Source organism: Neobacillus sp. S1227 (genome assembly GCF_055385255.1).
This window is the reverse complement of sequence record NZ_AP038276.1, coordinates 3388699-3504041: the sequence shown is the minus strand read 5'-3', so window position 1 is coordinate 3504041 and position 115343 is coordinate 3388699. Positions and strand designations below refer to the sequence as shown.

The window sequence follows — 115343 nt, the reverse complement described above, 5'->3', positions numbered from 1 at the left end:
AGCCAGGCGGCGAGGCTGGCTCAGGTAATATAATAATCCTTTTTAAAATTTACTCGCCGGATTTGGGTTTTTACTCGCCACCTTGTGAAGTTTACTCGCCTAATTTCAAGATTTACTCGCCAATCCCCATCTCGAGTGATGGAAGTGTCCAAATCAGTGCAGCCTACTCGACATGATCGCAGGTGAAAGTGTCCAAACCGTCTTAAAGTGTTTTTTCAGTGATCTCGAACAATCTACTTGCCTCACCCGTGAATAAGATACACCTATTCTTATCAAGTTAAGAAATAGACAAATTGGAAGAAGGTGTATTATGGCGAAATATCATTATCGGTCATTCACCATCATTTCTTTATGTATGGCCTTATTACTAATGTCATCGTGTAGTCGATCACAAACTAATAGGCACCAGGACAAAATGGATAAACCTAAAACTCCTCGTGAAGTGTTAGGTTTTTACACTGAACAAGAAGGAACGTATCCTGGGTCGCAGCCTACAGTAGACTCACATTACAAAAGTTTAAGCAGCATCGCACCCTTTTGGTATAAGCTTGACGATAAAAGTCCAGGAAGTCTTATAAGTTCCGTTCCAGCAGAACATAAGACAAAGGTAATTCAAAGTGTTCATGAAAAAAACTTAAAGGTATATATGGTTATACATAATCTCTTCTATGAAACCGTGGAAAAGGGCAAAGAAGTTGCAAGTAATGTACTCGATAATGAAAATAACCGCGATCTTTTCATTCAGAACCTGCGCAATGAAGTAAGTCAGTTTAACTATGACGGTATTAATATTGACATGGAAAATTTGAATTTGGCCGACCGGGATTCCTTTAGTCAGATGATCAAAGAATTGTCTGACGCGCTGCATCGTGATGGAAAAATAGTGACGGTTTCGGTCCCGGCAAACACAGGTGATTCCCGTGCTAATCCCTGGTCACCATGGTTTGATTACGGAAAGCTTGGACAATATTCTGATGGATTAATGATTATGACATATGATGAACATAACCCAAGAACAAAACCAGGCTCAACAGCATCAGTCGATTGGACAGAAGCAACCATTCGTTATGCTTTGAAACAGAAAGTACCACCGGCAAAAATTTTACTCGGTATCGCTGGTTATGGATGGGACTGGGATACAACAACAGCAGGCAAAGCCGGGTATAGCTCCTATGAGGAGTTAATGGGTCAGAAAACAAAATATAAAGCTAAAGTTAAATGGGACTCCCGTTCGAAAACTCCTCATTTTAGTTACATCGACGAAGAACAGCATAGCCACCAGGTTTGGTTTGAGAATAGCGATAGTCTGCGGTATAAGCTAGACCTTGTAGAAAAATATAACTTACAGGGAATCGGGATTTGGCGGCTTGGTTTAGAGGATCCAGAGTACTGGAAGACGATACCCGAGAAAATAAAAGTAAAAAAGATCAATGAAGCAAGTTGAAATCAAATTAACTTGATAATATTTAATAATTTTGAAAAAAATAGTCATAGGAAAGGAGGGATTACGAATGTCAGTGAAAAAGCGGATGACTGGATTGGCCGTTTTACTAGCCATTATAGTGGTTCTGACAACTCTAGGCTCATACAGCGCTTATGCCGAAACCGGCGTCCTAACACAGCCTATTCAGTCTGCCAAAGTAATTGAGGTCGAGTTGAACGATGATTACTTTAAGCCGAAAGACATCACTATTCCGAATGGAACTGCCACAACGTTACTATTGAAAAACAAAGGAAAGAAAAAGCACACCTTTACTGTAGAAAAGCTCAAAATTGATGTTGAAATTTTGCCAGGAACAGAAAAATCCATTACTGTGAAACCGATTATGTCTGGTACATATGATTTGATTTGCCGGTACCATTTACAGGAAGGAATGGCTGGGAAAGTAATAGTCAAATAACAAGCAAGGCCAAATCGGGCCTTGCTTTTTTAATAGGTAACTTTCTTTTAACAACCCAATCATTAGCAGAAATCTAATTCTCCACCACCAAACAGATATTTCTCTAAAAGGGGAATTTCATCGAAAATGGCGCAGGTCCGATTGAATAGGAAAAATAGATAAAAGGGGATAATAAAATCATCTGATACGAGAGTGTGAATAAGTTGAAAGCAAGCTATCCTAGTTATAATGAAATACAAAAAGTCGAAAATCAATTAACTGAAATGAAAAATGAATATTGGCTCCATCACGATTTGTTTACATTTCAATGGTGGCTGCTTTTGATTATTTTTATTCTTCCATGGATTATATGGTGGAAATACGTTGAAAAAGAGAGATTAAAGGAAATTTTACTTTTTGGAAGTTTATTAATGCTATTGGTTGGACTGTTGGACGATATAGGTGTTAACGCTAAACTGTGGTCTTACCCCTACAAATTGATACAGTTAATACCAAGATTAGTCTCAATTGATTACGGAATACTTATCGTTGCTCATATGACGGTTTATCAATACTGCAAAACATGGAAATCATTTATCATTGTTAATTTAATTATGGCAACTATTTTTACCTTTATATTTGAACCTTTGTCCGTTTGGCTTAACATTTATAAATTAGAAAACTGGAAATACATCTATTCGCTTCCAATATATGTTGCAAAGGCTGTACTTATAAAATGGTTAGTTCAAGTAATAAATCGAAAATCTAAATCTATGTGATGGGGTGGAATATTCTTGGTAAAACATGTACCCAAAATAACATCTGCTGAAATTTCAATGTTATGGAGTACCTATATTGGCGACACAATGTCCATTTGTATTCTAAAACATTTTTTACAAACTTGCGAAGATCCGGACGTTAAACCTATTATTAAACTTGCCCTAATGTTTTCCCAAGACCATGTGGCACAATTATCGGATTTATTTACAAAAGAAGGTATTCCTCTTCCAAATGGATTTGGAGACCAGGATGTGAACTTGCAAGCAAGGAAGCTTTTTTCGGATATAACGTATTTGCGTTACTTGCATCATATGGGTAGAACGGGATTGAATTCCTATAGTTTGGCTAAGTCAATCTCTGCACGTAAAGATATACGTGACTTATTCAAACTGTTTTACTCTCAGACCGAAATGTTATATGACCATAATGCAGAACTGATGCAGGAAAAAGGGATTTTTATCCGATCTCCTTATATGGCTTATCCTGATAAAGTTGAGTATATAACAGAGAGAAAATTTCTTGGTGGTCTAATCGGTCATCGGCGACCGCTCCTTGGAATAGAAATTGCCCATTTAGGAATTAATATCGAAGTGGCAAATGTGGCGAAAACGATACTTTTAGGATTTAGCCAAGTCGCTCAATCCAAAAAAATTAGTGACTACTTTAAAGATGGGTATGAATTAGGAAAGAAAATGGTGGAAGATTTTATGATAAAACTAAAAGAAGATGATAATTCATATCCCTCTACATGGGATTCAACCATTACCAATAGCACTGACCCGCCATTTTCTGACAAATTAATGTTATTTCATACAAGTGTTCAAAGTGCCATTGGTATTGGAGATTTTGGACTTGCCATTGCTGCATCGTTTCGAAAAGATTTAACGGTCAATTATGAAGGGTACATCCTGAGGGTCGGGACCTATGCCGAGGAAGGTGCAAAACTCTTAATTGAACATGGCTGGTTTGAAAAACCTCCCCAATCGCTTGATAGAGAATCACTTAGAAATCAAAATATAAACAAAAGGTAGAATACATCATTTTTTCAAGTTTCTAAAAAGGAAAGTGAATTATTTCATATAATGTTGATGAACGGGTGAAGGATTGGTGGTCTATTTTTCTTTGAATAGATAGTTTTTATCTTTTATTCAGTTATTCCCACATGCTTTTAGCAGTATTTCTTTTCGAAAAGCAGCAATCTTTAAGAAAATAACCTAAAAATGAGCATAATGTTCAAATTAATGGTACAGTTTAGTAAGTAAATTTTAAAGATGAATAGGAGAACAACATGATTGAGATAAAAAAATCTCCGCTAAGTGATGGAGAATTCGATAGAGGAGTATTTGCTACTTGTGATATCAAAAAAGGGACGCTTTTACACGAAGCACCTGTCATTGCTTATCCAAATGAGGAGCATCAACATATAGAGAAAACCCTGCTTGCTGATTACGCCTTTGAGTATGGGATCAATCATTCTGCTATCCTGCTTGGTTATGGAATGTTGTTTAACCATTCTTATAAACCTAATGCCTTTTACGAGATTAATTTTGACAATCACACCTTTGAATTTTATGCTTACACAGATATAAAAGCAGGAGATGAGATTTTAATTAATTATAATGGCGACGTCGATAACCAGGATAAACTGTGGTTTGATCAGGACTAGTCTTAGACGCTCACATAAGAAAGACATGGCTCAATTCTAAAGAAATGAGCCATGTCTTTTTATTTAAATAAGGAGTACAAAATCGGTGCTAAATTAGATGCAAATCTTACGGTGATTTACAAAACCCGAAACTATACACTTTTTGTATCATCACGTACAGGTGTCTGCAATGGAACGGCAGGTGGTGCCAGAAGAGGAGCTAAGGTCCCTCCGATTGTAGTATAACCGACTGGAGAAACTTTTGGAATCGTTGATGACGAAGCCGTACCAATTTGCAAAATTCCCGCATTGGCGATAATCTCGATTTTCAAAAACCTGATATCAAATGCTTGTTTGAGATAACGATCCATATCCATCACCCGCCATCATTATATGCAAACAATTTATCTTTATGCTGTCTTTTGGTGAATTTTTTTGATCAGAACCAATCCTATTAATTAATAGACTCGTATATAATAATTATTTTTGTAAATGCAATATTAGTAATTATCTGAAAAAGATATATAATGGACAAGTGATGTTACTAAATTGTGTAAAACTCATTGATTTATATAAAAGGAAGGAGAAATGAGATGGGTAAGTTAAATGATCGAGTAGCAATAATTACAGGCGGGGCAGGCGGAATAGGTAAAGAAACTGCCAAACGGTTCTTACAGGAAGGAGCTAAGGTTGTTTTAGTTGATTTATTACTAGAATCGCTTGAGCAAACCAAAGAAGAACTGATTCAATTTGGTGATGTACATATGATCCAAGCAGACGTATCTATAGAAACAGATGTTCAAAACTATGTAGGACAAACGGTTGAACGTTTCGAGAAAATCGATATTTTCTTTAATAATGCAGGAATTGAAGGGAAAGTTCAGTCGATCATGGAAACGTCTTTGGAGGATTTTGAAAAAGTTCAGCGCGTAAACGTGAATGGTGTGTTCTTAGGATTGAAACATGTTCTTGCAGTTATGACCAAACAAGGTTATGGAAGTATCATTAATACGTCGTCTGTTGCTGGGCTGGGAGGCTCTCCAGGGATTGCTCCTTATGTCACAAGCAAGCATGCGGTGGCTGGGTTGACCAAAGTGGCCGCGCTTGAGGCAGCCGGCGCAAATGTTCGAGTGAACTCCATTCATCCTTCGCCAGTTAATACGAGAATGATGCGCTCATTAGAAACTGGAATTAGTCCGGAAAATCCAGAGGGTGCAAAAGCGAAATTTGCCAAAAGCGTTCCGCTTAAACGGTACGGAGAAGTAACTGACATTGCTAATTTAGTATTATTCCTAGCATCTGATGAGAGTGCTTTTATCACAGGTGCCCAATATCGAATTGACGGCGGCATGGGTGCATTTTAATTTAAAAACAAAACCTCAAACTTTAGTTTGAGGTTTGTTTTTAGAAAAAGAGAATTGTCCCCGGAACCGAGGATAGTGGACCGGTTCGGAAGCCAATATATCCAAACAAATGAAGTACAGATTAAGTATCAAACAACGTACCACTTAACGCCTCAATATACCTATCTGCTGACTTCTGAACCGCCAATTTGGCTTCTTTTTTGACTATGCCATGAAAAGCATTATACAATCGGTCAAATTCCATTTCTTTTACGATATTGGCCATCTCACGCACTTTTGGTGCAGGTAGTGGGATCAGATTAGGGTAACTGTACATAAAGCTGACCCAGTTTTTGTCGGCGACAACTTGGATGATATCACCTGAAAGTAGTATTCCATTTTTATTATTTCCATCTTTCCATTCCAAAACTGCCCCGCCTTTAAAATGCCCGCCTAAACGATGGATAAATATCCCTTTATGTAATTGAAGGGATTCACCTGACCAGAAAATGATTTTATCGCTCGTCCGCATGACCCATTTTTTATCATCCTCATGAATATAAATCGGCACATCGAATTGCTCTGCCCATTCAACTTGTGCAGAATAATAATGCGGATGGGATAGTGCAATTCCCTGGAGTCCGCCCAAATCCTTTATCATTTTTACGGTTCTATCGTCAATATATGTAATGCAATCCCATAATAGATTAAAGCCTTCACTTTGGATCAAATAAGCGGTTTGGCCAATTCCGAACCTTGGAATAGTGGTTATGCTGAACAGACCTTCTTCCTCAAAAGTAAACCTGTTTTGATAGCCTTCATTAACCATTTTCTCCAACGTGGTCCACGACTGCCCATTATGATTTACATACTGCCTTTCCTCATTACAAATCGTACATTGTACAGGCTCTTCGATTGAACTTTCATACTGAACACCACAAGTCGCGCAAATATAATTTTTCAGAGCTGTCACACCCTTTCCAATAATAGGATATACGCAAAATTATATTTAGAGGGTTTTTCAAATAGACTTACACGTAAAAATTTTTATAGAAAATTCCAATTGTTACTTTGCTGGACAAAATTATCAATAATTTCATTATGTAAACCGAAATATATGAGATGAAAAAAACTCTGACTAGAATCTGTAACACAATTATAATATGCATGTTCTAATTTTCAGAATATAATGTAACTACAATAGTTGCTAAATGAAGTTGGTGGTTTTTAAGGACAAAATTTTGGAAAGGGGACATGAACTATGGATATTTGCATTTCATGTGGTGAAGAATTATCAGTTATGGAGAGAAATCGTGCGGAATGCTGGGAGTGCAAAGACAAAACATCGGAAGCATATACAGAAATAGAATGACATGGTAATGGATATTTGTGTGATACTCTAAAAAGCCAGTTCACCTTTTATTAAAGGTGCTGGCTTTTACTTTTCACAGCTGTAATAAAGTAACTATTTTGTAATAACAAAAATCGCTATTTTATCCTCTTAAACTCCTTATACATTCATACACATGAGTAAAGGAGGTATTTCCATTGAATCCGCTAAAAATAATCCCGCTAAAATCTATTTATCGTTCTATCCTAATTGTTCTACTAATGTTTTTCACTATTTCATTGGTTGTTGTGTTACAGGTAAATATTACATCCCTTAAAATGAGTAATTCAATCGGAATATTAAATGGAGAAAAACTCTTTGTTCAGTTTTTCAAGGCAGAGAATCATTCTTTTTTTCAAAAAGTGGAAACCCCCGTCTTTACGGTCCCAAAAATAACAGATGTAGCATTTCAAATAGCAACTACCATCAAACCAACAGATATAAGAACATACTTAGGAAATGAAATTCCTGGATTAAGAATGCATGAAACAGAAATCGTCGTAGCAGGTGTGGGGACGAACCTAAGAAACCTTCCAAAAGAATCGTCGCCTCCAAATAAGGCTTTATTAAAGGAGAGACAAGCATCTGAAGAGAAATTAAAAGAAAACCAACGAACCAATGACGGACAAGCTATAAATCCAGACAATAAAACAGTATTTATCTATCAATCCCATAGCTGGGAGTCATTCCTTCCAGTATTAAAAGATGCTGCAACACCTGACGATGCCATAAGCTCCGATGAAAGGGTAAATGTCATTGGGCTGGGAAATCGATTAGCTCAAGATTTAATGAGGAAAGGAATTGGCGTAGAGCAAGACAAAACCAATATGACACAAGAATTGTTGAAAAAGGGATGGGAATCAACAAAAGCATATGTAGAATCCCGAGAGATTGTCGAAGCAGCCGCAGCCAATAACAATCAATTTAAATATTTTATTGACATTCATCGTGATTCACTAGGGAAAGAGACCACTACTAAAACCATTAATGGCAAAAGCTATGCAAGGCTTTATTTTGTAGTAGGAAAAGAAAACAAGAATTATCTCGAAAATCTGGAAGTGGCAAAAGCACTGAATAGTCAGTTAGAACAAAAGTATCCTGGCATCAGCAGAGGAGTATTCTTGAAAACGTATAAGGAAGGGAACGGCGTATATAATCAAGATCTATCCAATAACGCCATGCTGCTGGAAATTGGCGGTGTGGATAATAATTTGAATGAGCTGCATAACACCATCGATGTATTTGCAGATATACTTGCAGACTATTATTGGAAAACAAATGGATCAAAAGAGGTGAATGCAAATGGTTAAGCAGCTTCCATCCTCTATAAAATGGCTCGTTTTTACCTTCTTTAGCAGTTTATTATCTTTCTACTTGACCGGCTTATCTGATATAACCATTAGTTCTTTCATTACAGGGTTTATTTTTTCAGTAGTATATTTATATAGAAATAACTTATAAAAAGTAAACAGATCATCAAATGGATGGTCTGTTTTTTTCTTAGCTTTTTACCTGGGATTGCTCTTTTCGTTCCTGTAAAATGCCTTGGATGATTTCGATATGAACAGATGCCCAGGATTTTTCATGAAAATGCAGAATCACACTTATGGTAAGTATGAATGCGTAGGTCAAAACAAAGTAAACCCAAAGTAAACTTCCTTCTTTGAAGAGAACCTTATGTAATTGCTCTGAAAAAAGAAGCAATAGCCACGGACCCGAAGATACAAGGATAGGAATGATGCCGGAGCCGTTTTTTTCTTTTATCATACTTAAATATATTTTTTTTAATGTGGGGCTATCAATCGGCAGGTAAAAGTTCTGAATTTGTTCTATTTGGTGTATTTCTTTTACTGATTGAAATGATTGTTCATGATTCCATGCCTTTTTTAGTTTTAAGTAAATTTTATGGGCATCGCCGCGAAATGAAAACATAATGAAACCTTTTCCTCCATCTAATATCATACTAGAAGGCTTTGCAAATATGGTTTCGTCTATGCATCCTTGATGGGGAATTTCCCCACTTAAAGGCAAATGAGCAAACTGTGGGTGGATATATGGAGATTACAAGTTTTTCTTTTTTTAAAGAGAGTTAACAATTTAGTTAAGAGTTTATAATTCCAGATAAATCGACATATTTTAATAGCTTACTTGTCTATAATGGCAACAGTCAAGGGGAGCGGAATAGAGATAATTTCTTAAATCGAAAGGAGGAATTAGTGATAGTAGTTTTAATTAGTAAAGTGAAAAAATACTAGGACCAAAGAAAATAATCGCAAGGCTAAAAAACAAATAAATGAGGAAATAATAGGAAGGGTTGAAAAATGATGAAAAACTTTTATCAAAGACAAAAAAGGAAATTTATAAAAAATTGTTTGGCTAATAATCTCACATGGAACATAAAATACCGTGTGTCAAACCTGATTATGATGGCCAGCTTTTTCTATAAATAGAGGTGATAAAAAATGGGAAATTTACTACGCAACGCTGTTCAGTCAAAAAAGAAGCATTTAATTAGCAAGCTTATTAAAAAAGGAATTTATAAAAAAAATAACAAGCATCTTTATGAATTGACATTGAATGAGCTTGAAAGAGAGTATAAATCTTATGAGCAGTAATACCTTTCAAAAAGCAGACCATTTCATTAGGCTGGACGGAGCCAATATAAAAACCATTCCAAGCGAGAACAAAACAATAAATCATTGATATCCTGATAGATAAAGAAATAATCCGCTCCAACAAAGTGATTGGGGCGGATTATTTTTATTTGGATTATGTAATAACATATTATTTGAAGCAAAAATGAAGAATCAACTAATTCTCTGTTTTTTTATGTTAGAAAAAATACTTTTACTAAAAGAGGGAAATCTAACAAAAAGTTCGTGGAGTGAGACGGATGTCGTTTTTTTCAAAATTGAAAGGGATGCAGCAAACTCAAAAGGAAAATAGAAAAGTTTTTTTAGGGGCGGATTTTGATGCGCGAATGGAATGGTTTAAAGAAACATTCCAGCAAAGTATTGACATCACCTTTCACGAATTAACTGCCAATCATACGCGCTGCGGCATTGTGTTTTTGCAGGCTATGGTGGACCAGCAAGTCTTTGATGAGCAAGTGTTAAAATATATTGTTTCACCCCATTTTGCTTCATCACCAAGTGAATTGATTCATAAAATACTGGATTTACAGTCCATTAGTACAATGTGTACCAGCATCCTTTCTGATATCGAGGAAGCAGTAGAAAACATTCTGGATGGAAAAATTATTGTTTTTTTCGAAGGTGACAGTCGGATGATCGCTTTTCCTTTAACAAATTTCGAAAAGCGAACCGGTAGTGAGACCACGAATGAAAATGTCATTAGGGGGCCAAGAGAGGCATTTTTGGAGGATATCCATACGAATGTCACCATGGTTCGGAGAAGAATAAAATCCCCTGCCTTAAAAATGGAACAACTTGTCATTGGAGATTATACAAAAACAAAGGTCATTATTAGCTATATTGAGGGACTTTGCCGTGATGATTTAATAGCAGAAGTGAAACAAAGAATCAACAGGATTAAGATCGATGGCATTTTAGCGAGCAGCTATATTGAGGAGTGTATTGACGATCGGCCATTATCACCGTTTCCGCAATCACAAAAAACAGAACGGCCGGATGTAGCGTCAGCCGCCTTGCTGGAAGGCAGAGTTGTTATATTTGTGGATGGTGACCCCATTCCGCTTATAGCACCTGTGAATTTTTACATGTTTCTTCAAGCTGCTGAAGATTATTATCAACGCTATTTTCTTACAAGTTTTATACGCCAGCTTCGCTATGGCTGGTTAATCGTTTCACTGACCTTTCCATCTTTTTATATAGCCATTACCACCTTTCATCCGGAAATGATTCCTACCAGTTTATTATTAAGTGTTGCGGCATCACGGGAAAATGTTCCGTTTCCAAGCATTGTGGAAGCATTATTGATGGAACTGGCTTTTGAAGGTTTACGGGAAGCGGGGATTCGTACTCCTAAAGCAGTAGGGCAGGCGATTGGGATCCTTGGTGCAATTATCATCGGCCAAGCAGCCGTACAGGCAGGAATTGTTTCTGCCATTATGGTGATCATTGTTTCGATTACCGGGATTGCCTCCTTCGTCATACCTGGTTATGATTTAGGATTTTCCGTCCGGCTGCTTCGCTTTCCACTTATGTTTTTAGCGGGCACATTTGGAATATTCGGCTTAATGATTGGTGTTATTTTAATTTATATTCATGTTGTAAGCTTACGTTCGTTTGGAATGCCCTATCTTTCACCAACAGCACCGCTTAGAACCAGCGATTTAAAGGATATTTTTATCCGTGCCCCATGGTGGAAGATGCAGCGCAGGCCCTCATTTTCCGGGTCATATGATCGTATTCGTTCCAATATCGAGAAATCCATACTCGAGGATGATGAAGATTAATGAAAAAACTAAAATGGTTTATCTTGTTAGGCCCATTTCTATTAACTGGCTGCTGGTCACAATATGAACTTAATGAACGCGCTTTTGTCTCCGGCATCTACGTTGATAAGGCCGCCAATGGCAACATGGAGATAAGTCTATCTTTTACCTTGCCTAATCGCCTTGTGCCGGGTGATCTCGGCGGTGCAGGAACGACTGGAAAACCATATTCGATTCAATCTGCAACTGGAAAAACCTTTACGGAAGCCTATAAGAAAATACAATCCACCCTTCCTAGAAGTATTAGCTGGGGACATACCAGGATGATTATCATCAGCGAAGATATGGCTAGGGACGGTATTAAGGATATATTAGAATTTGTTCTTCGGGAACCAAGTTTGAATATCAATCAATCTTTATTTGTTGCACCGGGTAAAGCAAAAGATATCGAAAAATTGGTTCCGATATTTGAACGATTTCCAAGTGCGATTCCCATTTCATTTGCGCAAAGAAAGGTGACAGTTGATACAACACCTAAAGACTTCCTTGAAACAACTAGCGGGGATATGATTGTCGGCCTATTAACAAAAAAAACGATAAAAATGCATAGTGAGGGCGGAAAGGAGGGGCTTTTTGTCAGTCCCGGCGAGATGGCTTTGTTCCATAATTATCATATGGTCGGGAAATTAGACATTGAGGTGGGCCGAGGGGCGTTCTGGCTTCGCAACCTGATAAAAGGTGCCGAAGTTTCGATCAATGCGCCGGTCGATCAGCATCTAATCAGTTTATTAGTCACGAACGCAAACGCAAAGATTCGCCCTGCTAAAAACGAACCGCTCAATTTTAATGTGAATATAAAAGCGGATGGGAATATTTCTGAATCTCATTCCAATATGAATTTATCTAATGAAAAACAAATAGCTCAAGTTGAGCATACAGCGGAAGAGCAAATCCGAAAAAGAATTAAAACCACTTTGAAGGCTTCCCAAGAGGTTAAAGCAGATGTGTTCCAATTGGGTGAATACTTATCCTGGCATAAACCGAAAATATGGAAAATGGTTAAAAACGAATGGCCTGAATCTTATCAAAAAAAAGTAAAAATTAATGTTCAGGTTGATTTGCATATCAAACGGATGGGCGCTGAAAACAATCCATTTTGGGAAAAGGAAAAAAAATCATGATTTTAATTATCATCGGATTTCTGATTATCTTCTTATACGAATGGACGTATTTAAAAAGTAAAAATCGCAAAAAAAGAACCTATTGGATTGTCTTTTGTGTCATGGGGGGTTCCTTTATGTATTGCATTTCATCAGTATTATTCGAGCAAATGCCCAATCCAAGTGATATAATTCAGTTCCTTTTTAAACCGATTCAACAGAAAATATTAGGTTAGGTGGACTCCTTTGAAAACCGAACAGATTACTCAGAATCAATTAATGCTTTTTTTTATTCTTTATTTTTTCTCTACATTGGTTGGATTTGCTGCCAGTAACCTAATTTACCTATCTCAATACGATTCTGTGCTAGTTATTGGTTCAAGCGGCATAGCAGGAATTATTCTTGCTTATTTTGTCATAAAACTTGCGGTACGAAGACCTAACCAATATTTCGTCAATTATGGTAGTGAGATCCTTCCTAAATGGATTCATATTCCAATCATGGTGGTATTTTTTATTTCCTTCCTGCAAATAAGTGCCATAATTTTAAGAGAATATGAAGATTTCATCGTCCAGACCTATCTCCCAGGAACACCCAATTGGGCGGTCGGCTGCATGTTTGGATTGGTTGTAGCGGTCACAGCCCGATTAGGCTTTGAAAATTTATTCCGGATCGCCCAAGGGCTGTTTTTTCTTGTGATTCTAGGTAATATTGGGAACGCCATTTTAATTGGTAAGGAATTGCGATGGGAACGATGGATTGCTTTTGTTACGAATCATAGCGTTCAAGGAATCTCTTTGGGTATCTTCCAATTTGCTCCATTTTACGGAGAAATAATTATTTTACTTTTTCTATTCCCTTATTTAACGCAAAAGCATAAAACGCTAAAATCCATCATTTGGGCGATATTTTTCTCTTTTCTATTTATATCCCAAAACATTATTTGGCTATTATTACTTTTTGGTCCGAACTTATCCAGTCATCTCACCTATCCGTTTTTAGAGATGATTCGCTATATTCGAATCGCAGATTTCATTCAAAACTTGGATCATTTATTAATCTCGATTTGGGCAACAATGGTTTTTATGAAAGTAACCGTTTTATTTACGATCTCTGTTCAAATTCTTGCCCATCTATTTGGATTAAAAGATCATCGTCCACTGACGTTTTCGTTAGCGGCAGTTATGGTTGCATTATCGATCAACACGGCAAAAGGAATGGCTGAAGTAAATAGCCTTTTCTACCATTATCTGCCTATTTATTTATACTTTTTGGAGTTCATTCCTTTAGTATATTTATTGGTGGACACCATAAAACAATCCATTAAGAAAAACAAAGCAGGAAACAAATTGAAGACGTAAGAGTGGAAGGAATCCGAAACTAATACGGACGGCGGTCAATGGCTTACTTCTTAAAGAACTTTCTAAGGTAAGTTGAAACGTCCTTAAATATGGGTTGATATAGTTTATAGGTTTTAACTGCCTCATCAACGGTTTCCATGAGCAATATTAAATCTACTTGGTTAAGAAGATATTCGATTTGATTGTACTGGTTGTGAACCTGTGGGGGGGTATGGGTACTATTTGCCCCAAACAACCAAGGATCCCTTTGGGGTGCATGGGAAGGTTCGTGGCGGTCTGGGGATTTTTCTGATTGATTCGTATGATCTTCTTCAAGGGCTCTTCGTTTCTTACCGAACATTAGATTTGTAAAGGGGTCGGCATCATCCAGTGGAAGCTTGTGTTCTTTCTCAAACTCCATAGTGGTTTTATCTTCCTTTCATACCGTTTTCATCTACAATAAAATATGATTTGTTGTTAATCGTGGTGTGGACAAATATCTAATCCTTTCGCTTGTGGGTATATACGGGGTGAAAAAGATAACAATTGTTGGAATCTTCAAAGTTATCTATACTAATGAATAGCATTAAATTCAAGGGGGGAGACCAGATTGGCGACAAAAGTAGGAGACATCATTAAGTTTGAACGGACATTCAAACAAGAAGATGTTGAAATGTTTACAAAAGTATCTATGGATGAAGGGAATCATCATATTAATCCAGATGAACAGGGGAGACTGGTTGTTCAAGGCTTGTTAACGGCTACATTACCGACAAAGGTTGGCGGAGATAACAATGTACTCGCTCGTACGATGAATTTTGAGTTTTTAAGACCAGTTTTTACGGGAGATACCATAATATGTGAAGTAACAATCGAGCAGTTCGAAAAGCAAGAGAATAATAGAACTGCCGTTATGGCGTCTTTCTTGTGCACAAATCAGAATGAGAAACTAGTATTGAAAGGAAACTTTGCGGGCGTGATATTATAAATTAAATCTTTTTTCGCCTAAACTCCCTTATATATAAGATTAATCATGCTTTTTAACATACAATATCTAAAATCATTTAGCTAATGGCCGTTGTCAATACAGTTTTTAATATTGGTTGTTTATGAAGTAGCCGAACGTACACTATCTATCATTTTCCAGATTTACATATTAGCCCTGTGACAGCAGGGAAAGTTTAAGATTAATAAGAAAAACAGTTTAATAAAGAAAAACTTCCCCAATCAAAAAAATTTAAAAACAAATTGACAGAAAAGTAAGAATAGGGTTAAAATTATATCAATTAAAGATTGAGAATAATAAATTAGGTGATACTACTTATGTCCATTGATTATACTGATCCTAATATTATGTATTTTGTTGGTAATGGGAGCCCTCCTGAAAATACTTCGGTAAGGCAAACTTTTGGGAATATTGCTATTGGAGTAGTAATAGATATTCGTTCATCGGAAATTTTAGATGCTAATATTACGTTGGTCAGTCCTTTATCAATGGATTTTGTAACAGCACAATTGATTGGTCGTAATTTACTTACAGATATAGAAGTTATCACTAAAAACGTTGAACGCTATCAGGGACCTGCATTAAAATCGATTCTGGTTGCTATAAGGGCAGTACATAACAGATATAAATTGTATATTGAATCTTATAATAAACTATAAATGGAAGATTAATCTAGAAAGTGGTACTTTGTACGGTTAATTTGAATATTTCCTAAAAAGACTTATTCACTCATTAATCGAAAAAAAGAGACCCTATCTTTTAGGTTTTAACAACTAAAAGGGGGGTCTCTTTTGTTTTTTTTCAAAGGCCATGGAACTGAAAACTCCCATATTCCGAGGGTGGCCTATAACCAATGCTCGGTTGATTAAGATTGATTTGTGGAAAGATTGGTTGAAAAAATTATGAGAATCAATTCGAATGGACAAAAAAACTTTGGAGGGATCTAGAAATGAAAACAATTACGGAGCCCAGTCGTGAAACCCCAGTCATAGCTGAAACGGAAGTCCTTGTAGTCGGTGGCGGCTCTGCGGGACTTGCTGCAGCTGTTACAGCCTCGCGATTGGGATGCAATGTTACTCTTATTGAGAAGTATGGGTTTCTCGGTGGAACACTTACCTCAGTGACGTTGGGGAGTTTTTGCGGGATTTTCACTGTAACGGAAGAAAAAGTAAGGCCTGTTGTAAGGGGCTTTCAAGAGGAATTGATTGAACGTTTAAGAATCTATGATGGGGTACTGCCTCCACATAGATGGTTAAATACTGCTTCTGTTTCCTATGATGTTACTTGTTTAAAAAAAGTTGCAGATGAATTAATAACTGAGTCAGGAGTCCGTGTATTCTATCACACACAAGCAGTTTCAGTCGTAAAGGAAGACCAGATGATTACAGGAGTTGTTATCGAAAATAAAGACGGACGATCTGTTATCAATGCCAAGATTGTCATAGATGCTTCGGGTGACGGAGATATTGCAGCAATGGGCGGTGCTCCTTATAAGGTGGGAAGCAATGGCATTACTCAGTCTCCTTCTTCTATGTTCCGAATGGCTAATGTTGAAATAGAGAAAATTGTCCACATAACTAGACAAGAATATCAAAATTATTTTCAGAGAGCAAAGGATGAAGGATATCCATTGCCAAGGGTTTCAAGTGGCATTCACATTACACCCCTTTATGGTGTCGTCCATTTGAATGTCACGAAAATTGCACAGGAGGATGGGTCACCCATAAACCCATTAAGTGCAGAAGAGTTAACATATGCCGAAATAGAAGGAAGAAGGCAAGTGTTCCTCTATGCAGAGGTACTTCGTAAGTATGTACCGGGATTTGAGAAGGCAAAAGTGGTCGATATTGGTTCTCAAATTGGAATTCGGGAAGCAAGGCTTATTCAAGGAGATTATGTTCTCAATCAGGAGGATGTTATATCTTGCCGCAAATTTAATGATGTGATTGCTTGCAGTGCCTGGCCACTCGAGATTCATGGGGAGAAGGATAAAACAAAGTGGGTTTGGATTGAGCCCGGAGAATTTTATACCATCCCCTATCGCTGTTTGATTCCGCATAATATAGACAATGTATTAACTGCTGGGCGAAATATCTCAACTACACATGAGGCTCAGGCATCAACAAGGGTTTCAGCAGTATGTATGGCTGTTGGTCAGGCGGCGGGGGCAGCCGCTTATTTGGCACTTGGCTGTCAAAACAAAGTTCGTAATGTCCCCATACAAGATTTACAAGGACAGCTGCTTAAAGGAAATGCATTTTTAGGGTAGTTTTATAACTCCCTAAAAAGTAATGAAATTTTTTCCAAAAAACAAAAGGGGGGTGAATTCATTTTTATTCATGAGTATGGTCAAGAGAAGTCAGTAAAGACCAAATAATTATATCTTGAGGAGGCTATTACATTGTTAAGAAGTAATTTTAAACCAGGTACAACCAGCTGGGCTGTCAGAAGAACACAATGGAAATTTTTGGGCCTGACTGATGAGGAATTTGAACGTCCGAAGATTGCTGTTGTTAATACATCATCGTCCTTATCAGCATGCTACATTCATTTAGATGATATATCCAAAAAAGTTCAAGATGAAATTAGAAATGCTGGGGGAGTTCCATTTGAGATAAGAACAGCTGCTCCAAGTGATTTTATAACAAATGCGGGGAGGGAAGGAAGATACATCCTGCCCAGCAGAGATTTGATTGTTAATGATATCGAGGTCATGGTTGAAGGGGCTATGTTAGATGGAATGATTTGTTTATCTTCCTGTGACAAAACGGCTCCGGCCCATATGATGGCGGCAGCAAGGATGAATATCCCATCTGTTATTATTCCATGTGGGTACAACCAGGGGGGGATGTGTGGCAGAGCATTAGTTGATATAGATGATGTGTTTGAATCTGTTGGAAAAATATCCACGGGAGAATTGTCATTGAAGGAGCTTACTGACATGACAAACGTGGGGATTACCACACCAGGAGTATGTGCAGGTCTTGGTACTGCCAACACCATGCATATGTTAGCAGAAGCATTAGGTATGACTTTGCCTGGAATTGCTCCAATTGCCGCCAATAGTGAAAAACTCTTTAAGTATTTGAAACGCTCTGCCAAGAGGATTGTTGAGATGGTAAGGGAAGATTTGCGGCCTAGGCAAATTTTAACTGAAGGTGCATTTGAAAATGCTGTCCAAGTGGCGTTAGCGATTGGAGGCTCAGTCAACTCTTTAAGACACTTGTCAGCCATTGCTGCTGAAGCGGAGTTGGACACAGATGTCGTGAGTCTATATGAAAAGGTTGCGAAAGAAGCTGCTCTTTTAGTAAATGTTCGTCCGAACGGCCCGGATCGAATAGAGGAACTTGAGGAAGCAGGAGGAACACTCGGTGTCATGAAGCAGTTGATGGGTAAGATCAATCTCGATTGCCTGACTGTTTCAGGGAAAACAGTGTTGGAAAACTTAAATCAACTTAAAGGTGTAGATGAAAAAATAATTAGAAGTTTTGAGAATCCATTTAGAGAGTCCGCTGGCCTTGTTATTTTAAGGGGAAATCTTGCACCTGATGGGTCCATTTCTAAAGCTTCTTCAGCACCAAAGGATAAACAGGTATTTCAAGGTATAGCAAAGGTATTTAATTCGGGCACAAAAGCTATTGAAGCATTAGAAGCAGGAAACATTCATCCCGGAGATGTGGTTGTGATACGTGGAGCAGGACCAAAAGGCGGACCGGGGACTTTATTAACAGCATCCCATTTTATAGCTTCTTTAACCGGAGCGGGGATGAATGAAGAAGTTGCAGTCATCACGGACGGGCAGAATTCAGGTTTGAATAGGGGAATTTTGGTAAGTCAAATCATGCCTGAAGCAGAAGAAGGAGGTCCACTTGCAGTAGTCCAAAATGGAGATCCGATTCGAATTGATTTAATTGGAAAGAAATTGGATGTTTTGATCGCTGAAGAGGAATTGAGACAAAGATTAATAGAATGGTTACCGGAGGAAAAAGAAATTCCACGAGGATGGTTGAGCATATACAGGAAAGTGGTTCAGTCCGGAAGAAAAGGCTCTATTTTACTCGAATAAGGGGATTGTTGATGATCCCTTGGCTGTAACTTTTTGTTGCAGCTTCTATAAACTTTTATTATGAATACGCTTTCGCTGATTGAGTATCAATTTTGAAGAAAATTGCTTTTATTCTATGTATTTTCATTTTTAAAGGTGTATTAATAATAAAAAATGAGGAGTGGTGTATTAAATGGCATCTAATTCCGAGCCAAACTTAAATATAAACCAACCAGGACAACCAACGTTGATCTTAAACACAGAACAGCAGGGAGCGCCGATTCCAAAAACCTTTTGGGAATATATTAAATCATTTGGACCGGGTATCGTAGTAGTTCTAACATGGCTTGGGGCAGGGGATTTAGTCGATTCCTCCTTGGCTGGGGCACATTACGGTTACGCCTTGATGTGGGGGTTGGCCCTGGCACTTATTATGAGATACGCTCTTGTTAACATTATTGCCAAGTTTCAGCTATTAAATATTCAAGGGTTAAGTATAATGGAAGGATACGGGAAAATTTCTCCGAAGATACCAGTAATTTTAGGCATTGGAGGAGTATTGTTAGGTCATTTTTACGTTGCATTTCTAGCAAAGGGCGCTGGAGAAGCCATTTTTAACCTGACCGGAACTGGCAGTACGCTGCTATGGGCTGTTGTTTGTGTGGTTGCAGGGTTTTTTATTACCGGCAGGTCCGTTTACTCTTATTTAGAATTAGCAGAAAAGATATTACTTGGAATAATGGCTGTAAGTTTAATAGGGGGTGCCATATATTTAGGTCCAAGTTGGGGAGAGATGGCGAAAGGGACTTTTGCATTTGATGTTCCAGAACAGGTTGGATCTTTTAATGCACTTTTGATTGTTGCTTCACTAATTGGAGCTGTTGGCGGTTCATTGGCAAATCTGTTATATCCTACATTTATGCGTGAAAAAGGATATATAAGACCAGAACACCGAAAGGTTCAAAATTACGATTTATTGTTTGGTATAATCGTAATCATTGTTTTGGATTTGGCTGTTTGGGTCATTGGGGCAGAGGTGTTGCACCCTAGGGGGATTGAAATAACTAATTTCAATGAATTGGCATCCAGTTTAGGGGCTGTTTTGGGTCCAATTGGTGAAGTAATTATTTATTTGGGTGTATTCGGTGCTTGCTTCAGTGGTGTAATCGGGTATCCCGCAGGTTTCCCTAAAATGGGAATGGAAGGTATTTATTGTGCTTATCCTGAGAGGCAAAAAAAGTATTCAGATTTTAGGAAAGATCCAATCTACAAGCTTTACTATTTCGTTGTTTTGTTTGCTCCTCTTATTTGGTCTATCCCTGGTATGCCTGGCTTTATTTGGCTAACAGTAGTTGTTAATGCTGCACAGCTAATTCTACTGCCATTAGTATCAATTGGACTATTGTATTTGGTTAATAAAAAAGATCTGATGGGTGTTAATGCCAGAAAACCTTTGGATAATATCTTATTGGTCTTTTTAACGGGGTTAGCTCTTTGGGGAACCTATCAAACAGCAGTCGGTTTATTTTCTTAATATAATATAAGAAATGAATAATGTTATAAATTAAAAGTTTAATTTTTCTTGTAAAATAATAAAAATAACATAATAAGACTGTTACTTTCGATAAAGTACAGTCTTATTTGTTCATTCTTATAAAATGTATTTAAACAAGTGTGGTGAACTTCTTTTGGGTATCTTGTTTGCTGTTTTATGCGCTATTGCTTATTCATCAAATTATATATTGATACAACAAGGGATGAAAGATTCAAAGAAGGATAATGGAGATTTTGTATCGCTCATTTCTTCGGTTGTAACAGTTTTTGTTGTTTTTGTGATAGTAACCATTATTCGTCATTCAGAGAAAATACCCTTTAACGGAAAAGGGATTGTTTTCTATTTGATAGCTGGTTTTTCTACAGCATTCTTAGGGAGAGTTCTTCTATCTGCAGGCATCCGAAGAATTGGTTCATCCCGGGCGTCTGGTATTAAGAACTCTGCACCAGTTTTCACAATTTTAATTGCTGTTACTCTAATGGGTGAGGATATCAGCTTTGGTGCAGGTATGGGAATAAGTATTATTTTCCTAGCTTTGTTCTTACAAGCCAGATATGACTTTAATCATGCAGATGATACTAATCAAAAAGAGAAAAAAACCGGCGTTTTTGTGGCGGTTTGCGCTGCTGTCTGTTTTGGGATTGGGCAAGCTGCGAGAAAGCAAGGAGTTATTAATTACGCAGATCCAATATTAGGCTCTTTAATCGGTTCTATTTTTGCTTTATTTGTTTTTGTATTGATGGAATTATATAAAAAAAGCATTTCGGAAACCCTGATAAGAAATTTTAAATCCATTAACTTCTATTTTGTAGGTGCAGGAATTTCCACAGGTATCGCACAACTAAGTTTCTTCTCTTCACTACTTTATACGCACGTATCATATACAAGTGCAATAGCTGCCGTAGAACCAATCATCACGGTTATTTTAAGCAAAATTTTTCTAAAAAAAGAAGAGAGTATTACCATTGGTTTAGGTATAACAGCCTTTGCTATATTTTTGGGGGCTTTTATTTTGGTGCTAGCAAAATAATTAAGCAAAAATTGAGTATAATCTCTTTGTAATTCCTTGGGGTTGCACTTTCAAAAAGCATGAATGTAGTTCATTATGATAATAATTTTAATACGAACGAGTGGTTTATAGTTATTTTGCTCTTCGTTGGAACCTAGGTGGTGTGATAACAAGTGTAACTTCGGACAAAATAGCCAAAAAAAGAGGGGAAAGTGTCCGAACTAGAGTAACCTTCGGACAAAACCCATCAAGAGAGGAGTTGTAAAACGTCTAAGTTAATCCATTGTTGGACGGGGACGGTTCTGGTGAACCATTTTCACCCTTCAGAACCGCCTGCGGTTTTCTTGGCATTATTTGTTTCTTCCAGAATTTGTTGAATGTAATAGGCAGGAACGGCTGCACCAATGATTTCTTTGGTGTCCATTTCCGGGTTTTGCAATGTCGCAAAGATGACTCCGATGACTTGCCCATCCTGATTAATCACCGGGCGGCCGCTATTTCCCTTATAAATCGGCGCTTCTATCATCATAATCGGAATATCCAATCCGTTAACGAGGACCGGGCTAATGAAGGTTCCTTCATTGGCAATCTGCGTAAAAGCTAACGGATTACCGATAAAAAGTATTTTCTGGCCCGCCCATGTCTCCCAGTCTTTTTTTGCGGCAAACTGCAGAACGGGCAGTTTTTTCGCCTTTTTAATATCAACTATGGCAAGATCCCATTCCGGCCGTTTGGCAATGACTTTGCCTGCAAAAGAATCCCCGTTGCTAAAATGCACATTCACTCGATTCGATTTATCAACAACATGTTCATTTGTTACAATTAACCCATCTTGAGCGATATTAAAACCTGTTCCTTTGATACCATCCCATTCCAGGGTGACGACTGCTTTTTTGTATTCTTTCACTTCCGGTTTCTTCGAAAGCTGATTGGACACCTTAACAAAACGAATGGCCGGCAGATTAAAGACATCAAACCACACCCCTAATCCACTGATTAACATGGCAAAAACAATCAGTGAACTGACTATTTTAGCAGCCATTTTTCTTCGCTTTTTCCGCTTTGCTTTATCCTTTTCCCATTCTTTTGCCTCTTCCTCTGATAAAAAAGCTTCCCAATCAGTCTGTTTACTATGAAAATCCTGATTCTCCTTGTCCATGTGAATCCTCCATAAAAAGGTTCTGTATATTCCTAATTATAGCGGTTTGCTATAGAAAATGGCGTTAAGAATGGTTTCACGATACAATAGATTGGAATGAAAGAACGAGGAGAATGAACATGAATAGGAATGAAATCGAAGACTTAAAAGTAGAATTAAACCGTGTAAGGGAACAAAATCAGGGGCTATTCCAAACCATTGTTGAACCCGGGCTGCATAGCAAGGTTCAGGAATTTTTAGATAGCTTTGAGGATTATTTTCGTGAAAGAGGGTTTGTGATTCGAAAAAAGGACGATAAGGTTAGAGTGTCTTTCGATGATCTTCATCTAAAAGCTTATGCAGACGGTGGCCGGGATATTTTTATCATGAGAGGAAAAGAGCAAATTGCCTCTGTTTCTGTGAAATTTATTGGCGAAGGCAAGCGAGGTATTCAGGGGCAATTGCATGAATCGCCTGTGGAGCTGGAAAAGGAATTGCAAAAAGAAAATTCATTAACCAATGACCTAAAAAGTCCTGTGTTTTATTATACTGGAAGAGAATTCGGCTATAAATACGAAACTCCAATCTCCGTTCTTGATAGCATTTTTGGGATATAATCAGTTGAAATAATGTACTCAGTTTTAGAAAAATGTTCAAAAGGACAACCGTCTTAATCAAACTGTTGTCCTTTCGCCAATTTTCAATTAACAATGGCCGGTTCCTTATTAACGTGATATCGCTTTTTTAAAAAGCACTCTAAATTTCTCTCTATCTTCTGATGTAAATGGTTTTGGTCCCTTTGTTCGTTTTCCGCTTTTTCGAGCCATTGCACTCAAATAACGAGTTTGAAGTAATTGGTCAATGTTTTCATTTGTATAGATATACCCTTTATGGTGAAGTACCGTACATTCTTTTGCTAAAGCTAGCGAAGCAAGACCATAATCCTGCGTAACAATGATATCTCCTTTTTCTGCTAACTTCATAATCCGATAATCTGCAGCATCTGCTCCAGAATCAACATAAATGGTTTCCACTCCTGCTGGTTTTTCCTCATTAGAAAAATGTGAAAAGCTAGTAACAAGAATCACAGGAATATCTGCTTTTGTACCTTCCGAGATAATAATATCTTTTACCGGACATGCATCTGCATCAACATAAATTTTCATCTTATCCTCCTGCGTTTTGTTCCACTTGCATCATTATTTTGGTAACGTAATCTTCCTTATGATTCATTACAACTGTATCATATATATACTCCTCAAAAACATAATCTCCTAGCGCTAAATTTAAACGCTCCATTTCTGAAAAAAGCCGCTTATAGGTTTTATGTATGGTTTTCTCATCCCCAATATGGTACCCAATCAGAAAATCACCTTTCACTGCCTGAAAATAGGGATATCCAACCTTCGGATTTGGCTGCTCAATATATAAAAAGCTATAATTAGAGAATTCTCCCTTCATTACATGCTCCCGTTTTGTTATCCCGCCAATTGGATATCCTGAATCAAGTTGGGATTTGTTTAATTCATTAATAAAATCTGAAATAACCTCTACAAATTCTTCATCAGATATATTTTCAATGTTTCTACTTAGATAAAGTGTTGCTTCTGGTAATTGTGTAAGTGTAATTTCTTGAAAATCTAGGTGCGACGCTTCTTCCATTATTGCTATTTTTGCATCGATCATTTTTTCCTTCATTTCAATCTCTTGCCGCATTTTTACAATCTCTTGTTTTTGTTGATACATTAACGTTAAAAAGCTTTCAGGCGATTTATTATTCATATATTGTTGAATATCATTTAGCGACATACCAAGATCCTTTAATAAATCTATAACAAAGAATAGCTCTATTTGATGGATTGAATAATAACGATAACCTTTTTCATTTTTCCATAGGGGAGACAAAAGTCCGATTTGATCATAATAAAAGAGCGTCTGTTTGTTTATCTTACAAAGCTTCGCAAATTCCCCTGTACTTAAATACTTGCCATTTTTTTTATCCATTTTTTATAGCACCACCCTTGACTATATAGTAACTATATACACTAGGATAAAAATTGTAAACAAATGAAGTGGTTTGCTGTATTAGTTTTGTTAAGGAGAATGTAACATGAAGAATAATAAGGTCACTTTAGGATTATTATTAATGAATTTATTCATAGCCTTTTTGGGTATTGGTCTTGTCATTCCAGTCTTACCTACGTTGATGAATGAATTAGACATTACTGGAACAACAGTTGGTTATTTAACAGCTGCGTTTGCCATTGCTCAATTGATTGTTTCACCATTCGCAGGGAAAGCGGCAGACATTTGGGGCAGGAAAATGATGATTGTTATTGGTTTATTTATTTTCGGCATTTCAGAATTTTTATTTGGGACCGGCAAAGAAATTCAAATGCTAATCTTTTCTCGTCTTTTAGGTGGAATAAGTGCTGCGTTCATTATGCCAGCTGTTACAGCTTTTATTGCTGATATTACAACTTTGGATACTCGTCCGAAGGCATTAGGTTATATGTCTGCTGCCATTAGTACAGGATTTATTATAGGGCCGGGTATTGGCGGATTTTTAGCGGAATTTGGAACACGTATACCATTCTTCTTTGCAGGAGCATTTGGTACAATTGCTGCGATACTTTCTATCATTTTATTATCTGAGCCGAATCGTAAAGATGAAAAAAATAAACAGGTCTCAGAAGGTAAGAATGGCTTCAAACGTATGATTGTCCCAAAATATTTCCATGCGTTTATGTTAATTTTTATTACCTCATTTGGATTAGCGGCTTTTGAATCGTTCTTTAGTCTATTTGTGGACCACAAATTTCAGTTTAAACCATCCGATATCGCAATAGTGATCACGGGTGGTGCTGTCCTTGGTGCAGTGTCACAAGTTATATTATTTGATAGGCTGACACGAATCTGGGGTGAAATTAAACTGATTCAATATAGCCTCATTTTATCGGCCATACTTGTTTTTTTAATGACAGTTGTTCATTCCTATTTCTCTATATTACTTGTTACATTTATTGTGTTTGTAGGGTTCGATTTATTCCGTCCGGCAGTTACTTCATACCTTTCTAATATTGCTGGGAACGAACAAGGTTTTGTTGGCGGAATGAACTCTATGTTTACAAGTTTAGCGAACATAAGTGGACCCATTCTAGGGGGGATCTTATTTGATATAGATATCAACTACCCATACTATTTTGCGGCGATGATCTTATCTTTTGGAATAGTTATTACATTACTTTGGAAGAAGCAAGCCAATAATTCCTCAAAAGAAGTGAAGGCTAAATTAGCTAATTAATCAAATTGAAATAAATTTTATGTGGAAATTATTTTGTTTTAGGATGCGGATATAGAGAAGAGAGTCATTCATCATGAAAGACAAAGTTCAAAAACTTATACATCATGATAAAAATTGTGACTGGGCAGGGCCGAATGATATAATAAAGGTGTACAGTTGCATAGCGGGGTGAGCAGTGGCCGTGAACTTTCTTTTGTGGAAGGTGGTGATATGAACCGTCTTCCTATGAAGGGGGGTGAGGCCGCTGATGGTTACTTTTGTTGAAGCAATGACTTTGATGTTGGGTTTTGGAATGTTTATTCTAACATTCATCTCAGTGTTAATCGCTCTCTTCAAAAAGAAGTAACCTTCCCCCCGCACCTGCCAGTGTAAAAGGGTAATGGTTACTTCTTTGCTCATAATATAGCTTGGCGGTCACTGCACTTCATGCAGTGTGGCTGTATATTAGGGATGCTAGTTGGAGCTAGTATCCCTTTTTTATGCTATGCTGTATATCTTTATTATATGCAATAAATTGGTATTTTACAAATAAAAAAGTATATCTGTGGGGGTTCCGGTTTAGGAAAAGGCAAGGCATCCATTAGGGTAATGGAATGATCCATTACTTTCATCTAAATTTGGTTAAACATTATGGGATTGCAGAAATTCCCCAAGATGTCATAAGCAGGGGCTCTTTGGTTTATAGCCAAAGAGAATCAAATCAATCATTTTTTCGTCATTAAATATAATTGTTACTACGACATGCCCAAATTTAAGATAGACGGGCTCCAAATTCCTCTCTGAGTGTAATATATGGAGTAATGTTATATTAGCTCTCCATACATTCAAAAGGAAGTGAAAAAATGGATAATTCCTTACCAATTGCTAATGCCTTACCTTTCCCTGGCTCAAATGTTCTTCCTCAACCTCCAATGTCATACTCCTATGCAGCACCTGTTTATTCAAGTTGTTACCCTGTACATGGGTGCGGTGATTTTATCCTCATAGTAGTGTTGTTTATTTTATTAATCATTGTGGGTGCAGTTTGTTTTTATGCTTAAAAGATGGGACTGTCACTATGAGATAATCCTCATTTACTTCTGATGAGGATTATTTTTCTTTAAACTTATCCAAGTAAACTAACTAAAAGCGTCAGGTGCTTTTTATAAAGGGAATCAATGGGTATTCGCCGTTTCAACCTCAAAATGTCCACATAATTTATAGTGAATTTATCCAAAAGGAGAGACGCCCAAATGTATCCGTATGGAAATTATTATGTTCCACAAACTCAGTTAGCGTATTATCCATATGTACAGCAGATTCAATATGGACCTGACAGACAACTCTCACAAATAACGCAATTATTTCAACAGCCGCAATGGCAGCGGCTTGAACACAGAGTTAATCTGCTCGAAAGTGAATTTGACCAACTTTACCGCCGTTTACTACGAGTAAATCGAAGGCTTCGTGCAGTGGAAAACAGATTACACATTTCATTTACCCCGTTTGATGGGGAGTTTTAACATTGTTCATAAGAGATTGTGAAGGTTCGCACTTAAACGAACGGGAGCGTTGATCCAAAAAGGATTACCGCTTCTTTTTCATTATAATTTATTGAAGTAACTGGAGTTTTAGTTGAACAATCGGTATTAACATTCGGGACAGTTTGTTGAACCATTTTTAGCCTATGGGCTGTCTGTACTGATCATTGTCGAGCTGGTATTGCTCTTTAACGGCCCTGTCAGCAAAATGAAATAAAATAAGCTCTGTTATTATTCATTGCTGATTTTCGGTTTGGTATGAGAATTCATAGGCGGAGAATTTCCGGCTAATGTATAAAGAGGAAGCTTAAGAAGCAAATATAAACGGAGATATTCCGATTAACTGCTCAAAATAAGACAAAATCCAAAGATTTGGATCATATAAGCGGAAAAACTCCCCTTATTTTTAAAGAAATATCGGTATTTTTCATTTTAAACGGAATTTCTCCGTTTATTTATCAAGCACAGTGAAATCAACATTCAGTTATAACAGAGCCTAATAATAAGATTAAAAAGAGGAGGGAAGTAAGGCCATTCTTTTGTAATATGCAAAAAAGCAACTCTGTTAATAGAGCTGCCAGGCTTAAGGGTACTTATTCAACATATTTTAGGCTATCAACTATTTTTACCGATTCCTGAATGGGACCTTTATAAAAAAAGTGGTACACATATCCATCACCTGTATCCCAAGATATGTTGGTATAAGCATCAAGTCTCGTGCCAATAACGGAAATAGACCCTTTATGGATATCTCTGCTTTTTAGCCAATTGACTTTCTTCATTGCTTCAAACAACGCATCTGCCTGCTGATATGGCTCATCTCCGTTATCGCCATCAAAATAAATTGTCCACGGTCCACGCTTTGCGTAAATGACCGACCTAATCCAAGGCTGTATCCATAATTTAGCATCGTCTTTCTTTTTGTAAAATTCTAAACCACTCAGTCGGTCGCTAGGTATCATAGACCCAACATTTCCAGACAGTTCGCCGATTCGATTTGATTCGGGTGGATGATATATTGCGGGATCATTTGCTCGATAAGGTTTATCCGTGGATACGAAATAAATTGTGTACCCATTTTCATAAGCTGTCACCTTAATAGACGTATACTTTTTTGTGGTTTGCCCCTTCCAATAGGTTGGCAATAAAACAGGGATATTTGTATGTTCTGAGAGTCCGCTTACGACTGGTCGTAAAAATGGTACGATTTTTGGCGGCTTCCCCAATGCGGTAAGAAATATTATACAAATAAGAGATAGAAGCGTAAACTTTTTCAATAAAAACCCTCTTTATACACATTTTTTATTATTCTTCGCATGAAGAAAATGATTTATTTATGGCAATATCTGCAGCATATTTCAATGCCAGTCGTTTACGGAGGTATTTTCTTAATGATTGAGGAGAAGAAATGCGTTTTGAATAAATGGTTAATAATATTTTTCGATTTGACGACTATTAATTTTAGAAGCTTGGATTTGTAAATGATTTGGTTATGAAATCTAATCATCCTGCAGCTTTAATATTAGTGGTCTAGGACGGATCCCAATTATATTTTCGTGAGGGCCTTTATGATCTGAAAAGAGAATGCTATAGTAATACCTATTTACATACCGCAATTGAATAGATACTATTTTAGTAGACAACACGAAAGGCTGAATGAAATGCATGTTACTTTAGACCCATCGGTATTGCTAATTTTGATTGTTTTCGGATTTTTGGCATCGTTTATTGATTCGGTTGTAGGGGGTGGCGGCCTGATCGCATTACCTGCATTATTATTTACTGGGCTGAATCCGGCAGGGGCAGTAGCGACCAATAAACTAGCTTCAACTATAAGTTCTTTAACGAGTACATTTATGTTTTATCGGTCAGGTAAACTTGACATAAAGTCGGTTTATAAATTATTTCCGCTCACTTTTATCGGTTCGATGCTTGGTGCGTGGACTGTTCATTTAATTAACCCTGAAGTGCTCAAGCCATTGATGCTGGTTATGCTTGCTGCTGTTGCTATTTATACTATTTTTAAGAAAGAGTGGGGAAGCGTTTCAACTCCAAAGAAATTGTCCATCCAGCACTTGATTATTTTTTCGATTGCCATTTTTGCAATTGGTTTCTATGATGGATTTCTTGGTCCTGGGACAGGCTCATTTTTAATTTTTTCCTTTTTATTGGTTGGATTTGATTTTTTAAAAGCTGCGGGGAACGCGAAATTTCTAAACTTTGGCAGTAATATTGCCGCATTGTTGATGTTCATGTTTCTAGGACAAGTAAATTACACTTATGGATTAATAATGGGTGCTGCTCAGCTCGCTGGTGCCATTTGCGGCTCAAAATTTGCCATCAAAAAAGGAAGCGGTTATGTTCGTGCGCTGTTTATTGCCGTTACCTGCTTATTGCTTGCGAAAAATATTTATGATTATTTTCATTAAATTCAAAAAAATGGTTATTAAATTAATCACGGAAATTATAGAGTTTTATAGAAATATTTTTAAAAAATCCCATGCGTATAATAATTTACGAGGAGACTGAAGATGGAATTACAGACAGAAAGACTAAAAATTGTTCCTTGCACAGATGAACTATTATCAACAATTTCACCAGAGGATTACAAAATTGGCCCTCATATAAAGCTGTTTTTGGAGAAACTTAAAGAGGATTCTACTCAATTTGGTTGGGGTGTTTGGCTAGTTTTCAATAAAGAAAACAATACGATTATTGGGGATATTGGATTTAAAGGTAAACCTAATTCAGAAAATACGGTTGAAGTAGGCTATGGAATGATCCCTTCAGCACAAAACAAAGGCTATGCAACGGAAGCTGTCAATGAAATTATTAATTGGGCGTTTACAAATGATCATGTAGATAAAGTAGTTGCTGAGTGCCTGCATGATAATATTCCATCCATTAGAGTATTAGAAAAGTTGAAGATGAATAAAATTGGAACAGTGAATGATATGTTAAAATGGGAATTAATAAAGGTGAGATGAAATCATTAAATTGCGCTATAATTTAATTTTAAAGGGGGTGCGTACAGATGGAGAATCACGTTAGATTGTCTGGTACTTCTTCTACTCATGCAAAGCCTATTATTGGAAAGGCGATACTTTGCATGGGGCGAGACAGTTAATTTTATCGCTGATCAAGCTTTTCTAATATTTTGGCTTTGCACCTTATTTTATTCAAATTCAAAATAAGGAGCGAGCAAAATTGAAGTATATGAATGCAAACAAAATTCTGCCGGAAAAGCTAGTTGTGGAAATCCAAAAGTATATTCAAGGGGAAACCCTTTATATTCCTAAACAGAAAACGGAGTATCGGAAATGGGGAACTTCAAGTGGAGGAAGACGGCTGCTTGACCGCCGAAACAGCGCCATTAGAAATTCTTTTATTAGTGGCAGCAGCATCCAGCAACTGGCTGACGATTATTATCTTTCACCTGAAACGATTAAGAAAATTGTTTATTCACATAAAAAGTAGGAGAGCAGCACTGGTGAAAATCCTTCATCAGTGCTGCTTTTATGTAAAGGCTCTTTTCTCAGAGATTGTTGCTTTTTAACTATATTGAAAACACCGAGTGGATTGGAGCGAAAGGCGCTTGACTCCTGCGGGAAATAGAGGAAAGGTCGAGACCCCGCAGACGGAACGTCGAGGAGGCTCGACTTCCTCCCCGCGGAAAGCAAGCGCCTGTAGCGGAAAGGAACGGACAGTGTTATTCCCAAAAACAACAAACTTTACGAAAGGAGCCTATGTAAAAAACATTTCTAAGTCATTTTATCCATTTATGGAGTTTCAAATATTATTTAAAATAAGTGCAATAATACTTCAGCAAAATGAATGGAGATAGAAAAGATGACTGAAAAGTTTATTAAAAATGAACAATTAAATTATATAAAAAAACAGATTGCTATAATTAGGGACAGTACCAAAAAGAACGTACCTCAAAACGTTTTGACTGCTGTGATTGACTTAGCCAATACTAAAATCTCCGATCTATTTCCAAATTCCTCTTTGGAACAACAAGAAATGTTGGATCTTTCGAGACTGAAAACAGATAAAGAGTATGAGCAATATATCCAGCATCTTTCGGACTATTTGCTGCCCTTTCCACAAATCACCGAACAGCATTTGAAAAAAATGTTTCCAAAACATAAAAAATTAAAAATGCCTGATTTAGCAAATATAGACCACAGTCAACTGACCTATTTAAGTTGGAACGATCTAAGGTCCAATAAGAAATTTATCGTATATGAGCTAGAGGGGAAAATGGTCGGCATTGAATGCGAATTTGCACCAACTAGTAAAAAAAATCTTTGTTCCTTCTGCAATTGCTTTGGTGAGGTTGCCTATTTTTCTACTGTAACAAAAGCTAAAAAATCTAAGAACCCAGATTATTACAAGGCCATTGGGAATCTTATTTGTGCCGATAGCAGAGAATGCAATAAAAAAATAACCAATGTTGAATATTTAACAACTTTTCTAAAAGACTCCCAAGGGGTGTGAAACTTCGCAATAAAAGAGAAATTATCATATTTGAACAATGCTTAAAATTAAAATACAAACCATTTTATCCTGTTACTCTCACTTCTAATAATTCCAAAAGAAAATAATTTAGTTTATAATACGGCTATCAAATTTTTTTAGGGGTTATTTATGGGACTTATTTCAGAAAAAGTTATTATTATCTCTCTGTTTTTATTGATCATTACAATGATTGAAACATTAGCTTATTCAACAAGAATTTCAGGGGCTAGAGTAAGATTAATCGCCACTGCTTTATCTTTGTTTAGCACATTGGTAATTGTTTCAAGGTTTTCTACAATGATACAACAACCTCTTACAGCAAAACTTATTGCAGAGGCACCTGATGTAAACAAATTGCACTATATAGAGGAACAATATAGAATCTTAATAGCTGTGACCTCCATAGGGGTTTTGTTGGGGATCCTTTTATTTCCGACGTTTATCAATATCTTTTCAAGAGCCATTGTTCAACTTTCAAATCAACGTGGTTCAATCATTGCGCTGTTTGTTCATCAATTCAATCGAAATGGCATAAGAAAAGTTTTGATGTGTTTAAGGATGCCGAGATTTGCCTATTTGAAGGGAATTACCTTAAAAACCATTCCAAAACGGCTCTTTGTGATTAATGTCATTATTTCAGCTGTTTTTACGATTGGCGTTCTATCTTCCATTTATGCTTCAATGTTAGTTCCTAAAGATTATGCTCAGGCAGCATTGATGTCATCTGGAATTATAAATGGTATCGCAACAATACTTTTGACATTGTTTATTGACCCCAAAGCGTCGGTGTTAGCTGATAGAGTAATGAAAAAGCAAACCGATTACATTTACTTAAAAAGCTATTCTCTGACGATGATAAGCTCTAAATTCTTGGGGACAATTGTTGCTCAACTGCTATTCATCCCTGCAGCATACTATGTAGCTTGGTTTGCTAAGTGGATTTAATAAATTCATAAAATACTGTCATCCTTTAAGGGATACAGTATTTTTATTTTGCCTTCTATATATTGGAATAGGTATTATTTTAATATGATCGTTTAGTGGAGGATTTGAAAAAGAAGGCTATTTGACCAAAAGAGGGTTATTTGAATGGTATTAGAAAATAAATTGACAAAAAAATTATCTAGAAGACTGCTTTTACGAGATTTAATTTTTGGAAGTAAAAGCAGCTTAATTATACTTCTGCTTTATGTGATAGTGTGGAGAGTTTTGTACACCATTACCAAAATAGGACAATTGAAAACGAATATACCGATCTTTTTAGGAATCAGCTTTCTGTTGTTGTTAATGCTTGTCCATATTTTTGTTGTTTATCGTAAGTTAGTGAAAAGAGAGATGAACGAAGTTTCAAAAATTTTTAACCCTGTTCATCCAAACTTTTGGAAATGGACGGTTATTCTCTTTACACTGGTTACGATTGTTGGAGGATATTATGTTGGATCAAATGCTGTTAATTTTAACGGAGCATTAGCCTGGAAAATCCAGGCGTTAAAAACAGACACACGAATAAAGCTAGAGAATAATAATTTTTATGAAACAAAGTTAGATGGAATATTAGATTCTGTAAATGCGATGATGGAACTGGAGCCGTATTTAATGACCAATGATCTAAAAATAGAATCTTCGCAGGATGGGACAATCACAGAAATCTATATGTATCTCTACGATTTTGACCAAAATCAGAAATTACAATCAGGATATTTAATTTATTTTGATAAAAGAAAGGACAAAAAGGTTAAGATCCATAAACAAGAATGGAATGGGGAAGGAACAACAGTTTATGATCCGAACAACGATGTATCGATTGTCATCAATATGCTGAAATGGATACCAATTAAAGAGGAAGTAAAACGTTGGAATGAAGAACATTATGCTATCCTGTATAAAGGAATAAGAAACTGGGGGATTGTTCGGGACGGGATTCACTATTTAGATGAAAAAGGTAATACGATCCCTTCAACAGCCGATTCAGGAAACTCAGGCCCAACGATCTCCTTATACGTCCCAGGCAAGGAGGATTTAATGACTCCACAACGTTATATATATAAACCAAATTTTCATGAAGAGTAAGTTTATATTTTGAATGAGGGATGAAGTTAATTGATAAAAACGAATAGAAGGTTAATTATTTTTAGTTCCATATTAATTGGTATCTTCATTATCTTTCAAATGTTTAATGGGGATCATGAAAATCCTAATATGAAACCAGTCGAAGTGAAAAAGGTAGATATAAACAGTAAACTTCCATACACCCTTCAAGTACAAGAAAGTGATCAAAAACCAGAAATGATTGCTTACCGAATCTGGTTTGATTTCATGAATGATTTAGAGAGCGATGGTGCGATTGCTGGTAAGAGCTTTACTAGATTTACTAAGTTATCAGGGGATGAGAATTTCTTTGTGGCTGCGGTCGTTTTTCAAGTTCAGTTACCAGAGGGAACACAAAAAATCGATTATGGTTGGGGAAAGATGGGGGAGAACCGAGTCGTTCCAAATATCGTCTGGAAACTAAGCATCAAAAAGGAAGAAAATTTAACATACACACTAACCAATATTGAAAAAACAAACGATACGCAAATCGGGCTTCCGCCTGTTGAAACGTTGAAAGAATATCGAAAGAATGCCGGAATTGAAGAGCCATCGAAAAAAATAGGTTATGAGATTAAGGATGATAAACTCAGGGTCACTTATAATAACGGTAAGAAATGGAAAGTAGTTCCTGTTCCGGTGGAATATTTAATAGGCAGTGGATTGGGCGGTACGGAACAACATTTACTGGATGGAAGCTATGTAATTACACCGGAGATAACGGCGTTTGTACTTAACAAAGGATTGACGGTCCTAGTTAGCAGGGATAAAGGAAAATCCTGGGATGAAGTATTGGTATCGGACCAGCTGCCACAATTAAGGCTGCGAATGCTGGGGTTCACATCGGACAAGGATGGTTTTCTCATCGTGACAGGTGATAAAACGATGAGCTGGGAGGCACATTATGTATTTAAAACAAACGATGGCGGACAGTCATGGTACAAGTCTGGATCGGTAAAGGACGTCTATTCCTTAGTGACAGACGGAGGGTTTATGGACGATCAATTAGGGTTTATCTCCTTTGGTGAATTACGATATGAAGCACAACCACCAATTCCAAATTTATATCGGACAATCGATGGCGGGGCAAACTGGGAACGTGTAGAGGTTCCGATACCGGAGGAATATAAGGGCTACTTCACAATAGCAGAGATTCCTGCCTTCCACGGAACGGAAGGAACTTTGCTAGTGAATCAAGGTCCACAAGGTGATTATTTGGGAGGAAAGGTATTGGCAAAGTTTACCTCTCAGGATCAAGGGAAGACATGGTCCTTTGCCGGTTTGGTCGATCCTGATGGGGTACTTCGCGCAAAATAAGTTTTTGAGAGCATTCTTTTGTCTTGAGGAATGCTTTTTTTATCTGAAATTATTACTTATACAATAAAAATATTATAATATTAAATAAAAATTTATTGAAAAACGATAAATGGTATGTTAAATTCGAATTGACAATAAATAAGTGAGGTGCTTTTCATGAAAAGAGGATCGACACTCTTTTTAAAGTTAACTGTTATTCTGATGGGAATCCCAGTTCTCGCTTTATGCATCTTTTTGGTGCCTGAGTTAGGGGATTTTGCAGCCAAACTGCTTCCGCAGTTTTTCTTAATTAAATATCTCGTTGCGATTATTTTTTATGCATCGGCGATACCTTTTTACTTTGCGTTGTTTCAGGCTTTCAAACTACTGCGCTACATCGACAAAAATGAAGCCTTCTCTGAAATTTCTGTATATGCATTAAAGAAAATTAAATACAGTGCCGTTATCATCAGTGCCTTGCATGTGCTGGTCTTGCCGCTCTTTTATCTTTTTGCAGAAAAAGACGACGCTCCTGGTGTCATCATTGTCGGATTAGTCGTACCCTTTGCTTCCATTGTGATTGCCGTCTTTGCTGCTGTTCTCCAAAAGCTTTTAAAAGAGGCGATTGATATAAAATCAGAAAATGATTTAACGGTCTGAGGTGAGAATTATGGCGATTATAATCAATATTGATGTGATGCTGGCTAAAAGGAAAATGAGCGTGACTGAACTTTCGGAGAGGGTTGGAATCACAATGGCGAACCTTTCGATATTGAAAAATGGAAAGGCAAAAGCGATCCGTTTTTCAACCTTAGAGGCAATTTGTAAGTCTTTAGATTGTCAGCCTGGAGATATTTTAGAATACCGAGCTGATGAAGACACACTAGGTTAATATCGTGGGACAATTTAACACTGAAAGGAAAAGAATGATTTCTATGGATCAACTTCATAAAAGGGGCTCTGCTCTTGAATTTAGCCACTCAAACATAAAGGGCCAAATCATGAGAGCAATAAGACAACTTGTTCGTTTTGGCTGGGAGCAGGCCCTATCCTGTTTGTTTCCTGTTGTTATTTTTGCCTCTTTAGCATTTACAAAAATCATGCCGCTTCCCTTCTTGTCACGGTATGACTGGCTGCTTATCATCTGCCTGCTGATGCAGTGGTGGATGGTGCGTTCGGGGCTTGAAACACGGGATGAACTAAAGGTTATCACAGTGTTCCACCTTATCGGGCTGGCTCTGGAACTTTTCAAGGTACATATGGGCTCCTGGTCCTATCCGGAGGAAGGGTATTTTAAGATTTTTGGAGTGCCTTTGTATAGTGGATTCATGTACGCAAGTGTTGCAAGTTACCTGTGCCAGGCGTGGAGAAGGTTGAAGGTTGAACTGGTAAAGTGGCCGCCGTATATCACGGTTGTGCCACTTGCAGCCGCAATTTATTCGAATTTTTTCACTCACCATTATTGGATGGATGTTCGCTGGTGGTTATCTGGACTAGTCATGATCGTCTTTTGGAAATCATGGGTCACATTCGAGGTGGGCAGTACTCGTTATCGTATGCCAATCGCACTTTCTTTTGTGCTCATTGGATTTTTTATCTGGATAGCAGAAAATATCGCAACGTTTTTTGGAGCATGGAATTATCCAAACCAAACCAATGAATGGAGTCTCGTCCATTTAGGTAAAGTGAGCTCATGGGTCTTATTGGTAATTGTCAGCTTCCTTATTGTAGCCACGTTAAAGCAGGTAAAGGGAAAAAATCCACTAAAGCAAGTAAAAAGTAAGAAGTTTAAAGGTGGAGTGATTCAAATTGATAAAAAATATTAGTCTTATAAACGAAAAAATAAAAGATTTTTCATTACAAAAGATAGAGTTTATTGCCGGCTTCGTTTTGAACTATCAAAATAGGTCTTTTACAGACAATTGTTTACTCGACATAGATTTTATTATTAAGGATCATGACAAACAATATATTGCCTGCTTTCGCTTCCACAACCCTAATAGAATCAAATTCGAGAGTGCAGGTGTCTATCATCAAATGTCAATTGAGATTTTTGATATAAGGGATAGGGGCTGGGAGAATAAGAAATTTGAAGTGATCGACTACGAAGAAGATTCCTTGCATTTTTATTGTACAGACATTGAAGTAATTTCTGTAAGGGAAACTCAATATATTATTTCGTTTTCATAGAGTCAATGAAGACCAAAACGGCTCAGGCCGAGGAGGAAAATGGTCTTCATATGGTCAATGAAGACCAAAATGGTTTCGGCCAAGTAGGAAAATGGTCTTCATAAGGTCAATGAAGACCAAAATGGTTTCGGCCAAGTAGGAAAATGGTCTTCATAAGGTCAATGAAGACCAAAATGGTTTCGGCCAAGTAGGAAAATGGTCTTCATAAGGTCAATGAAGACCAAAATGTTTTCGGCCGAGGAGGAAAATGGTCTTCATCTGGCTAATGAAGACCAAAATGGCTCAGGGCAAGGAGGAAAATGGTCTTCATAAGGTCAATGAAGACCAAAATGTTTTCGGCCGAGGAGGAAAATGGTCTTCATCTGGCTAATGAAGACCAAAATGGCTCAGGGCAAGGAGGAAAATGGTTTTCATATGGTCAATGAAGACCAAAACGGCACAGGCCGAGGAGGAAAATGGTCTTCATAAGTGCAATGAAGACCAAAATAGCTCGGACCGAGGAGGAAAATGGTCTTCATAAGTGCAATGAAGCCCAAAACGGCTCAGGGCTAGGAGGAAAATGCTCTTCATAAGTGCAATGAAGACCACAATACGGCTCAGGCCGAGGAGGAAAATGGTCTTCATAAGGTAAATGAAGACCAAAACGGCTCAGGGCGAGGAGGAAAATGGTCTTCATAAGGTCAATGAAGACCAAAACGGCTCAGGGCGAGGAGGAAAATGGTCTTCATAAGTCTAATGAAGACCAAAATCGATCAGGGAGAGGAGGAAAATGGTCTTCATAAGGTCAATGAAGACCAAAACGACTCAGGCTGAGGAGGAAAATGGTCTTCATCTGGCTAATGAAGACCAAAATGGATCAGGGCAAGGAGGAAAATGGTCTTCATAAGTGCAATGAAGACCAAAATGGATCAGGGCAAGGAGGAAAATGGTCTTCATAATTGCAATGAAGACCAAAATAGCTCGGGCCGAGGAGGAAAATGGTCATCATAATTGCAATGAAGCCCAAAACGGCACAGGCCGAGGAGGAAAATGGTCTTCATAAGGCAAATGAAGACCAAACGGCTCGGGGCAAGGTGAATAATAGCCTTCATAAGCTGGATGAAGGCCAAAATGCCCTTCATCGGCATTACTTGTAAGCACTTTTCAGTAGTTACGAACGATTCTTGCTGCTTAATTTCCAAGTATAGTTCACAATAATAATAGAAACGAAAATAAAGTTAAAAAAATACCAAGGTAAAAGGATTTGGACCTGTATATTGCAGAATTCAATCCTTTTTTTACTTTAGTAAATTTTTCCTTGTTTTTAATAAATATGACAAATGAATTTGTCTGTATGGTAAAATATAACTATGTTTCCAAATAGAGGGGGTTGCTATATGAGTGAGATTGTTTGGGGGAGTCCAGCTAGTTTATTTTGTTTAGGCTTTTTCCTTGCGGGACTGGGAGTTTTTATTAAGTTGTCAAGAATGCCGAAAAAATAATAGTAGCATGACAAAGCTATTAGGGACAGAAGTTAAGAGCCAGCAGCCTCCATAATGGGGCTTTTTTTTTTGTAGGGCCAGCTAGTTGTATAATAGCTTAATTTACAATTCCACTGTATTTGGTTGAACGACGGCTTATGCTGTCGTTTTTTTTGTTTGAGGGAAATTATTAGTATGCTAGCTGATACATCTATATAAGAAGATAGGTATGGGCATTAGTTCTCATTAATGAGGAATCAATAAATATTATAATAGATTCGAAGTTAAAATTTCTATATTATGTAAAAATTGTTAATGTCTAGTGTTGTGAAGGTTAAAATTTTCGTTAAACAAATGGAAATACCTAGATGAATAGATATAGGTGTTGGTATGCCCTAGTACTTCCATCCAAGGAAAGGAGGACAAATATTATAGATTTGGAAGTATTTCTTTAATAGAGGGTAACAATAAAACAGAATAGAAGGAGGAACACACTTGAAGAGGCTAAGAAAACAGATATTTGCCGTAACGACAATGTTAGTCATGTTGATTAGCATGGTTCTCCCATTTCGGGCACAAGCGGCTGAACCTATTACGGTTGCAGAGGCAATTGCCAATAATAAGGGGACAGCCACTGTGGCAGGGTATATTGTAGCTTATACAGCGAGTGGAGGTAGTGGAAAAGCTACATATGATTTTGAGGCTCCATTTAAAGATGATACAAACTTTGCCATCGCAGATAGCCCAACGGAAAGGGACGCAACCAAAATACTGCCCGTCCAAATCCCTAGTAGTTACCGCTTAACCTTTGGATTATTAACGAATCCCTCAATTATCGGTAAAAAGGTTTTTGTTATGGGTTCACTTGAAGCTTATTTTTCAGTACCTGGCCTAAAATCTCCAACGGCCATGTCATTTGACGGCACAACGCCACCTCCAGTTGAACCTCCAGCAACGGGCGAAACCGGTATAAAAATTCGTGACATTCAAGGTCAATCTCACACTTCACCTTATAAAGATAAAAATGTGGCAGAAGTACCAGGGATCGTAACCTACGTAGTAGACGGCAGCAATTTCTACATGCAGGATCCAAACCCAGATAACAACTCCAATACATCAGAAGGCGTTCTTGTCTACAAGCCATCTCACGGTGTAACAGTGGGGGATAGCGTAACCGTTTCGGGACTTGTAAAAGAGTGGGTACTAGATGGTTATGCAGAGAAGCTGCAAACCGATTTAGCGATGACTGAAATTAATGCCCAATCGGGAAAGGTTACAAAGGTTTCAAGTGGAAATGAGCTTCCGACTCCAATCGTAATCGGTAAGGATGTGTCACCGCCAACTACTGTCATTGACAACGACCAATTTGGGGCATTTGACCCGGCGGAGGATGGCATTGACTTTTATGAAAGCTTAGAAGGTATGCTTGTTTCAATCGAAAACCCAACTGTAACAGGACCGCAGAAATATGGTGAAGTACCTGTCATTGCGGGCCATGTGGATGGAAAAGCCTATACAAAAGAAGGAACTCCTCTTTTAACAAAAGAAAATCAAAATCCTGAAAAAATGCTTCTTCAGCTTGATGATCGCGAGTTTGTAACGAAAGCGGGGGACACTTTTGATGGAACGGTCACAGGAGTGGTCAGCTATACGTTCAGCAACTTTAAGATTCTCACAAAAGCAGCTGATTTACCTAAGCTAGTCGAACGTCCAAGAACGAATGAAGTAACGACGATTCAAAAAGAAGAGGACAAACTAACCATTGCAGGCTACAACATCGAGAACTTCGTAGCAACAGACACGGCCAAACGTGATAAGCTGGCAAAATCAATGGTCGATAACTTAGGGTCTCCAGATATCATTGGGCTAGTTGAGGTGCTTGACGAAAGCGGGGAAACAAACAATGGTGTTGTCAAAGCGGATGCAAATTATAAGGCATTAAGTGATGCCATCAAGGGCTTTGGCGGACCAGCCTATGCTTGGACAGACATCGCTCCAGTGGACGGGAAAGACGGCGGAGTGCCTGGAGGAAATATTCGTGTCGGTTATCTTTACAATCCTGCTCGTGTAACCCTGAACGACGCACCAAAGGGTAATGCCACAACGGCTGTCGCTTACGAAAATGGTTCTCTTACCTTAAACCCTGGCCGCATTGACCCAACAAATGCTGCATTTAACAGCAGCCGGAAGCCGCTTGCAGCGGAGTTCACTTTCCAAGGTGAAGAAGTCATTGTCATTAACAATCACTTCAACTCAAAAGGAGGGGATGAACCTTTATTTGGAAAAAATCAACCACCGCACCTTGAAAGTGAAGCACAGCGTGTGCAAATCGCCACAATCGTGAATAACTTTGTCTCTGACATAAAAGAAATGAACGAGGACGCAAATGTAGTGGTATTAGGCGACTTAAACGATTTTGAGTTTTCAGTACCACTTGCAGCATTAGAAGGTGATGACTTAACGAACTTAGTTGAAACATTGCCTGCTTCTGAAAGGTACACGTACAACTATCAAGGAAATGCACAAGTATTGGATCATATGTTGGTATCCAATAACTTAGCAAAAAATGCAAAGCTAGATATCGTGAACTTTAACTCTCCGTATATGGAAGAACATGGACGCGCTAGTGATCATGATGCACTTGTTGCTCAGTTAGATTTTCCAGTAGAAAAAGGACCATTCAGCATGTCCCTTCTCCATACCAACGATTCACATGCATATGTAGAGCAATTCCCACGACTGATTACGGCTGTGAACGAAATGCGGTCCCAGAAGGAAAACAGCCTGCTGCTGCATGCAGGGGATGTGTTTTCAGGAACATTGTATTTCAGACAGTATCTTGGCATGGCAGATTTGTATTTTATGAATCAACTAGGCTATGATGCAATGACGCTTGGAAATCACGAGTTTGATAAGGAATCGGCCACTCTTGCAAACTTTATCAAGCAGGCAGAGTTTCCAATTGTGTCCTCCAACATAAACGTGACGAAAGATTCAGAACTAGGGCAACTATTCCATGACTCAATCGGAGGCACGAATGAACAAGGGGAAATCTTCCCAGCCATTATTAAAAAAGTGGATGGAGAAGATGTAGGGATCTTTGGATTAACAACAGAAGATACAACATTCCTAGCGAATCCTAGCGATGACATTGTTTTTGAAAATGCAATAGAAAAAGCCAATGCGACGGTCGAAATGCTTGAAGCACAAGGCGTAAACAAAATTATTGCCTTATCTCACTTAGGCTATCAACCAGATCTGGATTTAGCTGAAAAGGTAGACGGAATTGACGTCATTGTTGGCGGGCACTCCCATACAAAACTAGATGCGCCAGTGGTTGTAGATAAAGCGGAACCGACGCTAATTGTCCAAGCTAATGAGTATTTAAAATACCTTGGTGTTGTGGATGTAACATTTGACGAAAATGGTGTGATTTCTGATTACTCTGGTGAACTAAAGGATTTAAGTAAGTATACAGAGGATGCTGCAGCAAAAGCGAAGGTGGAGGAGTATAAAGCTCCATTAACAGAACTGCAAAAACAAGTGGTAGGAAGTACATCTGTTGCATTAAATGGTGAACGCGATGATGTTCGCAGCAAGGAAACGAACCTAGGAAACCTAATTGCCGACGGAATGGCAGCGAAAGCCAATGAGTTCATCCCAACGTATATCGCCATGCAAAATGGCGGCGGAATCCGTGCCTCCATCGATCAAGGAGATATTACATTAGGAGAAGTGTTAACTGTACTTCCATTCGGCAACAGCCTAGTCACTTTAGACCTAACAGGTAAAGAAATACTTGCTGCCTTAGAGCATAGTGTGAGCGCACCTGGTGCAGGCGGATTCTTGCAGGTCTCAGGTTTAAAATTCAAGTACGATCCAGCGAAACCTGTTGGAGAACGCGTCTGGTATGTGGAGGCTTTAACCTCTGATGGTTATGAAGAACTCCAACCGGATAAAACGTACCGTGTAGCGACGAATGCCTTTACTGCTGACGGCGGCGATGGATACGATATGTTTAAAACAGCGAAGGACGAAGGTCGTATTACAGAGTTATATATTGTAGACTTTGAAGTGTTTACTTCCTATTTAGAAAAGTTCAATCCGGTTGCACCAGCTGTTGACGGCAGAATCGTCCAAGAAGTTGCGGACAGCGCAGCTCCAGAGGCTCCTTCTGTGAACGAAGTGACGGACCAATCGACTAAAGTAACAGGCAAGGCAGAATCAGGTTCAACGGTAGAGGTGTCTGTTGATGGAACCATTATCGGTTCAAGTACGGCTTTAGAGGAAGGAAGCTTTGTCATCGAGATTGCGAAACAAGCAGCTGGTACCAAGTTAGCCATTACGGCAACAGATTCGGCTGGCAATGTAAGTGAAGCGACAGTCGTGACAGTTAAAGATGTAACTGCTCCAGATGCTCCACAGGTTGATCCTGTCATTCATAATGATACGGTTGTGACAGGTACAACAGAAGCCGGTGCAAGTGTTAAGGTAATGATGGGCCAGGTGGAGCTAGGTACAGCTATAGCAGATGCTAACGGTCTGTTTAAGGTATCCCTGCCAAAGCAAAAACACAAGAATATCTTAACGGTGACGGCCACAGATGCTCCTGGTAATGTTAGTATGGAAACGGTTGTTGACGTATTAAAGAAAAACGAGAAGTAAGAGAGAAGGCAGGCTGCTATTTGAGCAGCCTGCCTTTTTTAATAAACATAATATTACAGAAACAGTATATTCAAGTAACGAGAAGGTTAGCTAAAAAAGCACCCATCCGCATATGTCATATATAATTTGAAGATTCAGGGCGAATACCCAGGAATTTATCACCCAAAAGCATATGCTCTAATGAACCACGAAATGAGGAGGATGAAAGTGATTCCGCATAATCATATAAATTATATTGTCCATGTTCCAATTGATGAAAGAATAGGTTTAGGCGGACCAGGATCAGGGGTAGGTTTTTCACCAGGACTTGGTTTAGGTGGACCAGGCTCAGGGTTAGGATTTGGACCGGGACTTGGGTTTGGGGGACCAGGCTTTGGACCTGGTTTTTATCCAGGTATGGGCTTTGGTGGTCCGGGTTCGGGCGTTGGTTTCGCACCAGGACTTGGTTTGGGAGGACCAGGCTCAGGGTTAGGTTATTATCCTGGACTTGGCTTAGGCGGACCAGGCATTGGATATGGCCATCCGCACCCATATCCATATCACCACCATCATTACCCCCACTATTAAAAATTGCTGATATAAAAAATTAAATACAAAATGAAGCTCAATAAACCAGGCGTTTCTACAATAAGTAGAGACACTTGGTTATTATTAATTTAGTTTGATATGGTTAGGACTGTTAAAGAAGTTAAGAAGTAATCAGTATATAAAGTAAATTTTATAAACAGCAGGTCATACTAAAATTAAAAAGGAATCGTGTTATGACCAGAGTAGATATATCCGTAAGCCTACATAGCAATCTAAAAGCTCTTTCAGAACGATTTAATGGTTTATCCAATTTGAAAATTAGAAAATTAAACGTCGGAGATAAAACAAAAAGAGAAGCTGCCATTTTTTATATAGATGGGATCACCAATACCCAAAATATCCAAGAGAATATTTTAACCCCTTTACTGAAAATACCAATGGTGGAAAGTATTGAGTCTGTTATAAAAGATCATCTATCAATCATTGATGTTACGGTTGAGTCTTCAATTGATGATATTGCAACCGCCCTAACAAAAGGAAAATGTTTGGTTTTAATTGATGGGTATAATCAGGGAATTCTGGCAGATGTCGCAAATTGGCAAAAAAGATCCGTATCAGGACCTAATACCCAACAAACGATTAAAGGCAGCATGGTTGGATTTAATGAACAGCTGAAGGTTAATTTAAATCTTTTGCAGAATATGATTCAGACACAGAAACTAAAAATTGAATTGTATCAAATTGGAAATGATTCAAAAACTGATGTGGCCTTACTGTTTATGGAAGGATATGTCGATAAACAGGTACTTGAAAAAGTAAAAAAAATAATGAAAGGAATCGATGTAACGTATTTATTGGAAGCTCGTGTCATTGAGGACGCATTAGAGGAGAAAAAAACGTTATTTCCCTTAGTTTTCACGACCGAGCGGCCTGATGTAACTGTATCGGCATTATTTGAGGGGCGAGTCGTAATTATTATAAATGGCTTACCATATGTATTGATTGCGCCTTGTCTCTTTATCCATTATTTTCAGCAGCCGGATGAATACAATTCAAAAGCTGGCCGTTTTGGCATTCGAATTTTTCGATTGTCAGTTGGGTTTTGGCACTCCTATTACCTGCTTTTTATATAGCTATTACTCGTTTTCATACAAGTTGGTTACCTTCTTCATTTGACAAAAAATTATTATCGGATTCAGACACCATGCTGCCGTTTGTATGGGAAGTGTTATTTATCTTTTTTATTTTCCATTCGCTTCTTGAAGCAACTTTAAGAATTCCCAAAAATACCACCTTGCTTGTTACGTTGATTGGAACAATCACGATCGGAGAGACCGCTGTTTTCGCGAAAGTCATTCACCCTTTAACCATGATAGTGGTCGGTGTAAACTTTTTGACAAGTATGCATATTGCAAGCGGCGGCTTATGGGGTGCTTTAAATTTACTGCGTCTTGTTTTTTTGTTAATTGGAAATTTTTTAGGAGTGACTGGGATACTCATTGGTTTCCTTTTATTAATATTGTACATGGCATCTCTTAGATCTATAGGTGTTCCCTATTTGTCTCCTTTCCTCCCATTTAGCCTTCATGAAATGAAAGACTCCATTTTTAGGGGGGATTTAAGAAGACTGGTTAACAGTAAACATACCTATCCACATAAAAATAAAAATGATAAGTGAACTACTATATTCACCATATATACATAATGATAACAATTGTGGCTGGATGCAATAAATTGATATTTTAAAAATGAAAAAGTGTATATGAGGGGTTCCAAGTATGGGAAAAGACAATACCACATTAATTTTTATATGATTTTTAAGATCAATCCAGTTGAAATATTTTGAACAGAAAAGTTATATCTCATTATCCTTTTGATTAATTAGGATTAAGTTACACCTGAATATGATTTGAATGGAGGAGAATACTAACCAAAACTCGAAAAGGGAGATTTTTCTTAATGGAACCGCTAACGCCAATTAATATTAGTTCAGAAAAAACGGATCTAACTGAAAATCTTACTTCAGCAGAAATGGGCAAACTATGGGCGACCTATATGGGTAACAGCATGTCAGTATGCATTTTACGCTATTACCTTCAACATGTAGAGGACCAAGATATTAAGACATTATTAGAGAACGCATTAAAATTAAGCACGGAATTCATGAAAACAACAGAAGCGATATTTAAGAAGGAAAATTTCCCGACTCCGAAGGGTTTTTCAGTAGAGAATGATTTGAACGTTGGTGCTCCTCGTTTATTTGAAGATGAATACTATGTTCATTATCTTAAATACGCTGCCAAAGCGGGGATGAGCATTTATAGCATTGCCGTCCCTCTTGTTTATAGAAAAGATGTAGAAGAGTTTTTTATTTATTGTATGGATTCCACCATGGCTTTGATGAAACAGATAAAAGAAATATTAATGGGTAAAGGCCTAATAATCAAACCTATTATTCCAGTCCCAGATAAAGTAGAATTTGTTCAAAAAATTTTTTTAAATGGTTTTATGGGAGATGTACGGCCATTACACGCATTAGAAGTTACTCACCTTTACGACAATATTGAAAATAATGTAACAAGTAAAGCACTCATTATGGCTTTTAGCCAAGTGGTAAAATCGGAAAGGATTCGTGAGCTGTTTATTCGAGGGAAGAAAATGACTCATAAACACATTGAAGCCTACAGGGAAAAACTCCATAAAGAGGATTTGCCTGCGCCATCTTATCTTGACCATTTGGTAACTAAATCAACATTTGCGCCATTTTCAGATAAATTAATGCTGTTTCATAAGATGGATATGTTCGCCATGAAAATTAGGGCATTTGGAAATTCTGTGGCGGTAAACGGCAGACATGATATAGGGCTTATGTACTCAAAAACATTAATTAGCCTTGGATCATTTGTTGAAGATGCCGCAGAAATCATGGTGGAGAACGGTTGGATGGAGCAGCCTCCCCTTGCCGTTGAAAGAAATAAGTTAGCAAAAAACGAGTAACCATCCCATATTCCCGAAGCATTATAATATGCTCTCTAAAATTTAAAAGAAAAGAGTGTACCGGATTAGGAACACTTTTTATGACCGCTTTTTAGTATGGACGGGTTTTAATCAGCTACAAAAGGAGTTTCATTCTGATTCACAAATTCGCCATGTCAAAAAAATTTTACTTTCGTCCCTATCCTTTTCTAAATCATTTCTCTAAATAAAGGGTGAAAACCAATGAGACGATGATTGTTTTATGAACGGTTTATCAGGTAGGAGGGGAAGATTAATGAAAAAGAACATTGCCGGAATGGCCCTCATCGCAGGGGGAGCAGCCCTTCTGGCATTGCAGCCGGGATCCCTCAGCGTTCAACAGAATGAGGAAACGACTCCTGTCATTACGCCTGCGTTTTATTCAAAGATGGTGGGTCCGGCGGTTCTAGTAGAAACCATCGATGGAGATACAATCCGTGCAGAAGTAAACGGAAAAGTTGAAGCGGTCCGCTATTTATTGATTGATACCCCAGAATCAAAAAAGCCGGGTATGTGCACCCAGCCCTATGCGAAAGAAGCTTTTTTAAGGAATGACGAATTGGTGAAGTCAGGAATCTTGACTTTGTAATTGGAAGAGGGGAACACAAGAGATGCCTACGGCCGTCTACTTGCCTATGTATATGTCGATGGAAAATCGGTTCAAGAAAGCCTGCTGAAGGAAGGGTTCGCGAGGGTGGCTTACGTAATGAACCCACCCTATAAATATCTAACTTTATTTAAGAGCGATGAACGGCTAGCCATACGGATAACATATGGAGTAGTCCGGGATTTGTAACGAAATGGGGATTTAGTGGGTGTTTAGATGGTTAATCTATTAGTCCTAATTCATAGTATATATTTTTAGAAACTAATACTTTTGATTCAATTTATTTACTTCATTATAAAATTGAATCAAAGGTCTGGAAGTTTAACTAACTGTTTTTAATTGGCTCTTTTCTCAGAGATTGTTGCTTTTAACTATATTGAAATCACCGAGTGGATTGGAGCGAAAGGCGCTTGACTCCTGCGGGAAATAGAGGAAAGGTCGAGACCCCGCAGACGGAATGTCGAGGAGGCTCGACTTCCTCCCCGCGGGTTTGCTGAGCGCCTGTAGCGGAAAGGAACGGACAGTGTTATTCCCAAAAACAACAAACTTTACGAAAAGAGCCTTTTAATTTCACAGTACTCAAATGGCTGCGTTTCATATTGTACTGATTTCCTCTTCTTACATAATAAGTAAATTGGTTGTGAAAAATAGGAAAAAAAGCATGGAGGTCGTTTCTATTGGCTCCAACAAACCCTTTAAGTGCATCAGAAGCGGGGACACTTTGGTTAACTTATCAAGAAAAAACACTGATTCTTAGGATATTAGAATATTTTTTCGAAAAGGCAGATGACCCACGGGCCAAAAATATTACAGGAGGTCTGTGGGAGTCATTGAATTCTTATGTTGTAGAGATGGAAAAGATTTTTCAAGACCATGGAATGACGATACCTGTTGGATTTACAAGAGAAGATGTAAACTTAGAAGCACCAAAGTTGTATGACAATGGATTTGATATTATGTTTGTCCGTATTTTAAAAGAAATTAGCATGGGGATGTACACCATAAATATGAATATGGCTTACGACAACCAAATGATGAAGCTTTATGAGGGTCTTACTTCGACCACTCAAAGAATTTATATGCTAGCCACTCAATATTTGCTGGAAAAAGGCATTCTGACTCTTCCTCCAAAAGCGACCATGCCAAAGTCTACGGAGTTTATTAAAAGGAAAAGTTACATGAGTGGATGGAACCCATTTGATCCTAAGAGGGCTTTGAATGACCTAGAACTGGGTTTTCTTCATCACTCAATCGAGTCAAATAATATTGGATTGCAGCTTATTACAGGATTTGCTCAATGTTCAAAGACCAAAGAGGTTAAAGAATACTTTGTAAAAGGAATAGAACTTTGTAAGAAGCAAATAAAAACATTTCAAGAAATTCTCTTAGATAGCAATGTTCAGTTTTCCGGTACCTCAGGAAGTACGGTAACGACTTCAATAATTCCCCCATTTTCTGAAAAACTCATGATGCATTGTGTCTACCTTCTCAATGGCTTCTGTATGGTAGGGAGTAGTTTTGGGACATTTTTTACTTTAAGAAATGACATATCTTTAAAAACTGCATTAATTGCTAAGGATATATATTTCTACGGCGATGAAGGAATTAAAATTATGATTAAACACGGATGGTATGAGGAACCTCCACAAATGGAGGACCGGGCTCAAATAATTAATGATAATCATTAGGTGTATAGTAATTCATTAATAATGGCCTGTTGTATTAGAAATGAGTAATTCGAAGTATCAAAGATAATTCCAGATTGTTTTAATAAGGCGAGCACGGCTTTGTGTTTGCCTTTTTCATATTGCGGCGGATATTAATTATCGCCTTTACCCCTAACAATGGAGGAACGGTTTGCCAAATTATTTTCTCCTACTCCAAGTACTCCTGTATGACTTCCTGTAAAAAACATAAATTCGAATAATCCCTTTTTCCAAAGGACAGGCACACGCCTTAGGTAAATATCAATGTTAGCAATAAGAAAGCAGTTCAGAACATGTGAGAAATAAATATTTAGTACTTTGTGATTATATCAGAATAACTTTGTAATGAGATTATCATATTGTTGTGATGAGTCTGTTATACCTTTCTAGTATAGTGAAACTATCAAATCACACTAGGAGGAAACAAACATGCTAAAGAAATTCATCGTAGCCTTTACCATCTTAGCTTCTTGTGGTTCTTTGTTCGCCGCCAAGGGTGATAACGTGGAAGCAGCAACATATAATTATCATACAGCAGCGGTTTCGATTGCGAAATCTAATATCGGAGTTCCTTACCGATGGGGCGGAATGTCGCCGAGCGGATTTGACTGTTCAGGTCTTGTGAAGTATTCTTACGGAAAAGCGGGAAGAACACTTAATCGCACTGCAGCCCAAATGTACTATGGAAACGGATATAGACCATCTAATTTGCAAATAGGTGATTTACTATTCTATGGACCATCCAAAGCAAGTGCCCCGACCCATGTTGCTATCTATATTGGATACGGGAAAATGATCATGGCATCCTCATCTAAAGGGGTCATTATCACCTACACAAGCAACCCATATTGGCATGCTCGATATATTGGAGTAAAGCGAGTATAAAGATCATCGATGACGGTGGTCTTTTTTCATTTAATAGTATTTCTTGAAAGCAATTGAATATCTAAACTCTTATTAAACAAATAGGGCGCTAGAGTGAAAAGAGCTACGCATGTGTTATAGATATTTCTTAATTTTGGGTTGCATTTCTATGGGAAAAATGACTTTTATAAAATTCCTGAACCTTCGCAATTGCGCTTATAATTTTGCACCGTTGGATTTAAAGGTAATTAATACATACTATTCGTAATTTATGGGGAAGGTATTTTTTAGTAGAACTTTTTTGGAGGTTGCGTATGGAGGGAAAAGGAAACCAGATTAGGCTAACAGCAGGTGAGATTGCTCAACTTTGGATTCAATACTTAAATGATAGCTCCAGTATATGTGTACTTTCGTTTTTTTTAGAAAAAGCTGAGGATGAAGAAATTAAGCCCCTAATTAAATATGCTATAGAGTTGTCTCAGTCACATATCCAAAAGATTACATCTATTTTAACAGAGGAAAAAAATGTTGTTCCATATGGTTTTAGTATTAATGAGGATGTTGACTTAACTGCTCCTAGGCTTTATTCAGACAGTTTTGTCCTTAATTTTTTGAACCAAATGTCTAAGGTTGGACTTATATCCTATGCTGGGAGTTTGTCGGCATCTATAAGGAGTGACATGAAAGCCTATTACATGGAATGCCTTACGGAAACCATGCAATTATATAAAAAATCAACCGATTTATTATTGTCAAAAGGATTGTTTATCAGATCTCCCAGTATGCCCAATTTAGAGAAGGTTGAATTTGTAAAAAAACAATGGTTTATGTTAGATGTGTTTGGCGAGAAAAGACCATTAACAGCTGCCGAAGTAGACGCCTTATTTGCCAATCTCCAAAGAAACGCTTTGGGAGTTGCGACACTTACTGGATTTAGTCAGGTTGCACAAAATAAAGATGTTAAACAATTCTTTTTAAAAGGATTAGAAATTGGGAATAAACATGTTAAATTATTTAGAAGCAAGTTAGAGGAAAGTAAACTCCCTGCGCCAATGGGATGGGATTCAGAAATAACGAATAGTACAGCGTATACATTTTCTGATAAACTTATGATGTTCTACACATCTGGATTGGTAACTTTGAGCGTCGGGTATTACGGTACAGCAATCAGTCAAAGTCCAAGAGGCGATATTAGTGCAATGTATAACAGGCTATCCTTAGAAGTTCAGTTGTTTGCTGAAGATGGAGCTAATATTATGATAAAAAATGGATGGTTGGAACAGCCTCCAATGGCATCGGATAGAGATGAATTAATAAGGCGAAAGAATCAATAATATCCATATTTAAAGTCCTTCTGTTAATAAGCAAAAGGACTATTTTCATTTCGATTAGAATTTATAGGTCTACGTTCCCGATTTATTTTGATAGGTGCTAGAGGTGAAATAAAGTATAGTAGTATAAAAGAAAATTTTAAAACCCTTCATGGATGGTTAGGACATTTTGGGACACGAGAACCCCTATGTTCCATAATTCATAGTTGACAGGTAGGAATAATATGAATTATAATCCTGTTAATTAGAAATATGGAAATGGTCGTTAAGGAGGGGACTTGGGATGAAAGAACAATATCCTATTTTGGCTGGAGCGGAGTCATTTTTTATGGAAGGGAACGATACGGGCATATTAATTTCCCATGGATTTATGGGCACTCCTCAAAGTGTGCAATACTTGGGAAAAGAATTTTCCAAACTAGGTTATACGGTTTATGCCCCAAGGTTAACAGGTCATGGAACACATTATCGGGACCTAGAGAATACTACGCATCATGACTGGTTTTCAGCTTTGGAAGCAGGTTACAAGCTTTTAAAGGAACGCTGCTCCACGATCTTTGTCATTGGTCAATCGATGGGAGGGGCATTAGCACTCTGGCTGGCAAATAAATATGCAGATATAAAGGGAATCGTTACCATTAACGCTGCTTTAAGTGTACCAGACTATGAATATTTGGTTGGAAAATCAAAGCCAAGGTTTCTTCCTGAAGGTTCGCCGGATATTAGATTAGAAGGTGTTCATGAAATAACCTATAACAAAGTTCCACTTCAGTCTATTCATGAACTCCAAACTTTGATGAAGAAAACGCATGATATCATCCCAACGATCACGCAGCCTATCCTTTGCTTTAAATCGCTTGAAGATCATGTTGTTCCTCACGAATGCACAGATTATATATTCAACCATGTTGGGTCAACTCAAAAAGAAGTGGTGACACTTTATCATTCTTACCATGTGGCATCCATGGATTATGACAAGGATGAAATCATTAAGAATTCACAAAAACATATAGAGAAGATCATTGAAAAAAAAGTTTTAGTTTAGACTAAATGGCCCGTTTGGATGGTTTGAACATTTTGGGACACGAAAACCATCCTCATTTATCAATTTTGTTGTTGACAATGATGGAAAATGCTGATAAATTATAATTCAAAGTTATCCAATCGGAATAATGAAGGTTCGATCAGTCTACTGAAGGCCTTGCAATGTTGAAATCACATGATTAAACATTGCAGGGCCTTTTTGTCTTCAATAACTAAATATAAGGGGTGTTTAAATGGGGAACATTCTAAGGAAAGCGGTGGAACAAAGGCGGCAAAGATTAATAGAAAAATTGATTGCATTTAACGTATATAAGAAAGCTGATAAACATCTTTTTGAATTATCACTAACGGAATTGGAGAATGAATATAGGGAATTCCTACAATCCTGTCACCCACATACGAATCTAAGCTTAATCAAGTGGAATAAGAAATATGACCGATCAGGCACCTGAAGGTCCTTAACTAATTAAGAGTTAGGGGCCTTTTATATATCAATTTTTTCAAAAAAGGAGCAGATATTGATGACAAACATTTTAATTATTTCAGGAAGTCCAACGAGCGTTTCACGTACCGCAGCGATTGCCTCATTTATCGGCGGCATCCTAGCTGAAAAGGGATCGAAGGCGGAACATCTGTCAATAAGGGACCTGCCCGCAGAAGCATTGCTTCACGCACAGTTTAATCATTCAGAAATCAAAAAAGCCCAAAAGCTGGTAGAAGAATCGGATGCATTGATTGTCGTAAGTCCTGTCTATAAAGCAAGTTACCCAGGGATTTTAAAAAGCTTTTTTGATTTAATTCCCGAGAAGGGCTTTGCTGGCAAAACAGTGCTGCCGATTGCCTCAGGGGGTACACTTGCACACCTATTAACACTGGAATATGCATTTAAACCTTTATTTTCGACATTGGGCGCACGGGAAATTCCACAAGGAGTTTATATAGTGGACGCACAGATTAGTTATTCAGGTGATGAAATCAAATTTGTCGATCCACAGCTTGAAGAACGTCTTGCATCAGAAGTACTAGAATTACTAGAGAAGGCAGTGGCCATTAATTAATACAGATTTTTGGATACCAAAAAGGAATTTCTTGGAGGTATACCAATGAAATCACACCTAAATTAATTCATTTTAGTCTTCTTAATCCTTTATTTATTTTTATTAATTGCTTGGACTAAACAACACTCAACAACGAAGACCATCCCTATCAAGGGTGATAACACGACAATAAATAAAAGCTTGGTTTAAGGTGGATATGATTGAAAAGGGGGTATTCAAATGCAAAGAAACACCATAACCGACATCGAATTACCTTCATTAGCCAAGAAAAACAATTTAATAGCAAACTATTATTTAAATCTCCCAGATCTTCTCTTCTTTCAAAAATGCAACCAGCAATACCGTGTTAATCGAGGAATATATAACATGATTGACGATTGGTTTTTCGAGTATGGTATTGTGCAGATTGCACCTAGAAGGATATTTATATTAGCATTTCTGGATTTTGCCTACGAGGAAACAAAAGCAGAATCAACTAAATTTTTAAAATTCGGTCATGGAGGGCTAATGAAAAAACTAAATGACTTCATTAAACATCATGAGAAGGGGGTATTCGGACAAAACTAGTGATAAAAGCTGGGGAAGTGTCCGAACGTTGGGTCGCTTTGGACAAAACTGGTGGAAAAATAGGGGAAGTGTCCGTAAGGAGGGGTTCTACGGACAAAACCGGTGGGAAAATTAGAGGAAGTGTCCGTAAGGAGGGGTTCTACGGACAAAACTGGTGGAAAAAATAGAGGAACTGTCCGTAAGCATAGGTTCTACGGGCAAAACCGATTAAATAATTAGAGAAAATGTCCCTCACGAGGGGTTCCCAAACAGCAAAACCGCCGATCGTACAAACGAAGGCCTGCCTTTTACAAATCCTAAGGCAGGTCTTTTTATATAAAAAACATAAAGGAGACGATTGTAATGAATAATCAAAAGAAACAAATGAATTTAGGAGCATTTTTTATGATTCCAGGCCATCACGTAGCTTCTTGGAGGCATCCTGAAAGTCCGACTGAAGAGATTCTATCCTTTGATTTATATAGGAGACTGGCAGAAACCGCCGAGCGTGGCAAATTTGACATGATCTTTTTTGCAGATGGATATACGGTAAATGACCGAAATGGAGTTGGCATTGAGCAGAGTGTCAACGTAAGACCTGATCCGTTAACACTGCTTCCCGCTTTAGCAGCAGTGACCAAGCATATTGGTTTGGCGGCAACCGCATCGACAACCTACAATGAACCGTTTCATCTCGCACGGAAGTTTGCAACGATTGATCATCTTAGCGGCGGGCGTTCAGCCTGGAATGTGGTGACATCCTCAAGTGAGGAAGAGGCTCTAAATTTTAGTAAGGAACATCATCTGCAGCATGGTTTGAGATACGAACGAGCTGAAGAATTTGTAGAGGTGGTCAAGAAGCTATGGGATAGCTGGGAGGACAATGCCCTGCAAATCAATAAAGAAACAGCGAGATTTGCCGACCCAAATCTTGTGCATCACTTAAACCATAAAGGGAATTGGTTCTCCATAAAAGGACCATTAAATATATCAAGACCTGTCCAGGGCCATCCGGTAATTATTCAAGCGGGTTCTTCGGAAGCTGGGAAGGAACTTGCGGCGAAGACGGCAGAAGTTATTTTTACTGCCTGGCAGACCATTGGTGAAGCACAAGCTTTTTATCAGGATGTTAAAGGCCGGTTAAAGAAATATGGCAGATCGGTAGACTCTTTGAAAATCATGCCAGGTGTGTTTCCGGTGATTGGAAGGACAGAGAAAGAAGCAAACGAAAGGAAACAGCAATTAATTGAATTAATACCGGAAAAAGTAGGAGTTGGGCTGTTATCATCACTTATTAGCTTTGATTTATCGGGTTATCCAGTTGATGAGCCGCTGCCAGAATTGCCGGATATCAACAATATAAACGGAGCAAAAACAAGATTCCAGCTCATCAAGGATTTAGGAGATCGAGAGAATTTAACGATCCGTCAATTATACCAGCGTGTGGCGGGTGCCAGGGGGCATCGAGAGATTAAAGGAACACCTCTACAAATCGCGGACCAGCTGCAGGAATGGTTTGAAAACGGGGCTGCCGACGGATTCAATATTATGCCGCCATACCTGCCGGGCGGATTGGAGGATTTCGTTGATTTGGTCATCCCAGAACTGCAAAACAGGGGACTGTTTAGAGAAGAATATACAGGACAGACGTTACGCGATCACCTTGGCCTCTTAAGACCAGCAAACCATTTTGTAAGGCAGTTTTCGTAGTTGTATTTTTTGGGGATTCTTAGGCATTATTCGTGAATCCAGCTCTTTTGTTTGCGATTTTACGAGTTTATTTGCAAATCCTTAATATCAACAATCTTTTTAAAAAAAGAGCTTTTTGAAAAAATAACTGAAAGGAGTATTCAATGACACTATTAGAAATTAACCAATTAAATAAAACCTTTATAAAAGGAAAAGAAGCGACTCATGTTTTAAATAATATTGATTTGCATGTCAAAAAAGGCGAATTTATTACGATTATCGGGCCAAGCGGCTGCGGAAAAAGTACTCTCCTAAAAGCAATGGCGGGTCTCGATACAGAATACTCGGGTGAAATCAAACTAGATGGAGAAAGGGTGACGGGTGCAAGCATTAAGCAAGGTGTAATTTTTCAAGAACCTAGGCTGTTCCCTTGGCTGACGGTGGAAAGAAATATTGCGGCAAGCCTCCCATTGACGGATAGCGAAGTGAAACAGAATGTTGACAAGCTAATTAAGCTTGTCAGGCTGGAGGGATTTGAAAAAGCGTATCCCAAAGAACTATCAGGGGGAATGGCACAGCGAGTATCGATCGCGAGAGCCTTGCTGAGAAATCCAAAAATCCTTCTTCTCGATGAACCCTTTGGCGCCTTAGATGCATTTACTCGTTCCCATATGCAGGATGCGTTATTGGATATTTGGCGGGAAGAGAAAACCTCGATGGTCTTTGTGACACATGATATTGATGAAGCGATCTATTTGGGGAACAAAGTCATCATTATGAGTGCACGGCCTGGTGCGATTCAAAAAATAATCAATGTCGATTTGCCATTTCCACGAAAAAAGTCAACCAAGTCCTTTCAAGAGTTCCGGCATCTCGTGTTAAGGGAATTCGAAAAAGTGGAAGAGTTAGAGTTAATCGATAGCGCCGGAATTTAAAGGAGGTTCATACATGAGTAACCAATCAGCTTTATCTTTGGAAAAGGTAAACTCCACAACGAAGAAAGTTTTAAAAAGTAAAAGAGACCTAAGCAAGGTTACCAATACGTTAAAAGGATTTATTTTTCCAATCGTCGTTTTAGTCATTTGGGAACTAACAGGGGCTTTGGGGCTCATATCCCCGACGCTATTGCCAAGACCCAGCGCGATCCTGACAACCTTTATTGATTTATTGTTAACTGGAAATTTAATAGAGCATTTTAAAATTAGCTTATGGAGGGCTTTAGGGGGGTTCTTAATAGGCGGGACCCTCGGACTGCTGGTTGGAGTGGCGGTTGGTTTTAAAAAGAATATTGAACAAACGGTAGATCCGACGATCCAAATGCTCAGAACCGTTCCAACATTGGCGGTCATTCCATTGTTTATTCTGTGGTTTGGGTTTGGCGAGGTTTCGAAAATATTGCTGATTGCCAAAGGGGCATTCTTCCCACTATATGTGAACACGTTTTTAGGCATCAGAAGTGTGGACTCAAAATTGTTTGATGTGGCAAAAGTACTGGAGTTTAATCGCTGGCAGCTGATCACACGGTTGATTTTGCCATCGGCACTGCCTAACATCCTATTAGGTTTGCGCTTGTCGATCGGCGTAGCGTGGCTGGCCCTGGTTGCGGCTGAATTAATGGGCTCAAGTGAGGGAATTGGCTATCTCATTATGGATGCACGGCAATTCTCGCAAACATCGATTGTGTTTGTAGGGATTATCATTTTTGCTGTATTTGGTAAAGTTTCCGATTCACTTGTAAAAGTATTCGAGAAGAGACTATTAAAATGGCAGGATAATTTCAAGGGGTAAGGAAAACCTTTGGCTTTAATCCGACTAATCATATGGGTTTATGGAGGTAATCTAATGTCAAAGAAATTAGCACAATATTATAGTTTTCTATTTGTCATAGTCTTACTTTTTTTAAGCGGCTGCTCGGAAGCATCCACTACAGAAGCTTCGTCAAAGGCGGCGAAAAAGGATATTGTCGTGAACATAGGAGTTCAGGGTAAAACAGGGATCCTGCCATATGCAAGAGAACATAAATACTTTGAAAAGGCCTTTGAAAAAGTAGGGGTAAAAGTAACCTGGAATGAGTTTGCAAGCGGACCGCCGCATTTTGAGGCATTGGCTTCAGGCCGGCTGGATTTTGGGTCTGTGGGAGGAACACCAGTCATTGCGGGGCAGTCAGGGAATATCGATTTTAAGGCCATTGGTGTTACAGCTGATGGGAGAAAGGGAAACTCTATTTTAGTACCGAAAGGAAGCACCATTAAAGAATTAAAGGATTTAAAAAATAAGAAAATTGCTGTCGCAAAAGGCAGCAGTGCCTATAACTTTTTATACATGGCATTGGATCGTGCCGGCTTAACAGATAAGGATATTGAGGTTATTCAGCTCCAGCCGGATGAAGCACGGCCGGCATTGGATAATGGTTCGATTGATGCTTGGTCTGTATGGGATCCATATGTGACGACTGCAGTGTTTCAAACGGGAGCAAAGGTATTGGCTTCGGGCGAGGACTTGGATATCAATGCACCTAGCTTTCTGATTGCCAGAACAAAATTTACTGAAGAACACCCTGATTTAACCGTCTTATTTTTAAAGACATACGAAGAGGTCCGCAGGCACTACGTCGAAAATCTTGACGAGACAGCAAAGGAGATAGCGGAATCCCAGAAGGTGGACGTGAAGATCATTCAAACGGTTTTGGAAAATAGTGATCCTATTTTGTCTCCGGCAACAGCTGAATTTAGCAAAGCACACCAGGAACAAGCTGACTTTTTATATTCTGTAGGCGGTATTAATAAAAAGCTGGATACTTCCAAAGTAATCGAGAACAAATTTGTAGAGCAGGCATTGAAGGAATTAACGAAAAAATAATGTAAATCAAAGGGGAGATAGGTTCCTAAATCTATCTCCTCCTATTAGTTTATCAATCAATGTTTTGATCATTATAAAATAGAAAAATAGAAACGCCATACGACGCTTCTATCTTTAATTGAGTCGTTACAATTTTGATCCTAACCTTAGTAAATCATAAACTGTGTACCAACGATAATTAAGAGGATGAAAAGCACTACGATTAAAGCGAATGATGAGCCCATACTGTTTCCGTCAGACAAAACAAACCACCTCCTTAGGGATAGTACATCTTATGGTAAAACGAATATGAGTGTAATGGACAAGCATGGAAATATACTGAAATAATAATGTTTTTATACTAAATTCGAAACAACAAAAGATAGGATAAAACTTTGCACACGCTTAATAATAAACTAAAAGGGTGTGAAGCAAGTGGATAAAGAAGAGGTAGTCATTGAGGAGTTGAACACTTTATTAAGAGGAACGTATATGGGAATTCACGCTTTTGAACATCATATACAAAAGCTGGAGGAAACAGCCATAAAGCAGAAGTTTCAATCCCTGCAGCAAGAAGCGAAGCAATCGGCCCAAGTGCTCGCGGAACGGATTCAAAATTTACATGGGGTTCCCGCAGATAGTGAAGGAGTCTCAGGCAAGCTGAAAAGCTATATGCATAAGATGATGGTCCCTGATGAAACAGATGGTATTATCCAGGATGCTTTAAAGGGAATGGAACAATATGGTGTTGAGTATTCGGAAGAACTCGTAAAGGGAGACCTCGACCCAGAAAGCAAACGCATCGTCGAAGAAGTGATCGATACAAACCGCAGGATTGCCCAGGAATTACGACAATTGCTGCATTAAAAAAACACACAATGAGTGTGTTTTTTAACATGTTTAATGATTAGCAACTTTCTCAAGTCCGCCAGGTTTGTTATGCACGGCAATTTTATCAAGAAGTTTATTACTTTCCATATTTAATCCTTTTAAATTCACTTTGACACCATTTTGATGGTACTTAATGACCACTTTATCGATCGCTCCAACCGCTGAGTCATCCCAGAGGTGTGCATTGGATAAATCAATATCAATTTCATTAACAGCTTCTTTATAATCAAAACTGCTGACAAAGTCTGTTACGGAAGCAAAGAAAAGTTGACCAGAAACATGATAAACCTTCTTATGAGAACCTTTTGCAGAAAGGCAGGTTACTTTTACTTTTGAAATTTTTGAGGCAAAGAAAATAGCACTTAAAATAATTCCAACTAACACGCCCAATGATAAGTTATGTGTTTTTACTACTGTCAAAACAGTCACGATCATAACAAGCGTGTCCGTAACGGGAATCTTTCTGATTGCTTTTATACTCGACCAATCAAATGTACCGATTGATACCATAAACATGACACCGACTAATGCAGCCATTGGAATCTGTACGAGGAAGCCTTGCAGCGAAACAATAAGTGTTAATAAAAACGCACCAGCAACAAATGTAGATAACCGGCCTCTACCGCCAGATTTAACATTAATAACTGTTTGTCCAATCATGGCACATCCGGCCATTCCGCCGAACAATCCAGATACAATGTTGGCAATCCCTTGACCACGCGCTTCTTTATTTTTATCACTATCTGTATCCGTCATGTCATCCACAATAGAAGCCGTAAGAAGGGTTTCCACTAATCCTACAGCAGCAATCGATAAGGAGTACGGAAAAATAATTTGCAATGTCTCAAAGTTAAATGGAATGTCCGGAATTAAAAATACAGGTAATTTAGATGCTAATTCACCCATATCACCAACAGTACGAACATCACTGCCTGTAAAAATAGCGATAGCAGTAATAACAATAATGGCTACTAATGGCGATGGAACAGCTTTCGTAAATCGAGGCAGGATATAAATGATCGCTAAAGCCCCAGCAACCATCGCATACATTTGCCATGATGCACCTTCAAACTGAACTAATTGAGCCATAAAAATTAATATCGCTAGGGCATTGACGAAACCTGTCATAACCGAGCGGGGTACAAATTTCATTAACCGCCCTAACTTTAAAGCTCCCATTATGATTTGGATAACACCCGTTAATATAGTGGCAGCCAGTAAATACTGCAACCCGTGGTCTTTCACTAATGTCGTCATCAATAAAGCTGTTGCCCCCGTAGCAGCTGAAATCATCCCAGGTCTTCCACCAACAAAAGCAATCGTAACGGCAATACAGAACGAAGCATATAATCCAACCATCGGGTCGACACCAGCAATGATGGAAAAGGCAATTGCTTCCGGAATTAAAGCCATTGCAACCACGATTCCTGAAAGAATATCTCCCTTGATATTTCCAAACCATGAATATTTAATTGTGTTTACATTCAAACGCAGCACATCTCCCTTTATTTTATTGTTTTTTGACTTTCAACTCTCATGAAAGCCGGGGCCGTTGTTAACAAAACAAAGTATAAGCGAATGTGACAAATTTGTGAAATACTATGAAAACGGACACAATTTACTTATTCTTTCCCATTCTCTATTTTTCTTCGATTTTCGTCACAACCACTACTTTTTAGTAGGAATTCAATGGAACATGAAAGGAACATTTTTTGTAGAATAATTCCAATTAAGCTGCTTTCGCTTTTTTTAAATGCAGTTTGCGGACCATACAAGAAGATACAAATAAATTTAACAAATTTCCTCTTAACCTGTTAAAATGGAGACATATACTACAAGTGAAACCCAAAATGATATACGAACCCGGTGGATTGCCCGAGGAAAATGTGAAGGTGATAGGGGAGATACATGTTGAAAAAGAGGTCAAGGTTGCGTAAACGTATTCGGGACTGGTTAAAGAAGAGACGAATGCGGAAAGAGGAGAACCCGCTTCCTAGTTTTACAAAACGTAGTATAAATGACCGTCAGCAGCAATTAAACAAGGCGGAAGAATTGTCTAATGATTAACCAGCTAACCGAAGACAATGGCGGATTTCAGCTCTAAATAAAATAGGTCCATACAAAAAGATTATCAGAATAATAAAAAGTACCCTATAGAGTAGACACTAAAAAAAGTCTTCCCTTTAGGGTACTTTATTTCTCATGTATGAAGGAATAAAAGCTGGATAAGCTGAATAAGTCATAGTGAACATAGTTTTGTTGTATTCTCAAACCAAATGATTGGAGTATTTCATTGAGAATATTTTTCGTAAAATGGCCGACAGTCGAAAATAGTGGTTATTTTATGAGTATGAATGGTTTATTTCAGTGAGGAGTTGGTTGTATGCAAGTTGTTACCAAAATGTTTTTAGAACAGCTCGACATGCATTGCCATGAGAATGATTGGTTTGCAACCATGGATCAGGCGCTTCATGGAGTCACCGCAGCTGAGGCAGCATGGACAAGTTCGGGAAACAGCAATTCGATTTGGCAGATTGTCAATCACTTGATATTTTGCAATGAAGACGTAATTCATCGAATAAAGGGCACAGAGAATCCGCATAAGGCAGAAGACAATGATGAAACCTTTGGAAATCCGGGGGATCCAGGAGACGAAATTGGGTGGGCCCAGACAGTGCAGCGTTTTAATGAAGTCATGAATAAATTGAAAACGGTCATTGAAGACCTTGACGATGAAAAGTTAAAAGCTCCCTATGCAGCGAACAGGGACTCAATTGAGCGTTTACTCAGCCATATCATGATGCACGATACGTATCATCTCGGCCAAATTGTTCTGCTGCGAAAGCTGCAATCCTCTTGGGGTGCCATTGATTGGTCTTAAATTCAAAAGTTGGTTTGCCAAGTTCATTGAAAACCATTTAATTAGGCTAAACGAGTGAAAAAGTTAAAGATCAGGATCGCTGGGTGATTCATTTTATTATTTTTTCTTATTAAAAAATCGGGATAGATTAAACTTATTTTACGAATCAGAAGTTTTAAAAATAATTATTGTAAGCAAAAGAATGGATAGGTATAAATTTAAAAAAACACCGGTTGGTGTTTTTTTTGTGGCTATTTTGAACGGCTTATATCTTTGTTAAATATTCATCTAATTGATGAAAGGTTCCATTGTATCCTTCCTGAGCCATCTCATTTGAATCCTCGAAGGTTTTCATCTCTTCCTCAGTCGGAGAAACAGGAGTCACAATCATGGTAAGAATTGTTTTTCCATCGTCCTCGGTTAGCGTAATGGTATTCAGAGTCTCCATTGGCCAATTTGCGTCAAAGGGAGCACGTACAGTGTTACCTTCTTCATCAGAAAAGAAACTGGTGTAAACAATTTTCTCTGGTGCAATCATTTCACGGTATATAAATTTAACCCACATTCTGTCGCCATCCGCAGGAGTCTGGCTGTAGTGGAAGACACCGCCTGGTCTGAAATCTGATTTAGAAACCTCAAATGTCCATCCTTTTGGTCCCCACCAGTTCTTTAGGTGTTCTGATTCAGTTAATGCCTTAAACACAAGTTCACGTGTAGCATCGAAACTATGAATAGTTTTGATTTGAGTTGACATTGTGATTCCTACTAATCTTAGGTTCATTTCTCTTTATTTTGTCTCACTCGTAGATTGTCCAAAATATCGATCCAAGTTGTCAAATTTTTCGAAGTCATGTACTTAAAGGGTGCATTTGTTGGAAATCAGCAGCTGCCAGTATGGCGTCTTTTTTTAGTACCAACGGAGCTCTTAAGTGACACAAAAGGGGGGCAAATAAATCATCTCTATTATTACTGATAAATTAATACCCTATGAGACATAATAAAATGGAGAATTCCCGTAAAAAGGGTGGAGTAATTATGTCTTCAAAAAATCATCGGTTATTGAATATTGCAATGATAATAATCTCTTGGAATACATTGCCTCTCTTGAGGGTTCATAATTTCAAAAGATTTTTACCTGCCTCAATCCTTGCGGTACTATTGTGTTGCTTAGATGCTAAGATTGGAAAACAACGCAGGTGGTGGGCTTTTTATAATAAGCCCCAATCATTTATACGAGATGAATTTCCTTTTCTCATCGGACCGATGTTAGTGACATCATTATGGATATTAAAATGGTCTTATGGAAATTTTAAAAAGTTTCTTATGTTAAATGCTATTGGGGATGTAATTTTTGTATTTCCGTTAACAAGGTTATTTACAAAAATAAAATTATATAGACTTGTTAAATTTAACGAATTCCAGTTCTTTTTATATTTCTTTTACAAGGCTTTTCTCTTGTATGGATTTCAAAGCCTTTTTGAAAAATACAAAAAACTTTCCATTGAATGAATGTTCGTTTTTGGGAATGAAGATGGAAGATAAAGAGGAGTTTTTTAAAAAGAAAAGTTTTAGACAACGTGTCAAGCTCTGTCGCTCATACATTGAGCGATTTTTTTTATTTATATTTGGGGTCGCTTGTATAGAAAGTTGTCAAAAATGAGGATTTCTTTTTGTGCTAACGGAAGGTTATTTAAACAAGGAATTTGGGATTATTCAGAGAATGTATTAGAATATTCGTTTTTACATAGATAGTGAAAAGTTTTATATGGGGGCGGGTGCCATGAAATCCGGCAATATTATTCGGCAGGCAGAGGAATCAGATATCAAATCAATACTTGAAATATACAATCAGGGGATTGTAGACAAAATCGCTACACTAGAGGAGGAAACAAAGGATTACGCCTATATGAAGGAATGGTTTGAAAGGCATCAGGGTCGATATAGGGTCGTGGTGTCGGAACAAGATGGGAATGTAGCAGGTTGGGCATCGTTAAATCCATACAGTAACCGCTGTGCGTATAACGGAGTCGCGGATCTTTCCATTTATATTTCAAGGGACTATAGAGGGAAAGGTTTGGGGAAACAACTGCTCGCTGAAATTGAATCATTGGCAACTGCCAATGGCTTCCATAAAATTGTCCTCTTTACCTTTCCCTTTAATCAATTAGGGCAAGGATTATACCGAAAAATGGGATACCGCGAAGTAGGGGTATTTTATAACCAAGGGAAGTTAGACGGCAAATTTGTTGATGTAATGGCGATGGAAAAACTATTAGGATAACCTGCGAGTTATCCTTTTTATTTACAAATACTTTACATTCTATTTGGTTGAAACTAAGATGATGTTGTTATACCATCATATAAGCAAATAGTTATATGTTTATTTAAGGGGGATCTCCGAATGGAATTGGATCGTACTGCCATATGTTTGAAGTTATTAGGAGATAAAACGCGTTTAACAATGGTTGCCATTCTGAAACAGCGGGAGTGCTGTGTATGCGAATTTCAAGAAGTTTTTGACATGAGCCAACCATCCATCAGCCAACACCTTCGGAAGTTAAAGGATGCCGGAATCGTAAACGAGGCGCGGAAGGGTCAGTGGATATATTATTCTTTAAACCAACAAAGCGACATGTTCGGACTTATCGAAGGTATTTTGAAGTATGCTCCGGACCTGACAGAAAAAATCAAACAGATAGAAGAAAGTAATGCGACGCTTCGCTGTGGCTGCTAAGGGGGAGTAGAAAAGTGAGTACATATACAGAAAAGAAGAGACTGTCATTTCTAGACCGATACCTGACGATCTGGATCTTTTTGGCGATGGCACTGGGGGTTGGGTTAAGCTTTGTTTTTCCTGGATTAGTGAACGGATTAAATAGGCTTCAGGTTGGAACGACATCAATCCCAATTGCTATCGGCTTAATTTTAATGATGTATCCGCCTCTTGCAAAGGTCCGGTATGAAGAGATAGGCAGGGTCTTTAAGGATGTCAAAGTCTTGGTTTTATCATTATTTCAGAACTGGGTTATTGGACCGATATTAATGTTTCTGCTTGCCATCATTTTTCTTCCGGATAAGCCTGAGTATATGGTAGGTCTTATTATGATTGGCTTAGCACGATGTATTGCGATGGTTATTGTATGGAATGATTTAGCCAAGGGTGATACAGAATATGCTGCAGGATTAGTAGCATTTAATGCTATTTTCCAAGTCATATTCTTCTCTGTGTACGCTTATTTATTTGTGACGGTCATCCCAGGATGGTTCGGAATTCATGGGGCAATCGTTAATATTACAATGGCAGAAGTGGCAAAGTCCGTGTTCATCTATCTGGGTGTACCTTTTATAGCTGGAATGATCACTCGCTTTACGATGGTCAAAGCAAAAGGCAGACAGTGGTATGAGAAAGTGTTCATCCCTAAAATTAGCCCGCTTACGTTGATTGCCCTATTGTTTACCATCATTGTGATGTTCTCCCTAAAAGGAGATATGATTGTAAGCCTTCCATTTGATGTGGTTCGTGTTGCGATCCCGTTATTAATCTATTTTATTTTGATGTTCTTTGTCTCTTTCTTCTTAGGAAAGAAAATTGGTGCAAACTATGCTGTGACAACGACGCTTTCCTTTACGGCTGGAAGCAACAACTTTGAACTTGCTATTGCAGTTGCGGTAGGAGTATTCGGGATTCACTCCGGCTCGGCATTTGCTGCCGTCATAGGACCGCTTGTGGAAGTGCCGGTCATGATTGCATTGGTTAGAGTTGCATTATGGTGTAGACGGAAATATTTTAACGAGCAATCAGCTTAATCAAGGAGGCATACAATATGAATAACAAAAAGAAAATTTATTTCTTATGCACAGGGAACTCGTGTCGAAGCCAAATGGCTGAAGGGTGGGGAAAGAAATATTTAGGAGATGAGTGGGAAGTACGAAGTGCAGGGATTGAAACGCATGGATTAAACCCAAATGCAGTAAAAGTGATGAAAGAAGCCGGAATTGATATCTCAAGTCAAACATCCGATTTGATTGACACTGAATATTTAAACAATGCGGATTTAGTGGTAACATTATGCGGCGATGCAGCCGATAAATGCCCAGTAACACCACCTAGCGTCGAACGGGTACACTGGGGATTTGATGACCCTGCAAAATCACAAGGGACAGACGAAGAAAAGAGGGCATTTTTCCAACGTGTCCGCGATGAAATAGGCAACAGGATTAAGCGATTCGCTGAAACTGGTAAGAATTCTTGAACTAACGATATCATTAGGTTTAGATAAGATAAAAAATACTCCTTTTTTAGCGCAACAGCATGATTAACAGTCATAATTATTCCTCCAAAATAAAAGGGTCTCAACCGTGGGTGAGACCCTTGGGTAATAATGGAATTATCATTAAGAACAGCAATTAGATGTATCTTTATTTGAACAACACTCAGCTTTTTCATCCTTCGGCCCATTTTCACAACAGGTTGATGGATTTGTGCTGTTTTCTTCAACATTAGACTTTGTGTAGAAAAACTCCCATTCGTTTCCATCGGGGTCGTGAATCCAAAATTTATCTTGCAGGGCGTAACAACACGTGGTGTTTATTTCGTCGTATTGGGAAAGGATGCCGTTTCTTGCAAGCCTGTTCTTGTGTGCAATAACTTCTTCTGTACTTTCTACTTGAAAACCGAAATGTCCCACTTGATTCCCACTTACTTCATCCTGAAGATTAAGGGTGAAATTCAATCCTGGTGTTTCAACCAAGAACTTCGCATAATCAGGCTTTACCTTCACTGGTTCAGCGCCAAATAATTTGCTGTAAAACTCGATTGATTTCTCTAGATTTGTAACATTAAGACCAACATGCGCATACTTCATTTTGTTTACCTCCAAATTGTTTTATTTAAAATAAATAATGAGAATCCATTGTTAGCACTCGCAAGAGCATCTGCAATTTTGTTGTACCGTAATTAGTTTCTTGCGGTTGATCCATTTTCTGACTACTTTTTGTAGGAATGATTCCTTCTGGAAGTCCTGGTATTTCCAAGCACTGAGGGCTATTCTTTCGGTTTCCTCCTTGCGCAGATTTATCATTTTATGCACTTCATATTCGTTAAAAAACATCCTGAACACCTCTTTAATCAAATAATATTGATTTATTAATCAAAAAAAATTGATATTAATCCTAAAAAAATTAGCAGCTGTTTGCCTTAAAAATACAGCAAAGCTCATGAGACAATAAATTGTTTAATTCTTCCTGGTTCAGTTCGTAAAAACTCCAGGTTCCTTTTGTTTCTTTCTTGATTAAGTTGGCATCCAATAAGATCTTTAAATGGTAGGACAATTTTGATTGAGCCATGTCTATCAAGGGAGATAAGTCGCACACGCACATGCTGCCGTTTTTGGTTAAAAGATTCATGATCTGAAGTCTTTTTTTGTCTGCAAGTGCTTTAAACTTTTGCTCATATTGATCGAACATCCGGTCCATTGATACGTCTTGTATTTTGATGTTTAAGTTCGATCCTTCTTTCATATTCTCACCTTCTTTTCTTTCATCAAATAATCTTGATGTATTTATATTATATCCAATATTTTCTTGTGTCAACATTTTCATCAAAAATATTTGATTTATATTGCGACTGGTGTTGAAGGAGTTTTAAATTGGAACTCCAGCGGCAATCCTGTTGTATCCATATTTCCTAACCATTGATGAAGCAAATAAAATGCTACGTCTTTGAAGGGTCTTTTAAAAAGGTTTAAAAACGATGCTGACCATACGGATATTAATGGTGCAGGAAAAATTATAGGTTTTGCAGCAGCAGTAGTCTCGGACAGTACTTATGCCTCATTTAAAGCCAGGTGTTTCTTATGAGAAAATGGTTTAGATAACTATTGTCTTAATCTTATTTGGAAATGGATATCTGATTGGTGTTTTCCTTGTAACAAGTAAAAGCGAAGGGGACCAGCCAAGCTGCCTTCGCTTTTTTCTATATAGTTGGCAAACCGTTGTGGAAATTTGTTGTTTTTATTCTTAAGTATCTTGAAAATAACATATGTAGAAGCAAAATAAATAGCAATATATTAAGTACACAAAAAATATTGATTGCAAATTTAAGGAAACCCCAACGAGAATGGGAAGGAGTATTCTTAAAATCAACAAGGATTTTGAAAGTAGTTATCAATAACTTTTTCTATAAAGCCAGAAACGAAAAGTTAGAAAGGGGAATTGGAATATGAAAAGACAAAGGAAATCTCGCAGTAAACTACTTATTATTACGACTCTCCTTTTAATATTTGCTTTAGTCATTGGGGTTTACTATGCAATCAAACAAATGAATAGCGAACAGAGGCCAGCTAAGGAAAGCCCCATTATAACAAATCCTTCCGGTAAAAAAACAGGGGATTCGAAGATTTCAAGACTTGAGAAATTGGTAGAGGAAACGTTTTCCTTGTCTAAGGAAGGGAAGGTTCCAAACATTCCCTTCGTCTCGGGTAAAACAGGCTGGAATGAAGTAAATAAAGAGTGGGGAACATCAGACCATATTTCGGAAACGGCTAAAGGAAGGTATGAGGAATACGAGAGTCATCAAGCTACAATCGGCTATGTTAATAATACGGTGAATGATTTACGCTCTTATGATTCGGATCTACAAAAGATTTCTTTAAATGAAATTAAGAAAAAGGGTGGAGAACCCGATGATATTCGATACTATAAAGATTCAACTCATGACCAAATGATCCTTGTCTATCATGCAACGACTTCTACTGATTTATTATGGGTTTTACCCAAAAAAACAGAGCAGGAGCCAAATCCTAAAGTTGACCATATCTCACTCTTTACACAACTTGAACAGACACCAAATCAACAAGAAAAGCAGATGATTTCAGAAATTATTTCTAAAATGAGCTTAGAAGATAAAATTGGCCAGATGATTCTTGCTGGGATTTCGGGGACCTCCATGGATGCAAACGCAAAAAGTTTAATAAGCCAATTCCATGTAGGTGGAATTATTTTTTACGCAAATAATTTTAAAACCCCTGAACAAACCGTTCAACTTGTGAATCAACTGAAGGCAGGAAATAGTTCGAATCTACCGCTTTTTTTAAGTGCTGACCAAGAGGGAGGACGTGTAACCAGATTGCCAGGTGGTCTTGTTAACTTTCCTCCAAATGAACAGATTGGAAAGGTGAATAACCCTGAGTTTTCTTATAAAGTCGGAACACTTTTAGGTCGTGAATTAACAGAATTTGGTTTAAATCTCGACTTTGCACCTGTTCTTGATATTAACAGCAATCCAAATAACCCTGTTATCGGGGATCGATCATTTGGAAACAATCCAGAAATAGTAAGCAAACTTGGAATTCAAACAATGAAAGGGATTCAGTCGCAGAACGTCATCCCAACGGTGAAGCATTTTCCTGGTCACGGAGATACGTCAGTTGATTCCCATCTGGAACTCCCAATTGTCAATAAAAGCCTTGAAGAACTTAAGAAACTAGAGTTAATTCCGTTTGAACGTGCGATTGATCAGGGAGCAGATGTGGTGATGGTCGCCCATATCTTATTGCCTCAATTAGATAAAACTAATCCAGCATCCATGTCAAAAGCTGTCATGACGGATCTTCTTAGAACACAACTTAGTTTCACGGGAGTAATCATAACAGATGATATGACAATGGGAGCTATAACAGAGCATTTTGATATTGGCGCAGCAGCGGTCGAATCAGTAAAAGCAGGAAGCGATATTATTTTAGTAGGACATGATTATAATAATGTTGGAAAGATTACCTCCACTTTAAAAACTGCTGTAGAAAATGGGGAAATTTCCGAACAAAGATTAAATGAAAGTATAAAAAGAATTATTCAATTAAAAAGGAAATATAGCATTACCGATACGAAAGTAGAAAATCCAAACATAAATGAATTAAATAACTCAATCAATAGTCTTCTAAATAATTATTTACACTAAAAATTAAATTGTTTGTGAGTTAAAAGGATTGCTTTTTCCTTATTTGGGTGTACTTCTCGAGCAAGACATGTTGAATTTACTAATTAAATGTCGCCAAGCAGATTTGGACAGTTCGGGTCTTGTGAAATATTCTTTCGAAAATCATCTTATCTTTGCTTTGAAAAAATCTTAATTTAAGGACGTTTTAAAATCAGTTGAAGGAAGCAATAAAGGACATAAAAAGCCGGATACAACCATCGTATCCGGCTTTTTATGTTACATCCTAAGCAACCCAAAGTAAAATCGGACCAGCCCAATCTTAAGGTTTGAAAAAAATTCGTTCAGATAGCCGGTGTTACGGCAATGACTAATTTGATTTTTCAACGTTTGTTTAAAATTCAAAAAACTCACACTATTGTAAACAAAAATGGTATATTAGTACTGGGTCGTTATATCTATTATAAGGGGTGTGTTAGTGTGTTTAATGTACTTGAAAAGCGGATTGGCAGCCGATTACTGCTGCCTGGGGATGAGCGCTATGAGGAAACAAGAAAAGTTTGGAATACGGCGGTTGATAAAAAGCCGGCAGCCATAGTCGTTTGTGAATCAGAGGAAGATGTGATTGCAGGAGTACAGTTCGCGAAAGAAAATCATCTATCCATCTCCATGCGTGGTGGCGGACATCATGTTGGCGGCTTTGCGGTTTGTGAGGGAGGCCTGATGATTGACTTATCACAGATGCGGAAAGTAACTGTGGATGAATCTAGACAAGTTGCACTTGTAGAAGGCGGCGCTACACTTGGAGATATCGACCTTGAGACGCAAAAATACGGTTTAGCGGTACCGACTGGCACGGTTTCTGAAACAGGAGTAGCTGGACTCGCACTGAATGGCGGATTTGGTTATTTAAGAGGAAAGTATGGGTTAACATGTGATAATATCGTGGGTGCAAGAGTGGTAACAGCAAATGGTGCAGCCATTGATGTGAATAAAGACAACCATCCTGACCTGTTTTGGGCCATCCGCGGAGGCGGCGGCAATTTTGGAGTCGTTACGAAGTTTGAATTTGCCTTACATAAAGTAGGACCAGAAGTATATGGCCTAGACGTCATGTACGATTTTAAGGATGCAAAAGGCATCATACAAAAACTGCAAGCATTCTTGGCAGAAGCCCCAGATGAGGCCGTTTCTATTAATCTAACAGCAACCGTATTGCCACCTGCTCCATTCTTACCAGAATTCTTACATTTTAAAAAGGTCATTATGTTTACAGGTATATATACTGGAGATGTATCAGAAGGGGGAGCCATTCTGCAGCCGCTGCGCGAATTAGCAGCTCCGATCATGGATCATACAGGTGTCATGCCATTTGCTGAGTACCAGAAGAAACTGGATCCGATGGTACCTGATCACGTTCGTGTCTATGGCACTTCACTTTACTTTGACGAGTTAACGGATGAAATTATCGACCAACTTCTTTCTAAAATCGACAATGCACCTGCTCCAAGTATTTTGGTACAGCTATGGGCACTTGGAGGAAAGATGAACCGAGTACCTGCAACGGCTACACCTTATGCTATCAGGGATGCGAAATTTGTCCTGTTGGTTGATTGCATGGCTATGGCAGGAGACGACGTTCTATGTAAACAATGGGTTGACTCTGTTTACGGGGGATTGCTGCCATTCTCCCATAAAAAGGCATCCTACCTCAATGGAATTGGTGCAAATGAAGAGGCAACAACAAATGCATTCCAAGAAAACTATGCAAGATTAGTAGAGATTAAGGAAAAATACGATCCAGAAAATCTTTTCCGCCACAACCATAATATTAAGCCATCTAAGTAGGAGGCAAAATATCATTTGATAATAGTTTGAAAGGGAAATAGGATTGATTTCCTAGGCTGCTTCCTACACTTTGAAAACAAGGATTAACTCAGCGATGAGTTAATCCTTGTTGCATGTTAAATAGAAGTAATTTAATTTTCATTGATCTGAACGAATTGGTCTTCGGACAAAACAGGTGTAAAAAGCGGAGGAACTGTCCGAAAGCAGGGTTCCTACGGACAAAACCGTTGGAAAAGGCAGAGGAACTGTCCACAAGATGTGTTTCCTACGGACAAAAAGGATGAAAAAAGCAAAGGAACTGTCCGTAGGATGTGTTCCTACGGACAAAAAGAATGAAAAAAGCAAAGGAAATGTCCTTAAGAAGGATACCTACGGACAAAACTGGTAAAAAAAGTAGAGGAACTGTCCGTAGGAAGAGTTCCTACGGACAAAACGGTTGAAAAAAGTAGAGGAACTGTCCGCAAGAAGGTCCCCTACGGACAAAATCGTTGGAAAAAGCAAAGGAACTGTCCGTAAGAAGGTCCCCTACGGACAAAACCGTTGGAAAAAGCAAAGGAACTGTCCACAAGAAGGTCCCCTACGGACAAAATCGTTGGAAAAAGCAAAGGAACTGTCCGCAAGAAGGTCCCCTACGGACAAAATCGTTGGAAAAAGCAAAGGAACTGTCCGTAAGAAGGTCCCCTACGGACAAAACCGTTGGAAAAAGCAAAGGAACTGTCCACAAGAAGGTCCCCTACGGACAAAACCGTTGGAAAAAGCAAAGGAACTGTCCGCAAGAAGGTCCCCTACGGACAAAACCGTTGGAAAAAGCAAAGGAACTGTCCGCAAGAAGGTCCCCTACGGACAAAACCGTTGGAAAAAGCAAAGGAACTGTCCGTAAGGAGGAATCCTACGGACAAAACCGTTGGAAAAAGCAGAGAAATTGTCCGTAAGAAGAGTTCCTACGGACAAAACCGTTGGAAAAAGCAGAGAAATTGTCCGTAAGGAGGATTCTTATGGACAAAACTTGTAAAAGAAAAGCAGGAACTGTCCGTAAGCAGGGTCCCTACATCCAATCAACGCAAATCCAGCCAATTCCACCAAACAAACCAGATACGATATATGCAATCCCTTGAACACGTAATAGAAAGATTTGTATGCTCAAAACTCTCCATTCGCAATTTTCAAACCCAAGCATCATCTTGGTATTTATAAAATTTACCCTTTATGGAAAATAATAGTATTAATGAGCGTATTTTTGAAACTAATTAGATTATGGAGCAATAACAATGGCGATTATTTTATATTACTTGACTTTTGGAATGGCTGCATTCTTTTTTACCCTTTTTATATTCATGCTTTTTGGCTGGCGTTGGTTCATGAAACGGATGGTGAAGCAAATTGGGAAGATTATTTTAACAGACAATTACCAAGAAAATGTGATGGAATTGATGCCCGGACTCCGGCATATGGGAATTCAAAATATGCTCGAAAATAGTTTGCGGGCAGAAACAGGCGATGTTCTCCACCGTCCGCTTGGCTCTTCGAAAAAATGGCCGCATTTAGATTCGATTACCTTCATTCCCGCCCAAACATCACCTTTTCCGATTGACGCTGAAGAAGATGTTGATGTGGAAGTAACCATTGGGCCTCAAGCAAAAAGACCGATGAAAATAAAAATACCGTTAATGATCAGCGGCATGGCCTATGGGATTGCACTCAGTGAGGAAGTGCGACTTTCATTGGCGCAAGCAGCGAATAATGTTGGAACCGCCATTAATTCTGGTGAGGGGGCCGTTTTGCCAGAGGAAATCAATGTCGGCGGAAAATATATTTTACAGTTTTCCAAAACTGATTGGTCCAAGGAGGAAGACTTAATTAAGCGGGCCGATATGATTGAAATTAAGTTGGGACAAGGCGCATTATTCGGGACAGGTGGGAGAATTTCCCCCAAGAATTTAACGGGCCGTGCACGTGAACTGATGGGATTGAAGGAAAACGAGGATGCCGTGATTTATGATAATTTTGTTGTAGATCAAACACTGGATGATCTGAAAGAACTTGTTGATGAGCTTCGGAGTATGACACGCGGTGTTCCCATTGGCTCGAAAATAGGGGCTGGCGGGAAAATTGAAGACGATATTGATCATTTAATCTATATGGGTGTTGATTATATTGCGGTTGATGGCGGACAAGCAGCAACACTCGGTGCCCCGCCTATTTTAACTGACGACGTTGGAATACCAACTCTGCATTCGATTGTCAGGGCTGCTAACCATCTGGAAAAGAGAAACATGAAGGGAAAAATCAGTTTAATTGCCTCTGGCGGACTTCTAGTACCCGGGCATTTTTTAAAAGTTCTCGCCCTTGGAGCCGATGCTGTGTATTTAGGCTCCGCTATGTTATTTACCGTCTCACATCCGCAAACATTGAATGCCCTTCCGTTTGAACCGCCGACACAAGTTGTTTGGAATCAAGGGAAATACAAGGATCAATTTAAGATTGAAACAGGGGTAAAATCCGCGGAGAAATTCCTAACAGCGTGTACAGAAGAAATCAAGATGGCATTAAGAGCAATGGGTAAGCGTTCTTTGAAAGAGTTATCGAAACAGGATCTGGTATCCTATGATGAATTGACTGCCCAAATGGTGGGAATTCCGTTTTCCTTTGACCCATGGGAAGAAAAACAATTGGAGAACTGACTATGGCGAACATTTTATTTAATTTAACTTTTGCACTTATGTCCCTGCTATTTATCATGTTGCTATTCATGCTCATTGGTTGGCGCTGGATTATGAAAAAAATAGTGAAAATGGCTGGCAAGATTATTTTATCCGACAGTTATCAAGAAAATATTATGGAACTGATACCAGGCCTTCGGCATATGGGCATTCAAAATATGATTGAAAATAGCTTACGGGCAGAAGCAGGAACTGTCCTTTTTCGCCCTCTCGGCGGCTCTGCAAAAAAATGGCCGCATTTGGAATCCATCACTTTTATCCCGGCACAAACATCACCATTTCCAATTGACGGTGTAGATGAGGTAGATGTTACAGTTACGATTGGACCAAAGGCAAAAAAACCAATGAGTATTAAAATTCCATTGATGATCAGTGGAATGGGCTTTGGTGTTTCTCTTAGTGAACAAGCTAAACTTTCTTTGGCTAAAGCTGCAAATAACACAGGAACTGCGATTAACTCTGGTCAAGGCGGAATTCTACCCGAGGAATTAAACACTGCCGGAAAGTATATTTTACAAATTGGTAAAACCGATTGGTCAAAGGAAGAACATTTATTGAAACGGGCTGATATGATTGAAATTAAATTAGGCCAGGGCGCTTTAGCGGGAATGGGTGAAAAAATTCCGCCGCAAAAATTAACAGGCCGTGCTCGGGAAGTAATGGGATTGAAGGAAAATGAAGAAGCAGTCATTTATGAAAACTTTTTCGAAAATCAAACATTGCTAGATTTAAAACTGCTTGTGGATGAACTGCGAGTACTATCAGGTGGAGTCCCCATAGGTGTCAAGATTGGCGCGGGTGGAAAAATGGAAGAAGATCTTGATCATTTACTCTTTATGGGGGTTGATTTTATTACCATTGACGGCGGACAGGCAGGCATGCATGGGGCCCCGCCAATATTGTTTGATGATTTTGGAATCCCGACATTACATGCTGTAGTCAGGGCTGTGAACCATCTTGAAAAAAGAAAGATGAAAGGGAAAGTTAGTTTAATCGTATCAGGAGGCATGTTAGTCCCCGGACATTTCTTAAAAGTGCTTGCACTCGGAGCCGACGCTGTATATGTAGGCACCGCCATGCTATTTGCTCTTGCACACGATCAAGTATTGAATGCCCTGCCATTTGAACCACCTACACAAGCGATTTGGTATGACGGCAAGTTCAAGGATCAATTTAAAACCGAAGATGGGGAAAAAACAGCGGAGAAATTCCTAACTGCTTGTACAGAAGAAATGAAAATGGCATTAAGAGCAATAGGTAAACGCTCTTTAAAAGAGTTGTCAAAAAAGGATTTGGTTTCCTATGATGAATTGACGGCTAAAAAGGCAGGAATTCCGTTTTCCTTTAGACCATGGGAAGACATTCAAATGGAGAAATAGACCCGATCGAAAATATCCCCCATCCATTGGTGGGGGATATTTTCGATCGGTTTCAAGTATCAAATATCATCCGGAGTTTTTCTTTGACAGGAATGCCTAACTCGCCCTCAATATATTTTTCCATTTTTGAACCTATTTGTTTTGCATAGCTCATCATGTCATTATTAACTAACAGATGAATGTACTCCCAATAAATTGATTCCGAATATTGGTCAAGTTGTAAAACTTGATCGTAATAAAGCGTGCCTTGTTTAAAATCTTGCAGCATCCAGAAGTATTGCCCAAGCTCTTGCAGGGCTTGAATGATTTTTTTCTTTGTAGATTCTCTTATGGAACCCAGAAACGGTTCATAAGGATATTCAACCAACAAATCATCGTTATATAAAGCCGCCGCTTTTTTTAAGACTTCGATTCTTTCTTCTGAAGATTGACCATCAACCGGTGTAAAGAGCCGTTGAAACATTTCCAAATCAATATCACATTGATTTTTATCTAGGAAAAATAACTCACCGCTCTGAATAATATATTTGGACAACCGGGCTTGAGCTAAGTCTGGCTCTAGAGCCTTTCTAAGCGTGGATAGGGAAACATAAAAGCGATTGTTCTGTGAAGTATAATTTCCTTCCGGGAATAATTCTTCTAATAAAATTTCTTTTGGTATCTTTTGCTGGTAATGCACGGCTAAATACAGAAGCAGCCGCAAACTTGATTTCCGATTAACTGTAATCGGAGTATTCCCGTTCAGCAGTTTAAATTCACCAAAAAGCTGGATAGAAAGTTTATGGGTCTGCTCATGCACCTTGACTTCCGAAGAAGAGGAATCGTCTGCCGCCGTTTTCTTAACGAGTTGGAGTGTTTGATTTACTAAAGAACTGAAATAGCTGTACGTTGCAAAGTAGTTCAAAGACTTTTGCAAGCATTCTTCAGCCTTCCCAAGATTTGCTTTCTTCCAATAAATAAAACCAAGTTCAAGGTATCCCCAACCAAGATCAGTGTCTAATTGCAGCTTTTCTGCCTCCGCCATGCCCTGGTTTGTAAACATAAGGGCTTTGTCGATGTCTCCTGTTAACCGATAATACTTTCCGATGGCAATTAAGGGATAAACACGGGCACCTTCATCATCATAATCATTGGAAAGTCTCTGTAGTTCTTCCACAAATGGCTTGGCCTTGGCTAATTCATTCTGTTCCAATAAAAGTTCCGTTAACACCCAGGTCGCATGCATCCGGCTGTCTGGTGCTGCCCCTAGTTCTATGTTCATTAATGCTTTTCTGGCATAAGCAACACCTTCCTCAAGCTGGCCGGTAAATCGGCAGCATTGGGCGGCAAGCGCCAGATTGACGGAAACGAGGTCCGAATGCCTCATAAGTTGACTCCCTTCATTGGAAGACAGAAACAATGCCCTTGCCCCTTCAATATCACCGCAATAAAACAGGATGATGCCGAGTCGGTGTTCCAGGTACACAAGCGCAGTTGATACCCCTTTCTTTCTTAAGCTATTCATGGTTTGTTTCAACGGTTCGATATAACTGCCAAGGATGGCAACAGGCACACTCCGGAAAAGAAAATGGGAGAAAAGGGCCATCGAGATGGACGGGCAGATAGACTCCAAGGAGCCATCGAGTAATAAAATAAACCGTTCCGGCGTATAGAGATTCATCATCTTCTGCATAATGCGCGCAGCATCCCCATAGCTATCGGCAGCCAAATAATGGGCGAATGTAAAATAATATTGATATTGGGTCTCATATATTTTTGCTGCCTTTAAATGGAGGACACGAACCTCTTGTTTTCCCTTCGTTTCAATAAGTTTTTCATATAAATACATTCGAAAGAGGGGAAGATAGCTTGATTTGCCATCTTGATGTTTGCTGATAAAGATCCGCTGTTTCACTCTTTCACTAAGCCACTCTGGAGGACAATCTGGCAAAAACGATGAGGTCATTCTGTCATCCCATTCATGCAGAACACTGGTAAGAGGCAGATAAGAAAAAAATTCCGTTCCCGTTCCAGAAGAAGTGAGCAGTTCAGGCTCCAGTTCCTCAAATAAGTCAGCAAAAGGGAAGAGTTTCCATTCCCATCGGCGATTATCTGGATTACCCCCTCTCCACGCTTCCAAAATCATAGGCAGACTTGCCGGCCACACTGAAGTTTTTAGTTGAAGCAGGCCCAATTCATGGTCGGCCAACGAAATTCCGTTTAGTTGAAAATATTCGTTTGTTTCTTGAGCGGAAAATTCAAGATCTTTCTCCGTCCATTCAGCAAGCTTATGCTGGATTTTTAATTTGGCATAAGGAAAAGGGGGACGCTCCCTGCTAATGACCACAATGGTGACGGAAGATGAGCAATGCTGGACAAGCTGAAGAAGGAAGCTGCTGAACTCAGCCGATTCCACCAAGTGATAATCATCCAAAACAATCGCAAGCGGCTCTCTCCAATGAGCCAAAATCTCAAGAAGGTCTATTTCTCCTGCAGGAAGCGTTATCTGAGGCTCTTTATGTGACAACCCTTTGGTTAGAAGCTCAATAAAGGATGAAAAGCCGCCGCTCAAAGTATGAAACGGGAACCAGAGGGAAGGAATATCCCGATGGCGGAGGAAATCGGAAATAAGTGTTGTTTTTCCATATCCGCCACCAGCAACCACGCTGACGAGCTGTCGAGTAAATGCCTGTTCGAGCCGCTCAAACAAGGTGTATCGCAACAATGAATTTTCGCTTTGTGGTATCCGTAAACGGTTTGTAAAGTCCACCGGGCCGTCCTTCTTTCCTGTATGAATTAGAGATTGTTAGTTTACTAATTATACCATGGTAAGAAAGTCATGGAAATCTGTAAGAAACTCGTAAGAAATCGGTAAGGTGTCAGGTTTATAGTGAGACTACAGAATACATGATAAAGAGTTCCAACCTGCGGAAGAGGCTGGCAAACTTGCGGATTGATCTCGAAACTTGAGAAGGAGGCCCCCACTTGCGGATAAGGTAGCACAACTTGAGGATGAGGCAACGCCACTTGAGGATGAGCCGCTGCCACTTGCTTTCGAGTTCCTACAAAATGAGAAACCCGTTACTTATGAAAAGCATGTATTCACAAGTTCAAAGGAGGTAAAATCAATGAAAAAAATATGTTCAAAAAGCGGCTGGATCAGCCTGTTTACAGTCATATTTCTCTTTATGGCCTATGTGGTCATCCAGTATTTCGTAGTAGGAGCAAAGCAGGCAGGAGTGGTGCAAGGGAAGCTCGCGTCAGCTGATTTTCCTTTTAAACCTTGGGTAGGTGTGCTGTATACCCACATAATTGCCGGAAGTGCAGCGTTCATTCTCGGTCCATTCCAATTCCTGCGAAAACCTGTTGGAAAAAGAGCCTCGTTACATCGGAAATTAGGTTATGCGTATGTACTGTCGATTGCCTTGGCTGGGGTGGCCGGCGTCTACCTATGCGGGTTTGCCACTGGAGGACTAATCGCTGGAGCAGGATTTTTTATGCTGGATCTTTTGTGGCTGGCGACCACTGGTATCGCCATACGCAAGGTCTGGCAAAAGGAATTTGCCGCCCATCGGCGCTGGATGATTCGCAGCTATGCGGTGACATTGGCTTTTGTCACCTTCCGCTTGTACCTGATTCCTTTGACCGTCCTTTTTGATTTACCGATTGAAACGGCGATGAAAATTGCTTCATGGCTATGCTGGATGACTAACCTTATGCTGATCGAGGGTTATTTTAGGAGAAAGAGGGTTAGGGAAAAGGTTGGCATTTTCATAAACTAAATCAAAATTAAGGACGGGATTTATAAATGATAAAACGAAAAGATATCATTCTAACACTTTTCATTAACGGGCTTGTGCCATGGCTGGTTTATCTATATCTATCAAAACACATGAGCAGTGTTGCTGCACTTTCGATCGCAACTCTTGCGCCGCTAGCTGATAATCTATACTTTCTTATAAAACGGAAGAAGTTGGATGTTTTTGGGGTGCTGATGCTGTTCATCTTTTTATTGACGCTCCTGTTGGTGATGCTCGGTGGCAGCGAAAAAATATTGCTGATAAAGGAATCGTTTATTACGGCCGTTGTCGGATTTACTTTTCTCGTATCGTTATTTTTCAAAAAGCCATTAATGTTCCATCTTGCCTTACGTTTTATCGGTACCCAAGGATTTAAGGATAACTGGAAATATGGTTATTTCAGGTTCGTCATGAGACTGATGACCATTGTCTGGGGGCTCTGCCTGGTTATGGAGGCAGGTGTCAGAATCACGCTGGTTTTTGTTCTTTCAACGGCCACCTATTTGGCGATTTCCAATATTGTGTTATATGGCTTTATCGGGGGAGCCATCCTCTGGACCGTGTATTATCGCCGCATCTCCCGACAGAAACTGGCAGCCATTATCAATAAGTGATGTATGGGGCAGGTTCTTGTGCCTCAGATATACAAAAAAAGAGGGAACCATGATGAAAATTACGAGTTTAACAGAACAGGATAAAAAAAGTATCAAGTCCTTATTTAAAGAGATTACAAGCGAGCTGCAAAAGAATGGCATCCGTCAGTGGGACCGATTTTACCCCAATCGTTTTGTTATTGGAAGGGACTTAAAACAACGGCATCTATTTGGTATCAAGCAGAACAAAAAGGTCATTGCCGTCATCACCGTTGATGGGAAAAAAAGCGGGAAATATAAAGCCGTTGCATGGGAGGGAGATGTAGAAAAAGCTGGTTGCATCCACCGGCTCGCCGTCCATCCAGAATACCAGGGGCAGGGGGTAGGGAAAATGCTACTTCAATATGCAGAAGAGCGTGCGCGATTGCAAGGCTTCACAAGCATCCGTCTGGACGTGTTTTCTGAAAATCCTTCTGCGGTTTCTATGTATCGACGTCTGGGTTATGAAGAAAGAGGGGAAATTTCATTTCCATTTCGAAAAGCACCTTATCTTTGCTTTGAAAAAATCTTACTTTAACAGTTTACTATCAAGCTGAAAGAAGGAAAAAGCGATGATAATTCTATATATTTTCTTAGCGGTGGGAGGCTTTGTATTCCTTGGCATATGGGGCCAATGGCAGGCAACTAAATTTGACGCAAATCGCTATCCTGCACCCGGAATGTTTGTTGAGATGGATGGACGTAAACTTCATTATATAAGCAAAGGAATAGAAAACGGGCCGGTGGTTATTTTTGACCATGGCTGCGGCATCGGCTCCTGTTCCTTGATTTGGACACTTGTGAGTGATAAAGTTTCCGAGTTTGCGAGAGTTATTAGCTACGACCGTGCTGGATATGGCTGGAGTGATCCGGGATTTTTCCCACGCACAAATGAATCAGCAGTAGAGGATTTACGCACCTTAATTGAAAAACTCAATCTTAATGGACCGATTTATTTGGTTGGACATTCCTATGGCGGGATAAACATCCGCTTGTTTGCAAAAAAATATCCCAATCTGGCATCAGGAGTCGTCTTCGTGGATGCTACCCAGGAAGATGAAGTAACCACACGTTTTCCCGCAAAATACGTGAAAGGGCAAATGTTGGGGCGCAAAGCGTTTAACATGCTTCAGTATCTTTGTTACGTTGGCATTCTCCGGATAATGGGTAAATTGCGTGTTTTCAAGGAATTAAATAGGATTCTGGATCACTTTCCCAAAAACATCCAGCCACTTTACCGATCTATCCTCTATTTAAACAAAACCGCAAAGACGGTAGCAAGTGAGTTTTCCAACCTGGACATTGGATACAATCAGGTCAGAGGGGCTACCCTTGGAAGCGTACCACTAGTGGTGATCAAGTGTGGAATTGTTGAAAATCTCAACGGTTTTTCAAAGGAGGAAGCTGCATGGGTCAAGACAGCATTGCATGATGTAGCCGTTGAAATGTCTCGTCTTTCAGAAAATGGTGAGTTATGGATTGCGGAAAACAGCGGCCATAACGTACATGTCGCCGACCCGGAGCAGGTCGTAAAAGCTATAAGGAAAATTTGCGGTTACAATCTAAGCAATAAGAGAGTCGAATTTTTATAGAATTTTAGTAAAGGGAGGGGGCGTTTCGTATGGAGAGAAAGAGATTGAGTTTATTTTTTGTTTGTATCTATATTGTATGGATGATGAAGGAATGGATATTTTACCCTCTACATGACGCCACCCTTGCTTCCATTGTGATAAAAATCGTCGTATGGATAGTGCCAGTTTATCTATATCTTAAACATGTCGATCAGATTCGGAGCCCTTTTTCTTTCTTAAAACTTAAACAGAATATAAGGAAGGGGATAGCGTGGGGGATTATTGTAAGTCTGTTATTGGTCCTGCTCGAGATTGTTCCGATCTTTGTTTTTAAAGGGCAAATGAATCTAAATTTAGGTATACGCTGGGTTACAACCTTCATTTTTGCATTTCCGGAGGAAGTGTTGTTTAGAGGCTTTATTTTACAAAAAATGGCTAAGTCAATTAAGTTCTTAAAGGCAAATCTATACTGCTCCTTGCTATTCGTCTCGATCCATTTTCCTGCCTGGTTTATACAAGGGACAACTTTGCCAAAGCTGACCTTAAATATATTAACGGTTTTTATTATAGGATTTGGTTTGGGTTATCTCTTTAAAAGATCCAATTCACTATGGTCCACCACAATTGTCCATACGGTTTATAATTTATTATTGTATACACGGACGTAATGAATAGCGATACCGATGAGCAAACAGCTATTGCAGTTTGCTTCGTATGGACGAGGGAATGCGCGCTCCTTTATAAAAGGAGCCGCGCGGAATCTATTTAACTAGTATATACATATTCCACCAATTTTTTTAGTCCATCATCTTGCTGTTGTAATATTTCAAGCTGTTCTCGCTGTGATTCTAATTTTTTTGCATTCTCTCGAAGTTCTATAACAACATGACGGTGAACATCATTAATCCAGAATAAACTGCTCGGTGAGGAAGTAAGCTGCTGCAGTAAATGTTGAGTTGATTTCGCCTTATCAACTAGATCTGAAAATTTTTCAGCTGTTGCCGTTTCTCCTAAAATAATAAAAAAGCCGCAGCAAAGCTTAAAAAGAAAAAGCAAATCGAAGAATTAGCAAAGGAAGATATCGTTGATGTTCCTACATTAGAAAAGGGAATGAAAAATACGATTAAAGAACTAGAACAAAATCTCCTGAAAATCTTTGAATTAAAAGAATGGGATAGTCATGAATTCTTTGTAAAACTGCATCCTCAATTGAGACTGACAATTGAGGAGGATGAATCAGCTGATAATAAATAAGGACTTGTATTAAATCAGTTTGAAGTAAGGCTATAAAGGACATAAAAATCCGGATACAACCATCGTATCCAGATTTTATGAGTAATCACAATTTATATCTCTGGTAATTCAAAATAAATAGAAAATATATTTCCTTTTTCGAAATTACCTTGAAAAGTTTTCGATGATCGCGGGGATCATTTCATAAAAAATCTCAAGAATCATATTGACCAGCATGACGACTGCGGGTAGTACAAGAATGGCAAAGCTTACATAAGCAAGTTTCAGCCTGCCATTTGATTGCTCTACCCATTTGGTTATACGTTCGATGGACCATACAAGAAGAAAAGCCCCAATAAAAAACAATGCCGAGAACAAAGAGATGCCTAACGGGGCTTGCGGTCCGAATAATTCGTTGTTTGGATTTGACAAAAACAAAGGGATCCCAAAAATAATGAAGTTAAGCAACCCAAAGTAAAATCCCTTTTTGACCAAGCTCATTCTTGAGGTTTGAAAAATAATTGTAAAAAGAATACTGTTGGCCAATGCTAGGGCAATCCCTAAAATAACAAGCAGCATTGTCCCGGAAAAATGAAATCCACTCGCCATATGCGGGAAGAAAAACGCAATGATTCCCATTACCAATCTCAATAACAGACCAAAAATAAAGCCAGTAAAAATTGCTCCCATAAAGGAAATGCCAAAATTCCTTATGATTCTTTTCCACCGCATTTTGGAGGTTTCCTTCACTGCTTCACCGCTTTGTTCCACCTTTATATAAATCACCCCATAATCAATTTTTAATTTGGTCTCTGTCATATTATATTTATGCGGTGTTGCGTGTCCGTACCTGCTGAATAAAAAATTTTTCGGTGTTGCAAGGATTTAATGGGAAGTGGGACTAATGGAAAAAGAACGATGCAATTTGGCTTATTAAATTTTAAAACCATTGGTCACATAGTAGGTTTATATACGCCTGAACCGTTGATGTTATCAAGTGTTTGGTCGCATAGAACGGCTATATGGGCCCGAACCAGTGATGGCTTCAAAAGTATGGTCGCATAGAACGGTTATATGAGCCCGAACTGTCGATGGCTTCAAAACTATGGTCGCATAGAACGGCTATATGAGCCCGAACCAGTGATGACTTCAAAAGTATGGTCGCATAGAACGGTTATATGAGCCCGAACAGGTGATGGGTTTAATAATATGGTCGTATAGAACGGCTATATGAGCCCGAACCGTTGATGGTAACAAAAGTATGGTCGCATAGAACGGCTATATGAGCCCGAACCGGTGATGGCTTCAAAAGTATGGTCGCATAGAACGGCTATATGAGCCCGAACTGTCGATGGCTTCAAAAGTATGGTCGCATAGAACAGCTATATGAGCCCGAACTGGTGAAGGTTACAAAAGTATGGTCGCATAGAACGGCAATATGAGCTCGAACTGCTGATGGTTACAAAAGTTGGGTCGCATAGATAGGTTATATGCAACAACTTTATTGATGATGATTTAAAGTGTTGAGGCGTTTAGAAAGGTTAAAAATATCTTCATTAAGGTATTAGGGCCTTTGGCGAAGCAATTCAGGATAGGGGAACAAAAAATTAATAATCATTTAGATAAGGGGAATTTCAGATTTAAATTAGGTTTACCATTTATGGTAAGCCTGTTTTTTTTATTTTGCGTTAAAATGGAAACTGGTTGGAAGTTTAGTAGGAAGGGATGAAATGGATAGGTTTGAAAAACATTTTATTTCAAGATTCGCCACAAAGAGATGGACCTATTTTATCTATTAATCTAATTTATTTTTTAAAATAATAATTAAAAGGGGAGAGAAAAAGCATGAAAAAACTGACCAGCTATTTTCTAGCTGCTATGTTGCTATTCTTAGTTTCATGTTCAGCTGAAAAAACAAACAAACAACCTAAGGAAACAGAAAAACCAAAAAGTGAGGCCGTGAATGTTGATAAAGGGCTATTGAGTGTCACAATCACCTTGCCTGCCAGCATGTTTGAAGATCAAAACGTTGACGAAGTAGTGGCAAATGCCCAAAAAGATGGGATTACCGCAACGAAAAATGAAGACGGTTCTGTCACCTATAAAATGTCTAAATCGAAGCATAAAGAAATGATGCAGGAAATGAAAACGACTGTCATCCAAACGATCAATGATGCAAAGAATGGCAAGGATTTCCAATCTATTAAAGACATAACCTACAAGGATGATTTCTCTGAATTTACTCTTATTGTGGACAAAGCAGCATACGAAAACAGCTTTGATGGATTCGCTGCGCTTGGGATTGGGATGTCAGGGATGATGTATGAATTATTTAATGGGGCCAAGCCGGAAGACTATAAAGTTACCATTAACATGAAAGACCAGGCGACTCAAAAGGTATTTGATCAAATCGTTTATCCAGAAGCACTAGATAAAAAATAGAAAAGGGGAAACAATCATGAAAAAGATGGGATTATTTTTAGTATCATTAATAATCATTCTTGCACTAACTGCCTGCGGGCAAGACACGAAAGATGTGGCAGTGAAGGATACATCCGCCGCAAAACAAGAACAGCCAAAGAAGAATGAGGAAAAGAAGCAAGAGCAAACGGTATCAAAACTAGGTTCTCGCACCAACCCAGTACCATTTCAAAAAACGGCAACCGTAGATGATGAATTGTATAATGATGCGGGAGAGTCTTTTCCCATCAAATTTGATTTAACGATGGAGGAAGTCACACGTGGTGATGCTGCTTTTCAAACATTAAAAGCAATGAACGAATTCAATGAGCCTGCTCCAGAAGGATATGAATGGGTATTAGTTAAAGCAAAAGTAAAATTCACTGAATCAAAAACACAAGATTTATCCTTTAACATTGATGGAATCATGAATTTTAGGATGGTCAGCGAGAGTGGAGACATCTATTCTGGTGATGCGTATGCTACAACCGATCCGGAATTTTCGTTTGAAATGTACGTGGGAAATGAGAAAGAAGGGTATATTGCAGGACTAGTCAAAACTGGAGAAAAGGCGCAGCTTCGATATGAAGAGCTAATGGATGGGCAGGTATTCTTTAACTTGCAATAAAGAGAGTCTTCAAAATAAATTCAGTAAGTAATTGTTAAAGATGAAAGAAAGCCGGGTACATCTATTGTATCCGGCTTTCTAGATTTAGGATGAAAAATTTTAAGGACAATGTAAAAAGAGTGCTATTTGTTGTTTCTAATGATTATTTATATCTAAAAATACCAATTAATTTTTTTCCACAGTAGCAACATGTGTCTTCTTGGAAAAAATGATTTCCTTAAACTTTTCGACATTGTTATTCGCGTATAGGGTAGGTTTTGTCACCCAGTAAAATTTCTGCATCATTCTATATCCAGAAATTCTCATGATTTTTAAGGATCCTTTTTCTACTTCACTTTTAACAGCCGAGTGGAATAAAATTCCTACTCCTAACCCATTTTCTACAGTACGTTTCATTGCTTCAGTATCTCCGATTTCCATCGAATTCGAGGGGGTTAGTTCTATTCCAAGTTGTTTCAAAGTATTCTCAGCAAGCTTATGAGAACCGATCTCCATAATAATGAAGTTTGCCTCAAGCAGCTCTTTAATCCCTAATTCATGTTCCTGCGCCCAAGGATGATCCGGTGAGAGGATTAACACAATTTCGTCTTCCGCGAATGGTTCTTCTATCAGCGAATTCATTTTTATTTCCTCCACCACAAGTGCCACATCAATTTCATCATTTAATAGTTTTCCAATAACTTCTTTCGTTTTCCCAACCTTCACTTGAATAACATTATCTTCCATATGCCTTTTACACTGGGAGATAATTGTTGGAAGAAAATATGTACCAATCGTCAAACTTGTCCCCACTTTTATTGGGTTATTACTAGTCTGTTGTTCTTGGGTTGCTAGGAATGATTCGTCATATAATGAGAGAATTTTCTCCACATAGGTAACTAATGTTTCACCTGCAGGAGTCAATGAAATATTCTTTGAGCGAATAAATAATGGAACATTGTACAACTTTTCCAGGTTTTTGATATGTTGGCTGACGGCAGGCTGGGAAATATGTAATTTCTCTGCTACTCTGGAAAAATTCTTATCCTTCGAGAGAGTTAAAAAAATACGATACATTTGCTCAATATCCATTGGATTCCCTCTTTCTTATAACTATAAGCATCGACTTATAGGACATATAAAAAATCAGTATTTCCGTAATTATTTAAATACAATTATAATCCAATTAATCGAATATTCAATTTATTTTTGTAGAAAAGGGTGAGAAGAGTGAAAACCATCCTATTAAATCTAGTAATAGCAGGGGCCATTCTGCTTATTTTTGGCTCCGACCATTCGGTATTAGCCGCTTGTACCATAATGGGAGCCACTGGTACAGCGACGATTGGCAGGCGTGTATTTTTGGCCTCTACCAGTGATAACCCTTACCTCGAAGGACCTAGAAAACCTGTAGTTGTCACCATTCCAAAAGACGGGGGATATAAATTTGTGCATACCCCTTGTCTGATTAAAGACTCTTCCGGGGAACTGATTGATATCGGATCGGATAGGGGGATGAATGAAACTGGTTTTTCGTGGACAAGAGCATGGGTTGTTCCGAAAGAAGGGGAAGATCCTGAGAAATTAGATGCTGTTGAATGGTTTTTAAAGATGGGAGCAATGGTTTCGACAGTTGATGAGGCCATCACATTTGTAAAAGAAAATCCAAAAGGATTCGGCACCCAGGGCAATTACCTTTTTGCGGATAGAAATGGGAATATGGCCGTTGTAGAAGTTGGCTATAAGACAGTTACAGTGGCTGAGACCTTCACGAGCAAAGACTTGGGAATAGCAGCAAGAGCCAATAGGTGGGAAGTGGATTCGATGATAGCACTCGATGATAGCAAAAGAGGAAATACCATTCATTTTGATACCTCTGAATTCCGTTATCATCGAGCAATGAGTCTCCTAAAAGAAAACGCATCGCAAATTGATGTAGAAACGATGAAAAAACTTATTAGTGATCGAACTCCTGACCCAGGAGCACCGCACGAAAAGTCGATTTCCAATCACGGTCTTCAAAGCGGGACAGTGAGTACTGAGATGTATGATCCACAAAATCTTACTTTCTGGTATACATACGGCTGGCCAGATGGTGAAGAGGATCACGCCGATCCTGCTATCTTTGGTGAAAATAAAAACACTTGGGGCCAATGGATTCCGTTTGTACTAACTGAACTGGAAGAGGAAGGGTATTACACTGATTGGGCTGGAAACATCACTCCAATCGGGGCTAGATATTTAGAAAGGAAAATTGGCAATTTTGAGAGCGCTTTATTTTATAAAAAATGATTTGAAGCAGGCAGGAAAAACAAATCAAAAATTATAGGAGGGAATTCAAAGTGAAAGAACCTAAAAAAATTGGAATGCTGACACCATCCTCTAATACAGCATTGGAGCCGATTTGCTCGAGGATGCTGCATGATGTTCCGGAGGTAACCTGTCATTATAGCCGTTTCGAAGTGACGAAAATATCACTGGAGCAGGATTCATTAAGTCAATTCAATATGGAACCCATGCTTCGGGCAGCAGAATTACTGGCACATGCCGAAGTCGATGTGATTGCATGGAACGGAACATCAGGCGGATGGATCGGTTTTGATGTAGACAGAAAGCTTTGCGAAGAGATTACGAAAAGAACAGGAATCCCGGCAACCACTTCCATGTTATCGCAAATAAGAGCATTCAAAGAGCATGACATTAAATCCGTACACCTTGTTACTCCGTATATTCCTGAAATTAATAGATTAATTGCGGAACAATATAAGAATGAGTGTGGAATAGAAACGGTGAATCGTTCTGGACTCAATATCACGCACAATCGCTCGTTTAGTTTGGTGCCTCAGGAAAGAATTGAAGAGCAAATTAAGGAAGTAACCTTTTCCCCCGCAGATGCTTTAAGTATCGTTTGTACGAATTTTCCTCCAGTGGCTAAGGTGAACTATTATGAAGAAAAATACAAACTGCCAATGTATGACACAATTAATGTGCTTATTTGGGAATGTTTAAAAATGGCAGATATTGAACCTGCCAAAGTAAAAGGGTGGGGAGAATTGTTTTCTAGGGCAACTGTAAATCAATAAATCGAAACCAAGAAGGGTTTTCGACCGATACCTTGATCTAGCAATATTTATCGGAAAAATCAAAAGAATTAAAAATAACATGTTAGAAGACCTTACACAAAAAGTAAATTTCTATTTTTCCTGTGATATAGTTTGGAAAGAAACTTGACAAAGGAGGAAAAAACTTTATTCGCTTTTAAAAAATCACGGTGGATAAAACAAAACAATATGATCTAGAAAAAACTTTGAGAAGTGCAGAATGCTCCGAAAGGAAGCGAGACAACGATTTTTAAAAATCGCGAAAGAGAGGCAATTAAACCTGATTCGTAACCCTTACAGGAAGCTTTGGATGGACTAGCTTTAGCCCGTATATTGCGGGAACTTCATGTGGTAATGAAACTCTCAAAATAAATTTGGTAATTAGTAATGCTTTTTATAATAAAGGGGGAGTTATTATGACAAGTCCAGTAATTCAGCCAATTCAAGTAAATCAACCAACTCAAGATTATGACTTTTCTGGGGTGGAAGAAAGTTTACGGCCAAATAACCCTGAAAAAAGGATCATGAGTCCACTGAGTTTCGGATTAGCGTTCACAGGAGATGGTGTAAGCTTAGGTAACATGGCTATAGGAACTGGGTTAGTTGTTGCTGGGACAGCAACCATGAATTTCATGCAAACGATGGTTTCATTACTTATCGCAACTACTATTATCGGTGCTGCTTTTCTAATGAATGACGGTTTCGGCTATCGCAATGGTGTACCATATGTTATTCATTTAAGAATGGCTTTTGGGATGAAGGGTGCCATTCTTTCGTCCATACTGAGAGGCGTTCCGGCAATCGTATGGTATGGGTTTCAGTCGTGGATTGGTGCAACTGGATTAAGTGAAATCATCAGAATTGCAACTGGAGGAAAAATTAATAGTATTCCGATTAGTTTTGTCATTCTTGTAGTCATCCAAATTGTTTTATCTTTAAAAGGTTTCCACACAATAAAGTGGTTGAACTCTGTAATTGCAATCGTCCTTATGTCATCATTTGTCTATGCGGCTGTAGTAATTTTAAAAGACCATAGTGCAGTCATTCAGTCAACCTGGGTAGAAGCAAAAGGGACATGGGGACTCCCGTTCTGGTCATTCACAATGGCCTTCCTTGGAAATTACGCTACGCTATTCCTAAGTGCGTCTGATTACTCACGTGAATTAAAAGTTGGAGTATCAGCTCCTAAACGGTTTTTCATGTACTTTACCCCGGTAACGATAACGTATTTTACAGTCATGAGTCTTGGTGTCATGCTTGCTGCTGCAACTGGCCTTGCGAACCCTGTTCAAGCGTTCGCAAAAATTGTTAACAATGATTATATTACTTTCATCGTGTCCGTATTCGTTGTTCTTGGAGCTGTTGCTGTTAACCTGATTGCTAACATTGTTCCGGCTGCCTACATCATTCAATTGTTTACAAAAGTAAAATATAAAGTTTCAGTCGTGATTGCAGGCTTGCTTGCAATGGTATCATTCCCTTGGAAATTGATTCAGCCAGGTTCATCAGATGGACTCCGAATCTTTATCCTAACTTATTCCGCTTTTTTAGCACCGATTACGGCAATATTGGTCGTTGACTATATACTTTTGCGGAAGAAAAAAGTAGATATTAATGAATTGTACAATCCGAATGGTCAATTCAGCGGGTTAAATATGGCTGCCATTATCGCTATGGTCATTGGCGCTGCCAGTGCATTTACTGTTGTCGATCTTAGCTGGCCGATTGGATTAGTGGTTGGCGGCATCTCCTACTACTTGCTGAATAAATATGGATTTAAACAATCTGTATTTAAAAAAGGAACCATTTTTGAAAAATAGACATGTTAATCATCATATATATTTCTATATTTATAGAAGGGATGAGGGGAAATGAAGTTTGATTTGGTGATCCAAAATGGAAATGTCGTGTTAAAGGACTCTTTTGAAAAGGTGGATATCGGTATTAAGGATGGCAAAATTATTGAAATATCCCAACATATTAACGATTCTTCCAAGGAATATGTCGATGCTTTCGGTCAATATGTGATGCCAGGGATGGTAGATGCCCATGTTCATCTTTCTGAACCAGGAAGAGATTGGGAGGGGTTTGAAACAGGAACAAAAGCGCTGGCCGCCGGAGGAACCACTTCTATTGTGGATATGCCGTTAAATGGCCTTCCCGCGACTACAAATAAAGAAGCACTAAGTGGAAAATTGAAGTGTGCGGAAAATAAAGCCTATGTGGATTACGCACTGTACGGAGGATTAGTCCCAGGGAACATCGAGGACCTGGAAGATCTCTCCAACGGGGGAGTTGCCGCCTATAAATGCTTCATGGCGACAACGGGTAGTGATGTAGAAGGGGACTTTAAGAACGTGGATGTTTACACCCTTTATCAAGGAATGAAGAAATTGGCTGAATTGGGGCATTTTTTATCCATACATGCTGAAAATGCCGAATTCACAGATCAATATGCCTTAGATAAAATCAAGCAGGGCAAGGTAACGGCAAGGGATTATGTGGAGTCAAGGCCTATTATTGCAGAAGTTGATGCGGTCAGACAGGCGTTATTTTTAGGGAAAGAAACGGGATGCAGTCTCCACTTTGTTCATATCAGCAGCAGGCAAGCGGTAGAGGAGATTATGAAAGCCCGCGAGGAAGGCCAGGATGTGACGTTGGAATCCTGTCCCCACTATTTCACGATGGATTTAGAAACCTTTGAAAAAATTGGCCCTGCAGCGAAATGCGCGCCGCCATTACGTGAAAAAGAGGAGCAGGATCAATTATGGGAAGCCCTTTTGGAAGGGAAAATCGATTTCCTTACATCCGATCACTCTCCGTGTCCCCCAGAAATGAAGCAAAGTGACACCAACAATATTTTTGAAATCTTTGGAGGCATCACGGGCTGTCAAAATAATGTGGATTTGATGTTTGATGAAGCGGTCAAGAAGCGCGGTTTACCTGTATATCGTTTTGCTCAACTGATTGCTGCAAATCCTGCAAAGAGATTTAACTTGAAGCAAAAGGGCAGTATTGAGTTGGATAAAGATGCAGATATCATCCTAATTGACCCGAATCAATCCTACCAGGTAAGGAAGGAAGATTTATACTACCGTCATCCGAACAGCCCTTATATTGGCAGAACGATTGATTGCCGTGTCACGAAAACATTTGTGAGAGGTCAGCTTGTATTTGATCTTGAAAAAGGAATCGTTGGTCGACCTGTGGGGAAATATCTTTCCGCAAATAGTTTAGTAGAAATTTAAATCCGTATATCGAAAATAGAAGTGGCGCAGGAAGAATTCCTGCGCCACTTCTATTTTAAAATTCTATTAATTTAACAATGATTAAAAAAACTCATTATCAATATTTATAAAACTAATTTTATTTATTATCTTAACTTTGTTAATATTCTAATAAATCAAAAATCTATTGTCAAAATACCTTACATGACTCTAATTATTAACATTATTTTACTTATTTTTCAAGGGATAAGGAGGGGTTTTTCATGAATGTCATAGATTTAAGAAGAGATTTTCATCGTTATCCTGAATTGGGTTTTACTGAATTCAGAACCGCTTCCAAAGTGGTGGAGGTTCTTAAGCTTTTAGGATTTAACGTTCTATATGGCGAAGATGCCATCGATTCTGAAGCTCGTCGTGGGGTTCCAACTAAACGAGAATTGGACGAGGCGTATGTAAGAGCAGTAAAATACGGTGCCAATCCGGACATAATTGAAAAAATGAAAGGCGGCAATACCGCAGTCGTAGGAACATTGAAAGGAAAGAAGGAAGGGCCTACAGTAGCTTTCCGATTTGATATGGATGCGTTGCCTATCCATGAGAGCAGCGATGAAGATCATGATCCGTACGCGGAAGAATTCTCCTCTGAATTCTCTGGAAATATGCATGCATGTGCGCATGACGGCCATACCGCTATGGGGCTGTTACTGGCTGAAAGATTAGCAGACCGAGAGTTTGCTGGTACCTTGAAACTAATTTTTCAACCTGCTGAAGAAGGAGGGCGAGGCGGATATGCGATGTCCCAAAAAGGGATTGTCGATGACGTAGACTTTCTGTTCTGTTCCCACCTTGGATTAGATTTGCCACTAGGTGAAGTTCATGGAGGAAATTCAAAATTTTTAGCTTCTTCCAAAATGAAGGCCTATTTTTACGGAGTTCCATCCCATGCTGGCGGTACTCCTGAAAAAGGGCGCAATGCCTTACTAGGAGCAGCTACAGCTCTATTAAATATCCATGCCATCCCTCGTTTCAGCGGTGGGACCACTCGGGTGAATGTAGGAATATTAGAAGGGGGAACAGCGGCAAATATTATTCCGAGCGAAGCTTCTATGGTCATAGATGTCCGTTCTGATAGAGCAGAAATAAAAGACGAACTAGAAGATCGGGTGAAGTCAATTGTAGAATATAGTGCCCTGATGCACGGATTAACATCTAAGATAGACATCATTGGTGAAGCGACCACAATCCAACCTGATCCAGAGATGGTTTCCGTGGTACTCGAAGAGGCAAAGCAAATAGAAGGGTTTTCATCTTTTAAAGAAGATTGTGACATTAGCCTAGGCAGTGAAGATGCTTCTTTCCTTATTAAAAGGGTTCAAGATAGAGGAGGAAAGGGAACTTATATGAATATTGGTTCCCCATTACCGGCGCCGCACCATCATCACAAATTTGATATTGATGAGGCTGTTCTGCCGCTAGCCGTACAACTGTTAGTAAGAATTGGAAAACGGATGTTAACGTAGAAGGATAGTTCTTCATTCAACATACCGATATCCAAATTTTTATATAAAAAAGGGGGTTTATTTATGACAAAAAGGTTTAAAAAGCTCAGTTGGTTAATCATATGTCTGTTATTGCTCTCAATGGCCTTATTTGGATGCAGTAGTAATTCAGACAAAGAAACAAAATCCGCCAGCGGTGAGGCTGTAACGAAAAAAGGGGGAGATCTTCACGTTGCGATTGATGCCCAGCCGCCAACATTAGATCCCCAAATCTCTACAACCACTGCGACCAAAGAAATCGCCAGACACATTTTTGAAACCTTATTGGTGTTAAACCCAGATTACGAAGTGCAGCCGATGTTAGCAGAATCTTATGACGTAAGTGAGGATGGTTTAACTTATACCTTCAAATTAAGACAAGGGGTCAAATTCCATAACGGTAAAGAGATGACAGCAGAAGATGTAGTTGCATCGATGAACCGCTGGTTAACCAAATCAACGCGGGCTGCTAATGCGATTGGAAAAGGTCAATTTGAAGAAGTAGATAAATATACGGTTCAATTAAAAATTGAAAAGCCGACCATTGGTGTATTAGACGTCATTGCTTCTACCAACCAGTTTGCTGGCATCATGCCGAAAGAAATTATTGACAATGCTCCAAAGGACGGGATAACCGAAATTGTCGGGACTGGACCATTTAAATTTGTTGAATGGAAACCAGACCAATATATTAAAGTGGCAAAATATGATGACTACAAACCTGTAGATGCACCATCTGATGGATTAGCAGGGAAAAAGGAAGCTTTGGTAGATAATATTATTTTTGAAGTTGTTACAGATAGCTCTACTAGACTCGGTGGAATTACAACAGGTCAATATCAAATTGCTTATCAAATCCCTTCTGATAACTACGAACAAATTAGCAGTTCCTCTGATACGAAACCAATCTTAAATTTATATGGGGGTCTTTCCTTCGTATTTAACAAAAAACAAGGGCCATTTACGGACGAGAAACTTCGTCAGGCTGTAAACACAGGGATTAATAATGAAGATGTATTGATTGGAGCATATGGGAATAAGAAATTTTACAGATTAGATAATGGATTAATGTATAAAGACCAGAAAAAATGGTACACAGATGCCGGGAAAAAGTATTATAACCAAAATGATAAAGAAAAGGCTAAACAGTTACTTAGTGAATCCAACTATAACGGAGAAGAGGTCCGTATTCTAACAACCAGGGATTATGAGTATAGTTATAATTCTGCTGTTGTCTTGAAAGAAGAGTTAGAAGCGATTGGAATTAAGGTGAAATTGGACGTCGTGGACTGGGCAACATTGACTTCTAAACGGAATGATCCAGCTGCTTGGGATGCATTTATTACTGGATTTTCCCCAGTATCTTTGCCTACTCAAACGCTACCACTAGACCCTAATTACGCAGGCTGGCCGGCGGATGAGAAACTTCAACAATTCACAGAACAAATTCGTACCGCTGCCTCTGATAAGGATGCTTACGCCAAATGGGAAGAAATGCAGGAATATGCTTGGAAAGAGTATGTACCTTACATTAAAATCGGTGATTATTATACCTTCCATGCTTATCGAAATAACGAAATTAAAGGAAACACTTATTTCGAAGGTATGATTCTATGGAATACAAGTCTAACAAAATAATAACTTCTTAGAATAACAAGAGGTTGAGTGGTAAGGGGTGACCTCACGTGTAAGACAATGTCCGGAAGGATGTTCAAACATCGCAATCTGGAAATTGTGCAGTGAGGTTTCCCCATTACTATTATAACCCCCGATTGGTATCTTCCGTTACATACTCGGCAAAAGGAGGCTTGTTTAATTTGAAATCGTATATCTTAAAAAGAATTCTTTCTCTTATTCCAGTTCTTCTCATTGTTTCGATTGTCGTTTTCATGATTATCCATTTAACACCTGGAGACCCTGCATCCGTGATACTTGGTCCTGAAGCTAGTCACGAAGATGTCAAGCAATTAAGTGAGGATCTAGGACTAAATGATCCCGTTTACCTGCAATATTTCCATTGGGTTGAAGGTGTTTTCCAAGGAGACTTGGGCGATTCATTTTTTATGGATAAACCGGTAACGGAGGCGATACTAGAACATCTCGGTCCTACGATATCTTTAGCCATTTTGTCTCAAATTACGGCTATTCTTATTGCCTTGCCTTTAGGAATTATGGCTGCTAGAAAGCGGGGAACAGCGACTGACCAAACTTTTATGGGACTTTCCTTGCTGGGCATATCGATCCCCCATTTCCTCTTCGGATTATTTTTAATTATTATTTTGGCTATTAACTTAAGGTGGCTTCCGGTAGCCGGGTATCAGCCATTGAGCGCCGGATTTTGGGAGCATATTAAATATCTTATTATGCCAGCAATTGCCTTAGGTACCGGCCAAGCCGCACTTATTGCACGGATGACTCGGTCTTCCATGGTGGAAACGTTGAATTTGAACTTTATTAAGACGGCTCGATCAAAAGGACTGCATGAGAGAAAAGTTATCTATAAGCACACTTTAAGAAATGCCTTTATCCCAATTTTAACAGTTATTGGGCAAACCTTTGGAACGCTTGTTGCAGGAGCTGCCGTTACCGAGACGGTGTTTAATATTCCTGGCATTGGCCAATTAATCATCAATTCCGTTGAACGAAGAGACTATATGGTCATCCAGGGTACGGTTTTAATGGTTACTTTAACCTATGTTTTGATCAATTTATTAGTTGACTTACTCTATGGAGTTATCGACCCACGGGTACGACTAAAGAAAGAATCGTAAAAAATTTGCTCTGACTGGAGGAAATCGAATGGAAGTAGCTGTTGAAAAGAGACGGGAATTGAGCGATTTTAGACGAGATATTAACCGAGAACGGAGACGTTTGTTTGTCCGCCGGTTTTTTTCCAATAAATTGACGGTTACCGGAAGTGTCATTATCTTTCTTACCTTACTGGTTACCTTATTGGGACCTTTACTTTCGTCCTATAGTCCCTATGAAATGGTAGTAACTAGTAGATTAAAAGCTCCAAGTGCAGATCATATTTTTGGAACAGATAACTTAGGTCGGGACCTATTTGCACGAGTCGTATATGGGGCAAGGGCATCTATGGGTGTTGGACTTTCTGTTGCCATCATTACATCGGTATTAGGTATGATTATCGGTTTATATTCCGCTTACTATAAGGTATTAGATCATGTTTTAATGAGGATTTGTGATGGATTAATGGCTTTTCCTGCTATTTTATTAGCAATCGCATTAATGGCAGCATTGGGAACGAAAATTGATAATGTCATTATTGCGTTGGCCGCAGTATTTACCCCTTATGTTGCTCGGGTGGTACGTTCAGCAGCATTAGTAGTAAGAGAACAAACCTATATTGAAGCGATGAAGGCACAAGGGGCTTCCTCCTTAAGAATTATTTGGGGGCATATAGCACCTAATACTCTATCCCCTTTAATTGTCTACTCTACCTTTATCTTCGCCGATGCGATTATTATTGAAGCCGGTTTGAGTTTTTTAGGTGTGGGTGTACCAGCACCGGACCCAAGTTGGGGCAACATCCTTTTTGATGGCAAATTGGTTATTTTTAATGCTTGGTGGATGACCTTTTTCCCCGGGGTGGCCATTATTTTAAGTGTATTAGGCTTGAACCTGTTTGGTGATGGATTGAGAGACTTGTTAGACCCACATACAAACCATGCCAAGAAATAGGGTTTGAAAGGTAGTTTTGAAAGGAGGATGCGAATAATGGGAGACCACTTATTAGAAGTAAACAACCTTAAGACTCATTTCCGAACCGAAAGAGGGAAGGTTACCGCAGTGGATGGGATTTCCTTTCATGTCGACCGTGGTGAAGTGTTAGCCATTGTTGGGGAATCTGGATGCGGAAAGAGTGTGACAGCACAGTCGATTTTACGATTGTTTGAAGAAAAAGGGGTAACGACTTATGATGGTGAGATTAATTTTGAAGGAAAAAACCTTTTAAAAATATCGGATTCTGAAATGAGGAAGATTAGGGGAAATGATATTTCTATGATCTTTCAAGACCCCTTAAGTTCTCTCAACCCTGTTTTTACGATTGGAGACCAAATCATGGAGCCGATTATGCTCCATCAGAAATTATCGAAGAAAGAAGCCTTCAACCGGGCGATTGAAATGTTGAAATTAATTGGCATTCCGGCACCTGAACAGAGGGTTCATGAATATCCTCATCAAATTTCAGGCGGGATGCGGCAGCGGGTCATGATTGCCATTGCCCTTGCCTGTCAGCCCAAACTGTTGATTGCAGACGAACCGACTACGGCATTGGACGTGACGATCCAGTCACAAATTTTGGAACTCATTGACAGTCTAAGAAAGAAATTAGATATGGGTATCATGCTGATTACCCACGATTTGGGTGTGGTGGCCCAGCATTGCACACGAGTAGCGGTTATGTATTTAGGGGAAGTCGTAGAGGAAGGAGATGTGGAATCCTTATTCGAAAATCCGCTTCATCCCTATACACAAGGGTTAATCAGCTCGATACCTCAGCTTACTGGCGATCGAAATAATAAACTCTCCATTATTAAAGGAATGGTTCCATCCCTGAATGAAATTCCAAAAGGATGCAGATTCGCCCCAAGGTGTCCGTTTGCAGATGCAAAATGCATGAATGAAAAGCCAGAATTAGAAACGCTGGATCACAACAAAAGAATTAAATGCTGGCATTATCAAACAATAAAGGGGGCTGTATCGAATGCAACATGAAGCATTGAAACTGGAAAGAGAAAATGGGAACGGTTCTTATGGAGCCGCCGCATTTAAAGCCCAGCCAAGAATAGAGATTGCAAGAGAGAAGCTTCTTGATATAAAAGGAATCAAAAAATACTTCCCGGTGAAAAATTCGATTGGGGTCACCAAAAAATATGTGAAAGCAGTGGATGATGTAACCTTTCATTTATATGAAGGCGAGACGTATGGATTGGTGGGCGAGTCTGGCTGCGGAAAGAGTACTCTTGGTCGTACCATTTTACGGTTGACTGACCCTACGGATGGCGAGGTGTTTTTTGAAGGAACAGACATTTTTAAACTATCAAACTCAGAGTTTAGAAAACAACGGCAAAATTTACAAATGGTGTTTCAGGACCCGTATTCCTCGTTGAATCCCCGTAAAAGGATTGGAGACAGTATTGCAGAACCGATGGTGATTCACAATATTGGCACGAGTCAAGAACGGATGGAAAGGGTATTCGACATACTGGAAAAAGTCGGCTTACATGCAGATACTTATTATCGCTTTCCCCATGAATTTTCTGGCGGTCAGCGGCAAAGGATTGGTCTGGCGCGTGCATTAGTAGTGAACCCAAAGCTTGTCATTTGTGATGAACCCGTTTCGGCACTTGATGTGTCCATTCAATCACAGATCATTAATCTTCTCGAGGATTTACAGGAAGAATTTGGGCTGACCTACTTATTTGTCGCACATGACTTAAGTGTTGTAAGACATATTTCCGATCGAATTGGTGTCATGTATTTAGGAAAAATGGTCGAAGAAGCCGAAACGGATGAACTTTTTGCCAATCCGCTTCATCCGTATACCAAAGCTTTGTTATCTTCCATTCCGCATCCAAATCCAAAAATCAAACAAGAAAAGATTATCTTAAAAGGGGAAATTCCGTCTCCAATTAACCCTCCTTCAGGGTGCAACTTTCATACACGTTGTCCTTTAGCAACGGACATCTGTAAACAAGCAGTTCCGAAAAGAGTAGAGAAGGCACAAGGACATTTTGTAGCATGCCATTTACTAGATTAATTGCAACTAAAAATTTATTGGAAATGGGTGATGAAATGAACGCACAGATGAATGGTTTAGTAGAAGAAATTTATTCTGAGATGGTGGAATGGAGAAGGGATTTTCATAAACATGCCGAATCGGGCTGGCTTGAGTTTCGCACTTCTTCATTAGTTGCTGAAAAGCTGGAAGCATGGGGATATGAAGTGAAGATTGGGAAACAAGTCATTGACACCAATGCAAGAATGGGTGTTCCGCCTGAGGAGATTTTACGGCAGCATGAACAACGGGCGCTGAAGCAAGGAGCGAATGAAAAATGGCTGGAATATGTAAAAGGCGGTCATACCGGTGTGGTAGGTATTCTGGATACCAAGCGCCCTGGACCAACGATTGGCCTGCGATTTGATATGGATGCTCTAGATTTAGTGGAATCAGGCGTACCTGAGCATGTACCCGCTGCAATGGGATTTCGTTCGGTGAATGAAGGAATGATGCATGCATGCGGCCATGATGCCCATACCTCAATCGGATTAGGATTGGCGAAATTATTTTCACAAATTCAGGATCAACTTTCAGGGAAAATTAAGCTGATTTTTCAGCCGGCAGAAGAGGGCGTCCGCGGGGCAAAATCAATGGTGGCGGCTGGTGTTCTAGATGATGTGGACGTTTTCCTTGCTAATCATATTGGCACCGGTGTGCCGCTGGGAGAGTATGTGTGCGCCAATAACGGCTACTTATCCACCACTAAAATGGATGTCACTTTCACTGGAGTCGCTTCCCATGCTGGCAAATGTCCCGAAGAAGGCAGAAATGCCTTACTGGCTGCCGCATCGGCAGTCCTAAATTTACACGGAATTTCCCGCCATGGCGACGGTAATTCACGAATCAACGTCGGTGTCTTAAACGCAGGAACAGGAAGAAATATTATTCCGTCCTCTGCAAAACTTAAGATTGAAACCAGAGGTGATACCCCTGAAGTGAATGAATATATCTTAGCCAATGCCTTCAATATTCTAAAAGGTACGGCAATGGCTCATCAGGTGGAGGTAAACATTGACATCGTAGGCGAAGCCAAATCAGTAGATTGTAGTGAGGAATTGGCAGAATTTGTTCAAGAATCCATTCAAAATATAGATGAAATCAGTCAAGTTCATTTACTTTCAAATGAAAGTTCTGGCTCTGAAGATGCAACCTACATGATGGAAAAGGTCAAAAGCAATGGGGGATTGGCAACCTACGGTGTCGTGGGAACAACTCTTGCAGCCGGTCATCATAATGAAAAATTTGATATTGATGAACTTGGTATGAAGATTGGCGTAAAGGCATTAGCTCTAGTGGTATTAAACTCTACTAAACTCAATGTTAAAAAGGCATTAGTATAAGGTTTTTCCTAACTAAGGATAAGGGGTGCCAAACGATGAAGAGTACGATTTCATTTGCAGCCACCGGTGATTATTTACCTACAAGACGGATTCCAAGTTATCAGGAGGAAAGCTTTCAAGCGATTGAAAAAATTATCAAGCAAGCGGATGGAAGAATCACAAATCTTGAAATTAGTATTTTGCAAAATGAAGGGACCCCTGGAGCGATTCCAGGTGGTACGCACATCCGAACGACACCCGATCGGTTAGACGATCTTAAAGCCTTTGGCTTTAATCTTGTTGGCACTGCAAACAATCATGCTTTTGACTATGGATATGACGGACTCGAAGCAACGAACAGTCATCTGGATGAAGCAGGCATACTCCATACAGGTACCGGAGAAAACTTATATGAAGCAGGAAAGCCGATTTTCCTGGATACAATAGCTGGCCGTATTGGATTTATTTCCGTTTCGGTCGTTTCTCATTTGACCCACATGGCCACAGAACAAAGGCATAACATCAAAGGAAGACCTGGAATTAATGGTCTTCGCCATGTTCGCAGACATAGGATTAGCTCTGAAGAACTCGCGGTGTTAAAAAACATTGCCGATAAAACAGAGGTAAATGCCTTCACCCAAATGTCCATCAATGAAGCATTTATGCTGCCATTTCCGGAAGGAGTTTTACCTTTTGGAAGGGATCAATACGGCTACCAGATGTTATTTGAAGTCGGGGAGGAACAGGGCCTTGTAACCGAGCCTAATGAAAAAGACATGCAGCGTATTGAAGGGGTTATCGATGATGCACTAAGACAAGCGGATTATGTAATGGTTAACTTCCATGCCCATGAAATGAAGGGGACGAATAAACGAATCGGAGCTGATTTTGTAGGAAAAGCTGCGAAACGTTTTATTGATGCCGGTGCCCACAGTGTCATTGGCCATGGGCCGCATACATTGAGGGGCATTGAAATATACCGGGGAAGACCGATTTTTCATAGTCTAGGAAACTTTATTTTCCAAAATGAAACCCTGGATGCCCTGCCGCAGGATTTTTATGATAACCATCATATTCCTAACGAATATGGCGTGATGAAGGCAATGGACAAGAAATCCTTTAACGGCAGAAAAGGATTATTGAGTATACCGGAAATGATGGAGTCCGTCCTTCCCTTCTGGACCATGAAAGACGGAGAGTTAGTCGAAATAACCTTATATCCGCTTGAACTTTCTCACGGAAAGAAGCGCCATCAAAATGGTTTCCCGGAAATTACAAAGAATGAATCCATCCTAAAAAGGCTTCAAGATTTATCGAAACCATTTGGTACCAACATCATCATTGAAGATGGAATTGGCCGGATTTATGGGCAAGCAACCGCTGAGATAGAGAAACCAGAAGTGAAATTTGTCTAAAAAATAGCGGTAAATGGAGGGAGAAGTGGTTTTGAAGCAAGTTGATTGGGTAACCGAATATATCGACCAAACACAGGAGAAATGGAAAGAAATCAGTGACTTTATCTGGGAAAATCCTGAAACAAGATTTCAGGAATACATCTCAAGTAAGTATCTATGTGGGCAGTTAGAGAAAGAGGGATTTAAGGTAACAAGCGGTGTTGCAGGAATCGAAACAGCTTTTATCGGTGAATTTGGTGAAGGGAAACCAGTAATAGGTTTCCTAGGCGAGTATGATGCTTTATCTGGATTGAGCCAAACATGTGATGTGGATTATCAGGAAGCCATTCAGCCTGGCGGCAATGGGCATGGTTGTGGCCATAATTTATTAGGGACCGGCGCTTTAGCCGCAGCTTCCGCATTGAAAAAATATATCGAGGTGAATCAATTAAAGGGAACGGTTCGCTTCTATGGCTGTCCTGGTGAGGAAGGCGGATCAGGTAAAACCTTTATGGCCCGTGAAGGGGTATTTGATGATGTGGATTTCGCCTTGACATGGCACCCAAATAGCCGTACCGGTGTTCAGGGATGCAGTTCATTAGCCAACATCCAAGTTTATTTTAAATTTAAGGGTAGAAGCGCTCATGCTGCAGCCACTCCCCACTTAGGAAGAAGTGCTTTAGATGCCGTGGAACTCATGAATATTGGGGCAAATTATATGCGGGAACATGTCAGCCAAGAAGCACGGATCCACTATGCCATCACCAACTCTGGCGGTATTTCACCAAATGTGGTCCAGTCAGAGGCAGAGGTACTATACCTTGTGCGTGATCAGAATATGAACAAAACCAAGAAAATCTATGACCGTCTATGTAAGATTGCTAAAGGGGCCGCTTTAATGACGGAGACAGAAGTCGAGATTCATTTTGATAAAGCTTGTTCCAACTATAACCCGAATTATACGTTAGGAAAAGTGTTGGCACAATCTCTTCTAGAGGTGGGTATGCCTTCCTATACGACAGAAGAATATCAATTTGCTAAGCAGATTTGGAATACATTAAATGATGCGGAAAAGCAAAATGGTGAGTATTTCCAAGCGGTTAGTTCCAAAAGATTCCCGATTAATCCAGAAGGACCTTTCCTCTCTGCTGTGCCTATTCGATTTGACGGAAAGGGATTCCTCTCCGGATCTACTGATGTAGGCGATGTAAGCTGGATAACCCCAACGGCCCAATGTATGTATACGACTTCTGCTTTGGGGACAGTGCTTCACAGCTGGCAAATGGTTACCCAAGGAAAGTCTTCCATTTCCCACAAAGGGTTGCTGCAGGTTTCTAAAGTATTGGCGTTAACAGCCATTAAAGCATTGGAAAATCAGGAAATTATCGAGCAAGCTAAACAGGAATTAAAAGCACAACTGGCGGAACACCCCTACCAATGTCCTATACCTTCTGGAGTAATGCCTGCTATATTAAAGGAAAGTCTATTAGTGTAAAGATTAGGGACTGCTTAATGTTGAATTAAGCGGTCCTTTTTAGCTAATAGGAAAGTTTAATGTCAACTACGCCTAATGAACCGTGCTTTATGGGCTGTGCCAATCGGTGAGTTTGAGCAAAGAAAGAAGTGGAAATGTCCGTAGGATAGGGATCTACGGACAAAACGAGCAAAGAAAGAAATGGAAATGTCCGAAGGCCTGGGATCTACGGACAAAACGAGCAAAGAAAGAAGCGGGAATGTCCGAAGGCCTGGGTTCTACGGACAAAACGAGCTAAGAAAGAAGTGGAAATGTCCGTAGGATAGGGTTCTACGGACAAAACGAGCTAAGAAAGAAGCAGAAATGTCCGAAGGCCTGGGATCTACGGACAAAACGAGCTAAGAAAGAAGTAGAAATGTCCGTAGGATAGGGTACTACGGACAAAACGAGCTAAGAAAGAAGCGGGAATGTCCGAAGGCCGGGGCTCTACGGACAAAACGAGCTAAGAAAGAAGTAGAAATGTCCGTAGGATAGGGTACTACGGACAAAACGAGCAAAGAAAGAAGTAGAAATGTCCGTAGACTGGGGTTCTATGGACAAAACCAGCTAAGAAAGAAGCAGAAATGTCCGAAGGCCGGGGTACTACGGACAAAACGAGCTAAGAAAGAAGTAGAAATGTCCGTAGGATAGGGTACTACGGACAAAACGAGCTAAGAAAGAAGTAGAAATGTCCGCAGGCCGTGGTTCTACGGACAAAACGAGCAAAGAAAGAAGCGGAAATGTCCGAAGGCCGGGGCTCTACGGACAAAACGAGCAAAGAAAGAAATGGAAATGTCCGAAGGCATGGGATCTACGGACAAAACGAGCAAAGAAAGAAGCGGGAATGTCCGAAGGCCTGGGTTCTACGTACAAAACGAGCTAAGAAAGAAGTGGAAATGTCCGTAGGATAGGGTTCTACGGACAAAACGAGCTAAGAAAGAAGCAGAAATGTCCGCAAGCCTGGGATCTACGGACAAAACGAGCAAAGAAAGAAGTAGAAATGTCCGTAGACTGGGGTTCTACGGACAAAACCAGCTAAGAAAGAAGCAGAAATGTCCGAAGGCCGGGGTTCTACGGACAAAACGAGCAAAGAAAGAAGTAGAAATGTCCGTAGGATAGGGTACTACGGACAAAACGAGCAAAGAAAGAAGCGGGAATGTCCGAAGGCCGGGGCTCTACGGACAAAACGAGCTAAGAAAGAAGTAAAATGTCCGAAGGCCGGGGTTCTACCTGTAAAACACCCAAAGTACGAGTTAAATGTCCGTATCTACGTCCTTCTTTATAGTTTGATAGCCTGTTAGAAACGTTGTCATTAAATTTCTAAATGATTTCCATTAATATTATTAATTTCATTTATCAAAAACTATCAAGTATGATGTTTAAAAAAGAACGATAAAGAATGGAGTGAACCCTATGAAATACAGTTACATCTCTCATCTATATTGTCCAAAATGCAGCAACAGGTATTCACACGAACAGAAAAATCAGCTATGCACCTGTGGATCACCGTTATTAGTTGAATACGACTTAGAACACCTAGGCAAGGCGCTTTCAAAAGAAGATTTAGTCGGTAGAGTATCCAGCTTATGGAGGTATCATGAACTGCTTCCAGTTGCTGATGAGAAAGATGTCGTTACCTTAGGTGAAGGGATGACTCCGCTTATTAAGATGCCTATTATGGGTGAAGATATGAAAATAGTAAATTTGTGGATGAAAGACGAGGGAATCATTCCGACAGGAACATTTAAAGCTCGAGGAGCGGCAGTGGGAGTATCCAAAGCAAAAGAGTTAGGTGTAACAGAACTTGCCATGCCTACCAATGGAAATGCAGGAGCTGCTTGGTCACTTTATGCGGCAAGAGGAGGAATTCAATCTACCATCGTCATGCCAATTGATGCACCCAAAATTACTAGAAATGAGACAGCTATCTCAGGTTCAAACCTATATCTTGTTGATGGACTAATCAGTGATGCCGGAAAAATTGTGGCGCACTCGGTTGCAGAACAAGGTTTATTCGATGCATCGACCTTAAAGGAACCCTACCGGATTGAAGGAAAAAAGACCATGGGACTCGAGATTGCCGAACAAATGGATTGGAAGCTGCCTGACGTCATTTTATATCCAACAGGAGGCGGCGTAGGGATTATTGGTATTTATAAAGCACTTACTGAACTGAAAAAGTTGGGCTGGGTGGAAGGAGAGCTTCCTCGCTTGGTCGCTGTTCAAGCAGAAGGCTGTGCCCCAATTGTTAAAGCATGGGAGGAAGGAAGGTCAGAATCAGAGTTTTGGAATGATTCTGAAACGGTTGCTTTCGGAATTAATGTTCCGAAAGCATTGGGGGACTTTTTAGTCCTTGAGGCCATTTATCAAACAAATGGTTGTGCAGTTGCGATTGAGGATGAGGCGCTTTTGGAGGAACAAAGGAAACTGGCCAGCCTTGAAGGAGCATTCGTTTGTCCAGAGGGAGCTGCAACTTTTGTCGCAGCTCGCAGACTAAGAGAACAAGGCTGGATAAAAGAGCAAGATATCGTCGTTGCCCTGAATACTGGAATGGGAATTAAGTATCCCGACACCATTTCCGTTGAGGTCCCGATTTTACAAAAAGGGGACACTATTATGAAGAGTATTCAATCATAAGTAAACCATAAGGATAATGAAAATTAAACGAAAATGTCTAAAGTTGAGTGGTTTTCTAGGAAGGATAAAAATAAACTAACGGATCTAGGTTGAAGGTCCATCTTAGGGATGACATAGCAAAAATTACGAATAATCGGGTTGTTTTTAATTCTTAAGGTATGTAAGGATTTGAGTTCCATTTCTTTACGAATGGTATGAATGGATAAAATAGAAATCCCTAAACCGGCTTCAACCGATTCTTTAATAATCTGAGAGCTTCCAAAGGAGCGAATTTCGTTAGGTGAGAAGTTATTTTCTGAGAAAAGTTGATTAATAGATTGACGGGTCGCAGAACCTTTCTCCCGAATAATCCATGTTTCATCATTTAAGTCCTGCAGTTCCACATCTTGTTTTGATGCAAGTGGGTGCTTAGGAGAGACAATCAGGACCATTTCATCTTGGGCAAATGGTTGAATATGTAATTTAGGATTCTCTACTATACCTTCAACAATGCCTAAATCCAATTCGCCACGAAGCAACTGTGAAATAATTCGATGGGAGTTCCGAATGGCGATATTTGGCTTAATGAGTGGAAATTCATCTGTAAATTCTGAAATGATTCTTGGAAGTATATATTCCCCAAATGTATAGCCCGAACCAATCGTAAGAATCCCGCTTGCTGAATGAGCCATTTCATCGATTAACCGATTCATCCGGTCATATAGGGATAGAATTTGCTTTGCATGCTGATACAAGATTTCCCCAGCCTTTGTTAATCGCACATATTTATTACTTCGGTCAAGCAACTTTAACTCATATTGTTTCTCTAGTACTTTAATGGATAAAGTAACAGCAGATTGAGAAATATGTAGGGCTTCGGCTGCACGCGTAAAGTTTTTTTTCTCGGCAACAGTAACAAAAGTGAGAAGATGATAATCCATTGTTACCTCCTTTAGTCATATTATTGTAAAAATTTACAGAATTTACACCTTATTAAGAATATTACAGTACCGATTTTATGATAGGAATAGGTAAAAGGTTCTATATACCTAAATTTGAAAGGATGAAGATGGTGAAAAAATTTTCAATTCTCATGGTAGTTTTATTGGTTTTGCTGGCTGGCTGCAGCAGTGATCGTACAAGTAAAACGACGGAAAAAGCTGAAACTGCTAACCAAACAGGAGGAGTTTTAAAAATTGCCCTGAATGCCCAGCCTCCAACGCTAGACACTCATTTAACGACACAAACCAATGCCCTCGAGGTAACCAGAAATATTTTTGAGACATTGGTTACCCAAAATGCCAAGCAGCAGCCAGTTCCGATGTTAGCCGAGTCAATCGAAAAGAGTGACGATGGTTTAACCTACACGTTTCACTTAAGGAAAGGTGTTAAATTTCATAATGGGAAGGAAATGAAGGCTGAGGATGTTACCGCATCGATGAATCGTTGGCTGCAACAGTCATCCCGGGCAAAATTACTGTTAAGCGGTGCAAATTTTGAGTCGAAGGATGATTATACCGTCGAACTTAAATTACAATCGGTTGCTTCAGATGTGTTAGATATTATGGCAGGACGTGGTCAATTTCCCGCCATTATGCCAAAGGAAATCATTGAATCTGCTGGAAAAGATGGCGTAACCGAATATATCGGGACCGGTCCTTTCGAATATGTTGAATGGAAACAGGATCAATATATTCGTTTAAAACGCTTTGATGATTACGCAGCTGTCGATGAGGAACCCAGCGGTATTGCCGGAAGAAAAACGGCCTATGTTGATGAAGTCTATTATTATATTGTAACGGACCCGTCAACTAGAATGGCCGGAGTCCAAACGGGCCAGTATGATATTGCGACCTACATGCCTTATGACAATTATGAACAGTTGAAAAGTGATAAAAATCTAAAAACCTATGTATCTTTTGATGGCGGTACATTAAATGTATCCTACAACAAAAAGCATGGATTGTTCACGGACCATAAAATCAGGGATGCTGTCAATACGGCATTAGATTTGAACGCTATCATGCTTGCAAGCTATGGGAATAAGGATTTATTCAAATTAAGTCCTGGTTATATGAATACGGAACAAGTAGACTGGGACACTGATGCAGGAAAAGAGTCTTATAATCTTGCCGATCCTGATGCGGCCAAAACCAAGCTGAAAGAAGCTGGTTATAATGGAGAGGAAATCACCCTGTATTCTACACGAGATTACGATTATATGTATAACTCGGCTGTTGTGATGAAAGAAGAGTTGGAACAAATTGGGATGAAAGTGAAGCTAGAAATATTTGACTGGCCGACTCTTATCGAAAGAAGGGAGAATCCAGAAAACTGGGACATCATGGTTGTGGGAACAGGATATGTCACCACTCCATCACAGTTACTGGTGGTGAATCCAGATTACGTTGGCTGGACCAATGACCAAAAGATTACGGACTTGCTTGCTAAGATTAGAACTTCAGCTTCACAAGAAGAAGCAAAAGAACTCTGGGAAGAATTACAAACCTACATGTGGGATGACTATTTGCCGTTTACTTTATTTGGGCATTATTCAACCATCATGTCTACCACCAACAAACTTGAAGGTTTTACTGCTTTCCAAGGGGCTATTCCTTGGAACGTAAAAAAGAAACAATAGAAGCTCCATAAAAGAAATACTCCTCTCATTTATCCCAGATTAGTGGGTGGAGTATTTCTCTAAACGGGAATATCCATCATTCCTTAATTATTAGGAGGAAACATAATGAATAATCAAAACATCTTGGATGACTTTTTACATGTACCTTCAGCCTATAAATCACAAATCATTCCTGGCAAGGGCAGATTTACATTTGTTTCTAATTTGACAGGCCTTCCGCAAGTTTGGACTCTTGATCAAGAGCAAAAACCAGTGCCATATGTAAGCATGGAAGAGCGTACGCTTGGGATTTATCATGCACCTAACGGAAAAATGACGGTCATTGGAATGGACTGGAAGGGGAATGAAAAACAGCAGTTATACCTATACCGTGAAGGGAGTTCATCGGTAGAGCCATTGGTTCAATCGCCAGAGCATTTTCACTATGTTGGCGGGTGGTCACCAGATAATAAGTATGTTTCCTATACGAGCAACCGCCGTCAACCAGGCTATTTCGATGTATTTATCGTAGATATTGAAACGAAGGAATCAAAGACGGTCTTTCAAAACGACGGAAATTGCGATGTCCTCAGCTGGATCGATAATGAAAATATATTAATCAGCATTACGGAATCCAACCTAGACAATGCAATCTACCGATTCAATATGAAGACACAGAAAAAAACCCGAATCGGAAATGACAACCATGCAGCTGGTTACAAAAATGTAGTCATGAATAAAAACGGCGATGGAGGTTATTTGTTAACCAATCTTGGAACAGAAACCTATTATCTAAGCGGCTTTTCTTTTGCTGCCCCCGATAAATTAAAGAAGCTTGTCCATTGGCCTGAATGGGATGTTGAAGAAGTGAAGAAGTCTCCTGATGAACAAAGACTTGCCTTAACCGTAAACGAAGCAGGCTACTTGCGCCTATGGTTGTATGAACCTCATTCGAATAAAAAAGAAGAAATTACAGGGTTTCCTGTAGGTGTGATTGAATCCATCTCCTGGCTGAATAATGAGGAATTTATTTTTTCATTGAAGACACCTTCTTTACCAGGAGACATCTGGAAATATTCGATATCCTCTCGAAGAGTTACACGATTAACGTATATCAGTGATTCTGAAACGGTTTCCCGTCACTCTGTTGAACCCCAATTATGTTCGTTTACCTCTTTCGATCAATTGGAGGTTCCTTACTTTTTCTATAATCAAGGGAATGAAAAAAATAAGCCTGCTGTTATTTATGTTCACGGTGGACCGGAGGGACAGACGAAAGCAGAATTTAACCCTGTGATTCAGTATTTGGCCAGTCAAGGCTTTGCGGTGGCAGCACCCAATGTCCGTGGCAGCAGCGGATACGGCAGGACTTATATACAACTGGACGATGCCCGTAAAAGAATGGACTCTGTCAAAGACCTTGTATGGTTGGTCAGAGATTTAATAGATACCCATCAAGTCGACCCGGACAACATTGGCATTATGGGACGAAGCTATGGTGGATTCATGGTATTGGCTGCGATTACTCACTATCCTGATGTATGGGCAGCCGGCGTTGATATTGTGGGAATCTCGAATCTGAGAACCTTGTTAACCAATACAGGAGCATGGAGACGCAGGCTAAGAGAGTGCGAATATGGTTTCCTAGATCAAGACAGTGATTTCTTTGATGAAATTGCTCCTTTACATCACGCCCATAAAATAAAGGTTCCGTTGCTGGTATTCCACGGACTGAATGATACTCGTGTACCAGTCAGTGAATCAGAGCAACTTGTGAAGGAAATGAAAGCACGCGGTCAACAAGTTGAACTAACGGTTTTTGATAATGAAGGTCATCAGACAGAAAAACGAGCCAATCACATTGTGATGCACCAAAATACCATCGAATTCTTTATCAAGCATTTAACAAAATCCACCATGGCAAAATAAGGGGGGCGTTCTTTTGATAGAAGAAATCTATCAATATATTGAAGACCATAAAGAAATGTATCTAGAGTGGTTAATGGAAATTTGCAGACAGCCAAGTGTTGCGGCTCAAAACCGAGGGATTGAAGAAACGGTTACTCTAGTAGAACAGTACTTACAGAGATTATCTTTTTCAGTAGAAAAGATATCTATGTCGGGCAATCCCATCGTTTATGGCGAACTAGATTCCAGTAAAGGAAAAACCCTTACCTTTTATAATCACTACGATGTACAGCCAGAGGATCCAATTGAATTATGGGAAAGCCCGCCCTTTTCTCCAGAGATTCGGGACGGAAAATTATTCGCACGAGGAACCGCTGATAACAAAGGGACGTTACTTTCAAGAATATGTGCCATTCATGCTTATCAGCAGGTATATAAGGAGTTGCCAATCAATATTAAATTTATTATTGAAGGGGAAGAAGAGATTGGCAGTCCTCATCTTTCCGAATTTACCGAAAATCATTCTGATAAATTAACAACGGACGGATGCATTTGGGAAAATGGATTTAAAAGTACAGATGGCAGGCTGCAGATCACGCTTGGTTGTAAAGGAATGCTCTATGTGGAATTGCATGCAAAAGGGGCAAATGTGGATCTGCATTCAGCAAAGGCAGCGATTGTCACAAACCCTGCTTGGAGATTGGTATGGGCATTAAGTACGTTGAAGAATGAACAGGAAGAAATCTTAATAGACGGTTTTTATGATCGGATTCAAAAGATGACCACAGAGGAAAAGGAATTAACAGAGTCCATTGATTATAAAGAAAGGGAAGAATTAGAGCAGCTTGGACTTAAATCCTATTTAAATAACTTAACAGGCTTCAATCTGAAAGAAAAACTAATCTTTCAACCTACTTGTACCATTTGTGGAATGGAATCAGGGTATACCGAACAAGGTGCAAAAACGGTATTACCCTCTGTGGCAAAAGCAAAAATTGATTTCCGGTTAGTATCTGAACAAGATCCTGATGAAATTTTGCAACTGTTAAGGAAACACTTGGATAAACATGGATTTGATGATATTGAAATCGTCCGCTTGAAAGGGCAGCGGGCTGCCTTGACAAATTTGAATGACCCTCTTGTTCAGAAAGTGGTCAGCAGTGCTGAGAAATTTTTCGAAAAAAAGCCGCAAGTCATGAGGTCACAGGCAGGAACCGGCCCGATGTATACCCTTTGTCAAAAGTTTGATATTCCAGCAGTTGGATTCGGAGTAGGTCATGCTGGCTCTCAAAATCATGCTCCCAATGAGAATATTTATATCAATGACTTTATCGAAGGAATCAAGTTTGCTGCACTTGTCATCCATGAATTTTAAATGATTCTAGCTTTTTATAGGAAATAAAATGTTAGGAGTGGTGAAGTTGATAGAGGTAGAAAGTAGGAAGATGGAGGACATGCTGAACCTTTTAGAGAAGCTGGTGAATATGGATAGCGGCAGTTATTTTAAGCAGGGGATTGATGAGATAGGTGCTGTTTTATCAAAAGAATATGAATCAATCGGTTTTGAGGTACATGTCCATCCCCAAGAGGAACGAGGAAATAATCTGGTGATCAGGCACCCTGATGCCATGAATCCAAAGGTGATGATTATCGCCCATATGGATACTGTTTTTCCAAGAGGGACGGCAGAAAAGCGGCCTTTTAAGATAGAGGGAAATTATGCTTTTGGGCCTGGTGTCGTCGATATGAAAGCAAGCTTGGTTTCTGTCCTATTTGCCATGAAAACATTGGTTGAGAAGCAAGATGATGCCTATAAGAATGTTGAAATTGTTCTCAATAGTGACGAAGAAATCGGTTCAAGACACTCGAGGACTCTTATCGAACAGGTTGGAAAGGATAAAGAGTATGCCCTTATTATGGAGGCTGCGGGGAAAGATGGTTCAATTGTAACGCAGCGAAAGGGCGGAGCAAGGTACAAAATTAAAGTAGAAGGAGTACCTGCTCATTCAGGGTCTGAGCATGAAAAGGGCCGCAGTGCGATTGAAGAAATCGCTTATAAAACGATAAAATTGCATAAAATCACTGATTATCAGAAAGGCATCACTGTTAATGTTGGATTGTTAAAAGGAGGAACTTCCGCCAATACAATCGCCCCTATTGCGGAAGCTGAAGTGGATGTAAGGATCACAAAACTGGAGCAAATAAATGAAGTGGAGCAGAAAATGAAAGAGATTTGCTCTGAGCCTAACATCAAAGGGACAAAAATCAAACTAGCAGGCCAGTTAAATCGGCCCCCAATGGTGAAGACCAAGAAATCGATTGAATTGATTGGTTTAGTGCAGGACATTGGGAATGACATGGGGATTGAAATTAAAGAGTCATTTAGAGGAGGATGTTCAGATGGCTCTTTCACCAGCTCAATGGGCATCGCAACTGTCGATGGGCTGGGACCAATAGGCGGGAACGGCCATAGGGATGATGAGTATTTAGACATTTCATCATTACCTGAACGAACGGCGTTGCTGGCAGAAACCATTAGCAGATTGACACATTTGAGTCGGATGCCACTATTTAAGGGAAAACAAAAATAATCTACCTTTGAGTCAGCGGCCTTGATACTCATTCTTATGTTGGTCTACCGGTGGGGAAATATCCTTCCGCAAATAGTTTGGTAGAAATTTAAATCAATAGATCGTGATAGAAGAATGGTGCAGGAAGAATTCCTGCGCCATATCTGTTTGTAACGGGTATAAAAGAAAGCCATTTAATCCCTAATCTTAATTCTGGGGGTTCCTACTCCACTTCATAGATAACTAGCCACGTTTAATAAGAATTACTCCAAGACCCCTAGCATTATTCGCATGCAAACAGTTTTACCTTGAACGATGACTTTTACATTTACTGAAACAATATATATCCATTAATTGTATGAAACAAAACTGGATTTACTATCTAGGTCTATCATTACTGCCACTTCATGAATTGTCGTTTTTTTATAAGGAAAAATTATACATATCTGTTGTTTCTTTAATAAGAATCTATTATCCTATATAAATAACCATATATTAGGAGTGATTTAGTGAAGAGTAAATTTATGTTGTCTTTTGTTACATTACTTTTTGGATTAATGACCATTGCTGGGGGTGCTTCTGCCCAAACCGTTACATATCCTCCATCGCTCGCACACAAAAATGGTGCGATGGCTTTTGAACACATGAGATACCTTGCATATGAAATTGGTCCAAGGACAGCTGGTAGTCCGAATGAAAGATTAGCAGAACAATATATTAAAGGTCAGTTTGAGCGAATTGGCTTTGAGACGAATGTGCAAGATTTTACTTATACAAGCAGAGGAAATCAGTTTTCATCTTCCAATGTAATTGCCTATAAGCCTGGTAAATCTACGAAG

Annotated in this window: 107 protein-coding genes and 2 pseudogenes (1 of these 109 running past the window's edge); 90 read left to right on the top strand and 19 right to left on the bottom strand. The window is 39.1% G+C overall.

The window, feature by feature from the left end; all coding sequences use genetic code 11:
- Positions 1-415: 415 nt before the first annotated feature.
- The 5 genes from ACZ5AE_RS17465 to ACZ5AE_RS17445 all read left to right on the top strand — a co-directional run bounded on the left by ACZ5AE_RS17465 (position 416) and on the right by ACZ5AE_RS17445 (position 4326).
- The gene (locus ACZ5AE_RS17465) at positions 416-1444 is read left to right on the top strand and encodes a glycosyl hydrolase family 18 protein (RefSeq protein ID WP_464565882.1); all 1029 of its coding nucleotides are present in this window, start codon (positions 416-418) and stop codon (positions 1442-1444) included.
- A gap of 67 nt (positions 1445-1511) precedes the next feature.
- Positions 1512-1901 (top strand): cupredoxin domain-containing protein, encoded by a 390-nt coding sequence (locus ACZ5AE_RS17460; RefSeq protein WP_464565881.1) that lies wholly within the window; start codon positions 1512-1514, stop codon positions 1899-1901.
- A gap of 194 nt (positions 1902-2095) precedes the next feature.
- Positions 2096-2659, top strand: a complete 564-nt coding sequence (locus tag ACZ5AE_RS17455; RefSeq protein ID WP_464565880.1) for a CBO0543 family protein — start codon at positions 2096-2098, stop codon at positions 2657-2659.
- A gap of 15 nt (positions 2660-2674) precedes the next feature.
- The gene (locus tag ACZ5AE_RS17450) at positions 2675-3691 is read left to right on the top strand and encodes a DUF3231 family protein (protein ID WP_464565879.1); all 1017 of its coding nucleotides are present in this window, start codon (positions 2675-2677) and stop codon (positions 3689-3691) included.
- Positions 3692-3948: 257 nt separating this feature from the next.
- Positions 3949-4326: an SET domain-containing protein gene (locus ACZ5AE_RS17445; RefSeq protein ID WP_464565878.1), complete on the top strand. Its 378-nt coding sequence runs from the start codon at positions 3949-3951 to the stop codon at positions 4324-4326.
- A gap of 131 nt (positions 4327-4457) precedes the next feature.
- Here ACZ5AE_RS17445 and ACZ5AE_RS17440 read toward each other — a convergent pair whose 3' ends face one another.
- Positions 4458-4676 (bottom strand): hypothetical protein, encoded by a 219-nt coding sequence (locus ACZ5AE_RS17440; RefSeq protein WP_464565877.1) that lies wholly within the window; start codon positions 4674-4676, stop codon positions 4458-4460.
- A 222-nt stretch (positions 4677-4898) separates the two neighbouring features.
- On the opposite strand from ACZ5AE_RS17440, the gene ACZ5AE_RS17435 reads away from it, so the two are divergent.
- Complete coding sequence (locus ACZ5AE_RS17435; RefSeq protein WP_464565876.1) at positions 4899-5669, top strand: SDR family NAD(P)-dependent oxidoreductase; 771 nt, start codon at positions 4899-4901, stop codon at positions 5667-5669.
- 121 nt (positions 5670-5790) lie between these two features.
- Here ACZ5AE_RS17435 and ACZ5AE_RS17430 read toward each other — a convergent pair whose 3' ends face one another.
- The gene (locus tag ACZ5AE_RS17430) at positions 5791-6612 is read right to left on the bottom strand and encodes an MBL fold metallo-hydrolase (RefSeq protein ID WP_464573653.1); all 822 of its coding nucleotides are present in this window, start codon (positions 6610-6612) and stop codon (positions 5791-5793) included.
- A gap of 584 nt (positions 6613-7196) precedes the next feature.
- Between ACZ5AE_RS17430 and spoIIP the strand changes: the two genes are divergently transcribed.
- Positions 7197-8348: a stage II sporulation protein P gene (gene spoIIP / locus ACZ5AE_RS17425; RefSeq protein WP_464565875.1), complete on the top strand. Its 1152-nt coding sequence runs from the start codon at positions 7197-7199 to the stop codon at positions 8346-8348.
- Between the two features lie 190 nt (positions 8349-8538).
- On the opposite strand, the gene ACZ5AE_RS17420 is transcribed toward spoIIP, so the two are convergent.
- Positions 8539-8970, bottom strand: coding sequence for a hypothetical protein (locus tag ACZ5AE_RS17420; RefSeq protein ID WP_464565874.1), 432 nt, complete (start codon positions 8968-8970; stop codon positions 8539-8541).
- A gap of 530 nt (positions 8971-9500) precedes the next feature.
- On the opposite strand from ACZ5AE_RS17420, the gene ACZ5AE_RS17415 reads away from it, so the two are divergent.
- The 4 genes from ACZ5AE_RS17415 (at position 9501) to ACZ5AE_RS17400 (ending at position 13977) form a co-directional block, all read left to right on the top strand.
- Entirely contained in the window at positions 9501-9653 is a 153-nt protein-coding gene (locus ACZ5AE_RS17415; protein ID WP_464565873.1) for a Fur-regulated basic protein FbpA, read from the top strand.
- 278 nt (positions 9654-9931) lie between these two features.
- Positions 9932-11476, top strand: coding sequence for a spore germination protein (locus ACZ5AE_RS17410; protein ID WP_464565872.1), 1545 nt, complete (start codon positions 9932-9934; stop codon positions 11474-11476).
- A complete protein-coding gene (locus ACZ5AE_RS17405; protein ID WP_464565871.1) occupies positions 11476-12636 on the top strand; it encodes a Ger(x)C family spore germination protein in 1161 nt (386 codons plus the stop codon). The genes ACZ5AE_RS17410 and ACZ5AE_RS17405 overlap by 1 nt, the downstream gene beginning before the upstream one ends.
- Positions 12637-12861: 225 nt before the next feature.
- On the top strand, positions 12862-13977 hold the full coding sequence (locus ACZ5AE_RS17400) for a GerAB/ArcD/ProY family transporter (RefSeq protein WP_464565870.1): 1116 nt from the start codon (positions 12862-12864) through the stop codon (positions 13975-13977).
- Positions 13978-14020: 43 nt separating this feature from the next.
- Here ACZ5AE_RS17400 and ACZ5AE_RS17395 read toward each other — a convergent pair whose 3' ends face one another.
- A complete protein-coding gene (locus ACZ5AE_RS17395; protein ID WP_464565869.1) occupies positions 14021-14377 on the bottom strand; it encodes a hypothetical protein in 357 nt (118 codons plus the stop codon).
- Between the two features lie 189 nt (positions 14378-14566).
- Between ACZ5AE_RS17395 and ACZ5AE_RS17390 the strand changes: the two genes are divergently transcribed.
- The 6 genes from ACZ5AE_RS17390 to ACZ5AE_RS17365 all read left to right on the top strand — a co-directional run bounded on the left by ACZ5AE_RS17390 (position 14567) and on the right by ACZ5AE_RS17365 (position 21592).
- Positions 14567-14944, top strand: coding sequence for an FAS1-like dehydratase domain-containing protein (locus tag ACZ5AE_RS17390; protein ID WP_464565868.1), 378 nt, complete (start codon positions 14567-14569; stop codon positions 14942-14944).
- Positions 14945-15279: 335 nt separating this feature from the next.
- Positions 15280-15621, top strand: a complete 342-nt coding sequence (locus tag ACZ5AE_RS17385) for a DUF3870 domain-containing protein (RefSeq protein ID WP_464565867.1) — start codon at positions 15280-15282, stop codon at positions 15619-15621.
- A gap of 290 nt (positions 15622-15911) precedes the next feature.
- Complete coding sequence (locus tag ACZ5AE_RS17380) at positions 15912-17231, top strand: FAD-dependent oxidoreductase (protein ID WP_464565866.1); 1320 nt, start codon at positions 15912-15914, stop codon at positions 17229-17231.
- A 132-nt stretch (positions 17232-17363) separates the two neighbouring features.
- Positions 17364-19028, top strand: a complete 1665-nt coding sequence (gene ilvD, locus ACZ5AE_RS17375; protein WP_464565865.1) for a dihydroxy-acid dehydratase — start codon at positions 17364-17366, stop codon at positions 19026-19028.
- Between the two features lie 172 nt (positions 19029-19200).
- Complete coding sequence (locus ACZ5AE_RS17370) at positions 19201-20541, top strand: Nramp family divalent metal transporter (RefSeq protein WP_464565864.1); 1341 nt, start codon at positions 19201-19203, stop codon at positions 20539-20541.
- Between the two features lie 124 nt (positions 20542-20665).
- Positions 20666-21592, top strand: coding sequence for a DMT family transporter (locus ACZ5AE_RS17365; RefSeq protein ID WP_464565863.1), 927 nt, complete (start codon positions 20666-20668; stop codon positions 21590-21592).
- Positions 21593-21887: 295 nt separating this feature from the next.
- Here the strand turns inward: ACZ5AE_RS17365 and ACZ5AE_RS17360 are convergent, their stop codons facing one another.
- Complete coding sequence (locus ACZ5AE_RS17360; protein ID WP_464565862.1) at positions 21888-22730, bottom strand: S1C family serine protease; 843 nt, start codon at positions 22728-22730, stop codon at positions 21888-21890.
- A gap of 119 nt (positions 22731-22849) precedes the next feature.
- Between ACZ5AE_RS17360 and ACZ5AE_RS17355 the strand changes: the two genes are divergently transcribed.
- Complete coding sequence (locus ACZ5AE_RS17355) at positions 22850-23326, top strand: hypothetical protein (protein WP_464565861.1); 477 nt, start codon at positions 22850-22852, stop codon at positions 23324-23326.
- A gap of 108 nt (positions 23327-23434) precedes the next feature.
- On the opposite strand, the gene ACZ5AE_RS17350 is transcribed toward ACZ5AE_RS17355, so the two are convergent.
- Together ACZ5AE_RS17350 and ACZ5AE_RS17345 are read right to left on the bottom strand one after the other, a co-directional pair.
- On the bottom strand, positions 23435-23875 hold the full coding sequence (locus ACZ5AE_RS17350) for a YaiI/YqxD family protein (RefSeq protein WP_464565860.1): 441 nt from the start codon (positions 23873-23875) through the stop codon (positions 23435-23437).
- A 1-nt stretch (position 23876) separates the two neighbouring features.
- Positions 23877-24713 carry a MerR family transcriptional regulator gene (locus ACZ5AE_RS17345; protein WP_464565859.1) on the bottom strand — a complete coding sequence of 279 codons (837 nt, stop codon included), beginning with the start codon at positions 24711-24713 and terminating at the stop codon, positions 23877-23879.
- A gap of 106 nt (positions 24714-24819) precedes the next feature.
- On the opposite strand from ACZ5AE_RS17345, the gene norA reads away from it, so the two are divergent.
- A complete protein-coding gene (gene norA / locus ACZ5AE_RS17340; protein WP_464565858.1) occupies positions 24820-26013 on the top strand; it encodes a multidrug efflux MFS transporter NorA in 1194 nt (397 codons plus the stop codon).
- A 102-nt stretch (positions 26014-26115) separates the two neighbouring features.
- Here norA and ACZ5AE_RS17335 read toward each other — a convergent pair whose 3' ends face one another.
- On the bottom strand, positions 26116-26412 hold the full coding sequence (locus tag ACZ5AE_RS17335) for a hypothetical protein (RefSeq protein ID WP_464565857.1): 297 nt from the start codon (positions 26410-26412) through the stop codon (positions 26116-26118).
- Positions 26413-26855: 443 nt separating this feature from the next.
- Between ACZ5AE_RS17335 and ACZ5AE_RS17330 the strand changes: the two genes are divergently transcribed.
- Together ACZ5AE_RS17330 and ACZ5AE_RS17325 are read left to right on the top strand one after the other, a co-directional pair.
- Positions 26856-27053, top strand: coding sequence for a YjcZ family sporulation protein (locus tag ACZ5AE_RS17330; RefSeq protein WP_464565856.1), 198 nt, complete (start codon positions 26856-26858; stop codon positions 27051-27053).
- Between the two features lie 192 nt (positions 27054-27245).
- On the top strand, positions 27246-27515 hold the full coding sequence (locus tag ACZ5AE_RS17325; protein WP_464565855.1) for a hypothetical protein: 270 nt from the start codon (positions 27246-27248) through the stop codon (positions 27513-27515).
- 611 nt (positions 27516-28126) lie between these two features.
- Here ACZ5AE_RS17325 and ACZ5AE_RS17320 read toward each other — a convergent pair.
- Positions 28127-28810: a hypothetical protein gene (locus tag ACZ5AE_RS17320; RefSeq protein ID WP_464565854.1), complete on the bottom strand. Its 684-nt coding sequence runs from the start codon at positions 28808-28810 to the stop codon at positions 28127-28129.
- 384 nt (positions 28811-29194) lie between these two features.
- Between ACZ5AE_RS17320 and ACZ5AE_RS17315 the strand changes: the two genes are divergently transcribed.
- The 28 genes and pseudogenes from ACZ5AE_RS17315 to ACZ5AE_RS17180 all read left to right on the top strand — a co-directional run bounded on the left by ACZ5AE_RS17315 (position 29195) and on the right by ACZ5AE_RS17180 (position 59000).
- Positions 29195-29962, top strand: coding sequence for a TSUP family transporter (locus tag ACZ5AE_RS17315; RefSeq protein WP_464573652.1), 768 nt, complete (start codon positions 29195-29197; stop codon positions 29960-29962).
- A 102-nt stretch (positions 29963-30064) separates the two neighbouring features.
- Complete coding sequence (locus ACZ5AE_RS17310) at positions 30065-30520, top strand: GNAT family N-acetyltransferase (RefSeq protein ID WP_464565853.1); 456 nt, start codon at positions 30065-30067, stop codon at positions 30518-30520.
- A gap of 220 nt (positions 30521-30740) precedes the next feature.
- Entirely contained in the window at positions 30741-31010 is a 270-nt protein-coding gene (locus ACZ5AE_RS17305; RefSeq protein WP_464565852.1) for a CD3324 family protein, read from the top strand.
- Between the two features lie 372 nt (positions 31011-31382).
- Positions 31383-32033 carry a FusB/FusC family EF-G-binding protein gene (locus ACZ5AE_RS17300; protein ID WP_464565851.1) on the top strand — a complete coding sequence of 217 codons (651 nt, stop codon included), beginning with the start codon at positions 31383-31385 and terminating at the stop codon, positions 32031-32033.
- Between the two features lie 150 nt (positions 32034-32183).
- Complete coding sequence (locus ACZ5AE_RS17295; protein WP_464565850.1) at positions 32184-32999, top strand: lipid II flippase Amj family protein; 816 nt, start codon at positions 32184-32186, stop codon at positions 32997-32999.
- A 162-nt stretch (positions 33000-33161) separates the two neighbouring features.
- Positions 33162-34124, top strand: coding sequence for a hypothetical protein (locus ACZ5AE_RS17290; RefSeq protein ID WP_464565849.1), 963 nt, complete (start codon positions 33162-33164; stop codon positions 34122-34124).
- Positions 34125-34154: 30 nt separating this feature from the next.
- A complete protein-coding gene (locus tag ACZ5AE_RS17285) occupies positions 34155-35459 on the top strand; it encodes a WD40/YVTN/BNR-like repeat-containing protein (RefSeq protein WP_464565848.1) in 1305 nt (434 codons plus the stop codon).
- Between the two features lie 156 nt (positions 35460-35615).
- Positions 35616-36098, top strand: a complete 483-nt coding sequence (locus tag ACZ5AE_RS17280) for a DUF2975 domain-containing protein (RefSeq protein WP_464565847.1) — start codon at positions 35616-35618, stop codon at positions 36096-36098.
- 10 nt (positions 36099-36108) lie between these two features.
- Positions 36109-36330, top strand: a complete 222-nt coding sequence (locus tag ACZ5AE_RS17275) for a helix-turn-helix domain-containing protein (protein ID WP_464565846.1) — start codon at positions 36109-36111, stop codon at positions 36328-36330.
- A gap of 109 nt (positions 36331-36439) precedes the next feature.
- Positions 36440-37264 (top strand): DUF817 domain-containing protein, encoded by an 825-nt coding sequence (locus tag ACZ5AE_RS17270; RefSeq protein WP_464565845.1) that lies wholly within the window; start codon positions 36440-36442, stop codon positions 37262-37264.
- Positions 37248-37628, top strand: coding sequence for a hypothetical protein (locus ACZ5AE_RS17265; protein WP_464565844.1), 381 nt, complete (start codon positions 37248-37250; stop codon positions 37626-37628). The genes ACZ5AE_RS17270 and ACZ5AE_RS17265 overlap by 17 nt, the downstream gene beginning before the upstream one ends.
- Positions 37629-38623: 995 nt before the next feature.
- Positions 38624-38764: a hypothetical protein gene (locus ACZ5AE_RS17260; RefSeq protein WP_464565843.1), complete on the top strand. Its 141-nt coding sequence runs from the start codon at positions 38624-38626 to the stop codon at positions 38762-38764.
- Positions 38765-39583: 819 nt separating this feature from the next.
- Complete coding sequence (locus ACZ5AE_RS17255) at positions 39584-43753, top strand: 5'-nucleotidase C-terminal domain-containing protein (RefSeq protein WP_464565842.1); 4170 nt, start codon at positions 39584-39586, stop codon at positions 43751-43753.
- A 201-nt stretch (positions 43754-43954) separates the two neighbouring features.
- Positions 43955-44320 carry a hypothetical protein gene (locus ACZ5AE_RS17250; protein ID WP_464565841.1) on the top strand — a complete coding sequence of 122 codons (366 nt, stop codon included), beginning with the start codon at positions 43955-43957 and terminating at the stop codon, positions 44318-44320.
- Between the two features lie 194 nt (positions 44321-44514).
- Positions 44515-45959: pseudogene (locus tag ACZ5AE_RS17245) on the top strand (spore germination protein).
- Between the two features lie 281 nt (positions 45960-46240).
- Complete coding sequence (locus ACZ5AE_RS17240; protein WP_464565840.1) at positions 46241-47278, top strand: DUF3231 family protein; 1038 nt, start codon at positions 46241-46243, stop codon at positions 47276-47278.
- Between the two features lie 241 nt (positions 47279-47519).
- A pseudogene (locus ACZ5AE_RS17235) lies at positions 47520-48092 on the top strand (thermonuclease family protein).
- Positions 48093-48580: 488 nt separating this feature from the next.
- Positions 48581-49591, top strand: coding sequence for a DUF3231 family protein (locus ACZ5AE_RS17230; RefSeq protein ID WP_464565839.1), 1011 nt, complete (start codon positions 48581-48583; stop codon positions 49589-49591).
- A gap of 447 nt (positions 49592-50038) precedes the next feature.
- Positions 50039-50494: a C40 family peptidase gene (locus tag ACZ5AE_RS17225; protein ID WP_464565838.1), complete on the top strand. Its 456-nt coding sequence runs from the start codon at positions 50039-50041 to the stop codon at positions 50492-50494.
- A 293-nt stretch (positions 50495-50787) separates the two neighbouring features.
- Positions 50788-51807 (top strand): DUF3231 family protein, encoded by a 1020-nt coding sequence (locus ACZ5AE_RS17220; protein WP_464565837.1) that lies wholly within the window; start codon positions 50788-50790, stop codon positions 51805-51807.
- 280 nt (positions 51808-52087) lie between these two features.
- Positions 52088-52849 carry an alpha/beta hydrolase gene (locus ACZ5AE_RS17215; RefSeq protein WP_464565836.1) on the top strand — a complete coding sequence of 254 codons (762 nt, stop codon included), beginning with the start codon at positions 52088-52090 and terminating at the stop codon, positions 52847-52849.
- 232 nt (positions 52850-53081) lie between these two features.
- Positions 53082-53300, top strand: coding sequence for a Fur-regulated basic protein FbpA (locus ACZ5AE_RS17210; protein ID WP_464565835.1), 219 nt, complete (start codon positions 53082-53084; stop codon positions 53298-53300).
- 69 nt (positions 53301-53369) lie between these two features.
- A complete protein-coding gene (ssuE, locus tag ACZ5AE_RS17205) occupies positions 53370-53906 on the top strand; it encodes an NADPH-dependent FMN reductase (protein WP_464565834.1) in 537 nt (178 codons plus the stop codon).
- Between the two features lie 219 nt (positions 53907-54125).
- A complete protein-coding gene (locus ACZ5AE_RS17200) occupies positions 54126-54473 on the top strand; it encodes a hypothetical protein (protein ID WP_464565833.1) in 348 nt (115 codons plus the stop codon).
- Positions 54474-54815: 342 nt separating this feature from the next.
- A complete protein-coding gene (locus ACZ5AE_RS17195; protein WP_464565832.1) occupies positions 54816-56162 on the top strand; it encodes an LLM class flavin-dependent oxidoreductase in 1347 nt (448 codons plus the stop codon).
- A gap of 143 nt (positions 56163-56305) precedes the next feature.
- Positions 56306-57076 carry an ABC transporter ATP-binding protein gene (locus tag ACZ5AE_RS17190; protein ID WP_464565831.1) on the top strand — a complete coding sequence of 257 codons (771 nt, stop codon included), beginning with the start codon at positions 56306-56308 and terminating at the stop codon, positions 57074-57076.
- Positions 57077-57089: 13 nt separating this feature from the next.
- The gene (locus ACZ5AE_RS17185) at positions 57090-57929 is read left to right on the top strand and encodes an ABC transporter permease (protein WP_464565830.1); all 840 of its coding nucleotides are present in this window, start codon (positions 57090-57092) and stop codon (positions 57927-57929) included.
- A gap of 54 nt (positions 57930-57983) precedes the next feature.
- Positions 57984-59000 (top strand): aliphatic sulfonate ABC transporter substrate-binding protein, encoded by a 1017-nt coding sequence (locus ACZ5AE_RS17180; protein WP_464565829.1) that lies wholly within the window; start codon positions 57984-57986, stop codon positions 58998-59000.
- A 146-nt stretch (positions 59001-59146) separates the two neighbouring features.
- Here the strand turns inward: ACZ5AE_RS17180 and ACZ5AE_RS17175 are convergent, their stop codons facing one another.
- Entirely contained in the window at positions 59147-59224 is a 78-nt protein-coding gene (locus ACZ5AE_RS17175) for a YjcZ family sporulation protein (protein ID WP_464573651.1), read from the bottom strand.
- Positions 59225-59414: 190 nt separating this feature from the next.
- On the opposite strand from ACZ5AE_RS17175, the gene ACZ5AE_RS17170 reads away from it, so the two are divergent.
- Positions 59415-59846, top strand: a complete 432-nt coding sequence (locus ACZ5AE_RS17170) for a DUF2383 domain-containing protein (RefSeq protein ID WP_464565828.1) — start codon at positions 59415-59417, stop codon at positions 59844-59846.
- A gap of 33 nt (positions 59847-59879) precedes the next feature.
- Here ACZ5AE_RS17170 and ACZ5AE_RS17165 read toward each other — a convergent pair whose 3' ends face one another.
- The gene (locus ACZ5AE_RS17165) at positions 59880-61358 is read right to left on the bottom strand and encodes a SulP family inorganic anion transporter (protein ID WP_464565827.1); all 1479 of its coding nucleotides are present in this window, start codon (positions 61356-61358) and stop codon (positions 59880-59882) included.
- Positions 61359-61799: 441 nt separating this feature from the next.
- Between ACZ5AE_RS17165 and ACZ5AE_RS17160 the strand changes: the two genes are divergently transcribed.
- Both ACZ5AE_RS17160 and ACZ5AE_RS17155 read left to right on the top strand, forming a co-directional pair.
- Positions 61800-61937: a hypothetical protein gene (locus ACZ5AE_RS17160; RefSeq protein ID WP_464565826.1), complete on the top strand. Its 138-nt coding sequence runs from the start codon at positions 61800-61802 to the stop codon at positions 61935-61937.
- A 316-nt stretch (positions 61938-62253) separates the two neighbouring features.
- Positions 62254-62751 (top strand): DinB family protein, encoded by a 498-nt coding sequence (locus ACZ5AE_RS17155; RefSeq protein WP_464565825.1) that lies wholly within the window; start codon positions 62254-62256, stop codon positions 62749-62751.
- Positions 62752-62995: 244 nt separating this feature from the next.
- Here ACZ5AE_RS17155 and ACZ5AE_RS17150 read toward each other — a convergent pair whose 3' ends face one another.
- Entirely contained in the window at positions 62996-63484 is a 489-nt protein-coding gene (locus ACZ5AE_RS17150; protein ID WP_464565824.1) for an SRPBCC family protein, read from the bottom strand.
- Between the two features lie 281 nt (positions 63485-63765).
- Here ACZ5AE_RS17150 and ACZ5AE_RS17145 point away from each other — a divergent pair, with 281 nt between their 5' ends.
- The 5 genes from ACZ5AE_RS17145 (at position 63766) to arsC (ending at position 66983) form a co-directional block, all read left to right on the top strand.
- On the top strand, positions 63766-64239 hold the full coding sequence (locus ACZ5AE_RS17145) for a hypothetical protein (RefSeq protein ID WP_464565823.1): 474 nt from the start codon (positions 63766-63768) through the stop codon (positions 64237-64239).
- Between the two features lie 271 nt (positions 64240-64510).
- Positions 64511-65011, top strand: a complete 501-nt coding sequence (locus ACZ5AE_RS17140; RefSeq protein ID WP_464565822.1) for an arsinothricin resistance N-acetyltransferase ArsN1 family A — start codon at positions 64511-64513, stop codon at positions 65009-65011.
- Between the two features lie 120 nt (positions 65012-65131).
- Positions 65132-65464, top strand: coding sequence for an ArsR/SmtB family transcription factor (locus ACZ5AE_RS17135; protein ID WP_464565821.1), 333 nt, complete (start codon positions 65132-65134; stop codon positions 65462-65464).
- Between the two features lie 14 nt (positions 65465-65478).
- On the top strand, positions 65479-66537 hold the full coding sequence (arsB, locus tag ACZ5AE_RS17130; RefSeq protein WP_464565820.1) for an ACR3 family arsenite efflux transporter: 1059 nt from the start codon (positions 65479-65481) through the stop codon (positions 66535-66537).
- Positions 66538-66554: 17 nt separating this feature from the next.
- On the top strand, positions 66555-66983 hold the full coding sequence (arsC, locus tag ACZ5AE_RS17125) for an arsenate reductase (thioredoxin) (RefSeq protein ID WP_464565819.1): 429 nt from the start codon (positions 66555-66557) through the stop codon (positions 66981-66983).
- A 141-nt stretch (positions 66984-67124) separates the two neighbouring features.
- On the opposite strand, the gene ACZ5AE_RS17120 is transcribed toward arsC, so the two are convergent.
- Together ACZ5AE_RS17120 and ACZ5AE_RS17115 are read right to left on the bottom strand one after the other, a co-directional pair.
- Positions 67125-67595, bottom strand: coding sequence for an ArsI/CadI family heavy metal resistance metalloenzyme (locus ACZ5AE_RS17120; protein ID WP_464565818.1), 471 nt, complete (start codon positions 67593-67595; stop codon positions 67125-67127).
- A gap of 316 nt (positions 67596-67911) precedes the next feature.
- Complete coding sequence (locus tag ACZ5AE_RS17115; protein ID WP_464573650.1) at positions 67912-68205, bottom strand: ArsR/SmtB family transcription factor; 294 nt, start codon at positions 68203-68205, stop codon at positions 67912-67914.
- Between the two features lie 745 nt (positions 68206-68950).
- Here ACZ5AE_RS17115 and nagZ point away from each other — a divergent pair.
- From nagZ to ACZ5AE_RS17090, 5 genes are all read left to right on the top strand, one after another.
- Positions 68951-70687: a beta-N-acetylhexosaminidase gene (gene nagZ, locus ACZ5AE_RS17110; protein WP_464565817.1), complete on the top strand. Its 1737-nt coding sequence runs from the start codon at positions 68951-68953 to the stop codon at positions 70685-70687.
- Positions 70688-71143: 456 nt separating this feature from the next.
- Complete coding sequence (locus tag ACZ5AE_RS17105) at positions 71144-72511, top strand: FAD-binding oxidoreductase (RefSeq protein WP_464565816.1); 1368 nt, start codon at positions 71144-71146, stop codon at positions 72509-72511.
- Between the two features lie 436 nt (positions 72512-72947).
- Positions 72948-73391, top strand: coding sequence for a hypothetical protein (locus tag ACZ5AE_RS17100; RefSeq protein WP_464565815.1), 444 nt, complete (start codon positions 72948-72950; stop codon positions 73389-73391).
- A 388-nt stretch (positions 73392-73779) separates the two neighbouring features.
- Positions 73780-75192, top strand: coding sequence for an FMN-binding glutamate synthase family protein (locus ACZ5AE_RS17095; RefSeq protein WP_464565814.1), 1413 nt, complete (start codon positions 73780-73782; stop codon positions 75190-75192).
- 2 nt (positions 75193-75194) lie between these two features.
- A complete protein-coding gene (locus ACZ5AE_RS17090; RefSeq protein WP_464565813.1) occupies positions 75195-76610 on the top strand; it encodes an FMN-binding glutamate synthase family protein in 1416 nt (471 codons plus the stop codon).
- Between the two features lie 52 nt (positions 76611-76662).
- Here ACZ5AE_RS17090 and ACZ5AE_RS17085 read toward each other — a convergent pair whose 3' ends face one another.
- Entirely contained in the window at positions 76663-79359 is a 2697-nt protein-coding gene (locus ACZ5AE_RS17085) for a hypothetical protein (RefSeq protein ID WP_464565812.1), read from the bottom strand.
- Between the two features lie 196 nt (positions 79360-79555).
- On the opposite strand from ACZ5AE_RS17085, the gene ACZ5AE_RS17080 reads away from it, so the two are divergent.
- From ACZ5AE_RS17080 to ACZ5AE_RS17060, 5 genes are read left to right on the top strand one after another with little or no spacing between them, the layout of a single operon-like run.
- Positions 79556-80371, top strand: a complete 816-nt coding sequence (locus ACZ5AE_RS17080) for a DUF2306 domain-containing protein (protein WP_464565811.1) — start codon at positions 79556-79558, stop codon at positions 80369-80371.
- Positions 80372-80397: 26 nt separating this feature from the next.
- Positions 80398-81003, top strand: a complete 606-nt coding sequence (locus ACZ5AE_RS17075) for a VC0807 family protein (protein ID WP_464565810.1) — start codon at positions 80398-80400, stop codon at positions 81001-81003.
- Positions 81004-81052: 49 nt separating this feature from the next.
- Complete coding sequence (locus tag ACZ5AE_RS17070; RefSeq protein WP_464565809.1) at positions 81053-81559, top strand: GNAT family N-acetyltransferase; 507 nt, start codon at positions 81053-81055, stop codon at positions 81557-81559.
- Positions 81560-81593: 34 nt separating this feature from the next.
- Positions 81594-82613, top strand: a complete 1020-nt coding sequence (locus ACZ5AE_RS17065; RefSeq protein ID WP_464565808.1) for an alpha/beta fold hydrolase — start codon at positions 81594-81596, stop codon at positions 82611-82613.
- Between the two features lie 29 nt (positions 82614-82642).
- The gene (locus ACZ5AE_RS17060; RefSeq protein WP_464565807.1) at positions 82643-83260 is read left to right on the top strand and encodes a lysostaphin resistance A-like protein; all 618 of its coding nucleotides are present in this window, start codon (positions 82643-82645) and stop codon (positions 83258-83260) included.
- A 97-nt stretch (positions 83261-83357) separates the two neighbouring features.
- On the opposite strand, the gene ACZ5AE_RS17055 is transcribed toward ACZ5AE_RS17060, so the two are convergent.
- On the bottom strand, positions 83358-83648 hold the full coding sequence (locus ACZ5AE_RS17055) for a hypothetical protein (RefSeq protein ID WP_464565806.1): 291 nt from the start codon (positions 83646-83648) through the stop codon (positions 83358-83360).
- A 54-nt stretch (positions 83649-83702) separates the two neighbouring features.
- Here ACZ5AE_RS17055 and ACZ5AE_RS17050 point away from each other — a divergent pair, with 54 nt between their 5' ends.
- Positions 83703-83846 (top strand): hypothetical protein, encoded by a 144-nt coding sequence (locus ACZ5AE_RS17050; protein ID WP_464565805.1) that lies wholly within the window; start codon positions 83703-83705, stop codon positions 83844-83846.
- A gap of 144 nt (positions 83847-83990) precedes the next feature.
- Here ACZ5AE_RS17050 and ACZ5AE_RS17045 read toward each other — a convergent pair whose 3' ends face one another.
- The gene (locus ACZ5AE_RS17045) at positions 83991-84644 is read right to left on the bottom strand and encodes a hypothetical protein (protein ID WP_464565804.1); all 654 of its coding nucleotides are present in this window, start codon (positions 84642-84644) and stop codon (positions 83991-83993) included.
- Between the two features lie 1026 nt (positions 84645-85670).
- Here ACZ5AE_RS17045 and ACZ5AE_RS17040 point away from each other — a divergent pair.
- Together ACZ5AE_RS17040 and ACZ5AE_RS17035 are read left to right on the top strand one after the other, a co-directional pair.
- Positions 85671-86267: a hypothetical protein gene (locus ACZ5AE_RS17040; RefSeq protein ID WP_464565803.1), complete on the top strand. Its 597-nt coding sequence runs from the start codon at positions 85671-85673 to the stop codon at positions 86265-86267.
- 16 nt (positions 86268-86283) lie between these two features.
- Positions 86284-86913 carry an LptM family lipoprotein gene (locus tag ACZ5AE_RS17035; RefSeq protein WP_464565802.1) on the top strand — a complete coding sequence of 210 codons (630 nt, stop codon included), beginning with the start codon at positions 86284-86286 and terminating at the stop codon, positions 86911-86913.
- A gap of 165 nt (positions 86914-87078) precedes the next feature.
- Here ACZ5AE_RS17035 and ACZ5AE_RS17030 read toward each other — a convergent pair whose 3' ends face one another.
- Entirely contained in the window at positions 87079-87984 is a 906-nt protein-coding gene (locus tag ACZ5AE_RS17030) for a LysR substrate-binding domain-containing protein (protein ID WP_464565801.1), read from the bottom strand.
- Positions 87985-88122: 138 nt separating this feature from the next.
- On the opposite strand from ACZ5AE_RS17030, the gene ACZ5AE_RS17025 reads away from it, so the two are divergent.
- The 15 genes from ACZ5AE_RS17025 to ACZ5AE_RS16955 all read left to right on the top strand — a co-directional run bounded on the left by ACZ5AE_RS17025 (position 88123) and on the right by ACZ5AE_RS16955 (position 107427).
- Positions 88123-89184, top strand: coding sequence for a carcinine hydrolase/isopenicillin-N N-acyltransferase family protein (locus ACZ5AE_RS17025; protein ID WP_464565800.1), 1062 nt, complete (start codon positions 88123-88125; stop codon positions 89182-89184).
- A 50-nt stretch (positions 89185-89234) separates the two neighbouring features.
- Positions 89235-89975, top strand: a complete 741-nt coding sequence (locus ACZ5AE_RS17020; protein ID WP_464565799.1) for a maleate cis-trans isomerase family protein — start codon at positions 89235-89237, stop codon at positions 89973-89975.
- A gap of 434 nt (positions 89976-90409) precedes the next feature.
- Complete coding sequence (locus tag ACZ5AE_RS17015) at positions 90410-91813, top strand: NCS1 family transporter (protein WP_464565798.1); 1404 nt, start codon at positions 90410-90412, stop codon at positions 91811-91813.
- 51 nt (positions 91814-91864) lie between these two features.
- Positions 91865-93241 carry an allantoinase AllB gene (allB, locus tag ACZ5AE_RS17010; protein ID WP_464565797.1) on the top strand — a complete coding sequence of 459 codons (1377 nt, stop codon included), beginning with the start codon at positions 91865-91867 and terminating at the stop codon, positions 93239-93241.
- Between the two features lie 242 nt (positions 93242-93483).
- The gene (locus ACZ5AE_RS17005) at positions 93484-94740 is read left to right on the top strand and encodes an amidohydrolase (protein ID WP_464565796.1); all 1257 of its coding nucleotides are present in this window, start codon (positions 93484-93486) and stop codon (positions 94738-94740) included.
- Positions 94741-94803: 63 nt separating this feature from the next.
- A complete protein-coding gene (locus ACZ5AE_RS17000) occupies positions 94804-96396 on the top strand; it encodes an ABC transporter substrate-binding protein (RefSeq protein WP_464565795.1) in 1593 nt (530 codons plus the stop codon).
- A 179-nt stretch (positions 96397-96575) separates the two neighbouring features.
- Positions 96576-97529, top strand: coding sequence for an ABC transporter permease (locus tag ACZ5AE_RS16995; protein ID WP_464565794.1), 954 nt, complete (start codon positions 96576-96578; stop codon positions 97527-97529).
- Between the two features lie 28 nt (positions 97530-97557).
- Entirely contained in the window at positions 97558-98460 is a 903-nt protein-coding gene (locus ACZ5AE_RS16990) for an ABC transporter permease (RefSeq protein ID WP_464565793.1), read from the top strand.
- A 36-nt stretch (positions 98461-98496) separates the two neighbouring features.
- A complete protein-coding gene (locus ACZ5AE_RS16985; protein ID WP_464565792.1) occupies positions 98497-99498 on the top strand; it encodes an ABC transporter ATP-binding protein in 1002 nt (333 codons plus the stop codon).
- Complete coding sequence (locus ACZ5AE_RS16980; protein WP_464565791.1) at positions 99488-100543, top strand: ABC transporter ATP-binding protein; 1056 nt, start codon at positions 99488-99490, stop codon at positions 100541-100543. Before ACZ5AE_RS16985 ends, ACZ5AE_RS16980 begins: the two co-directional genes overlap by 11 nt.
- A complete protein-coding gene (locus tag ACZ5AE_RS16975) occupies positions 100525-101904 on the top strand; it encodes an amidohydrolase (protein WP_464565790.1) in 1380 nt (459 codons plus the stop codon). The genes ACZ5AE_RS16980 and ACZ5AE_RS16975 overlap by 19 nt, the downstream gene beginning before the upstream one ends.
- A gap of 35 nt (positions 101905-101939) precedes the next feature.
- Positions 101940-103298: a CapA family protein gene (locus tag ACZ5AE_RS16970; protein ID WP_464565789.1), complete on the top strand. Its 1359-nt coding sequence runs from the start codon at positions 101940-101942 to the stop codon at positions 103296-103298.
- Between the two features lie 13 nt (positions 103299-103311).
- On the top strand, positions 103312-104772 hold the full coding sequence (locus ACZ5AE_RS16965) for a M20 family metallopeptidase (RefSeq protein WP_464565788.1): 1461 nt from the start codon (positions 103312-103314) through the stop codon (positions 104770-104772).
- Between the two features lie 719 nt (positions 104773-105491).
- A complete protein-coding gene (locus tag ACZ5AE_RS16960; RefSeq protein WP_464565787.1) occupies positions 105492-105701 on the top strand; it encodes a hypothetical protein in 210 nt (69 codons plus the stop codon).
- Between the two features lie 502 nt (positions 105702-106203).
- Entirely contained in the window at positions 106204-107427 is a 1224-nt protein-coding gene (locus ACZ5AE_RS16955; protein ID WP_464565786.1) for a threonine synthase, read from the top strand.
- A gap of 23 nt (positions 107428-107450) precedes the next feature.
- Here the strand turns inward: ACZ5AE_RS16955 and ACZ5AE_RS16950 are convergent, their stop codons facing one another.
- The gene (locus tag ACZ5AE_RS16950) at positions 107451-108347 is read right to left on the bottom strand and encodes a LysR family transcriptional regulator (RefSeq protein WP_464565785.1); all 897 of its coding nucleotides are present in this window, start codon (positions 108345-108347) and stop codon (positions 107451-107453) included.
- Positions 108348-108499: 152 nt separating this feature from the next.
- Here ACZ5AE_RS16950 and ACZ5AE_RS16945 point away from each other — a divergent pair, with 152 nt between their 5' ends.
- The 5 genes from ACZ5AE_RS16945 to ACZ5AE_RS16925 all read left to right on the top strand — a co-directional run.
- The gene (locus ACZ5AE_RS16945; protein ID WP_464565784.1) at positions 108500-110047 is read left to right on the top strand and encodes an ABC transporter substrate-binding protein; all 1548 of its coding nucleotides are present in this window, start codon (positions 108500-108502) and stop codon (positions 110045-110047) included.
- 105 nt (positions 110048-110152) lie between these two features.
- Entirely contained in the window at positions 110153-111955 is a 1803-nt protein-coding gene (locus ACZ5AE_RS16940; RefSeq protein ID WP_464565782.1) for a S9 family peptidase, read from the top strand.
- 13 nt (positions 111956-111968) lie between these two features.
- Positions 111969-113309, top strand: a complete 1341-nt coding sequence (locus ACZ5AE_RS16935) for a M20/M25/M40 family metallo-hydrolase (protein WP_464565780.1) — start codon at positions 111969-111971, stop codon at positions 113307-113309.
- A gap of 40 nt (positions 113310-113349) precedes the next feature.
- Positions 113350-114525, top strand: a complete 1176-nt coding sequence (locus tag ACZ5AE_RS16930) for a M20 family metallopeptidase (protein ID WP_464565778.1) — start codon at positions 113350-113352, stop codon at positions 114523-114525.
- Between the two features lie 488 nt (positions 114526-115013).
- Positions 115014-115343, top strand: the 5' end (the start) of a protein-coding gene (locus ACZ5AE_RS16925; RefSeq protein WP_464565776.1) for a M20/M25/M40 family metallo-hydrolase. Its footprint extends 648 nt past the window's final position; only the first 330 of its 978 coding nucleotides appear in the window; it begins with the start codon at positions 115014-115016; the stop codon falls past the right edge of the window.

Excerpts from the sequence above, each read along its gene's own strand:
- ACZ5AE_RS17465 (WP_464565882.1), top strand. The coding sequence starts at position 416 with ATGGATAAACCTAAAACTCCTCGTGAAGTGTTAGGTTTTTACACTGAA.
- ACZ5AE_RS17460 (WP_464565881.1), top strand. The coding sequence starts at position 1,512 with ATGTCAGTGAAAAAGCGGATGACTGGATTGGCCGTTTTACTAGCCATT.
- ACZ5AE_RS17445 (WP_464565878.1), top strand. The coding sequence starts at position 3,949 with ATGATTGAGATAAAAAAATCTCCGCTAAGTGATGGAGAATTCGATAGA.
- ACZ5AE_RS17440 (WP_464565877.1), bottom strand. The coding sequence starts at position 4,676 with ATGGATCGTTATCTCAAACAAGCATTTGATATCAGGTTTTTGAAAATC.
- ACZ5AE_RS17435 (WP_464565876.1), top strand. The coding sequence starts at position 4,899 with ATGGGTAAGTTAAATGATCGAGTAGCAATAATTACAGGCGGGGCAGGC.
- ACZ5AE_RS17420 (WP_464565874.1), bottom strand. The coding sequence starts at position 8,970 with ATGTTTTCATTTCGCGGCGATGCCCATAAAATTTACTTAAAACTAAAA.
- ACZ5AE_RS17415 (WP_464565873.1), top strand. The coding sequence starts at position 9,501 with ATGGGAAATTTACTACGCAACGCTGTTCAGTCAAAAAAGAAGCATTTA.
- ACZ5AE_RS17410 (WP_464565872.1), top strand. The coding sequence starts at position 9,932 with ATGTCGTTTTTTTCAAAATTGAAAGGGATGCAGCAAACTCAAAAGGAA.
- ACZ5AE_RS17405 (WP_464565871.1), top strand. The coding sequence starts at position 11,476 with ATGAAAAAACTAAAATGGTTTATCTTGTTAGGCCCATTTCTATTAACT.
- ACZ5AE_RS17395 (WP_464565869.1), bottom strand. The coding sequence starts at position 14,377 with ATGGAGTTTGAGAAAGAACACAAGCTTCCACTGGATGATGCCGACCCC.
- ACZ5AE_RS17385 (WP_464565867.1), top strand. The coding sequence starts at position 15,280 with ATGTCCATTGATTATACTGATCCTAATATTATGTATTTTGTTGGTAAT.
- ACZ5AE_RS17380 (WP_464565866.1), top strand. The coding sequence starts at position 15,912 with ATGAAAACAATTACGGAGCCCAGTCGTGAAACCCCAGTCATAGCTGAA.
- ACZ5AE_RS17370 (WP_464565864.1), top strand. The coding sequence starts at position 19,201 with ATGGCATCTAATTCCGAGCCAAACTTAAATATAAACCAACCAGGACAA.
- ACZ5AE_RS17365 (WP_464565863.1), top strand. The coding sequence starts at position 20,666 with ATGTATTTAAACAAGTGTGGTGAACTTCTTTTGGGTATCTTGTTTGCT.
- ACZ5AE_RS17360 (WP_464565862.1), bottom strand. The coding sequence starts at position 22,730 with ATGGACAAGGAGAATCAGGATTTTCATAGTAAACAGACTGATTGGGAA.
- ACZ5AE_RS17355 (WP_464565861.1), top strand. The coding sequence starts at position 22,850 with ATGAATAGGAATGAAATCGAAGACTTAAAAGTAGAATTAAACCGTGTA.
- ACZ5AE_RS17350 (WP_464565860.1), bottom strand. The coding sequence starts at position 23,875 with ATGAAAATTTATGTTGATGCAGATGCATGTCCGGTAAAAGATATTATT.
- ACZ5AE_RS17345 (WP_464565859.1), bottom strand. The coding sequence starts at position 24,713 with ATGGATAAAAAAAATGGCAAGTATTTAAGTACAGGGGAATTTGCGAAG.
- norA (WP_464565858.1), top strand. The coding sequence starts at position 24,820 with ATGAAGAATAATAAGGTCACTTTAGGATTATTATTAATGAATTTATTC.
- ACZ5AE_RS17335 (WP_464565857.1), bottom strand. The coding sequence starts at position 26,412 with ATGAGCAAAGAAGTAACCATTACCCTTTTACACTGGCAGGTGCGGGGG.
- ACZ5AE_RS17330 (WP_464565856.1), top strand. The coding sequence starts at position 26,856 with ATGGATAATTCCTTACCAATTGCTAATGCCTTACCTTTCCCTGGCTCA.
- ACZ5AE_RS17325 (WP_464565855.1), top strand. The coding sequence starts at position 27,246 with ATGTATCCGTATGGAAATTATTATGTTCCACAAACTCAGTTAGCGTAT.
- ACZ5AE_RS17315 (WP_464573652.1), top strand. The coding sequence starts at position 29,195 with ATGCATGTTACTTTAGACCCATCGGTATTGCTAATTTTGATTGTTTTC.
- ACZ5AE_RS17310 (WP_464565853.1), top strand. The coding sequence starts at position 30,065 with ATGGAATTACAGACAGAAAGACTAAAAATTGTTCCTTGCACAGATGAA.
- ACZ5AE_RS17300 (WP_464565851.1), top strand. The coding sequence starts at position 31,383 with ATGACTGAAAAGTTTATTAAAAATGAACAATTAAATTATATAAAAAAA.
- ACZ5AE_RS17295 (WP_464565850.1), top strand. The coding sequence starts at position 32,184 with ATGGGACTTATTTCAGAAAAAGTTATTATTATCTCTCTGTTTTTATTG.
- ACZ5AE_RS17280 (WP_464565847.1), top strand. The coding sequence starts at position 35,616 with ATGAAAAGAGGATCGACACTCTTTTTAAAGTTAACTGTTATTCTGATG.
- ACZ5AE_RS17275 (WP_464565846.1), top strand. The coding sequence starts at position 36,109 with ATGGCGATTATAATCAATATTGATGTGATGCTGGCTAAAAGGAAAATG.
- ACZ5AE_RS17270 (WP_464565845.1), top strand. The coding sequence starts at position 36,440 with ATGAGAGCAATAAGACAACTTGTTCGTTTTGGCTGGGAGCAGGCCCTA.
- ACZ5AE_RS17260 (WP_464565843.1), top strand. The coding sequence starts at position 38,624 with ATGAAGCCCAAAACGGCACAGGCCGAGGAGGAAAATGGTCTTCATAAG.
- ACZ5AE_RS17250 (WP_464565841.1), top strand. The coding sequence starts at position 43,955 with ATGAAAGTGATTCCGCATAATCATATAAATTATATTGTCCATGTTCCA.
- ACZ5AE_RS17240 (WP_464565840.1), top strand. The coding sequence starts at position 46,241 with ATGGAACCGCTAACGCCAATTAATATTAGTTCAGAAAAAACGGATCTA.
- ACZ5AE_RS17225 (WP_464565838.1), top strand. The coding sequence starts at position 50,039 with ATGCTAAAGAAATTCATCGTAGCCTTTACCATCTTAGCTTCTTGTGGT.
- ACZ5AE_RS17220 (WP_464565837.1), top strand. The coding sequence starts at position 50,788 with ATGGAGGGAAAAGGAAACCAGATTAGGCTAACAGCAGGTGAGATTGCT.
- ACZ5AE_RS17215 (WP_464565836.1), top strand. The coding sequence starts at position 52,088 with ATGAAAGAACAATATCCTATTTTGGCTGGAGCGGAGTCATTTTTTATG.
- ACZ5AE_RS17210 (WP_464565835.1), top strand. The coding sequence starts at position 53,082 with ATGGGGAACATTCTAAGGAAAGCGGTGGAACAAAGGCGGCAAAGATTA.
- ssuE (WP_464565834.1), top strand. The coding sequence starts at position 53,370 with ATGACAAACATTTTAATTATTTCAGGAAGTCCAACGAGCGTTTCACGT.
- ACZ5AE_RS17200 (WP_464565833.1), top strand. The coding sequence starts at position 54,126 with ATGCAAAGAAACACCATAACCGACATCGAATTACCTTCATTAGCCAAG.
- ACZ5AE_RS17195 (WP_464565832.1), top strand. The coding sequence starts at position 54,816 with ATGAATAATCAAAAGAAACAAATGAATTTAGGAGCATTTTTTATGATT.
- ACZ5AE_RS17190 (WP_464565831.1), top strand. The coding sequence starts at position 56,306 with ATGACACTATTAGAAATTAACCAATTAAATAAAACCTTTATAAAAGGA.
- ACZ5AE_RS17185 (WP_464565830.1), top strand. The coding sequence starts at position 57,090 with ATGAGTAACCAATCAGCTTTATCTTTGGAAAAGGTAAACTCCACAACG.
- ACZ5AE_RS17180 (WP_464565829.1), top strand. The coding sequence starts at position 57,984 with ATGTCAAAGAAATTAGCACAATATTATAGTTTTCTATTTGTCATAGTC.
- ACZ5AE_RS17175 (WP_464573651.1), bottom strand. The coding sequence starts at position 59,224 with ATGGGCTCATCATTCGCTTTAATCGTAGTGCTTTTCATCCTCTTAATT.
- ACZ5AE_RS17155 (WP_464565825.1), top strand. The coding sequence starts at position 62,254 with ATGCAAGTTGTTACCAAAATGTTTTTAGAACAGCTCGACATGCATTGC.
- ACZ5AE_RS17150 (WP_464565824.1), bottom strand. The coding sequence starts at position 63,484 with ATGTCAACTCAAATCAAAACTATTCATAGTTTCGATGCTACACGTGAA.
- ACZ5AE_RS17145 (WP_464565823.1), top strand. The coding sequence starts at position 63,766 with ATGTCTTCAAAAAATCATCGGTTATTGAATATTGCAATGATAATAATC.
- ACZ5AE_RS17140 (WP_464565822.1), top strand. The coding sequence starts at position 64,511 with ATGAAATCCGGCAATATTATTCGGCAGGCAGAGGAATCAGATATCAAA.
- ACZ5AE_RS17135 (WP_464565821.1), top strand. The coding sequence starts at position 65,132 with ATGGAATTGGATCGTACTGCCATATGTTTGAAGTTATTAGGAGATAAA.
- arsC (WP_464565819.1), top strand. The coding sequence starts at position 66,555 with ATGAATAACAAAAAGAAAATTTATTTCTTATGCACAGGGAACTCGTGT.
- ACZ5AE_RS17120 (WP_464565818.1), bottom strand. The coding sequence starts at position 67,595 with ATGAAGTATGCGCATGTTGGTCTTAATGTTACAAATCTAGAGAAATCA.
- ACZ5AE_RS17115 (WP_464573650.1), bottom strand. The coding sequence starts at position 68,205 with ATGGACCGGATGTTCGATCAATATGAGCAAAAGTTTAAAGCACTTGCA.
- nagZ (WP_464565817.1), top strand. The coding sequence starts at position 68,951 with ATGAAAAGACAAAGGAAATCTCGCAGTAAACTACTTATTATTACGACT.
- ACZ5AE_RS17095 (WP_464565814.1), top strand. The coding sequence starts at position 73,780 with ATGGCGATTATTTTATATTACTTGACTTTTGGAATGGCTGCATTCTTT.
- ACZ5AE_RS17090 (WP_464565813.1), top strand. The coding sequence starts at position 75,195 with ATGGCGAACATTTTATTTAATTTAACTTTTGCACTTATGTCCCTGCTA.
- ACZ5AE_RS17075 (WP_464565810.1), top strand. The coding sequence starts at position 80,398 with ATGATAAAACGAAAAGATATCATTCTAACACTTTTCATTAACGGGCTT.
- ACZ5AE_RS17070 (WP_464565809.1), top strand. The coding sequence starts at position 81,053 with ATGATGAAAATTACGAGTTTAACAGAACAGGATAAAAAAAGTATCAAG.
- ACZ5AE_RS17065 (WP_464565808.1), top strand. The coding sequence starts at position 81,594 with ATGATAATTCTATATATTTTCTTAGCGGTGGGAGGCTTTGTATTCCTT.
- ACZ5AE_RS17060 (WP_464565807.1), top strand. The coding sequence starts at position 82,643 with ATGGAGAGAAAGAGATTGAGTTTATTTTTTGTTTGTATCTATATTGTA.
- ACZ5AE_RS17050 (WP_464565805.1), top strand. The coding sequence starts at position 83,703 with ATGAAAAATACGATTAAAGAACTAGAACAAAATCTCCTGAAAATCTTT.
- ACZ5AE_RS17045 (WP_464565804.1), bottom strand. The coding sequence starts at position 84,644 with ATGACAGAGACCAAATTAAAAATTGATTATGGGGTGATTTATATAAAG.
- ACZ5AE_RS17040 (WP_464565803.1), top strand. The coding sequence starts at position 85,671 with ATGAAAAAACTGACCAGCTATTTTCTAGCTGCTATGTTGCTATTCTTA.
- ACZ5AE_RS17035 (WP_464565802.1), top strand. The coding sequence starts at position 86,284 with ATGAAAAAGATGGGATTATTTTTAGTATCATTAATAATCATTCTTGCA.
- ACZ5AE_RS17030 (WP_464565801.1), bottom strand. The coding sequence starts at position 87,984 with ATGGATATTGAGCAAATGTATCGTATTTTTTTAACTCTCTCGAAGGAT.
- ACZ5AE_RS17015 (WP_464565798.1), top strand. The coding sequence starts at position 90,410 with ATGACAAGTCCAGTAATTCAGCCAATTCAAGTAAATCAACCAACTCAA.
- allB (WP_464565797.1), top strand. The coding sequence starts at position 91,865 with ATGAAGTTTGATTTGGTGATCCAAAATGGAAATGTCGTGTTAAAGGAC.
- ACZ5AE_RS17005 (WP_464565796.1), top strand. The coding sequence starts at position 93,484 with ATGAATGTCATAGATTTAAGAAGAGATTTTCATCGTTATCCTGAATTG.
- ACZ5AE_RS17000 (WP_464565795.1), top strand. The coding sequence starts at position 94,804 with ATGACAAAAAGGTTTAAAAAGCTCAGTTGGTTAATCATATGTCTGTTA.
- ACZ5AE_RS16990 (WP_464565793.1), top strand. The coding sequence starts at position 97,558 with ATGGAAGTAGCTGTTGAAAAGAGACGGGAATTGAGCGATTTTAGACGA.
- ACZ5AE_RS16985 (WP_464565792.1), top strand. The coding sequence starts at position 98,497 with ATGGGAGACCACTTATTAGAAGTAAACAACCTTAAGACTCATTTCCGA.
- ACZ5AE_RS16980 (WP_464565791.1), top strand. The coding sequence starts at position 99,488 with ATGCAACATGAAGCATTGAAACTGGAAAGAGAAAATGGGAACGGTTCT.
- ACZ5AE_RS16975 (WP_464565790.1), top strand. The coding sequence starts at position 100,525 with ATGCCATTTACTAGATTAATTGCAACTAAAAATTTATTGGAAATGGGT.
- ACZ5AE_RS16970 (WP_464565789.1), top strand. The coding sequence starts at position 101,940 with ATGAAGAGTACGATTTCATTTGCAGCCACCGGTGATTATTTACCTACA.
- ACZ5AE_RS16965 (WP_464565788.1), top strand. The coding sequence starts at position 103,312 with ATGGAGGGAGAAGTGGTTTTGAAGCAAGTTGATTGGGTAACCGAATAT.
- ACZ5AE_RS16955 (WP_464565786.1), top strand. The coding sequence starts at position 106,204 with ATGAAATACAGTTACATCTCTCATCTATATTGTCCAAAATGCAGCAAC.
- ACZ5AE_RS16950 (WP_464565785.1), bottom strand. The coding sequence starts at position 108,347 with ATGGATTATCATCTTCTCACTTTTGTTACTGTTGCCGAGAAAAAAAAC.
- ACZ5AE_RS16945 (WP_464565784.1), top strand. The coding sequence starts at position 108,500 with ATGGTAGTTTTATTGGTTTTGCTGGCTGGCTGCAGCAGTGATCGTACA.
- ACZ5AE_RS16940 (WP_464565782.1), top strand. The coding sequence starts at position 110,153 with ATGAATAATCAAAACATCTTGGATGACTTTTTACATGTACCTTCAGCC.